Here is a 113,133-nt window from a genome sequence, read left to right as displayed (position 1 = left end):
AAACTGCTGAGCGCCGCATCCGCCCCCATCGACGGCGTCTCGCCGTCCAAGTACGGCATCACCATCACCCGCGACGGAACCCTCACCTTCGACAAGGACGTCTTCGGCGCCGCGCTCGCGGCCGACCCGGAGAAGGTGAAGGCGGTCGTCCAGACGATCGCCGGCCGCGTCGCCGACGCCGCCACGGCGACCAGCGACAAGTACGACGGCACGATCACCACCAAGATCGCCGGCGAACAGAAGACGGTGAAAGGCCTCAACGACCAGATCACCGACTGGGATTCCAGGCTCGCCGACCGCCGCTCGACCCTGGAGAAGACCTACGCGAACCTCGAAGTGCAGTTGCAGCAGCTGCAATCGCAATCATCATGGCTGACCGGCCAGCTCGCCTCGCTCTCATCGAGTTCCTCGTGAGCCTCCTGAGCGGCACGGCCGCCAAACTCAACGCGTACAACAGGGATGCGATCCTGTCGGCCTCCCCCGTCCGCCTCCTGACGATGCTCTACGACCGGCTGGTCCTCGACCTGACCCGCGCGGAGACCGCACAGCGCGACGGCAACTGGCCGGTGGCCTGGGAGAACCTGCGCCACGCCGACCAGATCGTCGCCGAACTCGCCTCCTCCCTCCGCCTCGACGCCTGGGACGGCGCAGACGGCCTGCTGCAGCTCTACACCTATGTGGCCGACCTCATCGTCTTCGGCAACATCGAACGCGACCCGGACAAGATCCGCGAAGCCATCGACCTCATCGAGCCGCTCCGCCAGACCTGGCACGAAGCCGCGGCACTCCTCCCCTCGGAGACGGGCGGCACCCTTGGCACAGCCTGACGATTTCGCCCAGTGGGAAGAAGACGACGCCCACTCCCCCACCGGCTGGGAGGAGGCGCTCACCCAGATGGAGCACGACCTCCAGGGCGCACTCGCCACGATCGACCCGGTGCCCTGGCGTCCGCCCATCGCCCTCGGCCCGATCCCGCCGGAACTGATGGAACGCGCGGCGCGCATCCTGGAAGCGCAGATGCACACGATCCGCTACCTGGAAGACGTGCGCCAGACGACGGCGAAGCACCTGGCCGCGGTCCGCTCGGTGCCGTCGGCCGAGGTGGGGCCGCACCCGGTGTACTTCGATTTGATCGGTTAGCGGTCCGCGTCTCCGAAGTGCGCGGCGAGTGCTGCAGGGTCACTGATGTCGCCGCTGAAAAGCGTGCCGTCGATGAAGACCGTCGGGGTGGACACGATGCGTTTGAGGTCCGTTCCAGGAACGGGTGTTGTCGTGGCGCGATTGGTTTCGGACTGTACCCACCTGTTGAACGTGCCGTCGTCGATGCAGTTCACGACGCCGGAACCAGTGATGGACGCAGGAAGCAGGCCTTTGATCTCCGCGTCGGTGAGTCCCGGGGTGTTCTCTGCCGGTTGATGCGCGAAGAGAGCTTGGTTGAAGTCCAGGAAGGACGCGGGCGCGTGGTCGGCTACGCATGCCGCTGCGTTCGCTGCCCGGAGGGAGTACTTAGTACCTGAGGACATGGTCGTGAGAATGGCCAACGGGTGGACTTCGAGCGTCGCCGTTCCTGCAGCGACGCGGGAGGCCAGCTGCTGTCCGTTGGTGGACTCGAAGGTGCCGCAGTGGGGGCAGAGGTAGTCCTGGTAGATCGCAACGCGCTTCGCGCCGCTCGTGGTGTCGCCGATGACGATCGCTCCCGATTGAGTGTTGCGCGGTGCAGGTGGAGGTTGGATGGCCGCCAAGATCCCCATCGTGACTGCGAGCCCAATGGCAACGATGCCGACCGCTCCCCCGCCGATTGCGAACAGCCGCCTCCGCTTGGAGCGGCGACGTTCCTCTTCACGGAGAGCGCGCGCAGCGATCCGAGCCGCATCGCGTCGATCCCGCTTCGGAATCTTCGGGTGAAGGTCTGTCATCGTGTTTCCTTCGTTATGTCGGTCACAGGCTGGTGAGGAAGGGCCAGAGAAGCGGGAAGTTTGCGAGCAATACGAGGAAGACGACCGAATAGCAGAGGAGAGCGATCGGCCACAGCCATACCCGCAGCACTGCCCCGCCGACGGACCGGACTGCCGCGCCACCGAGGGTGCCGCTGGAGGCAGCCCACGCCGCTGTGGCGAGCGTCAGTGGAATCATCACGGCCCAGACCACGAGGCAGTAGGGGCACAGCGCGCCGATCGACGACACCGTCTGCACCATCAACCACACGATGAATCCCATCCCCAGGCACACGCCGACGACGAACGCAAGAACGAACCATCGTGGGAACCGAGCTCCGCTCACAAGGCTGACCCCGACAACGATCGGCGCCACGAAACACACCACGCCGATCAGTGGATTGGGGAAGCCGAGCAGCGTCCCCTGCCACGAGTCCATCGCCGGCGCGCAGGTGATGAAGGGGTTGACGCTGCAAGTGAGTTGCGCGGTCGGCGATTCGAGGTGTTTGAGCTTCTCGAGCACGAGCGCAAAGGATGCGGCCAAGCCCACAAGCCCGAGTACGACGAAGAGCGCACCACCGTATGTGTGCGATTGCTTGCTGATGATGCGCTCCTTGTCGTTGATCGGTGGTTAGCGGCGTTCGACGAACCACTTCGCGTTGTTGGTCGTGAGGTTGCACGAAGCAGCGAGGGCGCCGCTGAGCGGGGCCTTCATCCATCCGCTGTATTTCGTCCACGTCGACTCCCACGGCCACGCCGCGTAGCAGGTGACGCCAAGACGGAATTCGCCGCTTCCACTGCAACTCGTCGAGGCGATGCTGCCGTTGTAATTCACCCCGCTGCACGACGGTGCAGCGCTCGCGGCAGGCGCGGCAGCCACGGCAAGTCCGCCGAGGACAGCCAGTGAACCGGCCAATGTCACGAATCTACGCGTTAGATTATTCATTTTACATCTCTTTCTGCTGAGCAACTTCGCCCGCAAAAGGAAGATAACACTACATATATTAAATATATTAATTGGAAGTAGACGATGCACGCTGCCCCACCCGGCTGAGAGGACGCGCTCACTCAGATGGAGCATGACCGCCAGGTGCGGTCGGCCGAGTGGGGCCGCACCCGGTGTACTTCGATTTGATCGGCTGACGCGTATATACCCTCTCGACAAAACCATCCGCTGCTCGACGGGAACAAGCGCGCAGGCTGGCTCCTGTGCGCCCTATTCTTCGACCTGAACGGCTACGAGGAGCGCTACGACGAAGACGCGATGTTCGACTTCATCCTCGCCGTATCTGCGGGCGAGATGGAGGAGATCGGGCAACTCGCACGGCAGCTAGCCGTGTGGTTCAGTCGCCGCTGACCACTGGCGAATACCGCACGTAATCGGAGACCTTATCCCCCGCCCCCTCCGCCTCGCCGAACCCATCGTTGTGGAACCGTAACTCGCCCTGCGGCACGGTGAGCGTCACCGCAGCACCGGTGGCGGAGCAGGCGGCGACCGCGCCATGCGATTCGGGCACGGCGACGAGGCAGACGCCCGAGCCGTCGGTTTGGCGGGTGAGGTAGACGCGCATCCCGTTCGCCAGACCCTGATACCGGGATGATGCGGCATCCACGTCGAGGGAGCGAGCGGCCGGGGGCAGCGCATCGGACGAGACCCGTTTCTGTGTGAACGGAGCAGGCGTGGTGGCCACGCACGCCGTGAGCGAGAGCCCGGCGAGGATCGAGCATGCGCACGCCAGTCGCCTACGCCCCGATGAGAAATTCCACATGCCATGACCGTAGCGTGTCGACCGCAATCGGGCCGCGCCGGCGAGGCCGCAGCGGTTTCCACACACACCTCCCTCAGCCTGTGGATAACTCTGTGCAAAACAGGTGGATGAGGTACGGAAACGTGTGGAGGACACGCGCGGGATGTGTGGACTCTCAGAGGTTCTCAAGGTTCAAAACCGTCTCTGATCAGGCTTTCTGAACGCCATGACTCAGTTTCGAACAGGACTTCGAAACTACCACCGTGTAATTCGACCACTGTGCAGAGCTGTGGATGAACCTGTGCACGAAGACGGTTACAGAGCCCATTCCACAGGCCGATTTTCACAAAGCAGCTAACGTTCGCGAGAGCCCTGCCGATAGCAGAGAGTGAGCACGGACAGCTCGCAGATCAGGCCACGGATCGGCCGCCACACCAGACGAATCTCCGATGGGATGCAGCTGTGCTCGAATCCGTGACCAGTGCCGCGCTCGCGAGTGCCCTCGACGGCCTCGCCGCCCGGCAGCGCGCTATCGCCAACAACATCGCCAACGTCAACACGCCCGGATACACCGCAGAGCGCGTGTCGTTCGAGGATGCCCTCGCTCGGTCCGTCGCGCACGGGGACGGGCACGCCGCATCCACTGTCGCCCGCTCGCTCGAGCCGACCAGGACAGACGGCAACAACGTCAACCTCGACACAGAGACCCTGTCCAACGTGGACACCGTGCTGCGCTTCCAGTTCGCCTCGCAGGCGGCCGGCGGCCAGTTCTCGTCCATCCGAGCGGCACTGAGGACCAGCTGATGACATTCGACGCGATCGGCATCGCGGGCACGGGACTGACCCTGCACCGCAAGTGGCTCGACGCCATCTCCGACAACCTCGCCAACATCAACACGGCGAAACCGACCGATGGGGCCGCCTTCCAGGCGCGCTACGTGGTCGCCCAGGAAGGCGAAGGCACCACCGGCGTGTACGTCGCCGGTGCCGCATACGGCAGCGCCGAGGGGCGGATGGTCTACGAACCGGACAACCCCGTCGCCGACGAGAACGGCTACGTGCGCTACCCGGACATCGACCTGTCGTCGCAGATGGGCGCCCTCATCATGGCGCAGCGCGGCTACCAGGCCAACGCGGCCGTCGTCGACCGCGCCAAAGAGTCGTACCAGGCAGCCCTCGAGATCGGACGCAACTGATGCCCATTCCCGCCATCGGCGCCGTCAGCGCCATCGACACCACCGGTGCCACCAGTGCGCTGTCCGCCGCATCCGGGGCCACCGGCACCGGGGGAGCGGCGTTCGGGAACTCGCTCACCGGCGCCATCGACAACCTGCAGCAGCTGCAGGGCACCAGCGACAACCTCGCCATCAAGGCCGTCACCGGCGACCTCACCGACATCCACGACGCGACCATCGCGTCGTCGCGCGCCCAGGTCACCCTCGAACTCGTCGCCGGCGTCCGCAACAAGGCCGTGGATGCGTTCAACGAGATCATGCGGATGCAGGCCTGATGCCCCAGCAGGTCACGAGCTTCTTCCGGCGGATCGGCGACACGATCCGCGGGTTCTCGATCGCGCAGCGCGTCATCGCCATCATCGGCGTGGCCGTGGTCGCGCTCGGCGTCACCGGGCTGGCGATGTGGGCGTCCCAGCCCGCGTACACCCCGCTGTTCTCCGGGCTGCAGGCGACGGATGCGTCCAGCATCGTCGACCAGCTCCGCACCGACGGCGTCCCGTACCAGCTCACCGACGGCGGAGGCACGATCCTCGTGCCGCAGCAGAAGGTGTACGACGAGCGCCTCAAGGCCGCGTCCGCCGGGCTGCCGACGGCGACGACCGGCGGATACTCGCTGCTCGACAAGATGGGCGTCACCTCGTCCGAGTTCCAGCAGTCCGTCACGTACAAGCGCGCGATGGAAGGCGAGCTGGGCTCGACGATCAGCGCCATGAAGGGCGTCAAGACCGCATCCGTCCGCCTGGCAATCCCCGAGGACACGGTGTTCGTGTCCGAGAAGAAGGACCCGACGGCCTCCGTCTTCGTGGAGACCCAGAACGGCGTGACGCTCTCCGCCGACCAGGTGCAGGCGATCGTGCACCTCACCAGCGCGGCCATCACCGGCATGCAGCCGACCGATGTGGCCGTCATCGACGCATCCGGGACCGTGCTCAGTGCGGTCGGCACCGGTGCGGTCGGGGGAGCGGACAAGCAGGCCAGCGACTACGAGACCCGGGTGAAGACGGCCGTGCAGGCGATGCTGGACAAGGTCGTCGGCCCGGGCAACGCCACGGTCGCCGTCGCAGCAGACGTGAGTACGGAGTCCGCGCAGCGCACGGAGGAGACGTACACGACTCCGACGAACGCGCCCTCGCTCAGCGAGACCACGCAGTCTGAGACGTACACCGGCTCCGGGGGAGGAGCGGCGGGCGTGCTCGGCCCGGACAACATCGCCGTGCCCAACGGGGCCAACGGCAACGGCACGTTCAACTCACAGTCGAGCACCAAGGACAACGCGGTCGACAAGGTCACCGAGCAGCGCACCATCCCGGCGGGAGCCGTCAACAAGCAGACCGTCTCCGTCGCCCTCAACAAGGATGCGGTCGGCGGCGACGTGAGCACGAACGAGATCCGCAACCTCGTCAACGCCGCAGCGGGGATCGACGTGGCCCGCGGCGACTCGGTGAGCGTGGAGATGGTCAACTTCAGCAAGGCGAGCGCCACCGAGGCCGCCAAGGCGATCCAGGAGGCGAAGGACGCAGCCGCAGCGGACCAGCTCACCGGCATCATCCGCTCGTCGATCATCGGCGCCGCCATCGTCGCAGCGATCATCATCGCGTTCGCGCTCTTCCGCCGCAGCCGCAAACGGGCGGAGGAGAACGCATCCGTCGAGGGCACCGACACCGTCGAGCTGGACGCCGCCGCGTTCCCGATCGCGCTCGAACAGGCGCCGCCCACCGTTCCCATGCAGCTCGACCCGGTGCCGGACCCGACCGCTCCCGAGCTGGAGGCCGAGCGCCGCCGCGCCGAGATCGAGGCGCTCGCCGAACGCGACCCGCAGAAGACGGCCGAGTTCCTGCGCAGCCTGATGGATGAACGGCAGGGCGTATGAACGAGCTCAAGGCACCGCTGAGCGGCCCGCAGAAGGCCGCCATCGTCCTGATGAACATGGATCAGCAGCGTGCGGCGCAGGTGATGAAGCAGTTCTCCGAGGAGGAGGCCGACGAGATCACCGCGGAGATCCTGCGCCTGCGCAGGGTCGACCCCGCCATCGCCGAGAAGGCGATCAGCGAGTTCCACGACCTCACCGTGCGCGGCGGGATGAGCACCCGCGGCGGCAGGGACATCGCGGTCGGGCTCCTCGAAGCGTCGTTCGGCGCCGAGAAGGCCACCGGTGTGCTCAACCGCGTCGCGTCGAGCATGGCCGGCAAGCAGTTCGAGTTCCTGGATGCCGTCGAGCCCGGCCAGGTGCAGATGCTGCTCACCGGCGAACTCCCGCAGACCTGCGCGCTGGTGCTGGCCCACCTGCGCCCCGACCACGCATCCCGCATCCTCGCGGGACTCGACGAGACGGCTCGCGCGGATGTCGCGCACGCCATCGCCACGATGGGCAGCGCCAGCCCGGATGCGGTCCGCGTCGTCGCAGACACGCTCAAGCAGCGCGCGGGGGCCGTCGTCGGCTCGCGCGATTCGTCCGACGTGGTCGGGGGAGTGCAGCCGCTCGTCGACATCATCAACCGCGCGGACGCGAGCACGGAGAAGGCTCTGCTCGAAGCCCTCGAACGCCGCAACCCCGAGCTGGCGGAAGAGGTTCGCTCCCGGATGCTCACCTTCGCCGACATCGTCAAGCTGGAGGACCGCGACGTGCAGCAGGTGCTGCGCGGCATCGACGCGGCCATGCTGGCCGTGGCGATGAAGGGCGCGACCGAGCAGGTCATCGAGACCATCACGACCAACCTGTCCGAGCGCAACAGGGAGATCCTCGCGGACGAGATCCGCGTGCTCGGCCCTGTGCGCCTCTCGCAGGTGGAGGACGCCCGCGCCGAGATCGTGCGCGCGATCCGCGACCTGGAGGCCACGGGCGCGATCACCGTGCAGCGGAACGACGAGGACGCGTATGTCGAATGACGCCGTGTTCGCCCCCGTCGCCATCCCGGTGATCGCGGAGACCGCCGAAGCCGTCGCACAGGCCGGCGTCGCCCGCTCGCGCGGGTATGCCGCCGGGTACGCGGACGGCCTGCGGGCGGCGGCGGAAGAACAGCGGGCATGGCGCGCGGCGGCCGACGCCGAGCGTGCGGCGGACGACGCGGCGGCTGCGGAACGGCTCGCGGTGCTCGCCACAGCACTGCGGAATGCGGCGATCGAGCTGCGCGAGGCGACGGTTCCCGTGCTCACCGAAGTAGAGGAATCCCTGGTCAACGCGGCTTTCCACCTGGCTGAGGCCGTGGTGGGGGATGCGTTGACCGACCGCACGGCCGCCGCGCGCGCCGCCGTGGCGCGCGTGCTCGGCGGAGACGTCGCAGGGGCGGTCGCCGTCGTCCGGCTGAACCCGGACGACCTGGCCGCCATCGGCGCAGGGGCCGCCGGAGACGCCGTGCGGCTCGTGGCCGATCCGGCACTGGCGCCGGGGGATGCGGTCGGTGAGCTGCCCGACGGCTGGCTGGATGCGCGCATCCACTCGGCGCTCGACCGTGCACGGGAGGCGCTGGGATGAGTGCAGCCCTGGACACCGCGACCCTTCCGCGCATCGCCGACGCCGTGCGCGCCGCGCGCGTGGAGAAGGTGGGCCGCGTCGTCGGCATCGTCGGCCTCGGCGCAGAGGTGGAAGGCGTTCCCGCCGCGATCGGCGACGTCGTCGTGGTGGGGGAGCGGCCCGGCGTTCACGCGGAGGTCGTCGCGACCTCGGCCGAACGCATCCGGGTGATGCCGTTCGGCAGGCTGACCGGCATCGGCGCTGGTGCTCCCGTCCGTGCGCTCGGTGCTCCGCTGCTCGTGCCGACCGGGCGCGGGATGCTCGGCCGCGTCATCGACTCCCTCGGCCGCCCTGTGGACGGCAAGGGCCCGATCGAGCCGGACGGGTTCGTCCCCATCGACAACCGTGCGCCGGAGGCCATGCGCAGGGCGCGCATCCAGAGCCCGCTCGGCCTGGGGGTGCGCGTGCTGGACACGCTCGTCACGGTCGGGCGCGGGCAGCGGCTCGGCCTGTTCGCCGGATCCGGTGTGGGGAAGTCGTCGCTGCTGTCGATGATCGCGCGCGGCACAGAGGCGGAGATCTCGGTGATCGCGCTGGTGGGGGAGCGCGGCCGCGAGGTGCGCGAGTTCCTCGAAGACGACCTCGGGCCGGAGGGGCTCGCCCGCTCGATCGTCGTGGTCGCGACCTCCGACGAGCCCGCCGTGATGCGCCTCCGCGCGGCCTTCACCGCGACCCGCATCGCCGAGTCGTTCCGCGACGCAGGCGCACACGTGGTGCTGATGATGGACTCGCTGACCCGTGTCGCGATGGCGCAGCGCGAGATCGGCCTCTCGGTGGGCGAACCGCCCGCCACCCGCGGATACCCGCCGTCGACGTTCTCCCTGCTGGCCCAGCTGCTCGAACGCGCAGGCACCGGCGAGGTCGGCTCGATCACCGGGCTGTACACCGTGCTCGTCGACGGAGACGACCACAACGAGCCCATCGCGGACGCCGCCCGCTCGATCCTCGACGGACACGTCGTGATGGACCGCCGCCTCGCCGTCGTCGGCCACTTCCCCTCCGTCGACGTGCTCGGCTCCATCTCTCGCCTCGCCTCCCGCGTCACGACGCCGGAGCAGCGCGCAGCCGCCGTCGCCCTGCGCAGCATCCTCGCCGCCAAGGTCGCGGCCCAGGACCTCCTCGACGTCGGCGCGTACAAGACGGGCACCAACCCCCGAGTGGATGCGGCCGTCGCGCACGAAGACGCCATCAACGCCTTCCTGCGCCAGAACCTCGGCGAGAGCGCCGACCCCGCCGAAGCCTGGCAGCGCCTCGGCATCCTGGTGAACCAGCTCGGAGGTGTCTGATGGCACGGGCGTTCCAACTGGCCGGACTGCTGCGGCTGCGGCAGATCGAGAAAGACCACGCGGCGAGCGACCTCGCAGCGGCCAACGCCTTCCGGCGGGATGCGGGGGAGCGGCAGGCCCGAGCCATCGCCGCCCTTCACGCCGTGCCCGTCGAGGCGACGGATGCGAGCACGCTGTTCGCGATGGCCGCCGCCCGCGCATCCAGTCGCAGCATGCTCGCCGACCTCGCAGCGCTCGCCGACCAGGCCGACGCAGAGGTCGCGGAGGCGCAGACGGCGTTCGGCGAGGCGAAAGCACGCGCGGTCGGCCTGGAAAAGCTCGAAGCACGGCACAACGCGAGCGTGCTCGCCGGAGAACTCAGCGCAGAACAGGCAGCCATCGACGAGATCGCCACCGGCGCCTGGGTGCGCGAACGGGAAGGGAACGACGCATGACAGTCACCGACGCACTCGCGAGGATCGCCCAGATCCAGGCGACCCTGGTGCAGATCGACCAGCCGACGGCGACCTCGACGGGCAAGGCGTCCGCAGCCTCCGCAGCATCGGCGACCGACTTCGCCAACGCGCTCGCCGGAGCGGTGGGCGAGACGTCCGCCGTGGGCGGGACGGCCGGCGGCGGGTCCGTGACAGGCGCCGACGTAGTGGCCGACGCCAAGAAGTACCTCGGCGTCCCGTACGTCTTCGGCGGGACGACGTCGAGCGGCCTCGACTGCTCCGGCCTGGTGCAGCGCGTGTTCAAAGACCTCGGCATCGACGTCCCCCGCCTGGTCTCCGGCCAGTCGACGCTCGGCACCGAGGTGCCGTCGCTCGCCCAGGCCAAGCCGGGCGACCTGATCGTGACCAACGGCGGCGACCACATCGTCATCTACGCGGGAGACGGCAAAGTCATCCACGCGCCGAGCGAAGGCCGCAACGTGAGCCTGGTCGACAACTGGATGGACGACTCCGACATCGTGACCATCCGCCGCGTGGTGCCCGAGGCGAGCACGGCGCTGGCGAGCGCGCCCGCGATGTTCAGCGCGAGCGGGATGGGCGGGGTCGGCGGGGTCGCTGCTGGTCTTTCTGGTCTTTCTGGTCTTTCTGGTCTTTCTGGACCTTCCGGGCTCTCCGCCCTTTCCGGCGTCTCCGGGCTGGCCGGGCAGTCCTCCTCCGTTCCGTCTGCCGCGGCGCAGGCGGCCCAGCTGCAGGCGCTCATCTCCTCGATGCTCGGCGGAGGCGCAGAATGAGCCCGACCATCGCTCCGGTGACCGCGGCGCCGTCCGCCCCGGCCGCCGCGCGCAAGCCCGGCACGGGTGGAGACGCGTTCCAGCAGTTCCTCGCCGGTGCTGCTCCCACGAACACCAACCCACGGGATGCACGGGATGCACGCCCGGCATCGCGCGACGAGCCGTCGTCGTCCGACGCGCGGCCCCGCAAGGCGGTCAAGAGCGGCGCAGAGAAGGCCGCGGGTGCGGATGCGGGTGCTTCTGCGAAGCCGGTGGACGCGGCAGCTCCCGTGACGCGTGGGGATGTGGGCGTTTCCAGTGCCGCCGGTTCCGCGGCCGGTGCTGCCGGAGCCACCGCTGCCGCTGGCGGTGCCGGTTCTCAGGAGTCTGCTGCAACCGCCGGAGCGAGCGTTGCAGGCGATGCCGTCGCCGATGCGCTCGTCGCCGCAGCCGACGCTACTGCTGCGACGGCGACAGCCGGGACACCGGAGGCGCTTGCCTCCGCCGCGGCGTCGGGGAACGCTGGCGGGAAGGGCAAGAACACCACCGACTCCCGCATTCCGACAACGCCGAATGTCACCGGCGCCGCTGCTGGCGTGCCTTCGTCGGCAACAGGAGTCGCGGCGGGCACGGTTTCCGCCCCGGCTGCTCCGGCGGCTGGCGCTGCCACCGCCACGAGCTCGGCGTCGACAGCGGCCGTTGCAGCTCTCGGTGCGGCTTCCGCTGACGCAGGTTCGGGCACAGCAGCCTCCGGCACTGCTTCGGCAGCGTCCGCTGCTTCCGCCGATGCCGCGGGCACTGCCGCGACGTCGCCCGCGCCAGCCGTCCCCGCCACCCCTGTGGCCGCGACCGCGACCGCCGCCTCCGCCGCGACGGCCACCTCCGCGGCCTCCACGGCGGCCGCAACCACGGCCTCCGCAACCACAGCGGTCACCGCAACGGCCGCTACCCTCACCGCGGCCACCGCGACCCCCTCACCCCGCACCGCCGACGACGCACCATCCGCGCCCGCCGCACCGACCGCATCCACCGCCGCCCCCGCAGCACTGGCAGCGCCCGCCGCCACCACCCCCACCACCCCCACCACCGCGACCTCCGCCCCAGCACCCACCTCCAGCCCCACCCCGGCACCCGCAGCACCCCCTGCGCTCCCGCAGCAGCTCGCGCGTCCGATCTTCACCCTCGCGTCGGCGGGCAGGGGTGACCACGTGATGACCGTGCACGTCACGCCGGACACGCTCGGGCCGGTCACGGTCCGCGCCCACGTCGGTGCGGAGGGTGTGCGCGTCGAGTTGTTCGCCCCGACCGACGGCGGCCGTGACGCACTGCGCGCCATCCTGCCCGACCTGCGGCGCGACCTCAGCGGCGCGGGACTCTCCGGCAGCCTCGACCTGTCCAGCCAGAACCAGCCACAGACCGACGACCAGCGCGGCGGAACGGCGGACCGGCAGGGGAACGCCCCCACCGCATCCCGGGCGGAGCAAGCCGGCACCGCCGCAGACAGGACCCCCGAACAGCAGCGGACTGCACGCTACGGCGGCGCAGGTCACACCATCGACCTCGTCGTCTGACACCCACCGACCGACCGACCCAACCAGCCTCACAACAGAAGGGAGCCACCGTGGCCGTCGACCCCGTCACCGGAGCGAACGACACCGCCGCCACAGGCGGCATCTACTCCACGCTGCCCACCAGGCAGCCCAAGCAGTCTCTCGACAGTGAGGCGTTCATGCAGCTGCTGGTCACCCAGTTGCGCAACCAGGACCCGAGCTCGCCGATGGACACCAACCAGATGATCTCCCAGACCACGCAGCTCGCGACGATGGAGAAGCTCACCAACCTGGACACCACCAGCCAGGAGGGCTTCGCCCTGCAGATGCGCACAGCGGCGGCCGCCCTCGTCGGGCACACCGTCAGCTACCTCGACAAGGACGGCGCCACCAAGACCGGCGTCGCCTCGTCCGTCTCGTACGCGGGGTCCGTCCCCGTCGTCACGGTCGGCGACCAGAAGATCAACCTCGACGCGATCTCCGGTGTGGTCACCCCCACCCCTGACCCCGCGCCGACCGCCTGACATCACCGAACCTCACAGAAAGGCAGCATCGTGCTCCGTTCCCTCTACTCCGGAATCTCCGGCCTCCGTTCGCACCAGACCATGCTGGATGTGACCGGCAACAACATCGCAAACGTCAACACCACGGGCTTCAAGGCGTCCGCCGTGCAGTTCGAGGACACCCTCTCGCAGCTGGTGCGCGGCGCCGGCGGCGGCCAGGGCGCGGCCGGCGGCACCAACCCGGCCCAGATCGGCCTCGGTGTGCTGGTCGCGGGAATCTCCACCAACTTCACCCAGGGCGCAGCGCAGGCGACCGGCCGCGCCACCGACATGATGATCAACGGCGACGGCTTCTTCGTCACCAAGGTCGGCGGCGAGACCCTCTACACCCGCGCCGGCTCGTTCGACCCGGATGCGCAGGGTCGCCTGGTCGGCCCGGGCGGCGCGATCCTGCAGGGCTGGAACGCGGTCAACGGCGTCATCCAGCAGGGCGGGGCGCTCGGCGACGTGACCATCCCCCTGAAGGCCGTCGCCCCCGCTTCCGCCACCACGACGGGCACCGTCACCGGCAACCTGCCGTCCGGCGCAGCGCTCGGCGACCAGCTCGTGCGCGACGTGAAGGTCTACGACTCCACCGGCGTCGCCCGCACCCTGTCGCTCACCTTCACCAAGACCGGCGCGGGCTGGAACGTGGCGGGCACCGACGGCACGGCCACCGGCACCAGCACGCTCGCCTTCAACAACGGCGTGCTCACCGGCCCGGGCAGCATCACGGTCGGCGGCGTCGCGGTCGACCTCAGTGCTGTCACCGGATACGCCGACCTCACCACGGTGGCGTTCAAGGAGCAGAACGGCCGCCAGGCCGGAACGCTCGAATCGTTCAGCCTCTCCCAGGACGGCACCCTCATCGGCCTGTTCTCCAACGGCGACAAGCAGGCGGTCGGCCGCATCGCCCTCGCCACCTTCGTCAACCCGGGCGGCCTCGAGAAGGCGGGCGGCTCCGGCTACCGCGCCTCCGTCAACTCCGGCAACCCGCAGCTCGGCGGCCCCGGCGACGCCGGCCTCGGCTCCATCCAGGGCGGCTCCCTCGAAATGTCCAACGTCGACCTCTCCCAGGAGTTCACCAACCTGATCGTCGCCCAGCGCGGCTTCCAGGCGAACGCCCGCATCATCACCACCTCGGACGAGGTGCTCCAGGAGCTGACCAACCTGAAGCGGTAGCAGCGCGTCGGGACGCGCGGCGTCTCACGGCAGAGGGGCCTCCGGCGCACGCCGGGGGCCCCTCTGGCTTGTCCGGGCAGTCGGCGTCACCATTCCGGCACGTCGACGCCCAGCCACCTCCCCAGGTCGGCGATCTCCGCGTGGACCGCCTCGTGTTCGTCTTCGTCGAATGGCTCGAACTCGTGAACGGCGGTGACCCTCAGTTCGTCGTGCTCGGGGTCGATTTCGGCGTCGAGCATTCCCACGAACCGGTCGCCCAACAGGATCGGATGGGCGAAGTACCCGTACTTTCGCTGCGGCTTCGGCTTGAACTGTTCGAGGACGTAGTCGAACTCGAAAATCTCGCGCAGCCGGGGGCGATCGAAGAGCATGCCGTCGTACGGGCTGAGGAACGCGGCGCGGCCGCCTTCGTCCTTCTCGAGCGCTGCGAGTGCCTCGGGGTCGACGCGCCATTTCTGCCGCATCCCGTCGATCGTGGCGGGCTCGCCTGCTTCCCCCACCGGGGTCCAGGGCGATCGCTGCTTGGCGATGCCGGCCGCCTGGAGCCTGCGCTCGTTCAGTAGCCGTTCGGCCTCGTCGTCGTCGAACTCCGGCAGATCGGACGGGTAGACGCGTTCGGCCAGATCCCAGCGTCGATGGCGTCCGTTCCGTCCCGCGACGGCGACCTCGCCCTGCCGCTGAAGGAAGTCGAGCATGTGCACGACCTGGTTCGATCCCGACCAGCCGTCGGGCGGGCGGGCGACGTCGGCGGTGTCCGGGATCTCGCTGGCCAGCAGCGGACCTTCGGCCCGCAGTCGCGCGAGCACGTCGGTCCGGAAACGGTCGTTGGCCTCCAGCCACTGGCGGCTGCTCTCCCTGCGCGGCCAGCGCCGCATGGCCGGCAGCATCAGCGGAAGCAGACTCACCGGACGGAAGGCTCCGTCGAACTCGAACAGCAGCCGATCCGATTCGACGGCCTTCGCGAGCTGGCCTCCGTCGTACGCGGAGCCGATCCGCGACCAGAGGATGGTGTGCTCCGCCGGCGCGATGGTGGCCGTCGGGTCGATCTTGATGGCACCGAGCTGCTCGGCGATCCCGACGACATCGTCGGGCCGGTCTGCGTCGAGCAGCTGCGCCCGAACGGCGATGCGGCGGACCTGGTCTCGAGTGAGCCGGTGCATCACGGAGCCTCGTCTACTTCCGCCGCGCGATCTCCTCAGTGACCCGCTGCACCTCGATGGGATCGGCATCCCGGGCGAGGGCGACGTAATGGTCCATCACGGCGGGGCGGTAGCGCACGGGCCAGGTCTGTCCGGGGGCGAGCCTGGTCAGTTCCGTGATCGTGAGGGTTTCGTCCGCGATGCCGCGGAACGAGACGCCGCCGGGCGTGTCCACGTCGAAGATCAGGACGACGCGGGGGTTGTTATTGATCTCCCGCCAGTCGACGAGCACGCCGAGCGCGAGAGCTCCGGCGCGCAGGTCCGCATTGCGCTTCCGTGCTTCGCTGCTGAGCGACGGGTTCGGGGCGATGCCGGGGAAATCGGGGCCGACGCCGAGGGATTCTGTGCTGAGGTCGGGCCTGAGCTGCGACATCACATCATTGAACTTGCGGGAACCGAACATCGTCTCTCCTCACTGCAGGCAGAACTCGTTGCCCTCGGGGTCGCGCATCATGATCGCGAACTCCTCGAATGGCCCCCACGAACCGATGAGCGGCTTCTCGACCGTTGCCCCGAGGGAGACGAGGCGGTCGCGTTCGGCTTCCAGCTCGTCGCGGGATGCCCGACGGTCGTCGAACGGCGTGATGTCGATGTGCATCCGGTTGCGTTGCCTGCGCTCGTGGCGGTAGCGGGTGAAGTAGAAGCGCTGGTGGCTGCGGTCCCCGTCCCAGGCGACGGCGCGGGAGGCGATCGCGTCGTCGTCCAGCCCGTTGGCCTTCAGCGTGGCGAGCTCGTCGTCCGACCATCCTGTCGGCTCCGGATAGCCCATCGCCGCGCTCCAGAAGCGGGCGAGGGCCGCAGGGTCCTCCGCGTGGATGGTGACGTTGGCGATGCGCGCGGTCATGAGTAGAGGGTATGGCCTCCGCAGCCCGGCGAGAAGGCGTCGAAGGCGTCGACGGCCGACCGCCGACCGTATGCTCGTCCCGTGCCCATCATCCGCGAGCTCGGCCCGACCATCCTGGGCGTGCTGCTGCTCGCCGCGCTGGCCACCGCCGTGCTCACGGTGTACCGGGTGCCCCGCCGGTGGGCTCCGCTGCTGGCGATCCTCCGCGGTGCGCTGCAGCTGGCGGTCATCAGCCTGATCCTGGCGGGAGTCATCACCAGTCCGGTGTGGGTGGCGCTCGCCCTGCTCGTCATGTTCTCCGTGGCCGCCGCGACCGCGACGAGACGGGTCGGCTGGTCGGTCGACCACGCGACCATGATGGGCGTCGCGATGGCGACCGGCATCGTCGTGACGCTCGCCGTCGTGTTCCTCACCGGGGCCATCGAGTTCTCCGCCCGGTACGCGCTCGCGATCGGCGGCATCGTGATCGGGAACGCCATGAGCATCGCGACACTCACCGGACGCCGCTTCACCGAGGCGACCATCGACCACTGGGATGAGGTCGAAGGCTGGCTCGCGCTCGGCGCCACCCCCAGACGGTCCACCCTCGACCTGGCGCGCGGCGCCGTCTACTCCGCGCTCATCCCGTCGGTCGACCAGACCAAGACGACGGGCCTCGTCACGTTGCCCGGCGCGTTCGTCGGCGCGATCTTCGGCGGGGTGTCACCGCTCGAAGCCGGACGGTTCCAGGTGGTGGTCCTCGCGGCGATCATGGCGGCGGGGTCGATCACGGCGGTCATCGTCTCCGCGTGGCTGGCGCCGGTGCGGACGCGGCCCGTCGTGCTGGACTGAGCGCGGAAGCTACCCGGACGCCGTGGTCGTCGAACCGAGCACCTGCGGGATGAGTTTCCGGATGGCGTCCTCTTGGTTCGACAGGACCACCACATCCACTCGGCGGTTGAGGGCGAGATCGGCGTCGGTCGTTCCGGTGGCGCTGGCCAACGGCCGGGCCGAGCCGTAGCTGAGGGCGACGATGCGTTCCTGGGGGAAGCCGTCCGTCTCCACCAGGTGACGCAGCACGCTCGTCGCGCGCCCGGCGGAGAGCTCCCAGTTGGTCGGGTACGGGGCGCCAGGCTGCCGCAGGTCGGCGTGGCCCTCCACGGACACCTGGTACGGCGTCGGCGCGAGCACGGGGCCGATGTCGTTGAGCACCTGCGTCGCCTGCACGCTCAGCTCCGCGCGGTTGGAGGCGAAGAACGTCTCGTTCCCCACCAGCCCGATCGTGAGCCCGCGTGCGTCGATGCGCAGCTGGACGGCATCCTGCAGCCCGTCCTTGGTCAGCGCGGCCAGGATGCGGTCCTTCAGGTCTTTGAGGTTCTGCGCCTCCTGCTGGGCGAGGGCCAGGTCGGTGTTCTTGCCCTTGTCGTCCACCTGGGACGGCGGCACGATCACGCCGGTGGCCGTGTCGATCTTCTGCGACTTCACCTGCCCGAACCCGGTCGCCAGCGAGTCTTTCAGCTCGGCGAACTTCTTCTGGTCCACCGTCGACATCGCGAACAGCACGATGAACATGCACATGAGCACGGTGACCATGTCCATGTAGGAGGCCATCCAGCGCTCCTCGTTCTCGTGCTCCTCCTCTGGCTCGTGCTTGCGACGGCGGCGTGCGGACATCGCTACGCAGCTTCCTTGAGCTTCTCGGCCTTGGGCTCTTTGGCGTCCTTCTTGCTGCTGCCGGCATCCGGGACCATCGCGCGCAGGCGCTCACCGAGGAGGCGCGGCTGGCTGCCGGACTGCACGGCGAGCACGCCCTCCATCAGCAGGGTCATGCGCTCCACATCCAGTTCGGACAGCCTGCGGAGGCGGGCGCCGAGCGGCAGCCAGAGGAAGTTGGCGGACAGCAGACCCCACAGGGTCGCCACGAACGCGCTCGCGATCATCGGCCCGAGTTCGCCGGGCTCCGCCAGGTTCTCGAGCACGTGGGTGAGCGAGACGACCGTTCCGATGATGCCGATCGTCGGCGCGTAGCCGCCCATGCCGCTGAAGAACTTGGCCGCGACCCTGTCCTTCTTCGACTTGGTGGCGATCTCGTCCTCCAGCAGCACGCGAAGCTCGTCGCCGTCCGTGCCGTCCGCGATGTTCTGCAGGGCGCGCTTGAGGAACGGGTCGTCGATGGTGTCCGCCTCCTGCTCCATTGCGAGCAGTCCGTTGGCGCGGGCCTTCTCCGCGAGGTCGACCACCTGGTCGATGACCTGCTGCGGCGGCTCGATCTTGCCCCGCAGCGCACGCGGGATGGACTTCATGGCCACCATGAAGTCTTTGAGCGTCCCACTGGCGATGCCGACGGCGAACGTGGCGCCGAAGACGAGCACCATCGGAGCGGGAAGCACGAGGGCGCTGAGGTGCGCGCCCTCCATCGTCACCATGGCGACGACGGCGCCGAACGCCAGGACGATGCCGATTATGGTTGCGGGATCCATTACTTCTTCCTTGCGCGGAGGGGAACGGTCCGAGCTTCGGGATGCTCGCGGTGCGCATCCGGGGCCTCGTCGTCACGGCCGGTGTCCGCGGGGGGAACCAGGCCGAGCTGCGGGGCGCCGGAGGGGCGCGTGTTCGCGGTGGGCAGATCGTGGGCGAGCGCGATGACCCGTGCCCGGTATGCGGCGATCTTCTCGATGACCTCGGACATGCTCTCCGTCACGATGAACTTCGCGCCGTCGACCATCACGAGCGTGGTGTCCGGGCTCGCGTGGATGCGCTCGATGAGGTCGGGGTTGACCGCGAACTGGCTGTCGTTCAGTCGGGTGACGACGATCATGAGGGCGAATCCTGGTCTCGGCTCCGGGTGAGCCGTCACAGGGGCACTATCGGCCGGAGGGGGCCAGGCGTAAGGGCGCGTGGCCGATGGATGCGGGCAACCGCTCCGGCCGCCGAGGTCAGTCGGCTCGGCGCATCCCTGCCCGGTGCTGGTCGACCAGGAGCTCGGCCGCCGCGCGGGCCTGCTCGGCGGCGCCGATGGTGATCGCGACATCCGCGCCGCGACGCCGGGTGATCACGATGCCTTCGCTCTTGCGCGTGACGTACGCGATGCCCCTCGTCGAGATCCGGAAGCCCCAGCCGCCCCAGCGGAGTGGGCTGATCTGCTCGGCCGACACCGCGTCGATGTCGTCCAGCTTCACCCGGATGAGCGGGATGCGGAAGACCGTGGAGACGAGCCGGATGCCCCGGGCGTCGACGACGAGCCGCACGCTCGCGAGCAGAAGGAGCGTGCATCCCAGCAGGAGCAGGAAGGTCGCGGCGGCGATCAGCGCCGGTGTCGCGATGGCGGCGACCAGGCACAGGATCCCGCCAGCGATCAGTGCGGCGGCCGGCGCGCCGAACCACGCGCTGCCGGTGGTGCCGGACCAGACCAGCCGATCGCCCGAGCGCAGCGGAGGGGTCGGGCGCTCGCGCCGGTCGTCGTCGCTGTCGCCATCGCTGTCCGTCTGCCCCTCTGTGGGAGGAACGAAAAGGAACGCCAGCGCCCCGAGCCCCACGACGGGGATGAGCAGAAGGAGCCGGGCGCCGAGCACGGCCTCCTCGGGTGTCGCGGCCGCAGCTGTGGCCTCCGCCGATGCCGTCCAGGCGAGGGCGGTCAGCCCGGCCAGGCCCACGACGATGCCCACCCACATCCGGGCCTGGGGTGTGGTCCGCGCGGCGACGACGAGGGCGATCGCACCGGCCGTCAGACCGGTGACGATCGCTGCGAACATCCAGAACGTGGGCCAGGTGTCCGCGAAACCGTCAGGGGTGCCCGTTCCGGACCAGTGGGACGCCATCCGGGAGCCGAGCTTCGGGCCGACGGTCACGGCCGTGATGATCAGCCAGGCCGGCGGCACCAGAGCGAGGGCGACCGCGATGCTGCGGCGGACAGCTCCGCGGCGGCTCATGCGATCCCCTTGATGATCACGGAGAGCTCTGTCGAGCTGATCCCGGCCTTCGCGGCCTCGGCGACGAGGGACGCCGCCGCCTCGAAGACGGTGCGCACGGAGGCGGTGTCACCGGCCACGACGACAGCGCCTCGCCCGCGCCGCAGGTCGATCACCCCGGCCTCGCGCAGGGTGTCGTACGCGCGCAGCACCGTGTGCATGTTCACTCCGAGCGACCCCGCCAGCTCCCGCGCGGACGGCAGACGTTCTCCGACGCGGATCTCGCCGCCGGCCACGCCGAGCCGCACCTGCGCGACGATCTGCTCGGCGAACGACGCGGCGGACTCGGCCTCCAGACGGATCAACATGTTCGCATTCTATACAAACAAGTGGCAAAGAGAGAATAGTCCCTAACGCATCCCCCCTCCCCGCCGATAGTCGGCACCGTGACCACCCTGCACGCTCCTGAGACTGCGCCAGAGGCGCCGGTGTACGACTTCCGGCGTCCGACGACGCTGGCGCGCGAGCACTCGCGGGTGCTCGAGCTCGCGTTCGAGACGTTCGCGCGGCAGTGGGCGACGCAGTTGACCGCCAAGGTGCGGGTGCTCAGCCAGGTGGAGTGCGAGTCCGTCGCCATGCAGACGTACGACGAGTACGCCGCATCGCTGCCCGCGACCACCGCGATGGTGCTCTGCGAGCTCGACGGCATCGCGCCGAAGGGCGTCATCCAGTTCCCGACCGTCGCCGCCCTGTCCTGGGTGAACGCGATGCTGGGCGGAACGGGCAACCCAGTGGATGCCGAGCGCACCTTCACGCAGATCGAGCACGCGCTCGTGCGGCGGCTGATGGACGACGCGCTCGAAGACCTGCGGTATTCGCTGGGCGCCCTGCTGGTCACGCCGATCGGCGTCGACGCCATCCAGTACAACTCGCAGTTCGCGCAGGCGGCGGCCACCGCGGAGCTGATGATCGTCGCCACCTTCGAGCTGCGGGTGGGGGAGAACGTCGCACCGGCGACGCTGGCCCTTCCCGCCATCGTCCTGCTCCCTCAGCTGGGGGAGACCAACCCGACCAGCAGTGCCGACGACGCACGCGAGCTCCTGGATGCGCAGCTCGCCCACGTGCCCGTCGACGTCTCCCTGCGGCTCACCCCCGCACGGGTCAAGCCGAGCGTCGTGCTCGGGCTCGCCGTCGGCGACCTGCTCCCGATCCCGCATCCGCAACACCGACCGTTCGATCTCGCCGTCGGGGGCCACCCCGTCGCCGGTGCAGCGCTGGGCTCCAGCGGCTCGCGCCTGGCGTGCGTGATCGTGAACACAGAGGACTGACAGACCATGAGCATGACCACCACCGGTACGGCGTCCGCCCTGAGCGCATCCGATGCGCTCGCCGCGGCGAACGCCCTCGTCGGCGTCCTGCCGACGGGCACGCCGCTGACCCCGCGCCTGCACACGCTCGGCGCGTTCGCCGGGGCGACCGGCAGCGCCGTGGTCGCCAGCTTCGTCGGCGCTGTGTCCGCCGATCTGGCCGTCGTGCTGCTGGATGCGCCGAGCATCGTCGACGACGCGGCGGACGGTTCGCCCGTCGTCGCCATCCAGGATGTGCTGCAGCCCGCCATCGAGGCGGCCAGCGACACGCTCGGCGCCGGGGTGCTCGACGACGCGCGGGTCGAGGACGCGACCCAGCTGTTCGAGGACGCGGGAACCGTCGTGTTCGAGCTGGCCGGTGCATCCGGGATCGTCGGCTGGTTCGCCATCCGGGGACGTGCGAGCGCGAACGAGCGCGACCTCGGCTCGGGGTCGATCGCGGGGAAGCTGGGCCGCATCAGCAACGTCGAGATGGCGTTGACGGTGGAGATCGGCCGCACCAGGATGCCCGTGCGCGACGTGCTCGCGATGGAGCCCGGCGCGGTCATCGAACTGGACCGCTCCGCCGGGTCGCCCGCGGACGTGCTGCTCAACGGCCGTCTGATCGCGCACGGCGAGATCGTGGTCGTCGACCAGGACTACGCGGTGCGCATCACCAAGATCCTCGACGCTTCGGAAGACCTGGACTGACTTTTCGTGGACACCCTGTTCGTCGCCTTGCGCGTTCTCGTCGTTCTCGGCGTGATCGTCGCTCTGCTCTGGTACGTGCAACGGCGCGTCACCAAGGGCAAGCGCGGCGTGCGCCGCGGCAACGCCGTGACCGTGGTCGGCCGCCAGGGCGTCGGCTCGAAGGCGTCGGTCGTCGTGGTGGATGTGGACGGCACCCGGTTCGTGCTCGGCGTCACGGAGCGGAACGTCAACGTGCTCGCCTCCGGTGACCGCCCGGTCGACCTGGAGGCGGAGGTCACCCCGATCGCCCGCGTGCGGCAAACGTTCGCCAAGCCCCTTAACCCGCAGAGCCCGGTCAGCCAGCAGAGCCAGCTCGACCACCGGACCCCCATCGAAGACCACCCCATGACCGCCCAGGACGACGCGCAGGATGCGCTCCCGTCCGCAGCAGCAGGACGGCAGGTGGGCGCCGTGAAGCCCGCGAAGAACTCCAGGCAGGATGCCGATTACCTGACGGCGCAGGGACGCGCCTCCGTATTCGACGAGGCCCTCAAGGGCTCGATCCTGTCACCGGCAACGTGGAGGCAGGCGAGCTCGGCGGTGCGGCCCAAGAAGTGATCGCCGCGGCCGGGCGGCTGATCCGCTCCCCACGGTTCGTGATCGCGATCGTGCTCGCCATCATCTCGGCGGTCGCCATGGTGCTGCTCACGGCGAACGTCGCGCACGCAGCCCCGCTGCCGATGGTGCCTGAGCCCGTCCCCACCCCGACCGGTCCGGCCGGTCCCGGCGGAGGCACCGGCGGCGTCACCATCGACATCAACGGACCGAACGGCACACCGTCCGCGGCCATCCTGACCCTGCTGGGCATCACCCTGCTGTCCGTCGCGCCCGCGCTGCTGCTGATGATGTCGTCGTTCACCAAGATCTTCGTCGTCCTGGCTCTCACCAGGAACGCCCTCGCGCTGCCGTCGATCCCGCCGAACCAGGTGCTCGCCGGCCTCGCCCTGTTCCTCAGCCTGTTCATCATGAGCCCGGTGCTGATCGACATCAACAACACGGCCGTGCAGCCGTACCTGAACGGCCACATCGACTTCACCGCGGCGGTGCATCTGGCCGAGGGGCCGTTGCGGGGCTTCATGCTGGCGCACGTCCGCGAGGAGGACATCGCGCTGATGACGCGTGCGGCCGGGCGCCCGAACCCGGCGAGCCCGTCCGCCGTCCCGATGCTCACCCTCATCCCGGCGTTCATGATCTCGGAGCTGCGGGCCGCGTTCATCATCGGCTTCGTGATCTTCGTGCCGTTCCTGGTGATCGACATGGTCGTCTCCGCCGCGCTGATGTCGATGGGCATGATGATGCTCCCGCCGGTGATGATCTCGCTGCCGTTCAAGATCCTGCTGTTCGTGCTGGTGGATGGCTGGGGCCTCGTCATCACGAGCCTCATCACGAGCTATCGGGGTGGCGGATGAACGCGAACGCGGTCCTCGACATCGCCATGCAGGGCCTGATGATCACCGCCAAGCTGGCCGCCCCGATCGTGGTCACGGCGCTCGTGGTCGGCTTCGCCATCTCCCTGGTGCAGTCGATCACCCAGATCCAGGAGGTGACGCTCTCGTTCGTGCCGAAGGCTGCGGCTGTCGGCGTGGCGCTCATCGTCTGCGGACACTGGATGATCTCCGAGCTGATCACGTTCACGAACGTGCTGTTCGAGAAGATCCCGTCGCTGCTGGGCGGCGGCTGATGTACATCCCCATCGACCTGTCCACCATCGAGGCCATCGCGCTGGCGTCGCTGCGCATGGTCGCGTTCCTGGTGATCGCGCCGCCGTTCTCCTACAACGGCATCCCCGCCCAGATCAAAGGGATGCTCGCCATCGGCCTCGCCGTGGCCGTCGCCCCGCGGGTCGCTGCGGGGTACCACTCCGCAGACATCGGGATGTTCCTCGTCGATCTGCTGCGGGAGCTCGCGGTCGGCGCGACGCTCGGCTTCCTCGTCTACCTGGTGTTCGCCGCCGTGCAGTCGGCCGGCAGCCTGGTGGACCTGTTCGGCGGCTTCCAGCTGGCGCAGGCGTTCGACCCGCAGTCGATGATCAACGGCGCCCAGTTCACCCGGCTGTTCCAGATGACGGCGCTGGCGCTGCTGTTCGCATCCGGTGCGTACCAGCTCATCATCGGCGGCCTGATCCGCTCGTACGACGCCATCCCGCTGGCGGCGGGCATCGACCTCTCCGACCCCGCCAAGCAGATGGTCACCGGGGTGACGCAGATGTTCGTGGCCGCTGTGCAGATCGCCGGGCCGCTCATCGTGGTGCTGTTCCTGGCCGACGTCGGCCTCGGCCTGCTCACGCGTGTGGCGCCGGCGCTCAACGCGTTCTCGCTCGGTTTCCCGCTGAAGATCATGCTCACCGTCGTGCTCTCCGCGGTGCTGTTCGTTGCGTTACCGGGGGTCGTCGAGGGCCTGACCGGTACCGCTGTCAAGACGATGCTGGGGGTGGGCCGATGAGCGACGCGCAGGAACGCACAGAACAGGCGACCGACAAGCGGATGAAGGAGGCCCGCGAGAAGGGCCGCCTCGGCAAGTCGATGGACCTCACCGCGTGGGTGGGCGTCGGGGCGGCGGCCGTGATGCTGCCGTTCACCATCGGCCTCGGCAGCAGCGCAGGGGTCGACCAGCTGTTCACCGTGCGCTCCATCATCGAGAACCCTGACCCTGCGGCAGCGCTGAAGGCCCTCGGGGACGGGCTCGGCAGCATCCTGGGCACCATCGGCCCGCTGCTGGCTGTCGCCGCCATCGCGATCATCGGCGCGGCGGCCGCCCAGGGCGGCGTGCACCTCAAGAAGCTCGAGGGCAAGTACGAGCAGTTCAACATCGTCAAGGGCGTCGCCAGGGTGTTCGGGATGCGCGCGCTCTGGGAGGGCGCGAAGACCCTGCTCAAGTCCGCGGTCGTCGCCGTCGGCCTCTACCTCGTGGTGCAGGGGCTCATGCCCGTGCTGCTGACCGCGGGCAGCCTGTCCCTGAACTCCCTGCTCGCCGCCGCGACCAGCGGCGCGACCGGCCTGCTGCAGGCCGCGGTCGGCGCCGGCCTGGTGCTCGCAGGGCTCGACGTGCTCGTCGTGATGCGCCGCAACCGCAAGCAGACCCGCATGACCAAGCGCGAGGTGCGCGACGAGCAGAAGAACAGCGACGGCGACCCGCTGATCCGGTCGCAGCGCCGCTCCCGCCAGCTCGCGATGAGCCGCAACAGGATGATCGCCGCCATCGCGATGTCGGATGTGGTGCTCGTCAACCCGACGCACATCGCCATCGCCATCAAGTACGAGCCCGGCAAGTCGGCCCCGCGCGTGGTCGCGAAGGGCTCCGGCACGATCGCGCAGCGCATCCGCGAGAAGGCGGAGGAGGAGCGCGTGCCGATCGTGAAGGACATCCCGCTCGCCCGCGCGCTGCACGCCGGATGCCAGCTGGGCGACGAGATCCCCGTCGACCTCTACAACCAGGTGGCGAGGGTGCTCGCGTTCGTCATGTCGCTGAAGGCCCGCGGCTCCGCATACGGAACCCACACCATGACCCCGATCCTGGGAGGCATCTGATGAGATCGACCACCACCAAAGTCGCCGTGCCCATCGGGGTCGTCGGCATCATCATGCTGCTCGTGGTCCCTGTGCCCGCCTGGCTGCTGGACACGCTCATCATCGTCAACATCATGCTGGCGCTGGTCATCCTGCTCACCACGATGTTCGTCAAGAAGCCGCTCGACTTCTCGGTCTTCCCGTCGCTGCTGCTGGTGGCGACCCTGTTCCGGCTGGGCCTCAACGTCGCATCCACCCGCCTGGTGCTCGGCGACGGATACGCCGGCCAGGTCATCCAGGCGTTCGGGCATGTGGCGGTGGGCGGCTCCATCATCATCGGCGCCGTGGTGTTCCTCATCCTGATCGTCATCCAGTTCATCGTGGTCACCAAGGGTGCCGAGCGCGTCGCCGAGGTGGGCGCCCGCTTCACCCTCGACGCCATGCCCGGCAAGCAGATGGCGATCGACGCCGACCTCAACGCCGGGCTCATCACCGAGGAGCAGGCCCGCACCCGCCGTGCAGAGGTGTCGGCGGAGGCGGACTTCTACGGGGCGATGGACGGCGCATCCAAGTTCGTCAAGGGCGACGCCATCGCGGGCATCCTGATCATCGTCATCAACGTGGTCGGCGGTATCGCCATCGGCATGATCCAGCGCGGCATGGAGATCGGCGACGCGGTCAACTCGTACACGCTGCTGACCATCGGAGACGGACTGGTCACGCAGATCCCCGCGCTGCTGATGGCGGTCTCCACCGGCATGATCGTCACGCGCTCCAACGCGGAGGCCGACATCGGCACGACGGCGAGCGGACAGCTCAGCCAGTCGCGCAACGCCCTGACCATCGCCGGATGCGCGGCCATCGTGATGGCGCTCATCCCCGGGATGCCGCCCATCCCGTTCGTGCTGGTCGGCGCGTTCCTGATCCTCGCGGCGCAGCGGCTCAAGAACTCGCAGGCCGCTGCGAAGAAGGCGCAGGCGGCGCAGGCCGCCGTCGCGAACGCCGGCAAGGGGGAGACCACGGACGATCTGCTGGAGCAGATGCGCGTGCACGCCCTGGAGATCACTCTCGCGCCCGACCTGGTCGACATCGTCAGCGGAGCGTCGGACGACCTGCTCGCCCGGGTGCGCGCCCTGCGCCGCAAGATCGCGCTCGAACTGGGCATCATCGTGCCGCCCGTGCGCACCAGGGACAGCGCGGACCTGCCGCCCTCCACCTACGTGATCAAGATCGCCGGCGTGGAGGCCGGGCGCGGTCAGGCGCCGAGCGGGCGGGTGCTCGCACTCGGCGACGCACTGGATGCGCTGCCGGGCACCCCGACGGTCGAGCCGGTCTTCGGGCTGGGCGCGAAGTGGATCCCGAGCGAGATGCGGCACAGCGCCGAGCTCGGCGGTGCGACCGTGATCGACCGCGTCTCCGTGCTCATCACGCACCTGTCGTCGATCATCACCGCGAACGCGGCCAGGCTGCTCACCCGCGAGGACGTGCGCCAGCTCACCGAGGGCGTGAAGCAGGTGAGCCCGTCTGCTGTGGACGAGCTGATCCCGAACCTGCTGACCCTCGCCGAGGTGCAGCGGGTGCTTCAGGGGCTGCTGATCGAGCAGGTCGCGATCAACGACCTGCCGCGCATCCTGGAGGCCCTCGCGCTGCGGGCGAAGACTTCGAACGACCCGGAGGGGCTGGTGGAGGCCGCGCGGTCCGCCCTCGGCCCTGCGGTCGTCGCACCGCACCTGGACGGGTCGACGCTGCGGGTCATCATGATCGACCCCGGCCTCGAACAGGCCATGCTCGAAGGTCTGCGGCCCTCGGAGTTCGGCACACAGATCGTGCTCGACCCGGTGCGACTCGAAGCGGTGCTCAGCTCGCTGCGGCAGACGGCCGCGCAGCTCGACGACCAAGGCGTCTCCGCGATCCTGGTCTGCGCCCCCGCTCTGCGACCGGCGATCCGGCGGCTGGTGGCCGGGCAGCTGAGCGGCCTTGCGGTGCTGTCGTACCAGGAGGTCACGTCCGTGCCTGCGCAGATCGAGACGGTGGGGGTGGTGCGCGTTGTGGAGCCGATCGCGGCCTGAGTGGGTGGACGCTGCGGAGTACGGCGGCGACGCCGAGGAGGAGGTGCTGCCCGCGGTGTCCACCTCGTCGGCGGCGTTCGCGGCGATCCTCGACGATCTCGTGCGCGTGGTGGGGGAGACGGAGTCCGGCGCGCTGGCGCCGGAGACGCAGGAGTCGCCGGAGATGCCCGAGCCGCCGGAGCTGGATGAGCGGCTGCAGGCCGCGCTCGTAGCCCGGCAGGAGGCCGCGGAGGCCGTTCCGGTCTCACCGCCCGCACCCGCACCCGCACCGCCCGACTCGCCCTCGCACGCGTCCGCACCGCCTGCCCGCCTGCGCGGACGCGGCGACCTCACGCTCGTCGTCGGACTTGGCGCGGACGCTGTCTCCGCATCCCGTGTCTTCTCCGCCTCGGTCGAGGACGCAGAGGTGCGGCCGGGCGGCTGCTCCCGCGCCGCCGCCCCGCGCGTCGACGACCGCCGCGGTGCACTGCGTGCCAGGGCGGACGGGGTGCGCAGGGAGCGCTCGGTGATCGCCGCATACGGCCTGGAGCACGGCGCGGACGACCTGCCCGCGCTCGCCGAATCGCTCGCCGGGATCGCGCCCGATCAGGTCTGGGTGGCCGTCGACGCGTCCCGCAAAGCCGAGGACACCGCCGCCTGGGTGGCCGCAGTGGATGCGGTGCTCGCGGTCGACGGGATCGCCGCATCCGGTGCCGCCTTCACCAGCACGCCGGAGTCGGTGGATGCGCTGGGCTTTCCCGTCCTGTGGCTGGACGACGCGCCCCGCTAGGCTGAAGCAATGCTGGTATTGACGCGCAAGGTCGGGGAGCGGGTGCTCATCGGCGACGACATCGTCGTGACGATCCTGGATGCGCGCGGCGACGGCATCCGGATCGGCATCGACGCACCGCGCGGGGTCCGCATCCAGCGCGACGAGGTCATCCGCGCGATCACCGAGGCCAACCAGCAGGCGACAGAATCCGCGGCGACCACGGTCGACCCGGAGGCCGTCATCAAGAAGTCGCTCGGCCTCGACTGACCGGCTGTCGTTTCGGCGTGGGCGCTAGCTCAGCCACTCGAAGTAGAACGTCCCGACGCCGACCGCGATGAGCACGCCGGCGATGATCCAGAACCGGACCACGATGGTCACCTCTGCCCATCCCATCAGCTCGAAGCTGTGGTGGATCGGGGTCATCGGGAACAGGCGCCTGCCGTGCGTCGCCTTGAAGTACGCCCGCTGGACGATGACCGATCCCGCCTCGATGACGAACAGGCCGCCGATCAGGATGAGGAGGAGCTCGGTGTGCGACTCGATCGCCAGGGCGCACAGCGCACCGCCGAGGCCGAGGGATCCCGTGTCGCCCATGATGATCTTCGCCGGGTTGGTGTTCCACCACAGGAAGCCGATGAGTGCGCCGCAGATGGCTGCGGCCACCACGGCGAGGGAGAGCGGATCGCTCGTCGGGTAGCACCTGGCCAGGTTCTCCGGCCGGATGTTCGCGTTGGAGCAGGACTGGTTGAACTGCCAGAAACCGATGAGCACATACGAGCCGATGGCGAGGATGGATGCGCCGGTCGCGAGGCCGTCGAGCCCGTCGGCGAGGTTCACGCCGTTCGTGGTCGCCGAGGCGAGGACGTTCACCCAGATCAGGTAGAGCACGATCCCGACCACCGGCACCGCCGTCGCGATGCGCGCGAGGTCGAGTGCGGGGATGTCACGCACGGCGGAGATCGCCGTGGACGCCGGGGTGTGTCCTGAGGCATCAGGGAACTGCAGGGCGAGCACGCCGAACACGGTCGCGACCACCGCCTGGCCGCCGATCTTGGCCCAGCCGCCGAGCCCCAGGCTGCGCTGGTTGTGCACCTTGAGGAAGTCGTCGACGAACCCGACCGCCGCCATCCCGACGAACATGAGAAGCACCAGGAGCGACGACGGCGAGATGCCGTCTCCACCGTTGACGAGTGCGGCGACGAAGAACCCGAACAGCGTCGCCAGCAGGATGACGATGCCGCCCATCGTCGGCGTGCCCCGTTTGGAGTGGTGCGATTGCGGGCCGTCGTCCCGGATGAACTGGCCGAGTTCGAGCCGCGTGAACAGCCGGACGAAGAGCGGTGTCAGAAAGAGCGAGAAGGCGAGCGCGAGCGCGCCGGCCAGAAGAAGAGTCCCCACGGCTGCAAGTCTGGCAGTCGACCCGGCAGAATACTGGCATGACAGTCCTCAGGACCGAGCGCGGCCTCGACAGGCTCGTCAACTTCTCCGACGCGGCGGTCGCCATCGCGATCACCCTGCTGATCCTGCCGCTCGTCGACGTGGCGGCGGACATCGAGCACCAGTCGGTCGGCGCGTTCATCGGCGACCACCAGGGCGAACTGCTCGGCTTCGGCATCTCGTTCGTGGTGATCGGCCGGTTCTGGATCATCCACCACCAGGTCTTCGAACGGGTCCGCGACTACTCGATCACGATGATCTGGCTCAATTTCCTCTGGCTGGCCTCGATCGTCTTCATCCCGTTCGCCACCAACCTCGTCTCTGCCATCGGGGGCGACCGCGGCGACGTGGATGCGGTCTACATCGGCAACATGGTGGTCGCGAGCCTCGCCACGTGGTTCATCGAGCTGCACCTGGTGCGGCATCCTGACCTGCTGAGGGAGGGCGCGCTCGAGAGCATCGACCTGCTGCGCAGCCTGTCCCCGACCATCCTGCTGGCTGTCGCCCTGGTGCTCGCGGTGCTCTTCCCCACGGTCGGCCTGTTCTGGCTGCTCGTCCTGTTCCTCGGCAGGCCGCTGCACCTGCTCCTGCAGCTGCTGTTCCGGCGACGGGGTTCACAGGGAACGGCCTGAGGGCTACCGTCGGGGCGACACAGTCAGGAGAACCGATGCGTCCCAAGTTTTTGCTCATCCTCGTGATCGCGGGCATCGCCTACGTCCTCGGCGCGCGCGCCGGACGTGAGCGCTACGACCAGATCACCTCGGCGGCCACGTCGTTCTGGAACGACCCCAACGTGAAGAAGGCGCGCTCGGAGGCCAAGAAGAACGCCGAGAAGGCGCGCAAGCTGGCCGCCAAGAAGCTCCGCTAGGCGCTCAGCCGACGACCGCGGCGCGCTGCCGGGTGGGACCGGCGGCGAACGCCTCGATCGATTCGGGCCACGGACGCTCGGCCCGCCAGGAGAGTTCGGTCGCTATGCGCTCGGACGATGCGGTGATGTGACGCACATCCCCGAGCCGGTACTCGCCGGTGACGATCGGCGCCGGGCCTCCCGTCGCCTCGGAGAGCGCGCGGGCGAAGTCTCCGATCGTGCGTACAACGCCGCTGCCGACGTTGTACGCGCGGGCGGTGCCGTCCGGCCGGTCTCCCAGCCGCTCGACCGCACCCAGATTGGCATCGGCGACATCGCGCACGTCCACGAAGTCTCTGCGCTGGCCGCCATCCTCGAACACGCGCGGCGGACGTCCGGCCGCGAGACTCGTGCGGAAGATCGAGGCGACCCCCGCATACGGCGTGCCGATGGGCATCCGGGTGCCGAAGACGTTGTGGTAGCGCAAGGCCACGACGCGACCATCCGTCGACCGGGCCCACGAGCGGGCGAGGTGTTCCTGCGCCAGCTTGCTGGCGGCGTACACGTTGCGCGGATCGGCGGGGTCGTCCTCCGCGATGAGCAGGGGCTCCAGAGGCCGGCCGTCCGCGTCCAGGGGGTCGAAACGGCCCGCATCGAGATCGGCGACCGACCGTTCCGGGGGCTGTCGCACGACTCCGCCGTCGCGGTAGAGGCCCTCGCCGTAGACGACCATCGACGAGGCGAGCACGAGGCGGCGCAGCCCGGCGCCCGCCATCGCCGCGAGCAGCCTCGCGGTGACACCGACGTTCGACGCGACGTAGTCCGGCGCGTCGGAGAAGTCGACGCCCAGCCCGACCTTCGCGGCCTGATGGCAGACGGCATCCACGGAGCGCAGTAACCCGACGGAGGTGTCGCCCGCGTCTCCGACGACCAGGTCGACGTCGCCGCGCAACCCGTCGAACCACTCCGGAACGGCGGCATCGGCGTGCACATCCGGCCGCAGGGAGTCGATGACCGTCACCCGCCAGCCGCGGTCGACGGCGCGTTCGACGATGTGCGAGCCGATGAAGCCGAGCCCGCCGGTGACGAGCAGGTGCGTCATCGGGCGTCCTCCAGCGCATCCCGTCGCACAGGCGCGGAGAGCACCCGCTCGACCGCCGCCTCCGGGATCAGCCGCCGGGCGCGGTACCCGTCCGGCACGGCCGCCACGGTCGCCGCGATGGCGGCCCGGATGCGCGGCCCGGCGTTCGCCATCCGCTCGAGCACCAGGGCGGCGTCCGCCGACTCCGCCGTGTCGCCGTCTGCGGTGCCCGCATCCGTGTCGGTAATGAACGAGATGGTCGCCAGGCCGATGTTCAGTTCCGCGGCGAGCACGGCCTCCGGATACTGGGTCATGTTGACGATGTCGGCCCCGGCCGCACGGAACCAGGCGGATTCCGCCCTGGTCGAGAATCGCGGCCCCTGGATGACCACGCTCGTCCCGTCCGGGATCACCCGCTCGCCGAGCGCGCGCAGGGCTCCGACCGCGATCTCGTGCATGGCGGGGTCGAACGGATCGGCGGCGGGCAGATGCTGCACATCCGTCCCGTCGAAGAACGTGTCCGGCCTGCCGTGGGTGCGATCGATGAGCTGGTCGGGAACGAGGAAGGCGCCGGGCGTCGCGCGCGCCGAGATGCCGCCGACGGCGGACGACGTCACGATGGCGCGCACGCCGAGCGAGGCGAGCGCCCAGACGTTCGCACGGTACGGCACCCGGTGCGGCGGCAGCGAGTGGCGCTCGCCGTGGCGGGCGATGAACGCCACCCGGCGACCGCCGAGCTCACCGATGGTCACCAGACCCGCCGGTGGGCCGTACGGCGTATCGACGGCGATGCTCTCGGCGCCTCCGCGGTCGAACAGCCGGTACAGGCCGGAGCCGCCGATCACTCCGATCGCTGCTGTTGTCATGGTGTCTCCTTCGTCAGGGATGCGGGCTCCAGCGTCGCCGCCGCGGGTCTGGTGGGTCGCCGCCGCCACCGCACGACCGTGGCGCCGCCCGCGAAGACGGCGGCGGCGAGGATGACGAGCGTCGCCCCCACGCCGCCGGGCACGAGCGTCCGCACGCTGAGCGCCAACGGCACCACGAGCCATTCCCAGCGGCGGCTGAGGGCGATGAACGGCACGAGGACCAGCGCGTACCAGGGGTAGGCCGGGCTCGCGATGAGCAGGACGGCACCGATGGAGACGACCTGCGCGACCCACGGCTGCGCCGGGTCGGCGAACCACCACGAGGCGATCAGTGCGGCCAGGATGAGCGCGGCGGCCACGACCGTCGCCGCGGCACCGGGCAGTACGCCGGACAGCAGCGCGAAGCGGGAGCCGCTGTCGTAGCCCTCCTCGCTCAGGTACCCGGGGAGATAGCCGAGGACCGACCAGCCTGTGATCGCGACGTATGGCACGTAGGTGAGCGCGAACGTGAGCACGGCCGAGGCGCCGACGCCGACCGGGCGTCGCCTCGCGAGGGGTGGGGCCGCGATGACCGGCACGAACTTGGTCGCCATCGCCAGCCCGATCCCCACGCCGACCAGCAGGGCGCGCCGCCGGCTCAGACCGTCGCGCGCGCCGACGGAGACCGGCACCGCCGCGAACGTGGCGGCCACGATGAGGAAGACACCGAGCGCATCCACGTGGGAGTTGGTCACCGCCTCGGCCGCGACGAACGGCGACCAGCCCCAGACGGCGGCCCAGCGGACGTCGAGGCCGCGTCTGCGCATCCCGAGTACGAGCAGCACGGTGGTGGCGGAACTCAGCAGCAGACCGGCGACCTGCAGCGGAAGATACTCGGCGTCGTCGGGGACTACCGAACGCACCGCGGCGAAGAAGCCCTCGGCGACCGGCGGGTAGATGGTCGGCACATGGGGGCGGTTCAGAGCGGTGCAGAGCGTCCCACCGCTTGGGATGCTCGTGGTCTGCTCGATCCGCGAGCCGGTGCAGTGCTCCGCGCCGTCGGCGCCGTCGGCCGGGGCGGGGAACAGCCACGGCACCCGGTATTGATCCAGTGCGTCGGACGCCGGCACGTGCGCGTACGGGGAGACGCCGTGGTTCTGCACGATGCCGTCCCAGGCGTAGCGCGCGGAGTCCGTGCTGAGGTTGGGCGGACCGGCCAGGGCGGCGACGCCGAGCGCTGCCGAGCCGGCGAGCACCAGGATGAGCACTGCGCGACCGCGGACCAGCAGCAGGAGGAGGAAGGCGGCCACCGCGAGCGCCCAGGCCACACCGGTCGTGACGCCGAGCGTCGCTCCGCCGCCCGGCGCGAAGCCGTCGACGGTCGCCGTCGACACAGCGGTGACCGTCACCAGCGCCGCGAGCAGCACGGAGACGGCCAGCACGGGCAGGACGGTGACCTTCACACCGAAAGTCTCACCGCTCCGCGCTGCCGCGGACCGCCGCTCGGGCACCTCGTTCGGGGATCGTAAGATTTGCCGCCGCCGCGAGCAGCCGGTCCGGATCACAATCGAGAGCATGTCGGTCACCGAGCGGCTCTCCGGCGTCATCGCCCAGCGGATGACGCGCGCCCAGGCGGTGCTCGCCGCGCCCGCTCGCACGGCACGAGCCACCGTGGTGATCGGCCGGCTGCTCGCCATCGCCTTCCTGACCTGCTTCGTCACCGGCGTCTACAGCCACCTGCTGCAAGAGCCGCTGCCCGGGATGCGGTTCCCCACCTGGCCGGACTTCTACGCCTTCACGCAGGGGCTGCACATCACCGTGGGCGTCGCGATCTTCCCGCTGCTGCTCGGCAAGCTGTGGACGGTCTACCCCCGGCTGTTCGTCTGGCCGCCCATCCGGTCGCTTCGCGAGGCCGTCGAGCGGGGCTCGATCGCGCTCCTCGTGTCGAGCGCGTTGGTGGAGCCGGTGATCGGGCTGATCAACACGTACCAGTGGTATCCCTTCCCGTTCCCCTTCCGCCAGACGCACTACGCGCTGGCGTGGGTGCTCGTCGGCTCGATCGCCGTGCACATCGCCGTCAAGCTCCCGACGATCGCGCGGTACTGGCGCCGCAGGAGCCGAGCAGAGGATCGGAGCGTCACCGATGGCGGCTGACGACGGCATCACCCGCCGCGCGGTGCTCGGCACCATCGCAGCGTCCGCCGTGACCGCGGTGGCGCTCACCGCCGGACAGTCGTTCGGCTGGCTCGCACCGCTCAACCTCTTCGCCCCGCGCGTCCAGCGCCTCGGTCCGCAGGCGCTCCCCGTGAACGTGACGGCGAAGGCCGCAGGGGTGGTCATGGCGGCGGGAGCGGACGACTGGCGGCTGACCGTCGCGAACGGCGCCAGCATCCGGCGCCTCACGCTCGCCGACCTGCACGGCATTCCCGCCGCTGCTGGCACGCTGCCGATCGCGTGCGTGGAGGGGTGGAGCACCACGGCCGACTGGGGCGGCGTGCGGATGAGCGACCTCCTGCGCCTGGTCGGCGCGCCCACGGACGCGAGCATCCGGATCGCCAGCCTGCAGCAGCGCGGCCCGTACCGGGTGACGACGATGGGACCCGAGTTCGCCCAGGACCCCACGACTCTGGTCGCCCTCCGCCTCAACGGCGAGCCGCTCGACCTCGACCACGGCTATCCGGCCAGAGTGATCGCGCCGGGCAGGCCGGGCGTGCTGCAGACCAAGTGGCTGAGTTCCATCGAGGTGTTGGCGTGATCGGGGCGCGACGCCTCGTGGCGGCGGTCGGCATCGCGCTGATCGGATGCGGGGTCGTTTTCTTCGCCATCGACCTGACCGTCGGCGAGATCGCCGGAGTGGTCGTTTGGCTCGCCGGCGCGGTGATCGTCCACGACGCTGTGCTGGTGCCCGTGGTGACGGTCGTGGATGCTGTCTTGCGCCGTGCCGGACGGCGGCTGCCGTCCGCCGTCGTGACGGTCGTCGAGCTCGGGCTCGCGGTCGGCGCCCTGCTGACGGCGATGGTCGTTCCTGAGTTGATCGCGCAGGCGCGACGGCCGAGAAACCCGACGGTCGTCCCCGGCGACTACGGCCAGAGGCTCGCCGTGCTCTGGGTGGCGATCGTCGTGCTGGTCGCGCTCGCCTCTGCGGTCATCGGCTGGCGAGCACGAAGGTCCGCCCGCCGGTCTCGACGGTCCTGACGTTCATCCCGAGGTCGGCGGCGAACGCGCCGGCAGCGTCCGCACCGACCTCCGCCCACGGGAACCAGGCGCTCCGCCCGCCGGAGGGATGCACGAGCTGAGCGTCGAAACTGGCGAACCTGGACGGTTCGGCGTGCGTCTCCACGAGCATCCGGCCGCCGGGGCCGAGCATGGCGGACGCGCGCGCGAGCAGGAGCCGCGGGTCGCCGCCGATCCCGATGTTGCCGTCGAGCAGCACAGCGGCGCCCCACGCGCCCTCGGCGGGAAGCCGGTCGAAGACCGAGCGCCGCAGCACAGGCAGCCCGAGCGCCCTGGCGTGCGAGACGGCCGCCGAGGAGATGTCGATGCCGAGGGCGAGCCGCCCGGCCTCGATGGCCGCGCGCACGATCCTGCCGGGTCCGCAGCCGATGTCGAGCACCGGTCCGGAGGTCAGGCCGAGCAGCTGCCGCTCGCGCTCCGTCGCGTCGGAGAGGAAGAGCGAGACGTCGAGCGGCGTCGCGGCCCTGCCGTCCACGACGACGTCCAGCCGACCGCCTCCACCGCGGAGCGCGAGGTCGTACGGCTCCGCTCCACCGCGGCCGAACGCGGCCGTCCTGTCCCTGGTGAGCGACCCGACGGTGCTCACGACGCGAACTCTCGGGTGCCGAGTGACCGGAGCAGCTCTGCCAGCGCGGGCGAGCGCCGGGCAGCGGCGGGAACGTCCGCCGCCGTGTCGATGTCGGTCAGCGGCGGGAGCAGCCGCACGCGCATCCCGGCCCCGGTCAGGCGTTCCAGCTGCCTGGCGCCGGTACGGTCGGTGGACATCGGAACACCGCGCACGAGAGCGCCGGCCGGTTCGCGCATCCCGAGTGCCCAGAAGCCGCCGTCGGTGGCCGGGCCGAACCAGGCGTCCGCGTCGCCGTTCCGCTCGCTCCACCCGGAGAACACCGGGTCGAACCAGCGGACGTCGACGTGCGGTGTGTCCATCCCGAGCAGCAGGAGCGGCTCGTCGACCGCGTCGAACAGCCAGGCGATCCGCTCGTCGAGGGAGCCGCCGACCTGGGGCAGGAGCTCCCAGCCGGCCGCGCCCTCCGGGGCGGCGACGCCGTCGAAGTAGAGGATGCGCCTGGTCGAGGGGAGCGCCCCCACCGTCCCTAGCGTGTCCGCGAGCGCCGCGGCGGCGATCCAGGCGGCCTCCTCGGCGCTGAACTCCGGCTGCAATCGCGTCTTCACGCGGCCGGGGATGCACTCCTTGGCGATCACGGCCAGTGCGGTCATCGTGCGCTCGCCGCGAGCCTGCGGCGCATGTCGACGACGGCCGTGAACGCACCGCCGACCGTGCCGGTCACCTTGGACCTCCCGATGCGGGGCAGATAGTCGACGTCCACCTGCCGCACCCGCCAGCCGGCCCGGTCGGCGCGCAGCACCAGCTCCACCGGGTAGCCGCTGCGGCGATCCTCCACGCCGAGGGCGAGCAGCGGGGCACGGCGCGCGGCCCGCACGGGACCGAGATCCCGGATGCGCGCAGCGGTCTTGGCGCTGAGCATCCGGGCGAGCACCCCGTTGGCCGCGCGGGAGACGAGAGGCCAGGCTCGCGGCGATGCCGGTCGTCTCCGCCCGATGGTCAAGTCCGCCGTCCCGGTGGCGACGGGGGCGACGAGCGCGGGGAACTGCGCGGGGCTGATCGTGCCGTCTGCATCGCTCACGATCACGATGTCGGCGGTCGAGGCCAGCAGTCCGGCATGAACGGCTGCACCGTAGCCGCGGCGCGGTTCGCTGACGACCTGCGCACCGGCGGCCAGGGCGACCGCCGCGCTGCCGTCGGTGGATCCGTTGTCCACGACGATGGCGCCGTACCCGGGAGGGAGCGCGGCGAGCAGCGCGGGGAGGGCCTCCGCCTCGTCGAGGCAGGGGAACACGACGTCGATTCGATCCATCACGGACCCGACGCTACGCAGCGCCCCCGGCCGCCGGGCAGCCAGAATCTTACGAAACGCGGACGGTCGGATCCCGCCGTCGCGAGTGCTGGTCGACCGACCTATCCTGAGTCAATGACGTCACCGCTCCCTGCGCGACCGGTCCGCGACATCCGCGACCGTCGCGTGATGGTCGTCGAGGACGATCCGACCGTGCGCGAGGTGGCCAGCGGCTACCTCCGTTCCGTCGGGCTCATCGTCGACGAGGCGGTCGACGGCTTCGCGGCGCTCGCGCTGGCCGAACGCACGCCACCGGACCTCGTCGTCCTCGACCGGATGCTGCCCGGCATCGACGGCATCGAAGTGGCCCGTCGGCTGCGGCGGCTGAACGCCGCGCCCATCATCATGCTCACCGCTCTCGGCTCGACGGACGATCGCATCGAAGGTCTCGAAGCGGGCGCGGACGACTACCTCGCCAAGCCGTTCTCGCCGCGCGAGCTTGTGCTGCGGGTGCAGTCGATCCTCCGCCGCAGCGTCACGGAGCTGACCAGGGAGGCGCCGTTCGACCTGGGCGAGTTCTCCATCGACCCGTCCAACCGCACGGTGTCGAGAGGCGGGCGCCCGCTGACGCTCGCCGCCCGCGAGTTCGACCTGCTCGCGTTCTTCCTCAAGCATCCCGACCAGGTCTTCAGTCGCGAGCAGCTCCTCAAAGAGGTGTGGCAATGGGACTTCGGCGACCTCTCCACGGTGACGGTGCACGTGCGGCGGGTGCGGGAGAAGATCGAGGACGACCCGACCAAACCGAAGTTCCTGACCACGGTCTGGGCCGTCGGCTACCGGATGAACGCGTGAAGGAGGGGGGCAGGTGATCGCTCCAGCAGACCTCGCCGCCATCGTCGGGACCACGCTGGTGGTGGCCGCCGTCATCTCCGGCGTCGCGGTGCTCGTACTCCAGGCGCTGCGGCGCGCATCCATTCTGCTGAGGCTGGGGATCGTGGTCGCTGCGGCGATCGCATCCATCGTCGGCGGCACCATCGCCATTGCGCAGGCGATGTACATCTCCGGTCACGACTTCGTGGTGCTGGCCTGGGTGATCGGGGTGGCAGCCGTGGTCAGCCTCGGCGTCGCCGCTGTGCTCGGGATGGGGTTGGTGCGCACGAGCCGCACCCTGCGGAACGCGACGCGCGCCGTCGGCGACGGGCACGTGGTCGCCGCGACCCCGCAGGACAGCGGAGAGTTCAGCGCGCTCGGACAGGAACTCGCCGACATCTCGCGACGCCTGGCCGAATCCCGGGAGGAGGTGAGGATGCTCGACGAGTCCCGCCGCGAGCTGGTCGCCTGGATCTCACACGACCTCCGGACGCCGCTCGCCGCCCTCCGCGCGATGGCCGAGGCGCTCGAAGACGGCATCGCGGAGGACCCGCAGCGCTACTACCGCCAGCTGCGCAGCCAATGCGACACGCTCAGCCACCTGGTGGACGACCTGTTCGAGCTGTCCAAGATCCAGTCGTCGTCGCTCCAGCTCGAACTCGGCCCGCTCTCGCTCTACGACCTCGTCAGCGACGCCGTCGCCGACCTCTCCCCGCTCGCCGCACTGCACTCCGTGACGCTCAACGAGTCGCAGGACGGCGACCTGACGGTGCTCGGCGACGCGCGCGAGCTCTCCCGCGTGGTCCACAACCTGCTCGTGAACGCGATCGAGCACTCACCGGCGGGCACGAGCATCCACGTCGCCGTCCGTGAGGCGTCAGCGTCGACGGTCGTGCTGAGCGTCATCGACGAGGGTGGGGGCATCCCGGAGGAGCATCTGGGCAAGGTCTTCGACGCCGGGTGGCGCGGCACGACGGCGCGAACGCCGCGCGCCGGCGTCGGCTCGGGCGGAGCAGGTCTCGGCCTCGCGATCGTGCACGGCATCGTCGCCGCGCACGACGGAGACGTCTCTGTCGAGAACACCGCACGCGGCTGCCGCTTCGACGTCTCGCTTCCGCGGTTCAGCCGCGTCGGCCAAGCCGGACCGGCGACGGTCCCGTCGTGACGCCTGAGATCGCTGAGCGCTGAGGCTTACCGGTCGCGCTCGGTGTAGTCGCCCTGCTCCTCCTCCGCGGGGACCTCGGCGGCCTCATCGGTGTCGGTGTAGCTGCCCTTGACCGCAGGGTCGGGGCCGACGCCCTCTTCCTCGGTGTACTGGCCGTGCACGGTGCGCTCCATCGGGGCCTCGCCGTCCACCTCGGTGTAGCTGCCTTCGAGGTCGTCGCGGTCCACCGGCTCGCGGTCTGGCTCGTTCGTGCTCATCCTGGCTCCTTCCGCCGACAGGCTGAGCAGACCTCGCTCGCCGTCGGCACGCTGTCGTGAGGTGAGCCTACGCCCGCGGCAGGGGCGCGGCTAGAGATGCGCGGCGCACGTTCGTGCAGCATCCACGAGGCTCGGCGATCAGTGACCGGCGCTCAGCACATGACGCTCGCGGCTCGCCGCCGCGCCGGTCAGGAGCTGCGGGATGAGCAGCACGATCAGGGCGATGATCGGCACCGCCCAGCCGCCCGTGACGGAGTGGAGGGCGCCCAGCGCGAGCGGCCCGAATCCGGCCAGCAGGTACCCGATCCCCTGCGCCATCGTCGAGACGTGCGCGGTGTGCCTGGCGTCGGGCGAACGCAGGACGATGTAGGTCAGCGACAGCGCGATGGCGGCGCCCTGCCCGAGGCCGAGTGCCGTCATCCAGACCCACGGCAACGCACCGGAGGGCGCGAGGAGCAGCCCGGCGAAGGCGATGGCGCAGAGCACCGCGGAACCCGCGACCGGAAGCCAGGCCGGCCGAAGCCTGCCGATCGCCGCCGGCACGGTCAGCGCGGCGAGGATACCCGGGATGCTCGAGTACGCCAGCAGGAGTCCCGCGTCGTGCTGGGTGGTTCCCGCGTCGTGCAGGATGGAAGGGATCCAGGTCAGGGCCGCGTAGTAGCTCAGGCTCTGCAGGCCCATGAACGCGGTGACCGCCCAGGCGACGGGATCGCGGAACAGGCGCGCGAAACGCGGCTCGTCGAGCGGCTCGGTGATGGCGTCGGCGACCGGCGCGTCCGCGACCGGCGGCCGACCCGGCCTCCTGAGCGCGCGCGGAATCCAGACGACGAGCGCCAGGACGGCGGGGACGACCCAGAACCCGAGCGCCTCCCTCCACGACCCGCCGAACGCAGACATGAGCGGCACCGTGAGGCCTGCGGCGACGGCGGCGCCGATGAACAGGGACGTCGAGTAGAGCCCCATCATGAGTCCGACACGGTGCCCGAAATCCTGCTTGACGGCGGCGGGCATGCACACGTTCGCGACGGCGATGGCGGCGCCCACGAGCACCGTGCCGCCGAAGAGGGCGATCGGCGACGGGATCAACCGGACGCCGATGCCGATCGCGACGGCGGCCATCGTGATCCCGAGGAGTCGATGCAGGCCGACGCGACGGGTGAGGGCGGGGGTGAGGAACGCGAACGCCCCGAAGGCGAAGACCGGGATGGTCGTGAGCAGGCTCGCGGTCGCAGGCGACACGCCCAGACCGCTCTCGATGGAGGAGAGCACGGGGCCGACCGACGCGACGCCGATGCGCAGATTGAACGCGATGAGCAACAGCCCGGCAGCCACATAGGCGCTGAAGAATGCCGCTCCGCGAGCGGGACGCCGGGAGATGGCGGGGGTCGAAGCGGTGTCCGGTGGCTCACTGATCGTTGTCATTCCGGCAGTCCAGCAGCTGTCACCCGGCACGCGAAACACCTAAACTTCCAGATTGTGTCGGTTTCTCGCCAAGCAGTGGCTCTGGATGATCTCCGCCTCGAGACCGCGGGCGGCGATCTCACGACGGAGGGCGCGTACCTCGTCGCCCACGCAGACACCTCGCCGCGCCATTCGCACCCTCTCGGGCACCTGGTTCACGCGGCCTCCGGCGTGCTGTCGCTCGTGACGGACGACGGCACGTGGATCGCCCCGTCCAATCGATTCGCCTGGGTGCCGGCGGGCATCGAACATTCGCACCGCGCCCACGGGCGGACGGACATGCGGGTCGTCTATCTCGATGACGCGGCCGCGGAATCCCTGCCTCACCGGCCCGCCGTGCTCGTGGCGTCCGCCCTGGCGCGGGAGGCCGCGCTGGCGATCACCTCGGGCCTGCCGCGATCGGAGTCCGCGCTCGCCCGGCTCAGGAGCGTGATCGTCGATGAGGCGGCGACCACCCCCGAGCAGCCCCTCCACCTCCCGGAACCGCGGGATCAACGATTGCGCGCCGTCGCGCGCGAGGTCGAACGGGATCTCGCGTCTCCGCATTCGCTGGTGAGCATCGCGGAGCACACCGGAGTGGGCGCGCGCACGCTCAGCAGGCTCTTCCGCGAAGAGACGGGCATGGGATACCGGCAGTGGCGCCTCCAGCTCCGGGTGCATCGCGCCCTCGTGCTCCTCGCCGGCGGCGCAACGGTCACCGACGCGGCGGCGGCCTGCGGGTGGGCGAGCACGAGCCAATTCATCGCGCAGTTCTCGCCGCTGGTCGGGATGACCCCCGGCCAGTACCGCAGTTCGCTCCGACCCGCCACGCCATCCACGGGAGGTAGATTGTCTGCGTGATGGATCCGGATGGGCGGACGGTGGCGGTCATCGGACCCGGCGCGATCGGCACGACCGTCGCCGCGGCGCTCCACGAACGCGGACAGCAGCTCACGATCGTCGGCCGCTCTCCGCGCGCGGAGGTGAGGCTCCGCACCGACCGTGGCACCGTGGTCGTGCCCGGACCGGTCCTCACCGATCCCGCCCGTGTGCCTGGCCCCGTGGATGTCGTGTTCCTGGCCGTCAAGGCCACCCAGATCGCCGCTGCTGCACCCTGGCTCGACGTCCTGTGCGGTCCGCGGACGATCGTGTGCGTGCTGCAGAACGGCGTCGAGCAGGTGGAGACGGTCGCACCCCTCGCTCCGGAGAGCGTCGTGCTGCCTGCCATCGTCTGGTTCCCCGCTCAACGCCACCCCGACGGCTCGGTCGAGCTTCGCGGAGAGGCCAGGCTCACCCTTCCGGACAGCGCGGGAGCGGACACCGTGCAGCGCCTGTTCGACGGCACGATGTGCGCAGTCGAGGTCTCCGGCGACTTCACGACGCTCGCCTGGAGGAAGCTGCTGCAGAACGCCGTCGCCGGTCTGATGGCCCTGACGGGACGCCGCGCCGGGATGTTCGCCCGCGACGACATCGCCGCGCTGTCGATCGCCTACCTCCGGGAGTGTCTCGCGGTCGCTCAGGCCGAGGGAGCGAGGCTCGACGACGACGAACCGCAACGCCTGCTCGACAAGTTCCGGGCGTTCCCCGCCGACCTCGGTACGTCGATCCTCGCCGACCGCGAAGCGCATCAGCCGCTCGAATGGGACGTCAGGAACGGCATCGTCCAGCGGCGCGGCCGTGCCCTCGGAATCGACACCCCGATCAGCGACGTGCTGGTCCCGCTTCTGGCCGCGACGAGCGACGGCCCCGGCTGACACGCAATCCTGGCGTGCCGGTTTCGGCATAGGATGTCCGTCGCTCGGCGAGCGCGGAAATGGGGTGCACTGGTGGCAGATGAGCGTGTGACCATCGTCGACGTGGCGAACAAGGCCGGCGTGGCGATCAGCTCCGTCTCGAGCGCGCTCAACGGACGTCCCGGGGTGTCGGACGTCACCCGCGACCGCATCGTCCGGATCGCCGCCGAGCTCGGATTCGTGCCGTCGCTCCGCGGCAAGAGCCTGTCCGGCCGCCGCGCGTACACCGTCGGCCTCGTGCTGCACCGGGATCCGGATGTGCTGGAGCTCGACCCGTTCTTCGGCGGCTTCATCGGCGGGATCGAAGACGCCATCGACCCCCGCGGATACGCGCTGGTGCTGCAGATCACCGCGGAGTCCGACCAGGTGCTGCAGCGCTACGAGAAGTTCGCGGCCGACCGCCGGGTCGACGGCGTCCTGGTCAACGACCTGGAAATCGACGACCCGCGCATCGCGCTCATCGAAAAGCTCGGCCTGCCGGCGGTCGCGATCAATCCGGGAGCCGACTTCCCCATCCCGGCGGTCAGGCAGGATCCGGATGCGGGCATCCGGGCCACGGTGGAGCACCTCGTGGAGCGTGGTCATCGCCGTGTCGCGTACGTCGGCGGCCGGCAGGACATGATCCACTCCGCTCAGCGCGAGGGCGCGTGGCTGACCGCGATGCGCGAGTTCGGGCTGACGCCCGGCCCCGTCGTCCCCGGCGACTTCACCTACCTCGCCGGCGCCTCCGCCGCGTCCGCACTTCTCGAACTCGCTGAGCCACCGACGGCCGTGGTGTGCGCAAACGACCTGTCCGCCATCGGGCTCATCGCCCAGGCGCAGCACCTGGGCGTCGACGTTCCGGGGGAGCTGTCGGTCGCCGGATTCGACGACATCCGCCTCGGCACATACGTGCGGCCGTCGCTGACGACCGTGCACACCAGCCCGCGGGAGCTCGGCAGGGAGTCCGGCAGGATGCTCATCGACCTGATCGCCGACGGCGCGGTCGACGACGTGCGCATCTCGGATGCGGCCTTCATCGCCAGGGACTCCACCGGGCCGGCTCCCGCCGGACGCTGACCCCTCGGCAGGGCTCCATCCGCATGACCCCCGAATGGGGGTTGTCTTCGCGCACTCAAGCATGACAGCATGAGCTACCGAAACGTTTCGGTAAACGCACGGTGTGCGATCCGAAACGTTTTGGACCCACCCGAAGCACTGCACCTGCACCTGCACCGACCCGAACTCGATGAGGAGACATCACATGGCGACGAAGAGGTTGCGCAGCACGACACTCGGCCGGCGGATCATCGCCGGCGTCGTTGCGGCGGCCACGATCGGCGGGCTGGCGGCCTGCTCCAGCGGCACCGGAGACACGAACGGCGGTGAGCCGAGCGGCAAGCTCCAGCTCCTCGTCTCGAGCAGCGACGCCACCGACGCCGGATTCCGCGCGGTCAACGACGCATTCGAGAAGAAGTACCCGAAGGTGGACGTGGTCTTCTCCACTGTCTCCAACGACAACTATCCGGCCACCAAGTCCTCCCGCCTCACCGCGGGCAACCTCGACCTGTTCGTGGTGAAGGGCCTCATGGAGACGCCCTCGTACGCCAAGGACGCCGCGACGGACGACGCGCGACTGGCCAAGGCCGGCGCCCTCGTCGACCTCACCGACGAGGCGTTCCTGAAGAAGTACACGCCGAGCCTGCTCGACGCGCAGGCCATCGGCGGCAAGCAGTACGCGGTGCCGACCGGCGTCAGCTACTACACGGGCGTCTTCTACAACAAGAAGATCTTCGCGGACAACGGGCTGAAGGTCCCCACCACCTGGAGCGAGTTCACGGCCGTCGTCGACGCGCTCAAGGCCAAGGGCGTCACCCCGTTCGGGATGGGCGGCAAGGACAGCTGGCCGGCCGGTCTCCCGATGCTCGCCTCGGTCGCGTCGCTCTACCCGACGGTCGCCGACAAGCAGCAGCTGGCGAAGGAACTCTGGACGAACAAGGCCAAGCTCACCGACCCGACAGAGGTCAAGGTGCTGCAGCAGACCGAATTCGTGCTGCAGAACTCGCAGCAGGGCGCGGCGGGAGCCGACTACGCCTCCATCCCTGCCGGGTTCGCGGCGGGCGACTTCGCGATGACGGTCGACGGAACCTGGGATCAGCCGACGCTCGACGCGGCGGTCGCGAAGTCGTTCGACTACGGGTACTTCCCCTTCCCCGGATCGGACAAGGCATCGGACAACGCGCTGCTGAACGGGAAGACCGAGCTCCAGCTCGCCGTCCCGACCTCCGCCAAGAACAAGACGGCGGCGCTCGCCTGGCTGAAGTTCTTCTCCGACAAGACCAACTACGAGCTGTTCCTCAGCAAGTCGGGCTTCTCATCGGCTCAGCCGGACGCATCCACCAGCGCGTTCCTCCAGTCGATCGGCGAGTACACGAAGTCGTACGAGCCGGCGTGGGACCAGGTCTGGTTCGCCAACAACAAGGCCGGTCAGGATGCGGTCTTCCCGTTCAACTACCCCGCCCTGAGCCCGCTCGGTTCCGCGACGCCTGAGCAAGCCGCCGAGGCTGCTCAGAAGGCGTGGTCGGCGGCCGGATGACGCTGCCGGGAGGGTGGCCGGCAGCAGTGCCGGCCACCCGCCCCGGGCGTCGAGAGACACCATGACTGAATCATTCCCCTTCCCCCGCCGCACGCCGGTCCGGGTCACCTTCGGGCTCGGGATGCTGCTGCTCGGCATCTTCGGCTTCGTGCCGGCGATCGGCGTGCTCGTCGCATCCTTCACCGACCTCCGTGGTCTGCCCGGCCTCCCGATCAACTTCGTCGGCCTGCAGAACTACGTCGACTTCTTCTCGCCGGCCAAATGGGCGGACAGCGCGAACGCGCTGAGGAACACCATCATCTTCGCCGTCGCGAGCACCGTGGTGCAGATCGTGGTCGCCCTGGCCATCGCTGTGCTGCTGAACCGCCGGCTCAGGGGCCGCAACTTCTACCGTGCCGTGGTGTTCATGCCCACCATCCTGGGCGTGACCGTGACCGGCCTCGTCTGGTCCCTGATCTTCAATGTGAGCGGCGGGCCCGCCGCGTCGCTGCTCGACCTCTTCGGCGGCAAGTCGGCGTTCTTCGGCGACCCTCGTCTCGCGCTGACGCTCGTGATCGTCGTGCAGGTGTGGATGGTGCTCGGCGTCTCCGTCATCATCTTCCTCTCCGGGCTCCAGGCGGTTCCGGAGGAGCTGAACGAAGCGGCCGAGATCGACGGCGCGAACGGCTGGCAGCGTTTCCGGAGCGTCACGGTGCCCCTGCTCGCTCCGTCGATCACGGCGAACGTGCTCCTCGGCATCGTCAACGCCCTGCAGAGCTACCAGCTGATCTACGTGCTCAGCGGTCCGAACAACCGCTCCACCCAGGTGCTCTCGCTCCTGGTCTACGTGCAGGGCTTCGGCGGAGCATCCGGCACGACGCTGTCGCAGTCGCAGGGCTACGCGGCGGCGGTCTCGATGGTCCAGTTCGTGCTGGTGGCCGTCGTCTCGATCATCGCCCTGACGATTCTGCGCCGACGAGAGGCGAAACTGTGATGACCACGTCCACCGAATCGCTGCCGGCGACGAGGGAGCGCTCCAGCGAGACGACGGTGCGCCGTCGGCGGCGCATCCCGGTCGGCGCGTACATCTGCGCGCTCATCCTGATGATCGTGTTCCTGTTCCCGCTGCTCTACCTGCTCAACACCGCGCTGAAATCGCAGGCGGAGTTCGTGGCGAACCCCGTCGGCCTGGTCTCCGACCCGCAGTGGAGCAACTTCGCCACCGCGTGGGAGAAGGGCGACTTCGGCGCGTACATCCTGAACAGCGTGATCTACACCGCAGCGGGATCGGCGATCGGCACCCTGCTCACGCTGGTGCTGGCGTTCCCCGTCGCCCGCGGCTACGTGCGCGGCGCCAAGTACTGGTCCATCGTGTTCGTGCTCGTGCTGTTCCTGCCGAACGCCCTGATCACCCAGTTCCAGCTGCTCCTGCGGCTCGGGCTGTACGACACCCAACTCGGCTACATCCTGCTGGTCGGCGTCGGCGTCGGAGTCGGCCCGCTGCTGCTGAGCGGATTCGTGAAGTCGATCCCGCGCGAGCTCGACGAGGCCGCCGCGATGGATGGGGTGGGCTACTGGCGCTACCTCTTCACGTTCATCCTGCCGCTGGCCCGCCCGGCCCTGGTGACCGTGTTCATCCTGCAGGCGGTGTGGATCTGGAACGAGATCATCCTCGCGACCGTCCTGCTCGCCGACCCCACCAAGTTCCCGGTGACCGTCGGCCTCTACGCGTTCAAGGGCACGTACGGCAACCAGTGGCCGCTCCTCGCGGCCGCGACGTTCATCGTCGCCGCTCCGTTGATCGTCGGCTACATCTTCATCCAGCGCTACCTGGTCAACGGCGTCGTCGGCGCCGTCAAGGGCTGACCCCGTTTCCCGCACCACCTACCCAGCAAGAGAGGTCCTGTTGTCCACCACCGTCCCCGCCGTCAGCACCGCTGTCACCGTCCCGTATGTCCTCGAGCGCGCCGGCGTCGTCATGGAGCCGGACCCGGCAGATCCGCGCCAGGTCGACGGCGTGCTCAACCCGGCGACGGTGCAGGACCCGGATGGGACCGTGCACCTCTTCCCCCGCCTGGTGGCCGAGCACAACGTGTCCAGCATCGGCCGGGCCAGGGTCGTGGTGACCGACGGCGTGCCGACCGCAGTCGACGGGCTGGAGGTCGCGCTGGAGGCGGACCGCGGCTGGGAGCACGGCACGGGTCACGGCGGCGTCGAGGACCCGCGCATCACCCCGCTGAAGGATCTCGGCATCCACGTGATGTCGTACGTGGCGTTCGGCCCGCTCGGCCCGAAACCGGCGCTCGCCGTCTCGACCGACGGTGTGACCTGGCGCAGACTCGGCCCGATCCAGTTCGCTTACGACGACGCGCTCGACACCGACCTCAACCTGTTCCCGAACAAAGACGTCGTCTTCTTCCCCGAGATCGTCTCCGACCCGGATGGCCGCCCCAGCTTCGCGATGCTGCACCGGCCGATGTGGGACTTCGGCTTCGTGCGCCCCGAGGAGCAGCCACCGCTGCCTGCCGGCGTGACGGACGCGCGCGCCAGCATCTGGATCTCGTACATCCCCGTCGACGAGGCCGTTCGCGACCTGACGGCGCTGACCAGGCCGGCCGGCCACCGGTTCGTCGCCGGCCCGGAGTACGACTGGGAGGCGCTGAAGATCGGCGCGGGCCCCGCTCCGCTCCGCGTGCCGGAGGGCTGGCTGCTGCTGCACCACGGCGTCACCGGCGACCTGCCGGGCGGCTCGTTCGTGCCGCAGGCATTCACCGTGCGCTACGTCGTCGGCGCCATGCTGCTCGACGCCGACGACCCGTCGCGGGTCCTCGCCAGGACCAGCGAGCCCCTGATGACCCCCGAGACAGCGGACGAGACCGCTGGCACGGTGGCGAACGTGCTCTTCCCCACCGCGATCGAGAAGATCGGCGGGGAGCACTTCGTCTTCTACGGTGCGGCCGACACCCGGATCTCGGTCGCACGCCTGGTCCGCACCCCCTGACCCCCAACCCCCACCTCAGCGAACAAGGAGTCCTGCGCAATGATGCGTCATCCTGAAGACCCGAACGCTCCACGTCTCTCGCTCGTCCGCCGCTCGCGCCTGTCGGCGCTGGTCGCATCCCTCGTCGTCGCCCTGCTGAGCATCGCCGGCCTGGCCGCGCCCGCACAGGCGGCGGATCTGGAGACGGACGTCTCCACGATCGTCAACCGATTGCAGGACTACTACCTGAGCCAGGGCGACGAGGTGCAGATCGCCAACGGCATCTACCTCGCGCAGACCTCGAACGCGCTCGACTACGTCGCATCGCAGAACGCGGACGGCTCCTGGTCGGACGTGAACTACCAGGACACGACGAGCTCGGCGAACGGCAAGACCTGGGATGCGTACAAGGCGCTCTACCGGATGGTCGCGATCGCTCAGGCGTACCGCGACCCATCGGCGACGGGCCACGGAGACGCGAAGCTGATCGACGCGGAGCAGCGGGCGCTCGCGTACTGGGACGCGGTGAATCCGGGGAACACCAACTGGTGGGAGACCGAGATCGGCGAGTCCATCGCCATGGGCCGCATCTCCATCTTCGTCGGTGACGCGCTGAGCCCGGATGCGGCGGCGCTGGCGATCAAGCACAACCAGGGCAAGCTCGATCCAGCAGGCGCGAACGGCGCCTGGCGCACCTCCGACTACCTCTACAAGGCGCTCGCCACCCGGGATGCCGCCGCGATCACCGCGGGCTTCGCCACGATGGTGCAGACGGTGGCGGTGGACGACTCCGGCACCGTGCAGGAGGCCGTGCAGCCGGATGCGACGTTCTGGGCGCACGGCGCGCAGCTCTACAGCGAGGGCTACGGCATGGCGCTGTTCACGATGGTGGCGATGTGGGCGGACTCCGCCCGCGGTACGAGCCTGGCCTTCACCCGCGACCAGCTGGACACCATCGCGTTCTACATCGTCGACGGCACCCGCTGGCTGATCCGCGGCGAGATCGAGATGCTGTACCTCCTCTACCGCCCGGCCACGACCGTCGACGGCGTGACGAGCTACGCGGCCGTCTTCCTGGATCCACTGGACAGGATGGCGCGCACCGACCCGCTCTACGCGACCGCGTACCGCCAGATGGCGGACAACATCCGGGGCAAGACCGCCGGCAACGGCGCGATCGGCGACACATACTTCTGGCGGTCGGAGTTCTCGTCGCACCAGCGGGCGGACTACGGCATCGTGACCGGTCTGAACTCCAGCCGCACCGTGGGCAGCGAGTACCGGTCCACCATCCGCAAGGACGTCGGCAACGAGGTCGTCTGGAACCGCACAGGCACCACGGCCATCCAGGTGACCAACAAGGAGTACACCGACCTCGGTCCGGCATTCGACTGGTTCCACTACCCCGGAACCACCGTGCCGTACGTGAAGGAGACCACCCTCGGCAAGGACGGCCGCTCGGCCAACGGCGGGGCGTTCACCGGCGGCGTCTCGGACGGCATGTACGGCGCGACGGTGGAGAGCCTGGACAGGGTCGGCACCCAGGCGCAGAAGAGCTACTACTACTTCGACGACGAGATGGTGGCGCTCGGGGCCGGCATCCAGTCGACGTCGGCTGCGCCCATCCACACCACGGTCAACCAGGTCGCCGCGAAGGGCAACGCGTCGGTGGAGGGGCAGAAGGTCGAATCCGGCACGGACGGCAGAGTCGTCGGCGACCCGTCGTGGGCGTACAACGACAAGGTCGGCTACGTGTTCCCGTCCGACCAGGCGGTGACCGTCTCCGACAAGACGCAGACGGGCAGCTACTACGGTGACCAGCCGGAGAGCCACGACGCGTTCTCGCTGTACTTCGACCACGGGGTGAAGCCGAGCAACGCCGGATACGAGTACATCGTGCTCCCCGCCAAGTCGGCCGCGCAGACCGAGGCGTACGCGGCGAACCCCGCCGTGAAGATCCTCCGCAACGATTCGTCGGTGCAGGCGGTCCAGCACGCCGGCCTCAAGCGGACGATGGTGACCTTCTACCGGGCCGGTTCGCTCGACCTCGGCGACGGCCGCACCCTCTCGGTGAGCCAGCCGAGCATCGTGATGCTCGACGAGTCCTCCGGGACCCCGGTGGTGAGCCTGTCGAACCCCAGCCAGCCCGGGATCCTCGTGGATGTGACCCTGAGCGGCGGAGCGTCGGCGTCCCACGGATCCTTCGTGCTCGGCACAGGGGCGAACCTGGGCAAGACCGTCACGGAGCCGCTCGCCGCCGACGACTCGGCCGGCTCGCCGTACACCGCGAGCGGGTCTGTGGCCGGTCACGGCCCGTCGCTGGCAGGCGATGGGGACACCGCGACGACGTGGCAGTCGTCCGGCGCAGCGCCGTGGCTCCGCCAGCGGCTGACCGCCGGCTCGTACGCCATGGGCGCCGACGTCGACTGGGGAAGCGACTACGCCACCCGGTTCCTCGTCCAGACCTCGCTGGACGGCACGACCTGGACCGATCAGAAGCTCGTCCAGAACGGGACGGGTGGACACCAGCACGTCGACTTCCCAGCCACCGCGGCGAACTTCGTCCGCATCCTGCCCCTGGACGGGCCGGGCGGCGGGTCGTACTCGGTCGGGGAGTTCTCCGCTCTCTCCCGCGTCAACCTCGCCCTCGGCGCCCCCACCACGGCGTCCGACGGAACGAGTCCGGCGAGCGCGACGGACGGGAACGCGACCACCAGGTGGATCGCCGACAGGACGGGCACACCGGATGCGTCCTGGCTGCAGGTCGACCTCGGCAGCGTGCGGAAGATCGGTGCAGCACGGTTGTTCTGGGAGGCGTCGTACGCCAGCCAGTACAAGATCCAGGTCTCGGACGACGGCCGCACCTGGCGCGATGCATACGCCACCCCGGCAGCGGGGAGCGACGGCGGCACGGACCTCGTGACGCTGAACGCGACCGGTCGCTACGTCCGGATGCAGACGGTGAAGCGGGCGCTGACCACCTACGGGGTCTCGCTGTGGGAGTTCGAGGTGTTCGGGGACGGCGCCATCGCCGCGGCGCCGACCGCCGGCGGGCGGGTGAACCTGGCCGCGGGCACGCCGACCACGGCGGACAGCGTCTACAACAACCTGGCGAACGTCCAGCCCACCGCCGCCACCGACGGCTCGAAGACCACCAAGTGGTCGTCGGCGCGGCCGACCGGCACTGCTCCGTACACCAACCGCAACTGGCTGCAGGTGGACCTCGGCGCTGTGCGGCCGGTGTCTCAAGCGGTGGTGGAGTGGGAGTCGGGCAACTCGACCGACTACCAGCTCGAGGGCTCGGTGAACGGTACCGACTGGACCCAGCTCGCCCACGTGCAGAACTCCGGCACCGCGGATCACCGTCGTGACACGACGGACTTCCCGACGGCGGAGGCGCGCTACGTCCGCGTGATCGGCTCGCCGGCGACCAAGTACGGGCTCAACATCTGGGAGTTCGAGGTCTACGGCGGCTACAGCCTGACCTGCCAGGCTCCTGTGACGGCGGACCGCGAGAGCACGGCCACGATGACGGCGAAGATCAGCCCGCTCGACGCGGGGGACTCCTTCACGGCGTATTCGCTCGACCCGTCGGTCGCGGCGGTCTCGGCCGCGCCGCAGCCCGCTGCGGACGGGACCATCGCTGTCGCCCTCACGACAGGGGCGCCGGGAAGCACCTCCATCGTGCTGGTGCACGCCGCTGGCGACGAGTTCGTCCGGTGCCCCGTCACGGTGGCGGTCGACCGGAGTGCGCTGCAGGCATTGGTCGACCGCGCCGCCGGCCTCGACAGCACGCAGTACGCCGCCGCGACCTGGGCGCCCGTTCTGCCCGCCCTGGAAGCCGCGAAGGCGACGCTCAAGGCCGCCGATGCCACCCAGGCCTCTATCGACGGCCGCGCCGCAGCGCTGAAGGCCGCGATCGACGGGCTCCGCGCCACGGCGAGCATCAGTGCGCCGGCCGTCACCGCGAAATGGGGAACCGCCGCGACCGTCACCGTCACGGTGTCGTCCCCGCTCCCGGTCAGCGGTCAGGTGGCGCTGACGGAGGGGTCGAAGGATCGAGGTGTCGCGCCGCTGCGTGACGGCGTCGCCACGTTCACCCTCCCCTCTGGGCTCGCGGCAGGCGACCACACGCTGACGGCGACGTACTCCGGCAGCGACACGGTGGAGGGCGCCAGCACGACCGTCGTCGTCACGGTCACCCTCCCGGCCGCCTGGAGCAAGACCACGACGTACAAGACCGGGGACATCGTCAGCTATCGCGGGTCGGTGTACACGGCGGGATGGTCGACCAAGGGCGAGCAGCCCGGCGCAAGCAACACCGGCGCCTGGCAGGAGCTCGCGCTGACCGAGGACGGCGCGACGGCGTGGACGGCATCCCGGGTCTTCAACGGCGGGGAAACGGTCGTCTATCAGGGCAAGACGTACCTGGCCTCCTGGTACAGCCGCTCGGATGTCCCGGGTGGGGCGACCGGCCCGTGGCAGGAGATCGCCACCGCGCCGGACGGCACGGCGCTGTGGACTCCGTCGCGCATCTTCAACGCCGGGGAGAAGGCGAGCTACAAGGGCGTCGTCTACGTCGCCAAGTGGTACTCCCGCAACCAGGCTCCTGGCTCCGCGAACGGCCCATGGGCCGTCGCCGGATAGCAGGCGCCGGCCTTCAGGCGGGAACCGGTTCGGGTCCGGTTCCCGCCCAGCGGGTCGTCCAGGAGGCGGGCAGGAGCCGCGTCACCATCTCGGACGTCGCAGCGCGAGCACGGGTCTCCAAGAGCGCCGTGTCGTTCGTCTTCAACGGACGCCGCGGCCTCAGCGAGGCGACGACGGAGCGCATCCTCCGGGCGGCGGACGACCTCGGCTGGAAGCCGAACGCGCGAGCGCGGGCGCTCTCCCTGGACCGCCCGAGGAGCGTCGGCCTGGTGGTCGGACGGCACGGGGTCAGCCCTGGCGCCTGCTCCGACCTCGCCGGGTTCATCGACGGGGTCGGCACGGCGCTCGCTGCGACGGACACCGCCCTCGTGGTCCGGGTGGTCTCATCGGCCGCGGAGGAGACGGGTGCGTACGACCGGTTCGTGCGCGAGTCGCAGGTCGACGGCATCCTGATCGTCGATCTGCGCACCTCCGACGACCGTCCGGCCGCTCTGACGGCCCTCGGTCTCCCGTTCCTCGTCGCGGAGCACGTGGTGGCGCACGCGGACGAGTGGGAGGGCACAGCCCAGGCGGTGCGGCACCTGGCCGGGGCCGGGCACGAGCGCATCGCCATCGTCGCCGAGACCGGAACGCTGCGGTCGGCACGACGGCAGAAGGCGTTCGCCGACGAATCGCGTGCGCTCGGGCTGTCCGCGCGCGTGATCGGCCTCACCGACCCGTCGCCGGCCTCTGCGCGGACGGCCACCGACCGGCTGCTCGGGTTCAAGGCACCGCCCACCGGGATCCTCTACGACACCGGACTCCTGGCTTCGGCCGGGATGGGCGTGATCGGGCGCCGGGGGATGCGGGTGCCGGAGAGTCTCTCCGTCATCAGCCTCGACGACAGCTCGTTCGCGCTCGTGACGGAGCCCGCCATCACCAGCGTGCGACGCGACGCATACGCCTGGGGTCGGGCATGCGGCCTCCGTCTGGTCGCCCTGCTGGGCGGGGATCCCGTCGCCGAGGTCGAGCTCCCGCCCGCAGAACTCGTCGTGCGCGCCAGCACGGCGCCACCATCCACCACCCCCCACGAAAGGTCCCGCTGATGCCCCGCCTCGTCGCCTTCGATCTCGACGACACCCTCGCCCCGTCCAAGTCGCCCGCCGCTCCCCGGATGATCGAGCTGCTCACCAGCCTGCTCGACGTCTCCGAGGTGTGCGTGATCTCGGGAGGGAGGTTCGAGCAGTTCCGCGACCAGCTGCTCTCCCAGCTGCCAGGGTCGGCACGGCTCGACCGGCTCCACCTCATGCCCACCTGCGGCACGCGCTACTACCGCTGGGACGGAGCGGGATGGAGACTGCAGTACGCCGAGAACCTGACGGACACGGAGCGGACGCAAACGCTCGCGACGGTCCAGGAAGAGGCGTCGCGCCTCGGGCTCTGGGAGAAGGACACTTGGGGTCCCGTGCTGGAGGATCGCGGCTCGCAGATCACGTTCTCCGGGCTCGGTCAGCTGGCGCCCATCGACAAGAAGGCCGCCTGGGACCGCGACGGGACGCGGAGGAACCTGCTCCGCGCCGCCGTCCAGTCCCGGCTTCCCGGCCTGGAGGTGCGCGCAGGAGGCTCGACCAGCATCGACATCACCCGCCACGGCGTGGACAAGGCGTACGGGATGACCAAGCTCTCGTCGCTGACCGGGATCCCCTTCTCCGACATGCTCTTCATCGGAGACCGGCTGGACCCGGACGGCAACGACTATCCCGTGATCGCGCTCGGAATCCCCACCAGGTCGGTGTCCGATCCGTCGGAGACGGCGGCCATCGTCGAAGGACTGCTCGTCACTTCGTGAGGACCGCCGCCACCTCCGGGATGCGCTCGATGTAGCCGGCGACGAGCGAGCGGGCGACGGTCACGCTGTCGACCAGGGGATGCAGGGCGAACGCCGCCACCGCCTCTTCCTTCGAGCCGGTGAGCGCCGCGGCGATGGTGTGCCGTTCCACCGACTTCACCAGCGACATCAGGCCCACCTGGTGCAGGTCGGGCTGGTCGGTGGTCAGCGGATGCACGCCGTTCGCGTCCACCAGGGTGGGCACCTCGACGACCGCGTCGTCCGGCAGCCCGTGGATGGTGCCGTTGTTGCGCACGTTGAGGATCATCGTCTGGCGCTCGTTGCGGCTGATCGCGGCCATCACGCCGAGGGCGACGCCCGCGTATCCCTGGTGCGACGGGTCCTGCTCGCGCTCCTTGACGTGGGTCGGCGCATCCTGGGTGCCGCCCTTCGCTTCGGCCATGTACGAGGCGCTGCGACGCTCGACGGTGGTGCGCCACAGCTCGGCGACCCCCTGGCCGGCGTCGGCCGCCTTCGTGTAGAAGGCGCTCTGCGAGTCGGCGAGGAAGTCGCCGCGGGTCTTGCCGGACTCCCGGATCGTCTGCACGGCGTCGCGGTTGAAGTAGTAGTAGTACAGGTACTCGTTGGGCACGGAGCCGAGGTTGCGGATCCAGTCCGCCCCGAACACGTGACCCTCCTCGAGCGCGCCGAGCAGGGCGTCGTCGGCCAGCAGCTCGGGGAGCACGTCGCGGCCGTCGTAGAGGAGGCGGCGCATCCAGCCCAGGTGGTTGAGGCCGACGTAGTCCATCTGCACGCGCGTGTGGTCGAGGCCGAGCAGGCCCGCGACACGACGGCCGAGGCCGGACGGGGTGTCGCAGATGCCGAGCACGCGGTCGCCGAGCACCGACTGCATGGCCTCGGTGATGATGCCGGCCGGGTTGGTGAAGTTCATCACGTACGCGTTGGGGGCGAGGTCCTTGATCGCCTTCGCCGCCTCGACCATCACGGGCACGGTGCGGATGGCGTATGCGAGTCCGCCAGGGCCGGTGGTCTCCTGGCCGAGGACGTTGAGGTCGAGGGCGACGTGCTCGTCGCAGCGGCGTCCCTCCAGGCCGCCGACGCGGAGGGCGGCGAAGATGAAGTCGCTGCTCTCGACGGCGCGGTGCAGGTCGGTGGTCGGCACGAGGCGCGGCGCGTCGGGGAACCCGGCGGCCAGCTCGGTGAGGATGGCGACCATCGTGTGCAGGCGGTTCTCGTCCACGTCGTAGAGGGCCACCTCTTCGACGCGCGGTGAACCGGTGTCCCGCAGGAGGGCCTGGTAGACGTACGGCGTGCGGAATCCGCCGCCTCCGAGGATGCAGAGCTTCATACGACAGTGACCTCTCCGCCGGCGTTCCGGCACAGTGCGAGCGTTTCTTCCGGAGCGCCGGTCGTGGTGACCAGCGCATCCACTTCGGTGAGGGAGCAGAGCCGCAGGGCTCCTGTCCCGGGGAACTTGGCTTCGGAGGCGAGCAGCACCACACGGTCGGAGGCGGCGATCATCGACTGCTTGATCGGCGCCTCGACGGCCATGTTGTCCACGACGTGCCCGTTCGCCCGCACGCCCGTGCAGGAGAGGAACACGATGTCGGCGCTCACCTGGCTGAGGGCGAGCTCGGCGAGCGAGCCGACCAGGGTGCGGTAGTTGCGGCGGACGACGCCGCCGAGCAGCACCAGGCGCACGGCGTCGTCGTCGCGCAGCTCGTCGAAGACGGCGAGGCTGGAGGTGATGACGGTGATGTCCCTGCCGCGCAGGAGACGCGCGACCAGTGGGGTGGTCGTGCCGATGTCCAGGATGATGACGCTGCCGTCGGTGACCATCGCGGCCGCCGCCTCCGCCATGCGGCGCTTGAGGTCGGCGTCCGTCGTCTCGTCGAAGGTGCCCTCCTCCGCGCTGCGGCCGTGGTCCTCCACGGTGGCGCCGGGCGTGAGGACCGCCCCGCCGTAGGTGCGGGTCAGCTCGCCGTTGCGGTCGAGCAGCTCCAGGTCTCTGCGGATGGTCGACTCGCTGACGGCCAGTGCTTCGGCCAGCTCGCGCACGGAGGCGGAGCCGTCCGTCCGCAGCGCAGACAGGATGCGGTTCTGCCGTTCGCGAAGAATCATGGTGACACTCTACTCACAGATGAGCAGAGTCGCGCAAACACGAGCAGAGAAAATACTCAGATACGCAAACTTAACAAAAGTGCGTCACGCAGGTAATGTAATCGAAACACTCGCTGCTCAAGCTTGCTGAATATCAGCGGTTCCGTCGCATAGTCACGCAAAGTCGAGCATCGAGTGTCGAACCCCGCGGATCCGCAACGAAGAGGAGAGCCCGTGATCGAACGACCGCTGCACCAGGGAGCCGAGCTCCTGTTCGCCGGCGAGATCTTCTGCGACGTCGTCTTCTCCGGCGTGGACGTCCCCGCCGTGGGAGCAGAGGTCTACGCGGACGCCTTCACCATCACGGCGGGAGGCGTTGCGAACCGGGCGGTCGCTGCTGCGCGGGCCGGCGCATCCACTCTGCTGCTGTCGCGCCTCGGCGACGACCCGCTCGGCGAGCACATCCACGGGATGCTCGACGACGAGCCCGGCCTCGACACCCGCCTGCTCGAACGCATCGCCGGACACCAGAGCCCTGTCACCGTGTCGCTCACCACCCCGGAGGATCGCTCCTTCATCACCTACCAGGTGGAGCTCGGGCACCAGGATGTCCCCGACGACCTCGGCCCCATCGGGGCGACCCACGTCGGCGTCGCCCACGAACTGCCGGCCTGGGTCGGCAGGATGCGCGCAGCGGGCACCACGGTGGTCGGCGGCGTCGGCTGGGATGCCTCGGGGGACTGGTCGGGCGATGTGCTTCGCCGCCTCTCCGAGGTGGACGTGTTCGTGCCCAACGACGCGGAGGCGATGCAGTACACGCGCACCGACGACGCGGTGGCGGCGGCCAAAGCACTGGCGAGGCACGTGCCGCTCGCCGTCGTCACCAGGGGGCCGCGCGGCGTCGTCGCCATCGATTCCGCGGCGGGGGAGATCGTCGAGGTGGAGGCCGTGCCGGTCGCGGCCGTCGACCCGACGGGAGCGGGCGACGTCTTCGTCGCCACGTTCATGGCAGCACTCGGCCACGACTGGGACCTACGCACCCGCCTCCGCTTCGCGTCGCTCAGCGCGACCATCTCCGTCACCGGTCTCGGCGGCGCGGCCAGCGCGCCGCGACCGCAGGACCTCATCGACTTCGTCGACCGTCGCAACCCGGCGGGCGATTGGTCGTTCCTCGACCGCATGCGCGTGCCCACCGGCTCGCACTGACCCTCGATCCCTCGCACCCCAACCGAACGGACACTGCAATGAAGAGACACACCAGCAAGGTGGCGCTGCTCGCCGGCGCCCTCACCGCGATCGCTCTCGGACTCACCGCGTGCGCGCCGGGCGGCTCGGCGCCATCCGGAACGCAGAGCCTCGGACCGGTCTCCAAAGACTTCGGCAGCAGCAAGGTCACGCTGACCGTGTGGGATCAGAACACCGACGGCGGCATCGACGACGCGCAGAAGCAGCTGAACGCCGCCTTCACCAAGAAGTACCCCAACGTCACCATCAAGCGGGTCTCCCGGTCGTTCTCCGACCTGAAGACCACGCTCAAGCTCGCGCTCTCCGGCGACAACCCGCCGGACGTGGTCCAGGCCAACCAGGGCTACCCGGACATGGGCGCGTTCGTGAAGGCCGGGCTGCTCCGGCCCGTCGACGACTACGCCGACCTCTACAAGTGGAACGACTACTACCCGTCGAGCCTGCTCAAGCTCAACTCGTTCTCGTCCGACGGCAAGAAGTGGCAGGGCGACGACCTCTACGGCGTCTCCCAGACCGGCGAGCTCGTCGGCCTGTACTACAACAAGGCCGTGCTGCAGAAGGCGGGCATCAGCGAGGCTCCGACCTCGCTCGACGAGCTCACCGCGGACATGGCCAAGGTGAAGGCCGCCGGTTCGCTGCCGCTGGCGTACGGCGACGTGGAGAAGAGCCCCGGCATCCACCTGTACGGGTTCGCGCTGTCGGCGCTGGCCGGATCGCAGAAGGTCAACGACCTCGTCAACGGCTCCAGCGGATCGTGGACGGGCGCCGACGAGGTGAAGGCGGCCGATGTCGTGCAGGGCTGGCAGAAGTCCGGGTACATCACCCCCGGCGCCAACGGCGTCTCCCGGGATGCGGCGGTCGCCTCGTTCGGCAACGGCGACGCGGCGTTCCTCATCACCGGCACCTGGTACCTGGCGACGCTCGCCGAGGCAACCGCATCTAAGGACATCGGCTTCACCGCCCTGAAGCCCGCCGGATCGGACACGCCCGTCACGATGGGCGGAGAGGGCCTGGCCTGGGCGATCACGTCCAAGTCGAAGAACGCGAACGCGGCGGCCGCGTACATCGACTTCGTCACGGACAAGAACGCGTCCGAGGTGCTCGTGAAGACGGGCAACCTGCCGACGGTCGTGCCGAGCGGGTCTGAGCAGGCCACCGGCACGGTCACCGGCGACGTCACCGCGAACTACATCACCATCTCCAAGTCGAACGGCATCACCCCGTACCTCGACTACGCGACGCCGACGTTCTACGACACCATCACCGCGGCCGCTCAGGATCTGATCGCCGAGAAGGCGACGCCCGAGCAGTTCACGCAGACGCTGCAGGACGACTATGCCGCCTTCACGAAGAAGAACGGATGACCGTGACCGCACACAAGGACGGACAGGCGGTCGCCCCCGCCGTCCGACCGGCTGTCCGCCCGGCCGGAGCAGCGCGCTCCGGCCGGGCGGGGCGACGCAGGAAGCGCAGCCTGGTCGCCTACCTCTATGTGCTGCCCGCGTTCCTCGTGTTCGCGGTCTTCCTCGGCTGGCCGTTCATCCAGACCGTCCAGTACTCGTTCTACGACTGGGACGGCCTGTCGCCCGCCACCTGGGCCGGGTTCGCGAACTACGTCTCGGTGTTCACCGACACGGCGCTGCGCGGCGCGTTCGGGCACGCGCTCATCCTGATGGTGTTCTACGCCGTGATCCCCGTGGTGCTGGCGCTGTTCCTCACCGCCCTCATCTCCCGCGCCAACGCCCTGCGCGGGATGAGCGCCTTCCGCACCGTCCTGTTCCTCCCGCAGGTGATCGCCTCGGTCGTCGTCGCGACGATCTGGGTTTCGATCTACTCGCAGGACGGCCTGGTCAACGAGACCCTGCGGTTCCTCGGCCTCGACGGGCTCGCCAGGGTCTGGCTCGGCGACTACGCGTTCGCGCTCCCCGCGATCGGGTTCGTCGGCACCTGGCTCAACATCGGCCTGTGCCTCGTGCTGTTCCTCTCCGGCGTCGGCAACATCCAGCCGGAGCTGTTCGAGGCGGCGCGGCTCGACGGGGCGGGGGCGGCGCGCGAGTTCTTCTCCATCACGCTCCCCTCGCTGCGCGGCCAGATCGCCGTGGCGCTCACGCTCACCATCGTCTCGGCGCTGAAGACCTTCGACCTCGTCTACGTGACGACGGGAGGCGGTCCTGGCACCTCGACCACCGTGCCGGCGTACGAGGCGTACAACCGGGCGTTCAACACGGGCCAGGTCGGCTCGGCCGCCGCCGTGGCCATCGCCCTGACCCTCGTGATCATGGTCGTCACCGCCCTGATCAGCCGGATCCAGCCGAAGGACGTGCAATGAGGCTCACTCGCCGCGAGAAGATCGTCGACTACATCGTCCTCTCCCTCTTCGCCCTGTTCGCCGTCATCCCGCTGGTCGGGGTGCTGTTCTCCGCGGTCACGCCGTCGGCGGACAACCAGGGCGGGTTCGCCCTTCCGACGAAGATCGACCTCGGCAACTTCGCCACGGCATGGACCGAAGGGCACTTCGCCACGTACATGTTCTCGAGCATCGTGGTCACGCTCGGGGTGATCGTCCTCACCACCGTGCTGTCCGTGCTCGCCGGTTTCGCCTTCGCCCGCCTCGACTTCGCCGGTTCCGGCATCATCTTCTTCGTGATGCTCGCCGGGCTCATGCTGCCCGCGGAGGCGTTCATCATCCCGCTGTACTTCAACCTGCGCAGCGTCGGCCTCACCGACTCGTACCAGAGCCTCATCCTGCCGCAGACCGCGCAGTCGCTCGCGTTCGGCATCTTCTGGATGCGCAACCAGTTCCGCGCCTTCCCCGGCGAGATCATCGAGGCGGCCCGCATCGACGGCGCCCGCGACCTGCGCGTGCTCTGGCAGGTGATCGTGCCGCCGTCGCTCGCCCCCATCATGACGATGTGCGTTCTGGTCGCCATGTGGACCTGGAACGAGTTCCTGATGCCCCTCGTCCTCATCACCAGCGAGGACCGCAGGACGGCGCCGCTCGGCCTCGCGTTCTTCAAGGGCGAGCACCTCACCGACTACTCGCTCCTGAGCGCGGCGGGCATCATCGTCGCCATCCCCATCGTCGTCCTGTACTTCTTCCTCCAGAAGCGCTTCATCTCCGGGATGCTCGGCGGCATCTCCGCGAAATGACGCCGCTATAGACGACAAAACCTCACCCGGAGTAGTGTTCGCCCGTCACCAACGATGGGGTGGGCACCATGACGGACAGCGCGACGGCCGGCGGCGCCGACGAGAAGCCGAAGCCGAACCACATCCTGGAGCTGCGCATCCACGGGATCAAGAACACGCCGCCGGCGGAGATGCTGGGCGTCGACAAGTCCGATCTGCGGCAGTACCAGGGCGACGAGAACGGCGGCTTCTGGCTGGCGACGCGCCTGCCGGAGCCCGACCCTGACGACGACACCCCGAACCCGGCCGTGCCTCCGCCGGATGTGCGCCGCGAGGCGTACTCGTGGGGCGCGATGGCGCGCTACGGCGGCGGCGCCCTCGTCATCATCGGGCAGTTCTTCGTGCAGATCGCGTGGCTTCTGCTGCTGCCGTTCGGCCTGACGAACAGCGCGTACTGGACCAGGCGCATCCCGAATCAGAACGCGGGCGGCGAATGGCGGGGCGGCGTGGGGGTGACCTCGCTGCGGGTGTTCGCGCTCGGGCTGACCCTGCTCTATGTCTGCGCTCTCGGCTCGGTGAGTCTCGACCTGATCGGCACCCAGTGTCTCGGCGGAGCCGCCTGCCCAGCCCTGCCCTCCGGCGTGCTCGACTTCCTCACGTCCGGTTTCCTGGCCGAGCGCGGTCGTCAGCTGGCGGTGCTGTCGCTGGTGCCGATCGGCGGGGTGATCGTGCTCTACCTCGTCTCGCACAGCGCGCGCACCCGCTACGAGGCCGGCATCTTCAACACCGTGCGCCGGATGCGGAACGCCGACACCCCGAAGCGCGCCACCGAGCGGCGCCCGCTCAGCGTCGAGGGCTTCTGGCAGCAGTCCCGCGTCGGATCGCCGACGGAATGGCTGCACCTGTCCGGCGCGTTCTGCCTGATCGCGCTGCTGCTGGTCTGGGACCGCGTCTTCGCCGGTGCGCCCGGCTGCGGCGAGCTGCAGTCGTTCGGGCCGAGTGGATGCGTCGCCCGCCTCCTCGGCCCGGGCGGAGACCTCTGGTACTTCACGGCGGCGGGCGTCGTCGCCGCGGCGGGCATCGTCTGGATCGTGGTCCGCATCGTCCGCTCGTCCGACACGGTCAACCATTCCGGGGAACGGCTCGCCGCGTTCCTCCGCGACGAGCAGCGCCGCCGCGAGACCGTGGCCGCGATCACCCTCGCCGCCTCGGTGGTCCTCTACGTGCTCGTCCTGGTGGCGCTGTTCGTCAACGGCGCGTACCACCGGTCGCCGTCGTTCGCGTTCCTCGGCCTGGTCTCCGCGCCGTCGATCATCCTGGGCGCGCTGGTCGCCATCTGCATCTCGGCGCTCGGCTGGCGCCGCGGCGTTCCGCACGTGCTCTCCATCGCGCTGATGACGGTCTCCGGGCTCACCTTCCTCATCGGAGTGTCGATGAACCCGGCGCGGCTCGGCGGCCAGCCCGGCGCGCTCCAGTGGGTGTACTACCTCGTGGCCGCGCTGTTCCTGGCGGCGCAGCTCGTGCTCGTGGGGGTGTGGCCGCGCATCCACGGCACCAGAGAGCGGTACCGCACGGAAGGCTGGGCCGGGATGGGACCAGGGGTGTGGATGCTGCTGTCGCTCGGGGCGGCGATGCTGCTGTCCACGCTGCTCGTCCTCGGCGTGCAGAGCTGGCTCGGCAGTGGCACGCCGGCTTGCGGCTGCGTCGCCCCGGTCGGCCGCGCGCTCGACGCCCCGATCGCGTTCAGCAACTTCGGCGACGTCGTGCCGCTGATCGCGGTGCTGCTGCTGCTCTTCGTCGCCGGCATCGTCGTGCTCAGGATGCTGTGGGTGCCCAAGCTGACCACCCCGCCGACCCCGGGAGGCTCCCGCCCTCTGCTCGAGCCGGTGGAGGAGTACAAGGACGGCGTCATCGAGCGCGGACGGACGACGGACCGGCTCGCCATGCGGATGTTGCGCGCCCGACGGTTCGCCGCCCTCTTCCACCGCGGAGAGCCGATCCTCGGCGTGCTCGCCGGGCTGTTCGCTGTGGGGTTCGTGGCGGCGCTCGCCGTGTCGAAGACCCAGTTCTTCGCCTGGATCGACGGCTTCGTCGCCCCGGCGCTCGGGCTGATCGCGGTGAGCGCTGTCGTGCTCATCGCCGAGAACGCGATCACCACCAAGGAGCGCCCCATCGGGGTGATGTGGGATCTGATGTGCTTCCTCCCGCGCGCAGGGCATCCGTTCGGGCCGCCCTGCTACGCCGAGCGGGTCGTGCCGGAGCTGCGCGACCGCGTCGTCGACTGGCTCACCCACGACCTGAAGCCGCCGCCCGGTCTGAGCATCGCGGAGCAGCTGGCGTGGAAGGAGCAGCAGGAGGAGGATGCGCTCAGCCATGAGCGGCCGTTCAGCGTGATCCTGAGCGCGCACAGTCTCGGCGCCGTGCTCGCGGTCTCCTGCCTGTTCACCTTGCGGCCCTCCCAGCAGGATCAGCTCCGCAACGTCGGCCTGCTCACATACGGCACGCAGCTCCGCACGTACTTCGGCCGCTTCTTCCCCGAACTGTTCGGACCGGGACCGCTCGGGACGCCGACCCAGCTCACGCCGTCCTTGCGCCGCGCGGACCCCTGGTTCACGCAGGTGCAGGCCGACCACGGCGGCACCGATGTCCCGCCTCCGCCGGCCGACACCGCCGACCCGACCCTCGTCGGCCTGCTCACCCAGCCGAACGGCGAGATCGCCTGGTTCAACCTCTGGCGGCGCACCGACTACCTCGGCTTCCCGGTCTTCAGCCACCGCGCCAACCCGGTCGACGGCGGTGCGGACGAGTTCGGTCCCCCGCGCTACCTCGTCAAGGTCGCCACCCACCCCGACTACCAGTCCACCCCCCAGTACACCGCCAACCTCACCCGCATGATCACCCTCCTCTCCCACCCCCGCAAATAATCGAGTCCGAAGCTATTCACGCGACACGCCGCATCCGCCCGTGAACAACGTCGGACTCGATTTTCAGGAAACCGAGCGGTGTATGGTATTCGCACACAGGCAGATCACTTCGAAGGAGAATCATGGGTCGGCTGGCACGCGCGTCCGCGTTGAACACCGAAGAGAAGGCTGCGGTGACGAGCGGCGCGAGTTTCTGGGAGACCGAGGGCATCGACCGGGTGGGCATCCCGTCGATCTACCTCACCGACGGTCCGCACGGTGTGCGCAAGCAGGCCCAGGGCGGGGACCACCTCGGCATCGGCGACAGTGTCCCGGCCACCTGCTTCCCGCCCGCCGTCGCCCTCGGCTCGTCGTGGGACGCCGAGCTGCTCGAACGCGTCGGCGCCGCCCTGGGCGAAGAAGCGAAGGCGGAAGGTGTCGGCGTGCTGCTCGGACCCGGCATCAACATCAAGCGGTCTCCGCTCTGCGGCCGCAACTTCGAGTACCTGTCGGAAGACCCCATCCTGAGCGGGCGGCTCGGCGCATCCCTGGTCCGGGGCCTGCAGTCGCAGGGCGTCGGCGCCTCGCTCAAGCACTTCGCCGCCAACAACCAGGAGACCGACCGGCTGCGCGTGAGCGCCGACGTGGACGAGCGCCCGCTGCGCGAGATCTACCTCCGCGGCTTCCAGCATGTCGTGCAGCACGCGGCCCCGTGGACCGTGATGTGCTCCTACAACCGCATCAACGGCGTCTACGCCAGCGAGGACCCGTGGCTGCTCACGCGCGTGCTCCGCGACGAGTGGGGCTTCGACGGCGTCGTCGTCTCCGACTGGGGCGCCGTCAACAACCGGGTGGATGCGCTGGTCGCAGGCCTCGACCTGGAGATGCCGTCGAGCGACGGCGTCACAGACGCGCAGCTCGTCGCCGCCGTGCGCGACGGCTCCCTGGAGGAGTCGGTGCTCGACACCGCCGCCGAGCGCGTGATCGACCTCGTGCAGAAGGCGGTCGACAACGCCGACGCGTCCGCGACGTACGACCGGGATACGCACCACGCGCTCGCCCGCGAGGTGGCCGCCCGCAGCGTGGTGCTCCTGAAGAACGACGGGGTGCTCCCGCTCGCATCCGCATCCGGCCGCAGCATCGCCGTGATCGGCGAGTTCGCGCGCACCCCGCGCTACCAGGGCGCCGGTTCGTCGCAGATCGTGCCCACCAGGCTCGACAACGCACTCGACGAGATCCGCGCGCTGGCGGGCGAGAGCGCCGTGACCTTCTCAGCCGGTTACGCGCTCGGCGACGCCGACTCCGACGCCGACTCCGGCGCCGCTGCCGACGCTCTCACCGCCGAGGCCGTCGCCGCCGCGCAGGCGGCAGACGACGTGCTCGTCTTCCTCGGTCTGCCCGGCGAGGACGAGTCGGAAGGCTTCGACCGCGAGCACCTCGAACTTCCGGCAGCGCAGACCGCCCTCCTGGATGCGGTCATCGCGACCGGCGCGCGCGTCACGGTGGTCCTCTCCAACGGTGGCGTCGTCCGCGTCTCCGGATGGGCGCACAGGGCGGCGGCGATCGTCGAGGGCTGGCTGCTCGGCCAGGCGGGCGGCGGTGCCATCGCCGACGTGCTGTTCGGCGTGGTCAACCCGTCCGGGCGTCTGGCGGAGAGCATCCCGCTGCGGCTGGAGGACACGGCCTCGTACCTCAACTTCCCCGGCGAGAAGGGGCACGTCCGGTACGGCGAGGGCCTGTTCGTCGGCTACCGCGACTTCGACGCGCGGGATGCGGAGGTCAGCTTCCCGTTCGGCCACGGCCTCTCGTACACGGAGTTCGCGTTCTCGGGTCTCGCCGTCTCCGGCGACGCCGACGGCATCGAGGTATCGCTGGACGTCGCGAACACGGGGGAGCGGGACGGCCGCGAGGTCGTGCAGGTCTACGTGTCCGTGCCCGGCTCGTCGGTGCAGCGCCCGGTGCGCGAGCTCAAGGGCTTCGCGAACGTGGCGGTGGCGGCGGGCGCGTCCGAGCGCGTGACCGTGCGCATCCCGAGCGAGGATCTGGCCGTCTACGACACGGCGCAGGAGCGCTGGGTGGTCGAGGGCGGCGAGTACGAGGTGACGGTCGGTGCGTCGTCGCGCGACCTGCGCGGCAGCGCGACGGTGGCACTGGCGGGCGACGCCGGGCTGCCGCTGCTGGCCTTCGACTCGACGCTGGGCGAGTGGCTGGCGCATCCGGTCGGCGGGCAGATCCTGATGGGCGCGCTCGCGCAGTCCGGGGGCGGAGCCGTCGCGGGGATGCTCGACGATCCTGGCCTGCGCCGCATGGCGGAGTCGATGCCGCTCAACCGGGTGGCCGCGTTCCCCGGCAGCCCGGTCACGGCCGAGCAGATCCACCAGCTGGTGGCGGCCGCGAACGCGGCGACGGCGGCCGCAGCGAACGCCCCGGCGAGCGTGTCCGCGTAACGTACACCGCTGCCGGACCGGCCTGAACCCCCTTGCGAGAGCGAGGGGGTTCGGCGTTTGGGGGCGGCGCGAGGCGAGAACTGCACCGATGCCGACGACCCACGCCAGGTTGCGCGTGCAACAGGGCAGACAGTAGGGTATACACCATATGTATGAAATATCACCATCGATATTGAGATATTGAAAGGGGTAGCCGATGACTATCGCTCTAGACGCCCCATTGGCATCAGCGCTTGCGGATCAGGCGCGCACGGGTCCGACATTGAGCTTTCACGCGCTGCCTCTTGCCAGCGCACGCCTGTCGATGCCGCCTGAGTGGGCCGACCGATTCGCAGCACTCCACGACGTCTCGTCGCATGCAGACGTCAGTCTGTCCGGCCACGCCCTCGACTCGTTCTTCGCGCCCCGCGGTCCGCTTGACGCAGCACAAGCGCTGGCTGCGCGAGCATTCGGCGTCGACGCTGTCTTCTTCGGCACATGCGGGACGACTCTGTCGAATCGCGTCGCCCTCGAGAGCTTGACGACGTCCGGCGGCAGCCTTCTCCTCGACGGGGCGTCCCACCAGTCGCTTGTCTTCGGCGCGCGGGCTGCCGGACTGGACGTGACGTTGATCGAGCCGATCAGCGCCGGCGGACGGTTAGTGCCTGACCTCGATACCTTAGTGCGCCTGCTGGCTGATGCCGCGCTCGCAGGACGTCCGTTCGATGCGGTTGCGGTTACGGCCAGTTCGTACGACGGCTACGTCGTCCGCATGGATGAGTTGCTCCCTCGACTCGTGCAGGCGTCGCCCACGACGTCCATACTGCTCGACGCGGCTTGGACCGCAATCCACGCGTTCTCGCAGACGATGAGGCACATGTGGCCGAGCCGCGCAGCGGCTCACCTCCGGGCCCGCATGGAACTGCCCCCGATCGTGATCACGACATCGGGGCACAAGTCCCTCTGCGCGCTGAGGCAGGGCTCGTACCTTTTGGTGATGGGAGGTGACGCCGTCGTCGAGAGAGTCAAAGCAGCGAACTTCCTCCACCATACGACGTCGCCTTCCTGGCCGATTCTCGCGTCCCTCGACCTCGCGAGGGAACATGCCGAACACCTTGGAGACGACGCATTCGGGAGAGCGGCATCGATGCGGGATGAGTTCTTGGCAACGCTCCGCGGCGACCCGCTGCTGGCCTCTCTCACACAGGAGACCGGCGGCGACTTCTGCGGGATGCCGGGCCTGGCCCAGGATCCCCTCAAGCTTTCCGTCAAAGCAGAGCCGATGGGGTCGGCCGAGGATGTGAGGCTGTTCCTCTTCGCGCAGTATGGCGTATACGTCTCGCGTTGCAACGATTCCGGTCTGCTGCTCAATTTCACCATCGGTACCCAGCCACGAGCGGTTGATGCGCTCCTTCGCGGTCTGCGTGCGTTGATGCGTACGAAAGGCCGCGCTGCCCCGTCGAGCCGCGAGCCGTATTCGATCGGAAGCGTTGTCGAGCACTTCGTCGTTCCATATCCGCCGGGAGTCCCCATCGCACGACCCGGTGACGTGTGGACCGCAGACCATCAAGCAACTCTCGCTCGCGAGATACGAGCCGGGGCCGAGATCTTCCGGCTTCCCTCACCTGAACTGGAAAGGACTTCACGATGATCCCACTCGATGCCATCGCCGAACACGCTGAGGCGCAACCAGATGCGATTGCCCTCGAACACGGTGCGGAGAAGGTGACGTGGTCTCGCTATTACGACCAGGTGGCGCGCGTCTCCGCCTGGCTGGCGGAGCATGTCACCGCTGTCGATGCAACGGCCGTCGTTGAGGCGCCGGCTAGCTCAGAAGCGTTCGTCGTCATCAGTGCCCTCGCCACTGCCAGAATCCCATGGGTCGCACTGGATCCGCAGGGAGACAGGACCGTGCGGGATCATCAGCGTTCGTTGCTGTCCCCCGCTCTGGTCGTCGCGGAGGACGCCGAGGGTCGCGTGGTGCTTCGGACGGCATCGAGTGGGGAGGACACCATGCTTGCCGACGCCATTTCGGAGGATCGTCCTGGCCGCAGACCGCTCATGCCCGAGCGAAGGTTCCGAGCTCTCGGCTTCACGTCGGGGACGACCGGACTTCCCAAATGCGTCGTCAGAAGCCGATCGAGCGAAGGCCCTCGAAACGCACTGTTCATCAAGCGCTTCGGCTTCGGCACGCGTGACAGGTTTCTGCTCTGTCTTCCCCTCTCTCACGCATCGGGGCACGGCTGGGCCCGTACGTTCCTGACCTGCGGTGGAACCGTGGTGATCGGGAGTTCCGAGCCGAAGGAGATCGCAGCGAACCTGGCAGGAAGCGCGATCACGGCGAGTCTGATTGTCCCTCCCGTGCTCGATGCGGTCGTCAACGTACTTCGAGACAGGTTCCCCAACGAGCGTGTATGCGGCCAGGTCCGTTTCCTCCTCACCGGTGGTAGGCATCTCTCGCCCGGGCTTGTGGGGAGGGTGACCAGGACGATCGGTCCCGTCTTGCACGCGTACTACGGGACGACTGAAACAGGGGTCAACGCCTTCGCTGAACCCATCGACCTGCTCATCGACCCGCGGTGTTCCGGCACGGTCGTGGACGGTTCGGCCATAGCGATCGTCGACGCCGAAGGCAACGAAGTGTCCTCCGAGACACCAGGCAGGGTTGCGATCGCCAGCTACATGAATGCTGACTCCTACGACGACGGAGATATTCCTTCGGTCGAACTCGGAGGCATTCGCTACACGCTCACTGCCGATCTAGGCGTGATGTCGGGGGACGGGGTCCTCACGATTCTCGGCAGAGCCAGCGAGGAGGTCAGCGCCTCCGAATGCGGTGACCTCATCGGCTTTGAGAATGACCTCAGGCTGCTTGCCGGTGTCACCGATGCCGCGGTCGCCGTCGATTCGAAGCGATTTGCGGTCGCCGCGATCGAAATGGCCGAGGCGACCATCGATGAACCATTGATGGAGTATCTGGCGATTCGCCTCGGCAAGCAGCGTGGCGTGCAGTTGCCGATCAAGGCGCGGATAGTGCCAACTCTCCAATTCAACCGGACAGGCAAGTTCGACCTCACCAAGAGCCTCGTTCGAAGCTGACGAAAGTAGACAACCATGAGCACCTCATTCCGCGCTGTCCTTCTCTGTCTCATCCCTCCCCTGATCTGGGGCGGTATGTTCCCTGTGGCCGCGAGTCTCGAGCCGACCGTGAACATGTTCGTCATGACGCTGATCCGATACGTTGCGGTCGCGATCGTCCTTGCGATAATGCTCGGCAGAGCCGAGGGGCGCGCCGCCTTCCGCCTGGGAGCCAGCGGCTGGCACCTCTTTCTTCTCGGAAGTGCCGGGTTTGCTGGATTCGGGCTACTGGCGTTCACCGCCCTGAGCTACACATCGGCGGCAAACGTCAGCCTCATCATGGCCATGATGCCCGCAATCGGTGCAGTGATAGCCGCGGCAGCGACCAGGAAGCTGCCTCCGGCCTACACGCTCGCGGCCGTGGTCATTGCGTTCGTCGGAGTGTCCCTGGTGCTCACGGAAGGCAACTACCGGGAACTCGTCTCCGCGGACGACGCACTCGGGCTGGTCCTGGCGCTTCTCGGAGCGATTTGCTGGGTGGTGTACACCAGGGGAGCTGCCCGATTCCCACAGTGGTCGATCTTGCGCTACACGACCCTGACGACGCTCCTCGGATGCCCGACGATCGCGGCCGCAACCATCGTGGCAGCAGCAACAGGTTTCGTGACAATGCCGACCTTCGAAGCGATCATCGCTGGTTGGCCGGCATTCGCGTACCTCATCATCCTCGCCGGGGTGGTCGCGGTGCTCTTCTGGAACAACGGCAACAGGCTGCTCGGCCCGATCAATGGCACGCTGTTCATGAACCTGGTGCCGATAACCACCTTCACCATCGTCAGCGTGACCACCCAGACGCTTCCGACTGTGGCGGCGACGTGGGGAGTGGTTCTCGTGGTGCTCGGCCTCGTCCTCAATAACATCTACGCACGTCGCGCGGCGCGAAGGGCTCGCGTGCTCGCTGCATCGTCGGCGAGCGTGCCCGCGTAACGTACACCGCTGCCGGACCGGCCTGAACCCCCTTGCGAGAGCGAGGGGGTTCGGCGTTTGCTGGGGCTGAACCGGAGCGAGAGGAGCATCGGATGAGCGACACCAGCGGACTGCCGAACACCACGAGCGAGGGCGTGCCTGCGGAGGATGACCCGACGCGTTTCGAGGGCGGTGACGGTGCAGATCGCGACGCGCAGTCGGCCGAGCCTGCGGAGACCGCCGACGCACCGGATACGGCCGCGCAGGTTGCAGACGCGCAGGGCGCCGACGCACCGGATGCGGACACCGGCGCTCAGGCCGAGCCGGACCTGACCACGGGCGACGCCGCCTCCACCGGCATGGAGGGCGCGGAGCCGCCGCCCGCCGAGCTCGACCCGGCGCAGAACCCGTCCAACCCCGACCTCGTCGACACCACGGAGGCTCCTGACTAGCCGTCCCGATCGACGTGGAAGCCCCGCTGGCCCCCGACAGGGTCAGCGGGGCAGTCGTGTCCAGCGGTGGATGCACACCGCACCGGCGACACCGAGCGCAGCGGCGCAGACGGCACCGGCGACGAGCAGCCCCACCGCCGTCCGGCTCAGCCCGGTGTCGGCGGCGAAAGTGCCGCGTGAGGCCGCGACGACGAACGCAGCGGAGAACAGCACGAGCAGGAAGCTGGCGAGATAGCCCGTCAGCGCATCGCTTCGTGCGCGGAAACGCATTCCGCGGTCGGTCACGGTCGGCCTCCCTCAGTGGTCGCAGTCGTGGGTGGGGCCCGACCGGCCCCACCCACGGGGGACGCCGTCACCCGGTTCGGGCGTCCGAGAGACCGCAGAGGCGAGCACCTCGCGCGATGGGATGTCTCTCACGAGAGGAGACGGCGAACTGCCGGAATCCTGACGCGAGACGTGCGAAAAACTCAGCGAGGGGGCTGGCGGGACACGAACATCCACGCGGCGCCGACGGCCACGCCGACGATGAGGAGGGCGATCCCGGTGACCAGCACGGGCGCTGTGCCGCCGACGCGCGGAAGCAGCAGGCCGAGGGCGAACGCGACGACGCCGACGTTGATGAGCACCGCGGCGAGCCAGCCGAGGGTCGTGCGCAACGTCGCCTTCACGCTCGTATCGTAAGCCAGGACTGCTCCGCAGGGCCGGGGCGCGCGCATCCGGTCGCTGGGGATGAGCGGGAGGAGCGGCGGATCAGGCCTCGCCCTGGTTGCCGGTGGCGCCCGGCGCCGGCTCCAGCGCCTCGTTGATGAGCGACGCGACCAGCATCTTCCAGTCGGACCCCTCGTGCAGCGTCTCGACGTGCCCGGGCGGAATGGCGCCGAACACCGGCTCGTGCTCCTCGCCCTCCCTGGCGACCCGCACCAGCACGCCCAGCTCGGCGTGGGACTCGTCCAGCACCACCCAGCGGCCGGGGGCCTGCTTCTCGACGTGGAAGATGCGGCTGCGATACGGGAATCGCACACTGGACATTTCGAGTTCGCTGGCGGACATAGCGTGCCCCTCTCGTCGGATGCTCGTTAGGCAGCATCCAACGCCCGCTCGGCCCTCTGCGCAACCATTTTCCTGCCGTGGACCTAGGTTGGACCCATGAGCGACTCCGTGCACAACCTCGACGACGCCATCGCCTCCATCGCCGAGCACTGGCAACCGCACCGCCTGACGAGCGTCAACGACTACGACGTGAAGGTCGTGAAGCTGCTCGGCGAGTTCGTCTGGCACACGCATCCGGAGACCGACGAGCTGTTCCTGGTGCTGTCCGGGCGGCTCACCATCCAGCTGCGCGACGGGGATGTGCACCTCGGCCCGAACGACGTGTTCGTTGTGCCGCGCGGGGTCGAGCACTGCCCGCTCGCCGAGGAGGAGGTGCGGGCCGTGCTGTTCGAGCCGAAGGGCACGGTCAACACCGGGGATGTGGGCGGCGAGCGGACGAGCCAGCTGCGCGAACTGTCGGACGCGTAGACGCCGGATGCGCGAACTGCCGGACGCGCAGACGCCGGATGCGCAGCCCGGGCCGCGCCGCGGCTAGAGGCCGCCGGTCACCCGGATGGTCGTGCCGGTCGCGTAGGACGCATCCGGCGACAGCAGCCAGGCCACGGCGCCTGCGATCTCTTCCGGCTGCCCGCCGCGACCGAGCGGGACCGTCGGCGCCACGATGTCCGGACGGTCGGGCTCGGGATGGAAGTCGGTCCAGATCGTGCCGGGGGCGACGCCGTTGACGCGGATGCCGAGCGCGGCGACCTCCTTCGAGAGGCCGACGGTGACCGCATCCACTGCCGCCTTCGCCGCCGCGTAGTGCACGTAGCGGCCGGGGCTGCCGAGGTAGGCGGACGCAGAGGAGATGTTGACGATGGCGCCGCCGCTCGCGCCGGGAGCGCTCATCGCGCGCACAGCGTGCTTCGCGCAGATCAGTACGCCCACCAGGTCGACATCGATGTCGCGGCGCACGGCCGCGATGTCCGCGTCGGCGAGCGGCCCGAACGCGCTGGCCGACCCCGCGTTGTTGACCAGTCCCGTCACCGTGCCCAGTTCGGACGCCGCCGCGAACACAGCCTCGACCTGGGCTTCGTCGGTGGTGTCGACGGCGCAGATGATCGCGCGCCTGCCCGCTGCGCGCACATCGGCGGCTACCGCTTCCGCGGATTCCACGTCTGAGCGATAGCAGACGACGATGTCGTGACCGTCCGCGGCGAGACGGCGGCTGATCGCCGCCCCGATGCCGCGGCCTGCACCTGTGACGATGGTGAGAGGCATGACCTCAGACTATGGCGTCCAGGTTCTTCAGCAGCTGCGCCGGATCCTCGAACACCGCGAACGCCCCGGCGTCGGTCAGCTCGCGCTCGCCGACACCGCCGCTCAGCACCCCGACCGAGCGCAGGTGCGCCCGCGCCGCCGCCTTCAGATCCCAGACGGAGTCGCCGACCATGATCGCGTCGGACGAGGTCGCGCCCGCCCGTTCGAGCGCCACGTTCAGGATGCCGGGGTCCGGCTTGGCCGTCTCGACGTCGTCGGCGGAGGTGGTGGCGTGGATCGCATCCGGAGCGTCGATGGCGTCGAGCAGCAGGTCGAGCTCGTCGTCCGGCGCCGAGGTGGCCAGCACCACGGCGATGCCGCGGGACGCGATGGCGCGCAGCAGCTCGGGCACCTGGTCGAAGGCGCGCAGCCGCGGCGCGAGCTCGCGGTAGTAGCGGGAGTGCAGGTCGGAGGCTCTGCTCATCCACTCCTCGTCGTGGTCGCCGGCGACCGCGCGCAGCAGCCGGTCGGAGTCCTGGCCGATCGCACGGTGGATGCGCCACGCGTCGGTCGGGGAGCCCAGCTCGGCGAGCGCGCGCTGCCAGGCGTCGACGTGCAGGAAGTTGGAGTCGACGAGCGTTCCGTCGACGTCGAAGAGCACAGCGGTGACCGTCATGCTTCCTGTCTACTCGCTGAGCGCGGGGAGGCAAGGGGCGTGCGCTCTAGGCGGCCAGCCGCTCCCTGGCGGTGCGCAGCCGTTTCGACAGCCCGGGAACGGCGTCGGTGGGCAGCGCGTCGAGGTCGAACCACTCGACGGCGTCGCTCTCGTCGCTGGCGCTGGGGACCGCATCCCGTGGCGCCTCCGCCGCGAACAGCAGGTCGAGGTGGATGTCGCAGCCGCCGAACCGTTCGCCCAGCTGCTGCGCCTGCAGGTCGATGGCGTCGGTGGACAGCATCCGGAACGACTCGAGCCCGCTCTCCTCCGTCACCTCGCGCGCAGCCGCCGCGGCCATGTCGTCATCGCCCGGTTCGAGGTGCCCGCCGAACTGCACCCAGAACCGCCCTTTGCGGTGGAACGCGAGCAGCACCCGCGTCCGCTCGGGATCGAACACGACGCAGCTCGCCGTGACGTGCGCCGGGCCGCCCTTGAACAGCAGCTCCTCGCCCCCGTGGATGCGTTCGGCCACCGACGCGAACAGCGTCCGCTCCGGCCGCCCGAACCACTGCGGCGCTGTCGTGAAGAACTCGCTGGCGGTCTCGCGGTCCACGGTCCTCCTCGGTGGCGGCGGGTCTCGGTTCCTTCGAGGGTAGCGCTCCGAGCACGCGGCGGATAGCGCTCTGCGCGCCCGGCGGACACAGCTCCGCCGCCCAAAGCGGCGGGGGTTTGAAAGCCACGGGGCGGCGGAGTGCGGCGTTCGGACGACGCCTCCGAGCACAGTACGCACCCCGCCCATCCCCACCACCGGGTTGACTCCACCCCGAGATGCCAGTAACTGTCGCGAAACGCCCGGGATGCGCCACAGTTACTGGCATCTCGCCAGCGACGCCGGCCCTACACCGCGGCGAGGCTGGGGACGGCGGCGACCGTGCGGGTGCGCGCGGAGTCGTACGCGCCCAGGATGATGCCGAGCACCTCGATGCCCTCCTTCTGCGTGTGGATGGGGCGGGTGCCGTCGAGGATGCTGCGCGCGAAGTGCCCGAGCTCCTCGCCGAACTGGTCGACGGGCTCCAGGTCGAGGACCACCGGCTCGCTGCCGCGCAGGCGGTAGCTGAGGGTGGTGCCGTCGCTGGTCAGGCTGCCGAGCGAGCCGACCGCCGAGAAGCGCTCCGTGCTGTCGGCGGCGTCATACGCCCAGCTGGTCACGACCGTGCCGATCACGCCGTTGTCGAACCGCACCACCACCGTGGCCGAGTCCTCGCCCTCCATGAAGGTGAGGCGGTGGGTGGCGAGCATCGCCGTCACCTCCACCGGGGAGCCGCCCGCGAGGTGCAGCAGCAGGTAGCTGGGGTGGTATCCGGTGTCGATCAGTTCGCCGCCGCCGCTCGTGGCCGCGTTGGCACGCCAGCCCATCGTGGACGGGTCGAAGTCGTTGTAGAAGCTGTCGGTCGTGCGCACCTCGTAGACGGTGCCGAGCCTGCCGGACTCGATCAGCTCCTTCGCCGCCGCCACCGCGGGCAGGAACAGCTGGTTGTGGGCGCACATCAGCGTCACTCCCGCCTCGTCGACGGCCGCGGAGACCTCGCGGGCCTCCTCCGGCGTGAGGCAGAGCGGCTTCTCGCACAGGATGTGCTTGCCCGCGCGGGCGGCCGCGACGATCGCGTCCTTGTGCAGATGGTGCGGCAGGCAGATGTCGACGGCGTCGATGTCGGCCTCGGCGAGCATGTCGCGGTAGTCGGCGTAGATGACGGCGCCGGTGTCGCCTGCGCGAGCCTCGGCGGAGGCGCGCACGGGGTCGGCGACCGCGGCGAACGTGATCGTGTCCGGGTTGAGGGCGTACCCGGCGACGTGGGCGCCGGCGATGCCGCCCGCCCCGATCAGGCCGATGCGGACGGTGGATGCGTTGCTGGAAGTCATGAGTGTCTTTCTGGTGGGTGAAGCGAAGGAGAAAGGGGTCGCTGGACTGCCCGGCGACCAGTGGATGCGCGAAGCGTGAGTGCCCGGAACGTGAGCGCGCGACGCGCCAGCGCCCGAAGCGCCGACGAAGGAACAGGCCCGGCTACACGACCGCGCGCGCAGCCGCGACCGGCACCGCAACGCCGCTCGCCGCCGACGCGTTCGCCGCGACGACCATCCTGGTGAGCGCCAGCGCGTGGTCCAGGTTCGCGTCGGCCGTCGTGCCGGAGTGGACGCGGTCGACCCATTCCGCGAACGCGCCGTCGAGCGCATCCGGGATCAGCAGCTCGCGCCACTCGTCGCCGTGCTCGCCGCCGCCGACCAGCAGCGTCGGGCCGCCGAAGCCGTAGACGGCCACGCCTTCCGTGCCGCGCAGTTCGATCGTGAACTGGCCGGGTGCAGAGGCGACGCTCGCCTCGAAAACGCCGAGCGCTCCGCCGGGGAACTCCGCCGTCACGACCGCGTTGTCCTCCACCGGATGCCCGGTGACCGACCCGTAGACCGCGCTGACCGCGAGCGGTTCCGCCCGGTGGAACAGCCGCGTCAGGTAGGCGGGGTGGCAGCCGAGGTCGGTCAGCGCGCCGCCGATCGCCTCCTCCGGGTTGCCGAACCGGTCGGGCAGCCAGCCGGCCACCCAGCCGTCGTGGGCGAGACGCACGCGCGAGTACGTCAGCGTGCCGAGCTCGCCGGAGTCGATGAGCTGCCGGAACGCCTGCGTGTACCCGTCGTAGAGGCGGGGCAGCGAGACGACGAGCGCCACACCGGCGGACGCCGCCGCGGCGACGATGTCTTCCGCCTCGTCGGCGGTGGGCGCGAGCACCTTCTCGGTGAAGACGTGCTTGCCCGCAGCGATGGATCGCAGGATCACGTCGTGGTGCTGGTCGGTGGAGGTGGTGATGGTCACCGCATCCAGAGTGTCGCGGGCGAGCAGCTCGTCGAGGTCGGGGACGAACTCCACCCCGAAGGCTTCCGCTGCGGCGCGGCCGCGTTCTTCGTCGTCGTCCCAGACGGCGACGAGTCTGGTGTCCGGATGCTGTTGCGCGGCTTTCGCGTAGTCTCCGGCATGCACATGCCAGAAGCCGATCGCGGCGACGGTGAGGGGTTGGGGCATTGCAGTAGGCCTCCCTGCCTGTATTCGTTGCGCGCGAACGCGTCCAGCCTAGCCAGTTCCGCCCGGCGGTCGTCAACTTTTGCCGCACACTGGGCGAAAGTCGCGCGGGGGTCGCGGCGCGCCGCGTTCGTTCACGGAGCGTTCAGACTGCGGTGGTGGGATGGGCGTGTGAAGACGCGAATCGCGGAATACCCGCGGCCGGACCACTTCCTCGTGCACATCAGCGACACTCACCTCCTGGCGGGAGGTGAGAAGCTTTACGGCTCCGTCGACAGCGCGCACCACCTCCGCAGCCTCCTGGCCGACCTCGAAGCGTCCGGCGGCAGGCCGGAGGCCATCGTGTTCACGGGCGACATCGCCGACAGGGGACAACCGGATGCGTACGCGGAGGTCCGCGCGATCGTCGACCCGGTCGCGGAGCGCCTCGGCGCCCGCGTGGTCTGGGTGATGGGCAACCACGACGAGCGCGACGCGTTCCGCTTCGGGCTGCGCGACGAGCTCCCCGCCGCCGAGCCGATCGACGACGTGTTCTGGTTCGGCGGCCTCCGGGTGATCGCCCTCGACTCGAGCGTGCCCGGCCACCACTACGGCGAAGTCACGGATGCGCAGCTCGACTGGCTCGCCGCCGAGCTCGCATCGCCCGCACCGGAGGGCACGATCCTGGCCATGCATCACCCGCCGGTCCCGAGCGTGCTCGACCTGGCCGTGTCCGTCGAGCTGCGCGATCAGTCCGGCCTTGCCGAGGTGCTCGACGGCAGCGACGTCCGCAGCATCCTGGCCGGTCACCTGCACTACTCGTCGATGGCGACCTTCGCGGGCATCCCGGTCTCCGTCGCGTCGGCCAGCTGCTACACGCAAGACCTCAACGTGCCGGTCGGAGGTACCCGCGGCCGTGACGGCTTCCGCGCCTTCAACCTCGTGCACGTGTACCCGACGACGGTGCTGCACTCCGTGGTGCCGCTCGGCGCCTCCCCGGCGCTCGACTACATCGACCCGGACGAGAGCGCCCGCCGCCTCGCCGCCGACGGCATCCGCATCCCGCCCCGGCGAGTGGATGCGGGCGGCAGGCACGACCCGTCGCCCACCACCCCGATCCAGGTCATGGCGTGACGGACGTCATGGCGTGACGGACGCCGCCCCTGTGCTCTCGCGCGGCAGCAGCAGGTGCGGAGCGACGATCTCCTGAGCAGGCAGGGTGGGGTCGTCGATCCTGGCGGCGATGCGTGCGATCGCCTGTTCGGCGATGAACGGCGTGTCCAGTGACACGGTGCTGAGGGATGGGCGCGCGTACCGGCCCTCCTCGATGTCGTCGATGCCGATGATGGCGACGTCGTCCGGCACCTGCAGACCGGCGTCGAACACGGCGCGGGCCGCGCCCATCGCGAGCAGGTCGGAGTAGCAGAAGATCGCATCCGGGCGAGGGGACTCGGCGAGCAGCGACGACGCCGCGGCGTATCCGTCGGCGCGGCTGTAATGGTCGGCCGCCCGGATGAGCGACGGCTCCGGGCCGAGGCCGGCGCGTTCGAGGGCCGTGGTGTATCCCTCCGTGCGCTGCAGCGGGGTGGTGTAGTGCTCCTTCGGCTGCGCGCCGATGGCGGCGATTCGGGTGCGTCCGATGGCGATCAGGTGGTCGGTCGCGTCTGCTGCGGCCTGCACGTTGTCGATGGCGACGTGGTCGAACCGGCCGTCGAAGGTGTGCTCGCCCAGGAGCACGAGCGGCATGGTCTGGGATTCGGTGACGCCGCTGAGCTCGGCTTCCGTGGCGAGCGGGGCGAAGAGCATCCCGTCGAAGAGCATGTTGCGGTCTGTTCCGCGGAGAAGGTCCTGCTCGCGCTCGTGGTCGTGGCCGGTCTGGTCGATCATCACCTGATAGCCGACCTCGGCCGCCGCGGTGATGACGTCGCGCGCGAGCTCGCTGAAGTACGGCACGTCGATCTCGGGGACGACCAGGGCGAGCAGGCCGGTGCGGCCGGTGCGCAGGGTGCGGGCGACGGGGTTGGGCCGGTAGCCGAGCTCGTCGATGGCCTGTTCGACGCGTGCGCGCATCTTCGAGCTCACGTGCTCGTATCCACTCACCACGTTGGAGACGGTGCGCACGGACACGTTCGCGTGCTCTGCCACATCCCGGAGCGTTGCCGCCATGCTCTCTCCTCTCGACCAACCGACGTTTGCAACGATAGCAAACATCGGGTACGGTTTTGCATACGTTGGCAAACGACCGCACGAAGGAGTGTCATGAAGCTCACAACCCCGCGACGGCGGAAGGCCGCGATCACGCGGATCGTCGCCATCGGAGCAGCCGGTCTCATCGCCGTCGGCCTGTCCGGCTGCGGGCCGGAGATCGGCTCGGCCGACCCCACGACATCGAGCACGGTGCTGAAAGCGCCGACCGAGAAGTCCCCGAAGGGCGAGATCACCATCTGGGATCGCTCCGGCGACCTGTTCAAGGTCTTCGACGCGGCCATCGCCGACTTCAACAAGGTCTACCCGGACATCACGGTCAAGCACGAGGCCGTCGACATCGACGCCAAACTGCAGAACACCCTCATCACCGGCACCGACGTGCCGGACGGCGTCTTCCTCGACGACGCGAAGGTCGGCGGCTACGCCGAGTACCTCTGGAACCTCAAGGATGTGCTCGCCCCCTACACCAAGGACATCGCGCAGCAGAAGGTCGACGTCAACACGGTCAAGGGCGGCATCTACGGCGTCCCGTTCGACCTCGATCCCGGGCTGCTGTTCTACAACGCGAAGGCCGTGGCCGCCGCCGGGATCGACCCGGACTCGATCAAGACCTACGACGACCTCCTCGCCGCCGCCAAGAAGTACCAGGCGTACAAGCCGGGGTCCAAGCCCATCCACCTGGAGCAGAGCGCCTTCCTCGGACAGCTGCAGCTCGAGATGTACGCCAGCCAGCTGGGCACGAGCCTGGCGGACGCCGACGGGAAGCTGCGGCTCGACTCCCCGGAGTACAAGCAGATCCTCGGCTGGCTCGACGAGGTGCAGAAGCAGGGCGTCGGCACCCGCGCCGAATACCTCAGCCCGAGTGACATCGGAGCGCTCGATTCCGGTGACGAGGTCTTCTACCCGTGGTCGATCTGGTTCGACTTCGCGCCGCAGCAGCAGCTCACGGCCACGAAGGGCGACTGGCGCGCGATGCCGCTCCCGGCGTGGAAGGACGGCGGCGCACGCAGCGGCGCGATGGGCGGATCGTCGTTCGTGCTCCCGAAGGAGGGCAAGAACTCGCAGCTGGCCTGGCTCTTCTACAAGTTCCTGATGTACGACGAGGCCGGATACACCGCGGTCTACGGCCCGAACGACGTCTACCCTGGCGGGCTGAACACGTCCATCCCCGCGTACCAGCCCGCCGCGAACCCGGACAAGCCGCTGTTCAAGCCGATCGAGGCGATGGGCAACCAGGATCTCTGGTCGACCGCGATCGAAGCAGGCAAGGAGATCCCCGGCGGCGCACCGCTGCCGACCTGGTGGGCCGGAGCTGTCGACTACCTGGGCAACGACATCCAGAAGATGCTGGACGGCTCGCTCACGCCCGATCAGGTCATCGAACAGTCCTCGAAGGACATCCAGACCAACCTGATCGACCGCCAGTAGTGCTGCCAGGCCGACCCGACCGCCGAACCGAGGAACACCCGTGACCACAACGACCGCCGCGCAGACCGCGCCCCCCTCTCCGCCCCGCGCGGCGAGGGGGAGCAGGGGATACGCGTTCCGCAGAGCGTTCGCGCCCTACCTGTTCGTGCTGCCGTTCGTCGCGATCTTCCTCGCGTTCAGCATCTATCCGCTCGTGTTCACGTTGCGACTGAGCTTCACGAACTGGCACGGAGCGGGAGCGGCGGAATGGGTCGGCCTCGGCAACTACGCCTACCTCCTCGGCAGCAGCGCCTTCTGGTCGTCGCTGGCGAACTCCGGCATCCTCTGGCTGCTGATCGTGCCCATCCAGATCGTGCTGTGCGTCGTGGTGGCCGTGCTGCTGGACAACGCGAAGCTGCGGCTGCGCGGCTTCTACCGGGTGGCGTTCATCGTCCCGTTCGTGACCCCGCTCGTCGCGGTCGCGCAGATCTGGATCGTGCTCTTCGACCAGAACTACGGGGCGGTCAACGGGGTGCTCAACCTCATCGGGCTCCCGGACGTCGGCTGGCTGGTGACCAGCCAGTGGGCCAAGCCGACGCTGGCGCTGCTCTTCCTCTGGAAGACCAGCGGGTTCATCATCATCATCCTGCTCTCCGGCCTGCAGTCGATCGACGCGAACATCTACGAGGCCGCGTCGATCGACGGGGCCGGCCGGGTGCGGCAGGTCTGGAGCATCACGGTCCCGCTGCTGCGGCGCACGATCATGTTCGCCGTCGTGCTGCAGACGCTCGCCGTGTTCCAGATGTTCGCCGAGCCGTTCGTGGTCACCAGGGGAGGGCCGTACGGGTCCACCACCACGGCGGGACTGTTCCTCTACAACCACATCACGCGCGCCGACCTCGGCACGGGCGCGGCCAACTCGTTCCTGCTCGTCATCGTCGTCATGGCGCTGTCGCTCGGGTTCGTGAGACTCCTGCGGGCGAAGGACTGAACCGTGACCACCACAGCAGAGACCCGCATCCATCGCCGGCCGCTCATCGGGTCGAACGTGTTCCTGATGATCCTCACCGTCGCGTTCCTCGCGCCGGTGGTCTGGGCCGTCCTCTCGGCGTTCAAGCCGGCGGGAGACATCATCCGCGACCCGTTGGGCTTCGACCCGACCACGTTCACGCTCGACAACTTCCGCGGGATGTTCCAGGACGTTCCGATCGCATCCGGATTCGTGAACACCGGCATCGTGCTGGTGTTCAAGGGCGCGATCACCCTGTTCTGCGCCCCGCTGGCCGGGTACGCGTTCGCCAAGTACGACTTCCGGGGCAAGAACCTCATCTTCGGGACCGTGCTGCTCACGCTGATGCTGCCGACCATCGTGCTCATCATCCCGCTGCTGCTGGAGATGAAGGAGCTCGGCTGGGTCAACACCTACCAGGCGCTGATCCTCCCCGGCTCCGTCGACGCCTTCGCCATCTTCTGGATGCGCCAGGTCATCTCCGCCGTGCCGGACGAGCTGCTCGACGCGGCCAGGGTCGACGGCTGCGGTGAGTTCGGCATCTTCTGGCGGATCGTCGTCCCGGTCATCCGGCCGGGTCTGGCCGGCCTCGCCGTGCTCACCATCATGAACATCTACAACGACTTCGTCTGGCCGGTCGTGGTCGCGAGCTCCAGCAAGATGGCCACGCTGCAAGTGGTGCTGTCCACCCTCGCCCAGAACATCTCCGGCAACAAGGTGGGCGCAGACTACGCGACGGTCACGGGGGAGCTGCTGGCCGCCAGCTCCGTCGCCCTCATCCCCCTGCTCATCCTGTTCATCATGCTGCAGAAGCACTTCATCAACGGCATCCTCGCCGGCAGCGTCAAAGGCTGACCTCATGCGCGCCGAACGAACGAAAGGCATCACATCCATGTCCGTCCCGAAGCCCGAGTATCCGCGGCCCGACTTCGACAGGTCAGAGCGCTGGCTCACCCTCAACGGCGATTGGGGGTTCGAGCCGGAGGGCGGGGAGCCCACCACGATCGTGGTGCCGTTCGCGTGGGAGACGGCGGCATCCGGTGTGCGCCGCACCTGGCTGGAACGCGCGGTGTACCGTCGCTCCGTCACCGTGCCGCCCGCGTGGGACGGCCGCCGGGTGATCCTGAGCTTCGGCGCCGTGCACCACGTGGCCAGAGTGCTGCTCGGCGGAGTGGTCGTCGGCGTCCACACCGGCGGATACACCTCGTTCGAGTTCGACGTGACCGAGCTCGTGACGCCGGGGGAGCCGGTCGAGCTGGTGGTGGAGGTGGATGCGCCGGCCGACAAGCGGGAGATCCCGCACGGCAAGCAGCGTTCCATCCCGCGCGACGACTACGACGGGGTCTCCTTCACGCCGACGTCCGGCATCTGGCAGTCGGTCTGGCTGGAGGCGCGCGGCCGCAGCTACGTGGAGTCCGCCGCGATTCGCGGTGACTCGCTCACCGGATTCGCCGTCTCCGGCCGGGTGGTCGGCGACGCTCCGGCCGGCGCTGCGGTCGTCGTGACCGTCGACGGCCGCGAGACGACCATCGCGGCCGACGCGGACGGCCGGTTCGACGGCACCGTGACTGTGGATGCGCCCCGGCTGTGGAGCCCGGCCGACCCGCACCTCTACGCCATCGAGTTCCGCGTGGGCGACGGGGAGGCCGCCGACCGCGTCGTGGCGACGGCTGGTCTGCGCAGCATCGAGGTGCGCGGCGAGCAGCTGTTCCTCAACGGCCGTCGGCTGTACCTCCGGGGCGTGCTCGATCAGGGCTACTGGCCGGACTCCGGCCTCACCGCCCCGGACGACGCCTCCCTGGTCCGGGATCTCGACCTGGCGGAGGAGCTGGGCTTCAACCTGGTGCGCAAGCACCTCAAGTTCGAGGAGCCGCGCTGGCTGCACGCGGCGGACCGGATGGGGATGCTGGTCTGGGCGGAGCCCGCCTGCCCCAGCCGGTTCACCCCGGACGCCGCATCCGCGTTCGAGGAGCAGCTCCCCGAGCTGGTGCGCCGCGACGGCAACCACCCGTCGATCGTCGTCTGGGGTCTCTACAACGAGGAGTGGGGGCTCGACTGGGACATCCCGGGCAGCCAGGAGCGTGCGGAGGCCGCCGTGCACGCGTACGACACGATGCGCGCCCTGGACGACTCGCGTCCCATCGTCGAGAACTCGGGCTGGGCGCACGTGCGCAGCGACCTGGTGGACTGGCACTACTACGACGAGGACCCTGCGGCGTGGGCGTCGAACGTCGCTGCCCTCGCCTCCGGAGAGAAGGAGTCGTTCGAGGTGAAGCTCGGTCCGGACTTCGTCGTCGACAAGTCCTTCTACGGCTCCGCAGACTTCCCGCGCACAGGTGTGCCCATCCTGAACAGCGAGTTCGGGGCGGGGTTCACCAGTCTGGAGCGGGCCTGGCACGTGCGCTGGCAGACGCAGGAGATCCGCCGCCACGACCGTTTCGCCGGCTACGTGTACACCGAGCTCACGGATGTGGAGCACGAGATGGCAGGACTGCTCGACGCCGACCGGCGCAGGAAGGACTGGGGAGGGCTGAACCCGGCGGACAGCAACGCCGAGACCGTCCTCGTCGTCGACATCGTGCCGCAGAGGGCCGGGGCGGACATCCCGATCCCCACGAGCCCGCTGGGCGTGGATGTGCGGGTCTCACATCACGGGGACGCCCCGGTCGACGGCATCCTGCACGCCGCCTGGTCGGCAGCCGGTTCGCCGCTGCCCGCCGCCGATGAAGCACCGGATGCGCGTGCGGACGTCTCCGCCGCACCGTTCGCGGTGACAGAGCCGGTCACCGTCACCGTGCCGCCGCCGCCCGGCGCTGCACGGCTGCACCTCTGGCTCGAGGCCGATGGCCGGTGCGTCGCGCGCACCTTCGTGGACGCGGCCGTCATCGAGCGACCGAACCGCCGCGGGGCCCGTCAGGGCTGAGCGGCGGCCGAACGGCGCGCGCCCTCCCTGCCAACGCGGGCGCGCGCCGTCCCCGGCCCGGCTACCCCTCCATGCGCTCCCACGGAGCGGGGAACGGGAAGTACCTCTCCAGGAACTCGGTCACGATCCTCGTGCGCTCTTCCACGCCGATCTCCGGTTTGGAGCCGTCGTTGAGGCAGAACATGTCCTGGTCGCGGCGCTTCAGCAGCCTGCGCATCTTCTCTTCGGCCTCGTGCAGGGTCGTCTCGATGTACTGGACGCGGGCCTGCGTCTGCACGACGGCCCGCCCGGTCATCAGCGAGTAGTAGTGGTAGAGCGAGTTGGTCACCGAGATGTCGGTGGCTGAGCGGAAGGGGCTCGCCGCCGTCCTGGCGAAGTCGTCGGGGAACTCGCGCTCCATCTCGTTGAGCACGCTGACCCTGAGCGGGGCTGCGCAGTGTTCGAGGTGCCGGGTGGTGACGGCGCCGAAGCGCTCCCAGAGCAGGCGGCGGTTGACGCGTGCCGCGTTCTCGAACCCGCTGCGCGCCGGGTCGCTCTCGCCGAGTCCGATCCGCGTTCCCGCCTCCACGAACTTGGTCACGCCGCCGGGCGAGAAGAAGATGTCCGGCGAGATCGGGCGCCCGATGAACATGTCGTCGTTCGAGTACAGGAAGTGCTCCGCGATGCCCGGGATGTGGTGCAACTGGCTCTCCACCGCGTGCGAGTTGTGCGTCGGCAGCGTCGACGTGTCGACGAAGAAGTCCTCACTGCGCATGATGTGCACGTTCGGGTGCGGGGCGAGCCAGGACGGCAGCGGGGAGTCGGTGGCGATGTAGATGTTGCGCACCCACGGCGCGAACATGTGCACGCTCCGCATCGCGTACTTCAGCTCGTCGATCTGGCGGTAGCGGGCCTCGTTGTCGTCGCCGTCGCCGACCACGTACGCCGCCTGCTGCGCAGCGCGCTTCCGCTGGAACTCCGCGCTCGACCCGTCCACCCAGGAGAACACGATGTCGATGTCGAAGGCGATGTCGCTCGCCAGCGGGTCGAACATGTGCTCCAGCGTGCGCCAGGTGCGCCCGTAGATGGTCACCGATTCCTCGATCGCCTCGTTGCGCGGGAGGCGCGTGCGCATCAGCGCGTTCGGCCGCGGGGCTTCGATGTCCTCGTCGCCGAACCGCCAGAACTCGAGCTGCATGGCGGTCTCGGCTCCGTAGCGGAGCCGTCCGATCGGTTCCAGCCGCGGGCGGAACAGCCGCAGGACGTGCGCCTTCCTTCTGGACAGCCTGCCGTCGGCGATCAGCGTGGGCGCGCCGTCCACGTCGACCGGGCTGGCGTAGAACGGCTCGTTGGCGAACGCGGTCGCGAGCGCCGCCGTGATCTCCTTGCGGCGTCGACGGTCGACGGCGATGACGCGCCTGTCGTCGTCGCCGCGCACCAGCAGGTGCTCGATGCCGGCCGCATCCAATGCATCTCGCACGGCCAGCAGGTCTTCGACCATCGATTCGCGCGGGGTGAACGGCCCGGAGACGAGGGTGAGCACGCCTTTGCGCAGCACGACGTCGTCGCGCCGCAGGGTCGGGTTGCTCGTGTGGGTGTCGCCCACGACGACGACGGGCTCAGGGTGGTCGGAGAGGGCGGGAGACGGGTGATCTGCCATATGGGCCCCACTCTATGTCGTCCGGAGCTAAGTTCCAGCCCCGTTGTCCAGCCGCGCTCGCAGGGTTACTGGAAGAAAGTATTCGGGTCAATCCCCCCGCCCCGAAAAGTTTCGACCGGTTTCATAGTGGAGAATACTTGCATGGGAAAACTGGTCTACGGCTCCGGGCAGGAGTACGACCTCGACGATCGCGTGTTGAGCCACGTCAAACTCGCCATCGTGGCGAAGCTTCGTCGGCACGAGAGCTTTCTCCTCAACTGGGACGTGCCTGTCGAGCAGGGCTCCGGCCGCGTCTCGATCTGGATCAGCCGTGAGGTGCCGCTGTCGTTCCAGTTCAGCGGCAGCCGCCCGCCCGCGATCAACACCCAGTGGCTCGAAGCGCTCATGCACACCTCGCAGCGCACCGGCGGCATGGTGGTCATGAGCGAGGACACGGTCGGGCAGCACCTCCCCGGCTGACCGCGGCACCGGCCCGCGCACGCACGCCCAATCACTCCCGCGCGGCCCTCACTGCTTTCTCCGCCTCCCGCAGCGCCGCCTGCGCCTGGGTGATCCTCCTCCGCAGCTCCCGCTCGGCCGCCCGCGACTCCGCGAGCTCGTCCTGGGTGCGTTCCAGCCGCCGGGCGAGCGCATCCCGTTCGGCTTCGAGGTCGGTGCGCCTGTCGACCTCCTCGTCCAGTTCGTCGTCGAGGGCGTCCGCATCGGTGCGCGCCCGTTCGAGCGCCTTCTCCGCCGTCCGGATGCGCCGCTCCCGTTCCCGGCGTTCGCTCGGCGTCTCCGTCGGCTCGGCGTGGGCGGGTGCGTTCGCTGCGGTGCGGGTCGCCTTCCGGGCCGTGTGGGCGACGGTCGCCGCCTCCACGTCCACCGGCAGCGCCACCGCGTCGGACACGTCGACCTGGTCCACCCCGGTCGACTCCAGCGACCGCACCAGCAGCCCGCTGCGCACCGCCGCGGCCGCCGCGGCGTCGATGACGGCGGCCTGCAGCGTGTCCTCCACCTCGCGCAGCACGGCGGGGCTTGCGGTGCCGGCGCTGCTCGTCGCCTTCTGCAGCAGCCGTTGCCGCTCGCCGGTGAGTTCGCGGATGGCGGTACGGTCGCGCTCGGCGAACGCTTCGCGCATCCGGTCGCCGACGTCGAGGATGGCGTCGACCACATCCGGATGCTCGCGCACCAGCGCGTTGACGGCGGCCGCGGCTGCCGACGGCTTGCGCAGCCCGCGGATGTCCGCGGCGAGCGGCTTGCCCGCCTTCCCTGCCGCCGCGTTGCGGGACGCGGTGAACTCGGCCGCGGGCAGCGCGTAGAGTTCGTCGGCCACCTCGCGCAGGTCCATGCCGTGAGTGTACGACGCGGGCGGGCGCTCGGTCAGTGGTTGCGGAGCGCGCTGATCAGTTCCTTCTTGGTCTTCTTCGAGTAGCCGCTGAGGCCGAGCTCTTTGGCGCGCTTCTTGAGGTCGGGCACCGTCCAGTCGTCGTACGACCCGGACTCTCCGCCTTTCTTGCCGACGGACGAGCGCCCGCGGGCCGCTGCGGCGTTCGAGATGCGCGCCGACTTCTCTTTCGAGTTGCCCTCCTTGCGGAGTTCTTCGTAGAGCTTCTGGTCTTTCAGTTCCGGTTCGTTGCGCCCAGGCATCGACCGCCCCTTCCGTCTGATCCGTTGTCGCCGCGCACGCTACCCCGCCACCGCCTCCCCGGCAATGGCCCTGCAACGGCGAAGGGCTCCGGATGCGGGTGCATCCGGAGCCCTTGGACGTTCGGTGGTTCTAGACGGAACGCCGACCGCTGATCATGCGAACCAGCCACACGATGATGGCGAACACCAGGAGGATGATTCCCACCCAGAGCAGCCAGTTGAGGGCCTGCACGAATCCGCCGGTGAACAGGAGCACGATCGCGACGATCGCGATCACGATGAGCAGAATGTTCATTTTCCGTTACCTGCTTTCTTTTGCGGTCGACCATAACGACGACCGGCGCCCACCGTAGACCTCGGAACGCAGCCTGTCGAGTGCCTCGGGCGAGATCGCCTAGCCGGCCGACCCTGACCCGCGCCCCGCCTGCAGTTCGAGCCCGGCCAGCAGCAGGTCGAGGCCGGCGCGGAACTGATCGCGGTCTTCGTGCACGGCGAACTCGTCGACGATGTAGTGGATGAACGGATACTCCGCCGGGTCGAGCGCGCGCCATTGCTCTGTCGCCTCGGCCAGGTACTGCCGCTGGTCGAGTTCGCCCGAGATGACGGCGTCCGGCAGTTCCTGGCCCATGTCGGCGGCGGTGCCGATCACGAAGCCGACGACGGCGGATGCCGCGTAGAAGCTCTGCCGCGCGGTGAGGCCGAGTCGCATGACCTGCTGGCCGATGCGCTCGTAGAGCATCAGCGAGTGGACCTGGCGCCCGGTGTCGCGCATGGCGTACGCGCCGAGCCAGGGGCGGTCGGCGATGGTGTCGAAGAGCGCGTGGGCGACGGCACGCAGTTCGGCGATCGGATCTGCTGAGGACACGTCGGCCACGTCTTCCAGCACGCCGGCGAGAACGGAGTCGGCCGCGAGGTCGAGGAGTTCGTCGCGTCCGGACACGTACCAGTACACGCTCGCCGGGCCGCCTCCGAGCCGGGAGGCGAGGGCGCGGATGGTGAGCCCCTGTGCGCCGGATTCGTCCAGGATCGCCACGGCTTCGGTGAGCACGGACTCGAGGGACAGCGAAGCGCGGGGACGCTGCGAAGCCGTGTGGCGCCGTGCGCGCGGCTCCGCGTCTCGCTGTGTGCTGCTCATGCCACCCATCCCATCACAGTCGACCTGCCCCTTGCAGTTTATCGAACACTGTTCTATTCTATCGAACGGCGTTCGAAACTCGAACACCGTTCGATACTGGAGTCGCTATGAGCACCGAATCCATCACCACATCCCGCAGCTACGTATCCATGAAGGCGGCCTGGATCCCCCTCGCCGCGCTCTGCCTCGCCTTCTTCGTCGAGATGGTCGACAACACCCTGCTGTCGGTCGCCCTCCCGACGATCGCCCGCAGCCTCGGAGGCGACACGACGTCGCTGCAGTGGATCACCGGGGCGTACTCGCTCACCTTTGGGGGCTTGCTGCTGACCGCCGGTTCGATCGCCGACCGCTTCGGGCGCCGCCGGGTGCTGCAGGTGGGCTTGGGGTTGTTCGGCCTGCTGAGCCTCGGGGTGCTGCTGGTCACGAGCACCGGTGAGCTCATCGCGCTGCGTGCGCTGCTCGGCGTCGCGGCGGCGATGATGGCGCCCATCACCAACTCCCTCGTGTTCCGGCTGTTCGACGACGAGAAGCTCCGGATGCGCGCGATCACGCTGATGATGGTGGTCGGCATGTCCGGCTTCGTCCTCGGGCCGCTCCTGGCGGGCACCGTGCTCGCGCACCTGTCCTGGCAGTGGCTGCTGCTCGTGAACGCGCCGATCGCTCTCATCGCCTGTCTCGGCGTGCACTTCGGCGTCGCGCCGGACACGGCAGACGGTCTCACGAAGGACAAGCTCGACGTGCCGGGGGCCGTCCTCAGCATCCTGACGATCGGCCTCGCCTGCTACACCCTCACCAGCGGAGTGCAGAACGGGTGGCTGTCGCCGGCCACGATCACGGTCGCGTTCGGTGCGGTCGCATCCCTCGTCCTGTTCATCGTGCGCGAGCGCCGGGCGGCAGCGCCGATGCTCGACCTGTCGCTGTTCCGCGGCGGCACCGTCCGGGGGGCGGCCATCGCCCAGATCGGCACCTCGCTCGCCATGTCCGGCGTCATGTTCGCTCTGGTGCTGCACTTCCAGTACGCATGGGGGTGGTCGCCTCTGGTCGCCGGACTGGCGAACCTGCCGATCATCCTGACGATGATCTTCGCGACACCGCTCACCGAATTGCTGGTGCGTCGCCTCGGCCACCGGATGGCCTGCTTCGTGGGTGCGCTGCTCCTGGCAGCGGGTCTCGGCATGATGGCGTGGAGCGTCCAGCAGAACTACGTGGCCGTCGCGCTCTCCATGATCGTGATGACGATCGGCCTCCGCACCGTGATGACCATCTGCGCGGTGGCCCTCGTCGGGGCGATGCCCGAGAACCGCACGTCGATGGGCGCTGCGATGAACGACGCAGCGCAGGAGGTCGGCACGAGCATCGGCACCGCGGTCGTCGGAACGCTCATCGCCGTGCTCGTCACCACCACTCTGCCGAGCGGTGCGTGGAGCCACCAGCTGGTCGCGTCGTACTTCGACGGCGAGCAGATCATCTTCGGCATCCTCGCGGTCGCCGTCGGCCTGATCGCGGGGATCGGCGCGCTCACGCTGACGAACGCGCGCACCGTCGACGAGCACGCCCCCGCCGACGCGGAGACGGCCGCCTGACGCAGGTCGCCTGGCGCCGTCTCCGGGTCGATGGGATCTAGGCGCGCGGGGCGCGGGACGCCTTCACCGCAGCGAAGTACTGCGAGGCGGGCTTCAGCCAGATCAGGATCGTGGCGACGATCGCCGCGATCACCTGCACGCCGCCGATGAAGTACAGGCCGCCGAGGTTCAGCAGCGAGATCACGGTGAGGACGGTCAGGACGATGCGCGCCCAGTTGCGGCCGCGGCGCATGAAGACCGCGAACAGCACAAAGACGAGCGCCCAGAAGATCAGGGTGACGACCGCCCAGACGATGCCGAACGTGATGGCGGCGTCCGTCAGGGTGTTCGGGTCGAGCTTCGTCCCGGTGGTCTGCGACTTCGCCAGGCTGTCGGTGATCTGCTGCAGGATCGTGTCGCGGTTGGCCGAGACGGAGATCGCCGTCACGATACCGCTGATCACGCTGAGCACCGCCGCCGCGATGTACAGCCAGAACGCGATGGTGATCTGCGACGGCGGCTCGGTCGGTGCGGCGGGAGCCGGTGCGGAAGGCGCGGCCGAATATGCCGGGAAGCCACCGGATGCGGCAGCGGACGGATACCCGGGAGCCTGGGTCGGCGGCGTCTGCTCGACGGGCGCGGCCGGCGGAACGGGGGAGGCGGGAGGTGCGGGCGGAACAGGCGGGACAGCCCCTCCGGCGTCCGGCGCAGGAGGAACATTTCCGCCGGTGGGCTGTTCCGGCGTGCTGTCGTCGTTGGGAATAGTCATGCCGCGACCCTACTGCCGGACAGACCGCCGTGACTACTCTCCCGGAAACCTACCGGCTGTGCTCCGTCTCCAGCAACGACAGAGATTGCGGTTCACGCGAGATCGCCGTGCAAGGCCGCCGAGGCGTTCTGCCCGCATTTGTGTCGTCAGCCGAAGGACCGCAACCCGGGAAACGACGGAGGCGTCCGGCGCTCAAGCGACAGTCGACCAATTCGCCGTGAAGAGAGCCCTAGACGGTGCGTCGTCGAGCGTTCCACATCGGACGCGGAGATGCTGCGCCGACAGCGCTTGCAACCTACGAATCGATTTCGCGATGAGTGAAGTTCTAATCGCAGCTGTAGCTAAGGCCCCAGCCGGTCGCCCACGAATTTGGATATCCGGATTTACGCGCCCAGTATTTTCGGGTTGCGAGAACCTGTTCCGTACCTGAGCGTGACCTTGTTTTGGGTTTTGAAGAACGGGTCCGATGAGCAGTCCATGAAATCGAGACGGTCCTAGTGCAAGCAAAGCCTTGGAGGTATCCCGGGCTGGAGCCGATTCGGTGAAGATCGTCGCACCGGCCGGAAGCGGCTGCTTGCGCTGGCGCAACGCACGCGATTCCAAGACCAATCCGCCACTCCTCCGGCTTCCGGCCTGTGGAATGACGAACTCGGTCACGCGCTCATTGACCGTGTCGTCCATCGCGAATCTGCCGCACATGCACGTGGTTGTAGAGCTTCCGTGGGCACCAGCCCACAGTCTGGCGCACTCCTACTTCGGAGCCGATCCGGCTCCCCGGCCCTCTCAACGATCAACACCCGCTCGCACTTCGAGGCGAGCGCACACCCGGCAAGAGGGCCGGTGCATAGGGAGAACTGAACAGTCCACCCATCGAACAAGCCGACCACGCACGGTCGGCCGGAAAGCAGGAATACCGTGGAACCGAACCAGCCCCTGAAGGGGACCATCACCCTGGCGTCCTTCATCGTCGCCGCCACCGTGGTTCATCGTGCCACTGTTCAATCCCGACGCGCAGGGCTATGCGTTGGCGCTGGTGCGCCTCGCACTGGCCGCCCTCCCCGGTGGCGGAGCGTCGTGAGGTAGCAGCTCGGCTCCGCATACGAACACCGCCGACCGTAGAGGGGACCTACCGCCGGCGGTGTCACCGCCACTCTGATGGGAGAGCGGCGTGCGTGCGCGAAGGCACCACACCTATGAGACGCACGGCAGCGGGGATCGTGACGCCGCTTCACCGCCGCGGCGGGATCTCCCGCCGCGGCCTCGGGCGGACGGCGACTTTCCACACCCAGCCCTCGTGCTGCTGACCGTCGCGACTGGTGAATCGGATCTGCACGGCGTGCTCGTTCCAGGCGATCACCTCGACGTCGGGCCGGACGACGGCCTCGTGGAAGCGTACGTACGCGATCGCCGGCGCCGGTGCGGGCGGGACGACCGCGACGTCGTGCTCGAGGTCGACCTCGGCCTCGGTGAGCCAGACCGGCCGGGGCCGGGTGAGGACCTGGTCGATCACCCGCTCCATGCCGTCTGCAGGGTACCTGCGGTTGTTTCCCACCGGTGACCTTCAGGAGTACGTGCGCAGGAGATCCCAGCCACCGTCAGCGTTGGGGCGAACGTCGAACATGCGCACGTCCCCGTCCGCGACGGAACAACCCTGGAACCGCCACCCCGCGAGCTTGCCGGCCGGATGCGTGAGCGCGTCATGCCACGCGGTCTTCTGCAGCGGGGTGGGCCGGTCGGTCACGACGTAGCGGGTGCCGCGCCAGACGAGCCGGATGGGTCTGCCCTTGTCGGTCCAGACTGAGACGATGTCGGTCGCGTGCGTCATGCTCATGGCAGCCTCCAAGGGGTCGGGGATGCTCCCATTGAACCATTAACTTTCGAACGTTTGTTCGAGTAAAATCGGCGTTCGTGAAGACGATCCAGGTGGCGCTGCAGCAGTGGCTGGTCGTCGACGACGTCGTGAAGCCGCGGTTTCTGATCTCGGTGGTTCCGGCGGTGCATAGGGAGACGGGGGAGACGCTGATGCGGTACCGGGTTGACCACTGGGTGCTGCAGCGTGAGCAGCGGTGGCAGCTCGGCTACTACGAGCTCCTGCAAGAGGCGATCGACGCGTGCGCGGAGAAGCTGGGGATGCCGGAGTTCCGAGCACCCATGACCGCACCAGACGGCACGATCGTCACCCCCGCTGAACAGCGAGCCCGGTGGCTTACTGGCACCGACCCGCGCAGCGGCCAACCCCGGACGACGTCGACCAGCTGATGGCCTACGCCCGCGCCGCCCTGCAGGACGCCGCACCGCCGGAGGATGCGGAGGCGACCGTACTCGAGCTGCGATCCCGCATCGACAAGATGCAGGGCGCGAAGCTGGGGGAGAAGCGAGTGCCGACGCATCCGGTAATCGCGAGCCTGCTCCCCGAAGGTTCCCTCTACGCCGGGTCCGTGTACCAGGTGCACGACTCGATGAGCCTGCTGCAGGCGATGCTCGCCGGGCCGTCGCTCGCCGGCGGATGGTGCGCCGTGGTCGGGATGCCGAACTTCGGCATCGAGGCGGCCGCGGCCGCCGGGATCGACCTCGACCGGTTACTGCTCGTCCCACATCCTGGGGAGCGGTGGTGGCCGGCGCTCTCAACGCTCGTGGAGACGGTCCCCGCAATCGCCGTGCGTCCACCAACGGTTCCCGCAGCGGGAGATCTCGCCCGACTGCAGGGGAACCCGACTGCAGGGGAAGATGCGCACCCATGACACCGTGCTCCTGGTCGACCGCGACTGGCCCGGAGCCCGCGCCGTCCTGACCGTCTCCGGGCGCCGTGTTGACGGCCTCGGCGCCGGATGGGGCCACGTGACCGGGCACGAGCTCGACATCACCGGGCGCGGCCGCGGCGGCACCCGCACCGGCATGCTCCGCCTCGTCGACGGGCAGCTCCAGACCGTGGAACGGGATGCCGGCGTGCTGCCGATCACCGCCACCCGCTAGCCCCGCCGAGCACGCCGCTCTGAGCGAGCTCGCATGCGCCGGGGGAGGCGGGCGGTGGTCGGCATAAGAGCCAGAGGCGGTGTCTTGATGCGCGCATCGGGACACCGCCTCTGGTGAATCGACCTAGCTGATCAACACACAGTTCAATGGCGCAGTGGAGTCCGGGAAGTTCGAGATGTAGAACCTGCAGGACAGATACACGGTGCGTCGGCTGTACGTCTGCGTTGCGCCGGACTGCGAAGTCGACGAGAACGTTCCGTTGTCAACCGTCACGTTTGCACCACCGAACTGGGTGTATGCCTGGTTTCCAGTGCTGGAGAGCAACGGACTTGAGTGCCAGGCTCCTTGATGACTGGTGGCGTTGTAGTAGGTCGTGTTCGCTGCCTCCGCTGCCATCGGTAGCTCGACAACCATCAGCAGAGCCCCGGCAGTGGCGCAGGCAGCGAGCACCGCACCACGCACTGCGCTCATGGATCGCCCCGCCCGCATCGTCGTCATTGCCCAGTCCCCGGCTTGGCCGGCGCCGGCAGCGCAGGCAGTTCCAGAGTGGATCCTCCGAACTTTTCCGCCGTCATGGATCGAGCATTCGCTCCCGCTGCGGACCGCTGAGCGGTGACGGGCTGTGCAGCACCCACAGCCTCACCGACAAGGAGTTGAGCCCCAACTTTCTGAAGCCCTGGAACGTCGGCGGTATATCCAGTTGGAAGGAAGTACAGACGCGTCGCCGAATCCGGGGTCGACACTTGCAGCGAGAGCCCCTGCTTCCAGACATCGTCAGCACCGTGGCATGTCATCGACGCGAGTTGATCTGCGCCCGGCATCAGCGAGATAAGACATGCCTCGCCATCATCGTTGGTCGCGAGCCAGAAGGCCGCCCCGTTGCGGTCGCCCAGGTGCCGCGCAGACGAGGGCACAACCCCAGGCAGAGCCTGCGCGCCGTCGGTGAGGAAGCCCGGAAGGGCATCGCTCGGGGACTGACTCGCTGAGAGTAGAGGCGACAGGGCCTTCGTCGCGACTGGGTCGGTCCCGCCCTCTGCAACAGCGGCTGGAGTCGACACCCCCGAAACTGCGAACGCTACGATCCCCACCGCCGCCGCTCCGGCGGCAATTGTTCCCCAGAGAGATGATTTCGTAATCACGATTGGTCCTTTCAAGTTCGCTAGTAGCCGAGCCGGCATTCGAGGTACACGGTCTGCCCGGCGGGCATGATCGGCAGGTACGTCTTGCAGCTCGAGTTGACCGTGCGGTAGCCGCCGAAGGTCTGCGTAACGTTGCCCGGGCCGTACGATTGGCCAACCCCTGCAGTGTCGATGTATGCGCCGGCGGCTCCTGAGTAGGCGTCCACATGACCGACGTTGTATTGGGCCCCGGTGTTGACCGGGTACCACGTGTTATTGCCGGACTTTTGACTCAGGGTGCGCCAATACCACCACGTTGTCGCATCAGCGGAGCTCGGGGAGGCGACCCCGATGGCTACGGCAGCCGCAACTGCCAGAAGGAATGCTGCCATTCGAAAGCGGGCTGTTGGAGCCCCACTTTGCGCAGCGGAAAGAGACCTCATCGTTTCCCCCAAATGATCGGTGTCTGAGAAGGCTCTCACACGCCGGACAGGGGCCGATATACAACTTTAGGGTCGGTATTCCCGGTTGGGCTTCTCGTAGCCCTTTCTCGCTTCCGGATCCCCCGCGCCACGTGCGGAACCAAGCGAGCTCCCCACGATCATGAGTGCGCTGACGACCCGACTAATGACTCGTCCGGTCGCACGCCACGCTCGAACGAGCGCCGACCTAGGCTGAATTTCTGTCACAAGACACCCCCAACTTGGATGTCGCCAGGGTAGACCCTTGCTCGCATCTGTTGCACCCGCGGCCGTCAGGTGGATGGTGTTAGGCACACGGCGACCATGCCTACCCAGACTTGGTTGGTGAACGACGCCTTGCCGCCGTGGTCGACGGTCGACTTCGAGGCAACCTTGTCGATCTCAGGTTGCGGGTCAGGTGAGCCGGATGCCGTGGCGATTCGCGACGGCGACCAGCTCCGGGTCGTCAACAGTGATCCGGCGCTCGTCGACAGGTACAACCAGCGTGCCTTCGAATATTGCCCAGCACTCGTAGTCCCCGAGCCTGGACATGTAGCGGATGCCACCATAGAGCGGCGTCCCTGCATCGTCGGTACGCGTGTAGAGCCAGTTCGCGATCGCGCGTGTGAGGCGACGGTTCGGGCCGCGCACGGTGGCGACGTCGAGGACGCTCACGCCGGCGCCGGTGAGAGCGGTGGGTGCGGCCTGGGTGAGGAAGGTGTGGGTGTCTGGGTCCTCGATGTCCACGAACGGAAGCGCGTCCCGGATGCTCAGCGTGCGCAGGATGCGGGAGGCACGCCAGCTGGCGTCAACACTCGGGCCATCCTGCTCCTCTAAGGACCCACCGGCGCGGGCAATGCGGGCGATGATCGACGCGCTGCGGCGGAACTGGGCCGTCGTCTCCGCGAAGGCCCCCTGGGCGTCGGTCGACGCGTAGAGGACGCCGCCGCCGAGGACGTCGAATCGGTTTCCGGCGTTCTCGGACGCGGCCAGCTCGGCGGTGATGTGAGAGAAGCGCAGCGGTGGTTCCGGACGCTCGACCCGCACCAGGCGGCCGGGAACGTCGACGAGAGCGGGACTAGCTGGCATTCGCGTAGGCGCGGGCAGCAGCCATCACGTCGCGCGATCGTCCCTCAGCAAGGACCTCCGCCGGGTTCTCGTCATTCAGCTGTGGGTTCATGCCCATAAACCAGGAGCGCACCACCGATGGTGCATCCCCACTGAGAAGGAGCTCGCAGATCTGCAGCGTGTCGATGACGCGTCGCTGCTCCTCGCCACGAGGAAGAGCCCCGCCCATCCACCGAGAGACGGTCTTGACGTCGCGATCCACGATGACGGCGACCAGACCCTTGCCCAGGGTCTCCACCAGTGATTTCACCGCCGGGGTGAAGTCGCTCTCGATCGCACGCACATGCGCCTCTTCACGACGTCGCCGACGCGGGGTCGGAGTCTCCAGAATCGCCATATCGTTCACCTCCACCACTTAGCGTACCCGCCTGCGGCGCGTTCATGTCTACGTTATGTCCATATTGTGAGCAAACGACGTCCTTTTACTTCCCGCGAAGGACACCCAAAACGCGTGCATACGCGACCGATAGCGCGAGTGAGCGGCTGAGTTCGGGGGCGTCGCGAGCGCAATACTTGGCGCAGCGCCGGCGAATGCGGCTACCGCGCCGTCATCGGAACCCGTTCCGATCACCCCGGCGCTCATCGCTCAGGCGGCTTCTGAGCTGCAGGCAGGCGGCGTGCCACATGAGACAGTGGTTCACGACGGGGCAACTTTCTTCGGTGACGCCTGCCGCTGCCGCCCCAGATGAGGAGTCACCTAGTTCTTCGTCGATTCCATCGGTGCCGTCGATGGATGCGGGAGGTGAGCCGGATACGTCGGCGTCAGCGCCGGCGGGCTCGTTCAAGGATGCGCCACCTGTCGGTCTTCCTGAGTCCCCGCCTGCGCCTGAGCCGGTGCAGGGTGCAAAACCGGACCTCTCCGAGTTCGCTGATGGCGACCAGCAGGTGGTGGATCGAGACGAGTTCTCGACCACCTACGAGGGCCCGGATGACTCCCTGGTGTCGGCGATTTCGCCCACGCCAGTGAACGTGAAAGCCGACGACGGTGCGTGGGTGCCCATCCAAACCGATCTGTCAACGACAGGGCCGCTGTCCTGGTTGGGCCAGGGCGGCGCGGAAGTGCAGCAGCACCCGCTCAAACCGGAGTTCGCCGAACACGCGGACGATGCGAAGCTGCTCACGATGTCGCGTGGTGATGACACCGTGACGTTCAGTCTGGATGGCGCAGCGCACAGTGTGCTCGAGCGTGATTTGGCGCCGTGGTCGGAGGAGAAGAATCACCTCGAGTACAAGCACGTGTTCGACAACGTCGACCTGACCTACGACGTGGACACCGCCGGGGTGAAGGAGCTGTTCCGCGTCGCGAAGAAGCTCGACAAGGACCCGACGTGGACGTGGGTCGTTGACGCGCCGGGGCTGACGGCAAAGCTGGACGAGCGGGGCGGAGTCGTGTTCGAGGACGCGACGGGCACGGACGTGTTCCAGGTGCCAGCGCCGACGATGTGGGACTCGTCGGACGTCGACGGCAAGAAAGCGGCAGCCGTCGGTTCTGTCAAGCTTGCCGTTTCGCAGGCTGGTGACCGGTTCAAGCTGAAGGTCACTCCGGATGCGGCCTGGCTCAACGATGCCGCGCGTCAGTACCCGGTGTTCGTCGATCCGACGACGTCCTCAGCTATGAATGATGCGGAGCTGGCGTTCAAGTCGAATGGTCCGACGAACACGAACCAGGGTGTGTTCATCGGCAACTCGAACAACGGCGGCATGTGGCGCACCCAGGTTCACTACAACTACGAGCAGTTCTTCGGCAAGCAGATCCTCGACGCGGCGATCGTCGCTTCAAACCCGGTGTCCGGCGACAGCAGCACTGGCACATTCGCGGGCGGCGTCTACTATGCTCCCTGCTTCGGCTACAGCTGCGTCGGCGACAGTCTCGCGTCCCTCTCGGTCGGCGCTTCGGGTGGCCAGTCCACCGGGACTGCTTTGGGAGCGCGGATCGCGTCGTGGGTGCGCGCGGGCACGACCGGTGCGTACATGACCATCACCGGTGACGAGACTGCAGGCAAATTCACTTACAAGCAGATCCAGACAGCGCTGTATGTCGCGTGGAAGGACTACCCGCTCCCCGGTACCCTCACGTCGCCGTCACCGGCGAACGGTGGGAAGAGCTCGCTGACGCCGACTCTGAAGATTGCAGGGTCGACGGACCCGGGCGGGGCTGGTCTTGCGTACCAGTTCGTTGTCTCCGAGAACGTCAACCCGGACTTCAATGTGGTCAACGACATCCTCTGGATCGGCGCCCCGCAGACGCAGATCCCGCAAACGAAGTTGAAGGCGAACACGAAGTATTACTGGCGGGTGAATATCAAGGACGGGTACAACGGTGTCCTCGGGTCCTCGACCGTGCGCGGCAGCGCCATCTGGTCGTTCACGACCGGCAATATGACGTCCCCGAACCGGGACACTGCCAGTCCGGGCGACGGAGCGGTGGTCACGAATCTGACCCCGGAGCTGTCGATCGACAAGGTCACTGGCGCCGCCGGTGGTGCGGTGAAGTATTGGTACCGGATCACGACCGGATCGGACGGGGTGAGCGGGCAGATCGCGAACTCGGGCTGGGTGGACAGCACGTCCTGGACCCCGCCCGCCGGAACGTTGCAGGATGGCTCCATCTACTGGTGGGGGGTCCTGATCAAGGACGGCACCACCGAGTATCAGCCCTGGTGGACGAACAAGATGACCGTCAACCTCCGCATCGGCGACGCGGGCCCGGCTCCGACAGACAAGGTCGGACCGGCGACGGTGAACATGGCCAACGGCAACATGGGTCTCTCGTTCTCGTCGCCGACGGTATCGACGCTGGGCGGCCCGATGGGGATGTCGTTCAACTACAACACGTTGAAGCCTTCCAACCGCGGGTTGAAGGGGGAGTACTTCGACGTAACCCCCGCCGCCGGCGCATCCCCGGACTACAGCTTCACCGGGAAGTCACCGGTGATGGTGCGCACGGACCCGGCAATCAACTTCGACTGGAAGAACGGCTCACCGGGCCCCGCCCTGAAGAACGACTACTTCCTGGTCCGCTGGTCCGGGTTCCTCACCCCGGACGCCCCCGGCAGCTACCAGTTCTCCGCCCTGCAGGATGACGGCGTCCGGGCGTGGATCCAGAACACCGTCATCATCGACAAATGGAACGCACCCAGCACGACTCCTGTCTGGGACAAGCCGGCGATCGCGCTCAACGGCTCGAGCGTCGCCTTCCAACTCCAGTATCAGGAGGTCGTCGCGGGCGCTTATGTGACGTTGATGGCGAAGAAGGACGGGGGCGCACCGTTCGAGGTGCCTGCCAGCTGGTTCACGCTCACACCGGAGATCCTTCCAGCCGGCTGGGCCGCGTCCACCCCGGTCGCCGGGTCCGCTGGCGCGTTCTCGAAGGCGAAAGTCACCGAGACGGGCGTCACCTTCACCGACTCCACCGGTGGTGTGCACGTGTTCAGCAAAACGAACACCGGGTACACCCCGCCCGCAGGTGAGGCCGGCATCGTCGCTCTCGACGCGGACAACCAGGTGTCGTTCACCACCTCCGACGGCAGCATCTACTCGTTCAACGAAGCCGGAGACGTCACCACCGTCTCCAGCCCTGTCGACGCGAAGAAGTCCGCCGCCCCGATCAGCTCGTACCGGGCAGGGTCCAGCCGGATTGATCGGATCAGTGACCCGCTGTCCAAGGTCGCCGGCTCATCGCCAGCCAAATACGACCGCGAAGTCGTGTTCGCCTACGGCGGCGACACCGCCGCATCGGTCGGACTGACCAGCGCGGACACCAACTCGTCCCTCGCCTGCCCACAGGTCACCGACAGTGCAGGTACTGTCCTGTTCCCGCCCGCACCGGCAGGGATGCTCTGCGCGATCATCTACCCCGGACACGTCTCAGGGAAGCGCGACTACACCCGCCTGTTCTACAACACGTCCAGCGCAAACGCTGCAAAGCTGATGCGCATCGACGACCCCGGAAGCGAAATCACCAGCTTCGGCTACGCAGCAAACGGCCTCATGAGCGCGGTACGCGACGCGGCCGCGAACGACTGGTACACGGTCAACCCAGGCAGCGCGCTCCGGGCAGCAGACTACGCCTCGATCTCCTACGACACCTCCAACAGGATCGCCAAAATCGTCCTCCCCGCCGGCGACGGAGTCACCGTCAACGCGCGCACCGCCACCAGCTACGTCTACGGCGACAACGTCACCTACGCCGACGCGAACGGACAAACCGTGCCCAACGTGGCACCGTCCAACGGGCATTCAGCCACCGTCACCTTCGACGACTCCCTCCGCCAACTGTCACGAACATCCGCACTCGGCAACACCGCAAACACACGGTGGCAAGCCAAAGACCCCAACAACCCTGCAGACAAGACCATCGAGAAGGACCTCGTCTGGTCGGAGACCGACGCCCGCGGGTTCATGTCGACCAAGCTCTACAACGAGCAAGACCGCCTCACAGACACGTACGGCCCCGCACCCGCATCCTGTTTCGGAGCCGACCGGAAACCACTGGCGTCATGCCCGATCAAACCCGGACACACCCACACCGACTACGACACCGGCCGACAAGGCCTCGCCATGGCCACCTGGGACAACAAACAATGGGCCGGCGCCCCCAAGGCCTACCGGCTCGGTATCGACCCCGCCGGGTCCGGAAAAATGACGGCCGACTGGGGCACAGGAAGCCCCACCCCGGAAATCACCGCCGACGGCTGGACCGCCCGCCTCACCGGCCTCATCACCATCCCCGCCACCGGAACATGGGAGATCCAAACCAAGGTGGACGACGCCGTCAAGGTCTGGGTCGACAACATCCTCTACATCGATGACCCCATCAACGGCCCACTGCACGCCAGGCAAGCTACGCTGCCGACCTCGCTGAACGGCCGAACCGTACCCGTTCGGATCGACATCCTCGAAGACCGCGGATCGGCCGGATTCCAGCTGCTCTGGCGTAACGCTGCCGTCGCAACCTCCACATTCGACTGGGTCAAAGACAGCTCTCTGAAACCCGACTACGGCTACGCCACCCAAACCACCGTCGACGAGTCCATCCCCGCCGGCGTCACCGGCGCAGCAGCCCTCCCCGCGGTCACCACGACTGACTACGGTACGGCACCCTGGCTCGGCCAACCCATCGCCACCACCGTCGACCCGGCCGGACTGAACCTCCGCACCGAAGCCACCTACGAAACCGCCGGCGCCGGATACCTCCGCCCCCTCAGCAGCAGGCTGCCAGCCGCAACCGCCGCAGGCCACCCCGCCGCCACCGCCGGCACCACCTCCCAGTACTACACCGACGCCGGCGGATACGGCACGCAGCTCAGCCTGACCACCGCGGTGTGCGGCCTCCCGCTCACAACACCCCAGTACGGGACGCTTAAATCCACCACCGGCCCGACACCGGCGGTCGGCTCCGCGATCGTCACAACAGTCATCCACGACCTGCTCGGGCGTACCGTCGCCAGCAAACGCAGCGGCGACGCCGACTGGACCTGCACCAGCTACGACCTCCGCAGCCGAATCACGAAGGTCACCTATCCCGCCTACGGCAGCAACCCCGCACGCACCGTCACGACGACGTTTGGGAAGGGAACCGACCCCACTCTCACCACCGTCACCGATCCCGCGGGCACCATCACCACCCGAACCGACTATCTCGGCCGACAGACCGAGTACACCGACGTGTGGGGGGTGAAGACCGTCAACACCTGGAACCACCTCACCCAAATCACCAAATCAGTCAGCACCATGCCCGACGGGACCACAACCTCCACCCGCGGATATACCTACGACCTCGACGGGCGTCTCCTCACCGTCCTCGACAACGGCGCCACCATCGCCATCAACACCTACCAAGGATCGCAGCTCGCATCCGTCGCCTACCCGGCCGGGCCTGGCAACGCAGGCAACGGCACCGCCCTGTCACAAATCCGCACCAACCTCGCCGGTGCCACCACCGGTATGACCTGGGACTTCGGCGACCAAGCACCCATCACCGAAGACGTCGTCCGATCACAAACCGGCCGCATCCTCACCAACACCCTCGCCGACGGCACAACCACCAGCAAGTCCGCGTACTCCTATGATGCCGCCGGACGCCTCATCGCCGCAACCATCCCCAGGCACAAGCTCACCTACCAATACGCTGCCACCAGCGGGTGCGGGGTGAACACAATGGCCGGCCTCAGCGGCAACCGCACCGGATACACCGACAGCCTCGACGGCGCCACACCCACCACCATCACCTCCTGCTACGACCACGCCGACCGACTCACCGGAACCCGAGTCACCAACCGGCAGATCGACGCGAACCCGATCAATGGGGCCAACCTCTCCACAACCACCGGAGCACCCACCCCAGCTGACCAAGCCACGCTCTACCCGGGGGTCCCCGCCGTCTCACTGTCCTATGACGCACACGGCAACACCGTCCGCCTCGCAGACCAAGTCATCAGCTACGACGCCGCCGACCGACACACCAGCACAACACTTCCCGACGGCACGAAAGTCACCTACACACGGGACGCCACCAACCGCATCGTGCAACGCACAACCAAGGACAGCGCAGGGATCGAGACCACGATCCTCTTCGGATTCACCGGTTCGAGCGCACCATCGTTCATACTCGACAAAGCACGGATGCTTACGACCTATCAAATGGCGCTTCCCGGCGGAGCGACCACACTCACCACAGCAGGCGGAGCCCGGACATGGTCCTATCCGAATCTGCATGGTGATATCGTCGCCGCCGCGGACCAAGCGGGCTTCAGATCGCGGAGCTCAAATACTTACGATCCGTTCGGTCAACCGATGGACCCAGCATCTGGAGCTATCGGCAGCGCAAGCGCGGATGACGCGGTAGCCAATAGCCTGGCCAACGATCTGGACAACGCTTGGCTGGGCGGGGCCCAAAAAATGTTCGAACACCTGGGGAGTGTCGCGACCATCGAGATGGGAGCTCGGCAATACGTCCCGGCGCTCGGTCGCTTCCTAGAGGTCGACCCCGTGACCGGTGGCAACCCAACCGACTATGCTTACCCACTTGATCCGTTAAACAGCTTCGACCTATCCGGAGAGTTCGGAAGCGGATTCAGGCTGAGTGATGGAGGCAACACTCCTATTCGCGGCAGCAAGACGCAGTCGCCCTTCAGCCCAACTGTGATCGGCTGGTCACAAGGCCCATTCAATTCGCTCGGCGTTCGCGCCCGATTGGCGGCAGACTTGCTGCCACTAAATCTACTGAACCCCCTGACGACGCAGATCAAAACCGCTGCAATGTGGAGCCATGTCACCGATCAGGTCCAGAGTTGGGCGCTTGAGCCCGACGGCGGCCAACTTACGGCGAGAGTGCTGTCAAATGCATCGGGTCTGTTCTCCATTGCCGGTCCACTCGTCAGCGAATTCGGTGGCGAAATCGGGGCGCTCGCTGGTCCGCTCTTCGACATAGCCGCGGTCGTTTCTGGAGCGAGCTCTCTTGCAATTAGCTGTATGGCATTCGCAGCCGGAAACACATGCCGAGCTGGGGCGTTCGGCGTTGACGGTTTCCCGGGGAAACCGAGAATCCCTGGTAAGCATGAATTGTTTCCGTCGTACCACTGACAACGTGGCCAGCACAGGAGGAAAACTACATGGGGTCCGCGCAAAGATGGACGCTCCATCTCGCCGCACTTGCGGTCGGGATACCCGCGCTTGCACGCTCGATCGTCGATACCATCAACGGTCGAAACCCACTCTCAGCGTGGCTGATCGCCCTCATTGTCGTCCTAGTGATCGTCGCGATCATTTACATCGGATCTGGCCTCTACTCGGCGGCACAAGTGAGGACCGTCCGCGATCAGTACCCCGGTACTCAGTTGTACCCGTTCTCAGCAGACAGCGTCGTCTGGAACGAGTTAGCATCCGAGCACCGCATGGCGTGGATGCCCCCCCTCGGTGTTCTTCAACTTGATGGAGACGAAATGCGGGTCTGGCGAGGAACCGGATACCCGCAACTAGTAGCAACGATCCCATATACCTCGATGACCTCGGTCGAGGTTCGTCGCGTTCGGGGCGGCCTTCGGAGACGGCGGAAACTGGTTCTAAACCTCAAAAGCAATCCCCATGTATCAGTAGCCCTCACGATCATCCACTCCCGCTCACTAATCGCGCGACCTGCCGCAAAGCCAGCCGTCGACTCGCTTGTTGCTCAGCTTCAGCGACAAACCAGGCCTGAAATTCGGTAGCCACGGCAAGCGGAATACTCCCAAACTGCGCCGCTCCGAAGTTCTCGAATCTAGCCGCAGCTCCCGCGCAATATATTTTATACGGAATCATGCGGCAGCCGACGTGAAGGCGAAGGTGGCGAAGAGTCCGACGCCGGAGAGCCACCGAAGAAGCATCGCGTTCGCCACCGGACGGGCGTGAAACAGTTCAGGTCACCATCAATTCCGGTCGATCTTCCGTTTGCCATCATTGCTCTTGTCGGCGGATTCTCAATGGTCGTCGTCGCAATGCGATAGCGCTGGGGCTGGGATGGAATCACCACCATCGCCATCAGTCACGTCGCCGCCGACAGGCCGGTCCGCACCGCCCCTTGCGACCACAACAAACACGCTTACACATATGCGACGGTGACGAGCGGTCTCCACCCTGCCGGCTGGACAATTACCAAGACTCGCCATGTCCCACACCGAGGCATAAACACCCTATTCATAGATAGCCGATAATAATGATTATGTCAGTTTGTATCGTGTGTATTAGCAATATTTGCAGGTGCACGCTCCCTCAGGACCTCTGCGATCAAGGCGAGCAGCTCTTCTGAATCATGGTGATCGTTGGGTTCAACGCGTAACTCCCACAATGATGGCCACTAGCCCGATGGCGATCGCGAAAGCCCCCACCGAGCCGAGGTAAACGCCGCTGAACATCCAGGTCGGTGCGCGACTCGATGAGGACGAACGGTGTACGAGCCCTTCAATACGCGAGCGAAGAACAATGGTCGCGATGCCAATCAGGACCAACAACAGACCGAGGATAACGGCGAGTACCGAGAACACGTTACGAACCGCCTAGGTGTTGAATGAGCGACACAACCCCGAACGTGAGCATGGCTGCCCCCAAGAGCGCAATTGCAACCCCGGTGACGCCAGCCCAAAAAGGCGTCTGCAGCAGACCGAGCGAATTTCCGCGGTCATCGCCGAGCGCGGACTTTTCGGAAGAAACGATCCAGTCTCTCAATTGTCTGCGAAAGACAACGATCAGAATGCCGCTCACTAAGACGAGCGGGCCGATGATCATGTTGGGAACAATAATCCCGGGATCTAGCAAGTGCATGTCACCAACCCCATCCGACGCCGCCACTGCACCCAAGGTTTAGTCCAGGTGAGTACCCTCCGCCACCATAGCCGAGCGGACCGTGCTCTTGAATCCCGCCTTCAACGTAAGCACCGACGGGTCCCAGTCCGGCCGAACAGTCACCGCCCATATACCAACCGGGCTCCGTCTCCGTGGTGAAGCCAATTTTATACTTGATTCCGGCCTCCGGTCCGACGCCCAGACCAACGCGACCGTGACCGTCTGCTCCGACGTCAACATTCACGCACGCCAGTGCGCACAAGCTCGCACCCGCGCCTACGCCCACCTTCTTCACCCACTCTGGCGCAGGCGGCTCGTGATTCAGAATCGCCTGTTTTCCATTGTATTTCGCAAGCAGCTCTGGCATGGAGTAGCTCGACAGCGGCCGCGTCGCACGATAGGACGATGCCTTGATTCCGCGGTTCACGTGAGGGGAATAGGCCGTCCTCGCGGTTGAGCCAACGATCGGCGTGGTCGTGCCGTAGTCCGATAAACGGAATGAGTAATTACCGGTGAGGTCATTGCTGTTGACGGGGTCGTTTGGGTAGGTGTAGTCGTTGGCGTTGCCCCCTGGGACGGGGTCGACGGAGAGGAAGAGGCCGAGGAGGGGCACGTACTGGCGTGCACCCATTTCGATGGTGTCGAGCCCGCCGAGGGTGAGCATGCCTTTACCGTGTTGTCCTTCGTATCCGTTGGACACGTTCGGGGTAGTTGTATTCGCGGGTCCGTTGGTGTCGGCGGTTGTGGTGCCGATGCACCCGGTGGCGGGGTCGATGGGGTCGCCGTATGGGTCGGTGAGGAAGATCCCGCCGACTCGCGTACCCGCAGCGTCCGCGGTTGCGATCACGTGCCCGCTGAGGCCGGCATACGACCACACCTGCGTACTCGACTGGATGGACACGCTGGCCCCGCCGGGGAGGCTGAGTGTCTGCTCCTGGACGTGGTTAGCGCTGGTGAGTGTGAACGCGGCCGCATCTCCCCCACCCGCGTAGGCGTAATTGGTAACGGTTGCGCTACCACCGGCCGGGGTTTGGGTGACGCTGATGATCCGGTCGGTTGCGTCTCTTTTGTAGACGATGGTGGTGCCGTCGGAGAGCGTGGTGTTCATGTGTCGGTTGGTGTCGTCGTAGGCCAGAGTCTCGGTCGCGAGCTTGGTGATGTTCCCGTGGCTGTCGTAGACCAGATTTGGGGTAGCCCCAGTGCTGGTGAGCGCAGTCCCGAGGACGATGTCGGGGCTGGTCGGCGCGCCGCTCACGGTGTCGGCGGTGAGTCTGTCCGTGTTGTCGTAGCAATACCCCATCGACAGGGTCGGATTCGGCGTGCTCGCACCAGGTGCGGTGGTGATGTCCGTCATCCCAGTCCGGTCACCGTCCGCGCCTGCGGTTGTGTTGGCACCGCAGCCGCCTGTCGCTGCATACGAGTAGGTGAGCTGGTTATACGGGACCTTCGCGGAGGTCAGCCTGCCCGCGCCGTCGTACCCGTATGTGGACGTGTACGTGGCTGCACCATCGACGATGGTGTCCTGCACAATCCGCCCCGTCTGCGATAGCACGTGGCTGTCGGAGAGAGTCGCCCCGCCAGCGAGACTCCATACCAGCGATGAGGCGGCGCCGGTTGGTGCGTAGCCGAGCGTTCCGGAGGTGCCGTTGCCGGCGTTGCCAGCCCCGGAGGGATAGGCAACGCCGGTGAGGACTCCGCCCGTGTAGGTATTCTGGGCGATCGTCTTGCTGTCCTCGGAGACGGTGAGGGCCTGCCCGTCACCGTTGTAGGTGTACGCCTCGGTGTGGGTGGTGCCGTCCGCGAGCTTCGCCGTGGCGGAGACGGTCTGCATAGCCTGGTTGTAGCTGGTGGTGGTCACGGTCCCGGACACGTCGGTATACGTGAGCCGTTGCCCGTCAATGCCGATGGTGCTGGTGATGGTTCCGGAGGCGTCGGACACGCTAGAGGTGAGGGGGTCACCGGTGGCGGTCCCGTCGGATGTGTACTTGTTGGTGACGGTCCGCGCGGGGGATCCGCCGAACGCGGGGAAGGTTTGGGATGCGATCCGGCCGCGGCTGTCGTAGGTGGTGCATGCCCAGGTGGTGTCACCGGGGTTCAGGGTTGCGGCGACGCGACCCATGACGTCGTACACATACTTCGCTGTCCGGGCCACCCCTGTGGCCGGTGTGGGACCGGTCGCTGATGCGGTCAAACCGTATTGCGGGGTGTTCACGGGTACCCCGCAGATCGGGCTGCTCACTCCGAGGGCGGTGCCGTAGGAAACCGTCGGGGTCGACGTTCCGCCGTAGTAGGCGGTCGTTGATTTCGTTGCCGCGCCGGCCGGTTTCGTCGACGTGAGTTGACGCAGATATCCGGTCCCGGGCGCTTCGGTTGTTGACGTGGATGTCAGGTTCAGTCCAGCCGAGTCGACGCTGGTGGAGGCGACCGTCCCGAACCAGGGGTTCGAGTATGTGGTCGCCGTGGACGCGGCGGGCACGTTGGCATTGCTGACCCCGGCCACGCCGGTCGGGGCGGAGTCGGCGGTGGAGGTCTTCGTCACGAGATTGTAGGCGGGTGAGAGGTCTGCGCCTGGGATGGCGACATTGTTCGCGGGGGCTGTGGGCAGCGCCGCCCCTGTCGTCCAGTCCAGCTCGAGGTGTGCTTGCGCAGTCATCTGCTGGTAGGCAAGCCGGATGCGTACCGTCTGACCGAGCGTCGCGGGGATCGTGTATCCGGCTGAGTAGCGGGCGGACCCGCCTCCCCAGGTGTTGATGACGAGTTTGTCGTTGACCCAGAGCATGGTCCCGTCGTCCGCGTACGTGTACAGGGTGTAGTTCGCGGTCGACGGGAAGGTCAGCAGGCCGGTGAATTGTGCGGTCCAGTTGATACCGGTCGACCCGCCGACGACGGTTCCGGTCGGGCCCGTGATGGGTGAGACGGTGGTGGAGGCGCCATTGGTGGTTCCCCAGTCGTGGCTGATTGCTCCGTTGTTCTCGGGGGTGGCGGGGGTGGAGGCTGCTGCGGGCACAGACAGCGAGTACGCGGCGGGCGGGCCGGCGAGGTTGCTGTTGTTGTACCAGGTCGCATTGAGGCCGTGCAGAGTGCCGTCGTACGTGGAGGTGCTGGTGGCGATCGCTGTCCCGTTCATGGCCGGGCAGGTTCCGGTCGGGATGGGCGCGTCCGCCGGGTCTGCCGTTCCGTTGGCGTCGAGAGTGGATGGGCCGAACGGGAGCGCTGCGGTGGCGCCGAAACAGGCGGCGGGTGCCGGACCATAGGTCGCTACGGCGCGGTCCTGGGTGTCGTAGACAGTGCTTGATTCGTGGCCTTGGGCATCCAGGGTGGCGAGGACGTTGTCGTGGCTGTTCCACAGTGTCTTGGAAATGAGCCCGGATGCGGTCGTTGACGTGGTCTTCTGTAGAGCCGTGTTGTAGGTGACTTTGAGCTCGTGACCTGGGCCACCGGCGGGTGGGGTGAGCCCTGCGACGTCGACGAACGAGATCCCGTCCTGGGTTGCTGTCGGCGCCGACGAGTACGTGTACGTCTTCGATGGTTGCGGGTCGCTGCCGAGCGCCGCGAGCTTCACGCTCGTCGCCCGCCCTGCCGTGTCGTAGCCGATTGCGGTGACGGGCCGCGGCGAGCTGGTGTGCAGGGCCGACCAATCCGTTTGCAACGAGGTGGACACGGCGCTGAGTAGATTCGATCCACCAACGGCCTGGTAGCTGAACAGGGTGAGCGCACCACCTGGGTTCAACACCCCGCCGAGTTGACCGGTGCTGGTGTACTCAAGTTGTGTCGTTGTCCCGTCGGGGTACACGATTGCGCACATCATCTGATCGGGTGCTGCTGCCCAGCCGGTCCCGGACGGCGTTTGGCAGACCGGTCCGGTGGCGGTGATACCCGCGTTCGCCGGGATGCCGAGGTTCGAGTACTGCTCCCCCTTGTAGGCGAAGTACGCGGCCCGCTGGTATGAGGGGGCGCTGGCGGTGCCGGTGTTGGAGAGCGGGTCGGACAGGCTGCGGAGCGCGTTGTCCAGGCTGCTGTTGCTGACATAGCTGGGGATCGGAGTGGCCGGTTTGCTGCCCGCATCTACCGGTGGGGTTGCGGAGGTGAGCTTCCCCGCCGTGTTGAACAGGTACACGGTGCCGTCCTCGGCGGTGAGGGTGAACGCTCCCGTTGTGTCGGTGGTCAGCGTGCTCCGCTCCCCCGCCGGCGGTGTGTACCCGCCCGCCCCGGCCGCTTTCGTGTACACATGGGTGCCGCCGGCGGAGTCCGTGACGGTGACTGAACTTCCACTGGTCTTCAAGGACACATACTGACCTGCCGCTCCGACGATCGGGGCGGATGCGGCCCACCCGTCCGGGAGCGGCGGGTTCGTGTGCGTGAACCAGTTCGCCGGGACCAGCTGCGGATTGGCCGGCGCGATGGTGCTCTCCACGGACAGGGACACCGAGGCTGCTCCGCTGCGCTGGAAGTAGTTCACCGTGATCGGCAGCGGTAACGGCACCGTCGCGCCGCCCAACTTTGCCGTCCCGTCGGCGGCGACAACAAGGACCTGCGAGGCCGCGGTCTCGAATTGCGGGGTTCCCTGCGCCTGGTGCGCTGTCCACTGATCGGTGATCACCGGTGTCGTATTTAGTGTGAGCTCAGCGCCATCGTCGCTTTGGAAGCCGAACGCGTACGAGCCCGCGGGCGGGTTGATGAACCCCGTCCATTGCACCTGATAGTTCGACTGGTTCACTCCTGGTGCTGGTGAATCGAGTTGACCCCAGTTGTCAGCGATCTGACTGTCCGTTTGTACCAACGCGACCTTCGCCCCCGCAGGCAGAGGGTTATACGAGGGAGTCAGATTGTTGGGATCGAGATTGTAGTAGTGGCTGATCAGACCAGCGTTCGACACCTGCTCAGAGTTGTAGGTCAGTTGGAAGCCCATCGGGCCGCCGACCGTGTTCACGGTTGGTGTGGGCACACTTGTGGAGGCGTTGCCGTTGGCGAGATTGACCGTGACGGGCCCGGCGGTGTCGGTGGGGGCTGGTCCGGATGTTGTGACTCGCCGGTTCACGACGATCCGCTGCACGCTTGCCGCCCAGTCGTCGTACACGTCGTTGACGACGAGCGACCAGGTGTACCCGGTGTTGTCTTGCAGGACGTTCGCGGGCACCGTCCAGGTCAGCACGCCGCCGACAGGAGTCAGCACCTGCGAAAGCACCACTTGCCCTGTTGCCCCGTCCTGCCCGGACGCGAGCCTCATCACATACTGCAACGGTTTGCCATTGGTTGCTGTGGCCGCCGGTGCGGTGAGCGTCGGTGTGGTTGTCGCGACCACTGAATTATCTGATGGTGTGGTCGCCCCGGCACCGGGTGTCGGATTCGTGCTGGTCTTCCACGAATAGATCGAACTCGACCCCGTCGTCCCGTACTGGTCTTGCACCGCTGCCTGCCAGTAATACGTAGCTCCCGGAGCGAGCATCCCGGGCGGCACCTGCACTTGCGAACTCGACGTCCATCCGGACTGCCACAACGGGCTCGACATGTTCGCGTTCGCCGACACCGAATACCATCGGTTCACCGGCGCCGAACCATTCGAGGTGTCCTGCGTCGTCGTCGTCGCCAACGTCGGCGTCGACGACCCAACCGCTCCACCCTGCGGGGACGACGACGTCGCCGCGAACCCGTTCGGGTCCGCGACGGAGACCGTCGACGCCGCGATGGTCGGCTTCGACTCATACGAGATAAACATCTGCAAGCCGAGCGACTTGTACGTGTACGCCCCAGGCGTTTCCTGGCCGGTCAACATCAAGTACGCGCCCGACGTGCGATTGTTCACCCACGTCGCGTACTGATTCGTCAGACGAGCATCGTTCGCGACACCGTAGCCTGAGGTTCCGGACGAGACAGTTATCGGTGACAGAGTGGTCCCCTGTCCGTTGAAACTCATCGCATTCGCCCAGAACACCCACGCATTCGTTGCGTCAGTGGAGCCGTCGCCGCCGTACCATTCCTCTAGGTTCACTCCGAGAACCTGATACCCGAAAAGCTGCTCATAGTTGAAGTGGGTGACCGTACGCCACATCGTGTCTCCGCTAGCTCGCGAATTTCCGACGTAGGCGACACCAGTCAACTGAGAGCCCGTGCTCTCATAAGAATGCGCGTCATCCGCGTAGGGGGAGGCCGTGGACGGGTCGACGAACACCGGATACACCCGGGACGG

General features: G+C 68.4%; 111 protein-coding genes (2 of these 111 running past the window's edge). 65 read left to right on the top strand and 46 right to left on the bottom strand.

Annotated elements, in window-relative coordinates:
• The 3 genes in view from fliD to HF024_RS19345 are tightly spaced (each overlapping or abutting the next) and all read left to right on the top strand, a layout consistent with a single transcriptional unit that may run on beyond the window.
• Positions 1 to 414, top strand: partial view of a flagellar filament capping protein FliD gene (gene fliD, locus HF024_RS19355; RefSeq protein WP_168690680.1) — the end only. 972 nt of this gene lie to the left of the window's left edge; the window shows 414 of its 1,386 coding nt (coding positions 973-1,386); its start codon lies beyond the left edge, outside the window; the stop codon is at positions 412 to 414.
• A complete protein-coding gene (locus tag HF024_RS19350; RefSeq protein WP_085367398.1) occupies positions 411 to 827 on the top strand; it encodes a flagellar export chaperone FliS in 417 nt (138 codons plus the stop codon). The genes fliD and HF024_RS19350 overlap by 4 nt, the downstream gene beginning before the upstream one ends.
• Positions 814 to 1,140 carry a hypothetical protein gene (locus HF024_RS19345; protein ID WP_247597215.1) on the top strand — a complete coding sequence of 109 codons (327 nt, stop codon included), beginning with the start codon at positions 814 to 816 and terminating at the stop codon, positions 1,138 to 1,140. The genes HF024_RS19350 and HF024_RS19345 overlap by 14 nt, the downstream gene beginning before the upstream one ends.
• On the opposite strand, the gene HF024_RS19340 is transcribed toward HF024_RS19345, so the two are convergent.
• The 4 genes from HF024_RS19340 to HF024_RS19325 form a co-directional block, all read right to left on the bottom strand.
• Positions 1,137 to 1,916, bottom strand: a complete 780-nt coding sequence (locus HF024_RS19340) for a thioredoxin domain-containing protein (RefSeq protein WP_168690679.1) — start codon at positions 1,914 to 1,916, stop codon at positions 1,137 to 1,139. The two genes, HF024_RS19345 and HF024_RS19340, sit on opposite strands and share 4 nt — an antisense overlap.
• 22 nt (positions 1,917 to 1,938) lie before the next feature.
• Complete coding sequence (locus tag HF024_RS19335) at positions 1,939 to 2,538, bottom strand: vitamin K epoxide reductase family protein (RefSeq protein ID WP_281727840.1); 600 nt, start codon at positions 2,536 to 2,538, stop codon at positions 1,939 to 1,941.
• Positions 2,539 to 2,565: 27 nt separating this feature from the next.
• Entirely contained in the window at positions 2,566 to 2,850 is a 285-nt protein-coding gene (locus tag HF024_RS19330; protein ID WP_168690677.1) for a hypothetical protein, read from the bottom strand.
• 427 nt (positions 2,851 to 3,277) lie between these two features.
• A complete protein-coding gene (locus tag HF024_RS19325; RefSeq protein ID WP_168690676.1) occupies positions 3,278 to 3,703 on the bottom strand; it encodes a hypothetical protein in 426 nt (141 codons plus the stop codon).
• Positions 3,704 to 4,144: 441 nt separating this feature from the next.
• Between HF024_RS19325 and HF024_RS19320 the strand changes: the two genes are divergently transcribed.
• Genes HF024_RS19320 through HF024_RS19260 form a run of 12 tightly spaced genes read left to right on the top strand, consistent with a single transcriptional unit; the run spans position 4,145 to position 14,192 of the window.
• On the top strand, positions 4,145 to 4,486 hold the full coding sequence (locus HF024_RS19320; protein ID WP_085367391.1) for a flagellar basal body protein: 342 nt from the start codon (positions 4,145 to 4,147) through the stop codon (positions 4,484 to 4,486).
• The gene (locus HF024_RS19315; protein ID WP_055897381.1) at positions 4,486 to 4,878 is read left to right on the top strand and encodes a flagellar basal body rod C-terminal domain-containing protein; all 393 of its coding nucleotides are present in this window, start codon (positions 4,486 to 4,488) and stop codon (positions 4,876 to 4,878) included. Before HF024_RS19320 ends, HF024_RS19315 begins: the two co-directional genes overlap by 1 nt.
• A complete protein-coding gene (gene fliE / locus HF024_RS19310; protein ID WP_085367390.1) occupies positions 4,878 to 5,192 on the top strand; it encodes a flagellar hook-basal body complex protein FliE in 315 nt (104 codons plus the stop codon). Before HF024_RS19315 ends, fliE begins: the two co-directional genes overlap by 1 nt.
• Positions 5,192 to 6,787 (top strand): flagellar basal-body MS-ring/collar protein FliF, encoded by a 1,596-nt coding sequence (gene fliF, locus HF024_RS19305; protein ID WP_168690675.1) that lies wholly within the window; start codon positions 5,192 to 5,194, stop codon positions 6,785 to 6,787. The genes fliE and fliF overlap by 1 nt, the downstream gene beginning before the upstream one ends.
• Positions 6,784 to 7,803: a flagellar motor switch protein FliG gene (gene fliG, locus HF024_RS19300; protein WP_168690674.1), complete on the top strand. Its 1,020-nt coding sequence runs from the start codon at positions 6,784 to 6,786 to the stop codon at positions 7,801 to 7,803. The genes fliF and fliG overlap by 4 nt, the downstream gene beginning before the upstream one ends.
• Entirely contained in the window at positions 7,793 to 8,389 is a 597-nt protein-coding gene (locus HF024_RS19295; protein WP_168690673.1) for a FliH/SctL family protein, read from the top strand. Before fliG ends, HF024_RS19295 begins: the two co-directional genes overlap by 11 nt.
• Positions 8,386 to 9,714, top strand: a complete 1,329-nt coding sequence (locus tag HF024_RS19290; RefSeq protein WP_085367386.1) for a FliI/YscN family ATPase — start codon at positions 8,386 to 8,388, stop codon at positions 9,712 to 9,714. The genes HF024_RS19295 and HF024_RS19290 overlap by 4 nt, the downstream gene beginning before the upstream one ends.
• A complete protein-coding gene (locus tag HF024_RS19285; RefSeq protein ID WP_168690672.1) occupies positions 9,714 to 10,148 on the top strand; it encodes a hypothetical protein in 435 nt (144 codons plus the stop codon). Before HF024_RS19290 ends, HF024_RS19285 begins: the two co-directional genes overlap by 1 nt.
• Entirely contained in the window at positions 10,145 to 10,939 is a 795-nt protein-coding gene (locus tag HF024_RS19280) for a C40 family peptidase (RefSeq protein WP_168690671.1), read from the top strand. The genes HF024_RS19285 and HF024_RS19280 overlap by 4 nt, the downstream gene beginning before the upstream one ends.
• Positions 10,936 to 12,489 carry a flagellar hook-length control protein FliK gene (locus HF024_RS19710; protein WP_210723992.1) on the top strand — a complete coding sequence of 518 codons (1,554 nt, stop codon included), beginning with the start codon at positions 10,936 to 10,938 and terminating at the stop codon, positions 12,487 to 12,489. Before HF024_RS19280 ends, HF024_RS19710 begins: the two co-directional genes overlap by 4 nt.
• 50 nt (positions 12,490 to 12,539) lie before the next feature.
• Positions 12,540 to 12,992 (top strand): flagellar hook capping FlgD N-terminal domain-containing protein, encoded by a 453-nt coding sequence (locus tag HF024_RS19265; protein ID WP_085367383.1) that lies wholly within the window; start codon positions 12,540 to 12,542, stop codon positions 12,990 to 12,992.
• A 30-nt stretch (positions 12,993 to 13,022) separates the two neighbouring features.
• A complete protein-coding gene (locus tag HF024_RS19260) occupies positions 13,023 to 14,192 on the top strand; it encodes a flagellar hook protein FlgE (RefSeq protein ID WP_085367382.1) in 1,170 nt (389 codons plus the stop codon).
• 86 nt (positions 14,193 to 14,278) lie between these two features.
• On the opposite strand, the gene HF024_RS19255 is transcribed toward HF024_RS19260, so the two are convergent.
• The 3 genes from HF024_RS19255 to HF024_RS19245 are packed head-to-tail and all read right to left on the bottom strand — an operon-like array spanning position 14,279 to position 16,235.
• Complete coding sequence (locus HF024_RS19255; RefSeq protein ID WP_168690668.1) at positions 14,279 to 15,352, bottom strand: crosslink repair DNA glycosylase YcaQ family protein; 1,074 nt, start codon at positions 15,350 to 15,352, stop codon at positions 14,279 to 14,281.
• 13 nt (positions 15,353 to 15,365) lie between these two features.
• Entirely contained in the window at positions 15,366 to 15,764 is a 399-nt protein-coding gene (locus HF024_RS19250) for a hypothetical protein (protein ID WP_247597213.1), read from the bottom strand.
• Between the two features lie 39 nt (positions 15,765 to 15,803).
• Positions 15,804 to 16,235, bottom strand: coding sequence for a VOC family protein (locus HF024_RS19245; protein ID WP_168690666.1), 432 nt, complete (start codon positions 16,233 to 16,235; stop codon positions 15,804 to 15,806).
• 81 nt (positions 16,236 to 16,316) lie between these two features.
• Between HF024_RS19245 and HF024_RS19240 the strand changes: the two genes are divergently transcribed.
• Positions 16,317 to 17,066 (top strand): ABC transporter permease, encoded by a 750-nt coding sequence (locus HF024_RS19240; protein WP_168690665.1) that lies wholly within the window; start codon positions 16,317 to 16,319, stop codon positions 17,064 to 17,066.
• Between the two features lie 9 nt (positions 17,067 to 17,075).
• On the opposite strand, the gene HF024_RS19235 is transcribed toward HF024_RS19240, so the two are convergent.
• The 5 genes from HF024_RS19235 to HF024_RS19215 all read right to left on the bottom strand — a co-directional run bounded on the left by HF024_RS19235 (position 17,076) and on the right by HF024_RS19215 (position 20,490).
• Positions 17,076 to 17,888 carry a flagellar motor protein MotB gene (locus tag HF024_RS19235; RefSeq protein ID WP_168690664.1) on the bottom strand — a complete coding sequence of 271 codons (813 nt, stop codon included), beginning with the start codon at positions 17,886 to 17,888 and terminating at the stop codon, positions 17,076 to 17,078.
• Positions 17,889 to 17,890: 2 nt separating this feature from the next.
• Positions 17,891 to 18,694 (bottom strand): MotA/TolQ/ExbB proton channel family protein, encoded by an 804-nt coding sequence (locus HF024_RS19230; RefSeq protein ID WP_085367377.1) that lies wholly within the window; start codon positions 18,692 to 18,694, stop codon positions 17,891 to 17,893.
• Complete coding sequence (locus HF024_RS19225; RefSeq protein ID WP_085367376.1) at positions 18,694 to 19,032, bottom strand: flagellar FlbD family protein; 339 nt, start codon at positions 19,030 to 19,032, stop codon at positions 18,694 to 18,696. The genes HF024_RS19230 and HF024_RS19225 overlap by 1 nt, the downstream gene beginning before the upstream one ends.
• A gap of 118 nt (positions 19,033 to 19,150) precedes the next feature.
• Positions 19,151 to 20,143, bottom strand: a complete 993-nt coding sequence (locus tag HF024_RS19220) for a DUF1648 domain-containing protein (RefSeq protein ID WP_168690663.1) — start codon at positions 20,141 to 20,143, stop codon at positions 19,151 to 19,153.
• Positions 20,140 to 20,490, bottom strand: coding sequence for a GntR family transcriptional regulator (locus HF024_RS19215; RefSeq protein WP_085367374.1), 351 nt, complete (start codon positions 20,488 to 20,490; stop codon positions 20,140 to 20,142). Before HF024_RS19215 ends, HF024_RS19220 begins: the two co-directional genes overlap by 4 nt.
• A 78-nt stretch (positions 20,491 to 20,568) precedes the next feature.
• Here HF024_RS19215 and HF024_RS19210 point away from each other — a divergent pair, with 78 nt between their 5' ends.
• The 10 genes from HF024_RS19210 (at position 20,569) to csrA (ending at position 28,811) form a co-directional block, all read left to right on the top strand.
• Complete coding sequence (locus HF024_RS19210) at positions 20,569 to 21,450, top strand: flagellar motor switch protein FliM (protein ID WP_085367373.1); 882 nt, start codon at positions 20,569 to 20,571, stop codon at positions 21,448 to 21,450.
• A gap of 6 nt (positions 21,451 to 21,456) precedes the next feature.
• Positions 21,457 to 22,179, top strand: a complete 723-nt coding sequence (fliN, locus tag HF024_RS19205; RefSeq protein ID WP_143465480.1) for a flagellar motor switch protein FliN — start codon at positions 21,457 to 21,459, stop codon at positions 22,177 to 22,179.
• A 6-nt stretch (positions 22,180 to 22,185) separates the two neighbouring features.
• Entirely contained in the window at positions 22,186 to 22,776 is a 591-nt protein-coding gene (locus HF024_RS19200) for a flagellar biosynthetic protein FliO (RefSeq protein ID WP_168690662.1), read from the top strand.
• Positions 22,777 to 22,853: 77 nt separating this feature from the next.
• A complete protein-coding gene (fliP, locus tag HF024_RS19195) occupies positions 22,854 to 23,627 on the top strand; it encodes a flagellar type III secretion system pore protein FliP (RefSeq protein ID WP_168690999.1) in 774 nt (257 codons plus the stop codon).
• Positions 23,624 to 23,899 (top strand): flagellar biosynthetic protein FliQ, encoded by a 276-nt coding sequence (locus tag HF024_RS19190; protein ID WP_085367371.1) that lies wholly within the window; start codon positions 23,624 to 23,626, stop codon positions 23,897 to 23,899. The genes fliP and HF024_RS19190 overlap by 4 nt, the downstream gene beginning before the upstream one ends.
• The gene (locus HF024_RS19185) at positions 23,899 to 24,660 is read left to right on the top strand and encodes a flagellar biosynthetic protein FliR (RefSeq protein WP_085367370.1); all 762 of its coding nucleotides are present in this window, start codon (positions 23,899 to 23,901) and stop codon (positions 24,658 to 24,660) included. The genes HF024_RS19190 and HF024_RS19185 overlap by 1 nt, the downstream gene beginning before the upstream one ends.
• Positions 24,657 to 25,745: an EscU/YscU/HrcU family type III secretion system export apparatus switch protein gene (locus tag HF024_RS19180; protein WP_085367369.1), complete on the top strand. Its 1,089-nt coding sequence runs from the start codon at positions 24,657 to 24,659 to the stop codon at positions 25,743 to 25,745. The genes HF024_RS19185 and HF024_RS19180 overlap by 4 nt, the downstream gene beginning before the upstream one ends.
• Positions 25,745 to 27,793, top strand: coding sequence for a flagellar biosynthesis protein FlhA (locus tag HF024_RS19175; protein WP_085367368.1), 2,049 nt, complete (start codon positions 25,745 to 25,747; stop codon positions 27,791 to 27,793). Before HF024_RS19180 ends, HF024_RS19175 begins: the two co-directional genes overlap by 1 nt.
• Positions 27,794 to 27,797: 4 nt before the next feature.
• Positions 27,798 to 28,562: a hypothetical protein gene (locus HF024_RS19170; protein WP_247597212.1), complete on the top strand. Its 765-nt coding sequence runs from the start codon at positions 27,798 to 27,800 to the stop codon at positions 28,560 to 28,562.
• A 9-nt stretch (positions 28,563 to 28,571) separates the two neighbouring features.
• On the top strand, positions 28,572 to 28,811 hold the full coding sequence (csrA, locus tag HF024_RS19165) for a carbon storage regulator CsrA (RefSeq protein ID WP_085367366.1): 240 nt from the start codon (positions 28,572 to 28,574) through the stop codon (positions 28,809 to 28,811).
• A 24-nt stretch (positions 28,812 to 28,835) separates the two neighbouring features.
• Here the strand turns inward: csrA and mraY are convergent, their stop codons facing one another.
• Complete coding sequence (mraY, locus tag HF024_RS19160) at positions 28,836 to 29,942, bottom strand: phospho-N-acetylmuramoyl-pentapeptide-transferase (RefSeq protein ID WP_168690660.1); 1,107 nt, start codon at positions 29,940 to 29,942, stop codon at positions 28,836 to 28,838.
• Between the two features lie 38 nt (positions 29,943 to 29,980).
• On the opposite strand from mraY, the gene HF024_RS19155 reads away from it, so the two are divergent.
• Together HF024_RS19155 and HF024_RS19150 are read left to right on the top strand one after the other, a co-directional pair.
• Positions 29,981 to 30,613, top strand: coding sequence for a TMEM175 family protein (locus HF024_RS19155; protein ID WP_168690659.1), 633 nt, complete (start codon positions 29,981 to 29,983; stop codon positions 30,611 to 30,613).
• A gap of 35 nt (positions 30,614 to 30,648) precedes the next feature.
• Positions 30,649 to 30,849 carry a hypothetical protein gene (locus HF024_RS19150; RefSeq protein ID WP_085367363.1) on the top strand — a complete coding sequence of 67 codons (201 nt, stop codon included), beginning with the start codon at positions 30,649 to 30,651 and terminating at the stop codon, positions 30,847 to 30,849.
• Positions 30,850 to 30,853: 4 nt separating this feature from the next.
• Here HF024_RS19150 and HF024_RS19145 read toward each other — a convergent pair whose 3' ends face one another.
• Genes HF024_RS19145 through HF024_RS19135 form a run of 3 tightly spaced genes read right to left on the bottom strand, consistent with a single transcriptional unit; the run spans position 30,854 to position 34,217 of the window.
• Complete coding sequence (locus tag HF024_RS19145) at positions 30,854 to 31,930, bottom strand: NAD-dependent epimerase/dehydratase family protein (RefSeq protein ID WP_168690658.1); 1,077 nt, start codon at positions 31,928 to 31,930, stop codon at positions 30,854 to 30,856.
• Positions 31,927 to 32,775: an MTAP family purine nucleoside phosphorylase gene (locus HF024_RS19140; RefSeq protein WP_168690657.1), complete on the bottom strand. Its 849-nt coding sequence runs from the start codon at positions 32,773 to 32,775 to the stop codon at positions 31,927 to 31,929. Before HF024_RS19140 ends, HF024_RS19145 begins: the two co-directional genes overlap by 4 nt.
• Positions 32,772 to 34,217, bottom strand: a complete 1,446-nt coding sequence (locus HF024_RS19135) for a glycosyltransferase 87 family protein (protein WP_247597211.1) — start codon at positions 34,215 to 34,217, stop codon at positions 32,772 to 32,774. Before HF024_RS19135 ends, HF024_RS19140 begins: the two co-directional genes overlap by 4 nt.
• A 112-nt stretch (positions 34,218 to 34,329) precedes the next feature.
• Here HF024_RS19135 and HF024_RS19940 point away from each other — a divergent pair, with 112 nt between their 5' ends.
• From HF024_RS19940 to HF024_RS19125, 3 genes are read left to right on the top strand one after another with little or no spacing between them, the layout of a single operon-like run.
• Entirely contained in the window at positions 34,330 to 34,908 is a 579-nt protein-coding gene (locus HF024_RS19940; protein WP_247597210.1) for a hypothetical protein, read from the top strand.
• A complete protein-coding gene (locus tag HF024_RS19935; RefSeq protein WP_247597209.1) occupies positions 34,898 to 35,509 on the top strand; it encodes a molybdopterin-dependent oxidoreductase in 612 nt (203 codons plus the stop codon). Before HF024_RS19940 ends, HF024_RS19935 begins: the two co-directional genes overlap by 11 nt.
• Positions 35,506 to 35,949 (top strand): hypothetical protein, encoded by a 444-nt coding sequence (locus tag HF024_RS19125; protein WP_168690656.1) that lies wholly within the window; start codon positions 35,506 to 35,508, stop codon positions 35,947 to 35,949. The genes HF024_RS19935 and HF024_RS19125 overlap by 4 nt, the downstream gene beginning before the upstream one ends.
• Here HF024_RS19125 and HF024_RS19120 read toward each other — a convergent pair.
• From HF024_RS19120 to HF024_RS19110, 3 genes are read right to left on the bottom strand one after another with little or no spacing between them, the layout of a single operon-like run.
• A complete protein-coding gene (locus HF024_RS19120; protein ID WP_168690655.1) occupies positions 35,900 to 36,574 on the bottom strand; it encodes a class I SAM-dependent methyltransferase in 675 nt (224 codons plus the stop codon). The two genes, HF024_RS19125 and HF024_RS19120, sit on opposite strands and share 50 nt — an antisense overlap.
• Complete coding sequence (locus HF024_RS19115) at positions 36,571 to 37,206, bottom strand: DUF2064 domain-containing protein (RefSeq protein ID WP_168690654.1); 636 nt, start codon at positions 37,204 to 37,206, stop codon at positions 36,571 to 36,573. Before HF024_RS19115 ends, HF024_RS19120 begins: the two co-directional genes overlap by 4 nt.
• Positions 37,203 to 37,865: a glycosyltransferase family 2 protein gene (locus HF024_RS19110; protein ID WP_210724113.1), complete on the bottom strand. Its 663-nt coding sequence runs from the start codon at positions 37,863 to 37,865 to the stop codon at positions 37,203 to 37,205. The genes HF024_RS19115 and HF024_RS19110 overlap by 4 nt, the downstream gene beginning before the upstream one ends.
• A gap of 114 nt (positions 37,866 to 37,979) precedes the next feature.
• Here HF024_RS19110 and HF024_RS19105 point away from each other — a divergent pair, with 114 nt between their 5' ends.
• Together HF024_RS19105 and HF024_RS19100 are read left to right on the top strand one after the other, a co-directional pair.
• Positions 37,980 to 38,696: a response regulator transcription factor gene (locus tag HF024_RS19105; RefSeq protein WP_085367356.1), complete on the top strand. Its 717-nt coding sequence runs from the start codon at positions 37,980 to 37,982 to the stop codon at positions 38,694 to 38,696.
• 13 nt (positions 38,697 to 38,709) lie between these two features.
• Positions 38,710 to 39,879 carry a HAMP domain-containing sensor histidine kinase gene (locus HF024_RS19100; RefSeq protein ID WP_168690652.1) on the top strand — a complete coding sequence of 390 codons (1,170 nt, stop codon included), beginning with the start codon at positions 38,710 to 38,712 and terminating at the stop codon, positions 39,877 to 39,879.
• 26 nt (positions 39,880 to 39,905) lie between these two features.
• Here the strand turns inward: HF024_RS19100 and HF024_RS19095 are convergent, their stop codons facing one another.
• Together HF024_RS19095 and HF024_RS19090 are read right to left on the bottom strand one after the other, a co-directional pair.
• On the bottom strand, positions 39,906 to 40,136 hold the full coding sequence (locus HF024_RS19095; protein WP_085367355.1) for a hypothetical protein: 231 nt from the start codon (positions 40,134 to 40,136) through the stop codon (positions 39,906 to 39,908).
• 138 nt (positions 40,137 to 40,274) lie between these two features.
• Positions 40,275 to 41,558: an MFS transporter gene (locus HF024_RS19090; protein WP_168690651.1), complete on the bottom strand. Its 1,284-nt coding sequence runs from the start codon at positions 41,556 to 41,558 to the stop codon at positions 40,275 to 40,277.
• 75 nt (positions 41,559 to 41,633) lie between these two features.
• Between HF024_RS19090 and HF024_RS19085 the strand changes: the two genes are divergently transcribed.
• The 10 genes from HF024_RS19085 to HF024_RS19040 all read left to right on the top strand — a co-directional run bounded on the left by HF024_RS19085 (position 41,634) and on the right by HF024_RS19040 (position 55,378).
• Positions 41,634 to 42,437, top strand: a complete 804-nt coding sequence (locus HF024_RS19085; RefSeq protein ID WP_247597208.1) for a helix-turn-helix transcriptional regulator — start codon at positions 41,634 to 41,636, stop codon at positions 42,435 to 42,437.
• Positions 42,437 to 43,330 carry an oxidoreductase gene (locus tag HF024_RS19080; RefSeq protein ID WP_168690997.1) on the top strand — a complete coding sequence of 298 codons (894 nt, stop codon included), beginning with the start codon at positions 42,437 to 42,439 and terminating at the stop codon, positions 43,328 to 43,330. The genes HF024_RS19085 and HF024_RS19080 overlap by 1 nt, the downstream gene beginning before the upstream one ends.
• Before the next feature lie 72 nt (positions 43,331 to 43,402).
• Positions 43,403 to 44,428 (top strand): LacI family DNA-binding transcriptional regulator, encoded by a 1,026-nt coding sequence (locus tag HF024_RS19075; RefSeq protein ID WP_168690649.1) that lies wholly within the window; start codon positions 43,403 to 43,405, stop codon positions 44,426 to 44,428.
• 184 nt (positions 44,429 to 44,612) lie between these two features.
• A complete protein-coding gene (locus HF024_RS19070) occupies positions 44,613 to 45,944 on the top strand; it encodes an extracellular solute-binding protein (protein ID WP_085367350.1) in 1,332 nt (443 codons plus the stop codon).
• Between the two features lie 61 nt (positions 45,945 to 46,005).
• A complete protein-coding gene (locus HF024_RS19065; protein WP_085367349.1) occupies positions 46,006 to 46,917 on the top strand; it encodes a sugar ABC transporter permease in 912 nt (303 codons plus the stop codon).
• Complete coding sequence (locus tag HF024_RS19060; protein WP_085367348.1) at positions 46,917 to 47,789, top strand: carbohydrate ABC transporter permease; 873 nt, start codon at positions 46,917 to 46,919, stop codon at positions 47,787 to 47,789. Before HF024_RS19065 ends, HF024_RS19060 begins: the two co-directional genes overlap by 1 nt.
• 40 nt (positions 47,790 to 47,829) lie before the next feature.
• On the top strand, positions 47,830 to 48,924 hold the full coding sequence (locus tag HF024_RS19055; protein ID WP_085367347.1) for a glycosidase: 1,095 nt from the start codon (positions 47,830 to 47,832) through the stop codon (positions 48,922 to 48,924).
• Positions 48,925 to 48,963: 39 nt separating this feature from the next.
• Positions 48,964 to 53,550: a polysaccharide lyase family 8 super-sandwich domain-containing protein gene (locus HF024_RS19050; protein WP_168690648.1), complete on the top strand. Its 4,587-nt coding sequence runs from the start codon at positions 48,964 to 48,966 to the stop codon at positions 53,548 to 53,550.
• Positions 53,532 to 54,635 (top strand): LacI family DNA-binding transcriptional regulator, encoded by a 1,104-nt coding sequence (locus HF024_RS19045; protein ID WP_168690647.1) that lies wholly within the window; start codon positions 53,532 to 53,534, stop codon positions 54,633 to 54,635. The genes HF024_RS19050 and HF024_RS19045 overlap by 19 nt, the downstream gene beginning before the upstream one ends.
• Positions 54,635 to 55,378 carry an HAD-IIB family hydrolase gene (locus tag HF024_RS19040; protein ID WP_085367344.1) on the top strand — a complete coding sequence of 248 codons (744 nt, stop codon included), beginning with the start codon at positions 54,635 to 54,637 and terminating at the stop codon, positions 55,376 to 55,378. The genes HF024_RS19045 and HF024_RS19040 overlap by 1 nt, the downstream gene beginning before the upstream one ends.
• On the opposite strand, the gene HF024_RS19035 is transcribed toward HF024_RS19040, so the two are convergent.
• Positions 55,368 to 56,726 (bottom strand): 6-phospho-beta-glucosidase, encoded by a 1,359-nt coding sequence (locus tag HF024_RS19035; RefSeq protein WP_168690646.1) that lies wholly within the window; start codon positions 56,724 to 56,726, stop codon positions 55,368 to 55,370. The genes HF024_RS19040 and HF024_RS19035 overlap by 11 nt on opposite strands.
• Positions 56,723 to 57,499 carry a DeoR/GlpR family DNA-binding transcription regulator gene (locus tag HF024_RS19030; RefSeq protein ID WP_085367342.1) on the bottom strand — a complete coding sequence of 259 codons (777 nt, stop codon included), beginning with the start codon at positions 57,497 to 57,499 and terminating at the stop codon, positions 56,723 to 56,725. The genes HF024_RS19035 and HF024_RS19030 overlap by 4 nt, the downstream gene beginning before the upstream one ends.
• A gap of 213 nt (positions 57,500 to 57,712) precedes the next feature.
• Here HF024_RS19030 and HF024_RS19025 point away from each other — a divergent pair, with 213 nt between their 5' ends.
• The 10 genes from HF024_RS19025 to HF024_RS18980 all read left to right on the top strand — a co-directional run bounded on the left by HF024_RS19025 (position 57,713) and on the right by HF024_RS18980 (position 71,677).
• Positions 57,713 to 58,684: a PfkB family carbohydrate kinase gene (locus HF024_RS19025; protein ID WP_168690645.1), complete on the top strand. Its 972-nt coding sequence runs from the start codon at positions 57,713 to 57,715 to the stop codon at positions 58,682 to 58,684.
• Positions 58,685 to 58,722: 38 nt separating this feature from the next.
• Positions 58,723 to 60,087, top strand: coding sequence for an extracellular solute-binding protein (locus HF024_RS19020; protein ID WP_085367340.1), 1,365 nt, complete (start codon positions 58,723 to 58,725; stop codon positions 60,085 to 60,087).
• Complete coding sequence (locus tag HF024_RS19015) at positions 60,084 to 61,052, top strand: sugar ABC transporter permease (RefSeq protein ID WP_210723991.1); 969 nt, start codon at positions 60,084 to 60,086, stop codon at positions 61,050 to 61,052. The genes HF024_RS19020 and HF024_RS19015 overlap by 4 nt, the downstream gene beginning before the upstream one ends.
• Entirely contained in the window at positions 61,049 to 61,873 is an 825-nt protein-coding gene (locus tag HF024_RS19010; RefSeq protein WP_085367338.1) for a carbohydrate ABC transporter permease, read from the top strand. Before HF024_RS19015 ends, HF024_RS19010 begins: the two co-directional genes overlap by 4 nt.
• Positions 61,874 to 61,941: 68 nt before the next feature.
• A complete protein-coding gene (locus HF024_RS19005; RefSeq protein WP_168690644.1) occupies positions 61,942 to 64,776 on the top strand; it encodes a hypothetical protein in 2,835 nt (944 codons plus the stop codon).
• A gap of 122 nt (positions 64,777 to 64,898) precedes the next feature.
• Positions 64,899 to 67,202, top strand: a complete 2,304-nt coding sequence (locus tag HF024_RS19000; protein ID WP_168690643.1) for a glycoside hydrolase family 3 C-terminal domain-containing protein — start codon at positions 64,899 to 64,901, stop codon at positions 67,200 to 67,202.
• 196 nt (positions 67,203 to 67,398) lie between these two features.
• Positions 67,399 to 68,832 (top strand): hypothetical protein, encoded by a 1,434-nt coding sequence (locus HF024_RS18995; protein WP_168690642.1) that lies wholly within the window; start codon positions 67,399 to 67,401, stop codon positions 68,830 to 68,832.
• Complete coding sequence (locus tag HF024_RS18990; RefSeq protein ID WP_168690641.1) at positions 68,829 to 70,280, top strand: class I adenylate-forming enzyme family protein; 1,452 nt, start codon at positions 68,829 to 68,831, stop codon at positions 70,278 to 70,280. Before HF024_RS18995 ends, HF024_RS18990 begins: the two co-directional genes overlap by 4 nt.
• A 15-nt stretch (positions 70,281 to 70,295) precedes the next feature.
• Positions 70,296 to 71,246: a DMT family transporter gene (locus HF024_RS18985; RefSeq protein WP_168690640.1), complete on the top strand. Its 951-nt coding sequence runs from the start codon at positions 70,296 to 70,298 to the stop codon at positions 71,244 to 71,246.
• 92 nt (positions 71,247 to 71,338) lie between these two features.
• Positions 71,339 to 71,677, top strand: a complete 339-nt coding sequence (locus HF024_RS18980; protein ID WP_168690639.1) for a hypothetical protein — start codon at positions 71,339 to 71,341, stop codon at positions 71,675 to 71,677.
• A gap of 42 nt (positions 71,678 to 71,719) precedes the next feature.
• On the opposite strand, the gene HF024_RS18975 is transcribed toward HF024_RS18980, so the two are convergent.
• The 3 genes from HF024_RS18975 to HF024_RS18965 form a co-directional block, all read right to left on the bottom strand.
• Complete coding sequence (locus HF024_RS18975) at positions 71,720 to 71,962, bottom strand: hypothetical protein (RefSeq protein WP_085367334.1); 243 nt, start codon at positions 71,960 to 71,962, stop codon at positions 71,720 to 71,722.
• A 182-nt stretch (positions 71,963 to 72,144) separates the two neighbouring features.
• Positions 72,145 to 72,345 (bottom strand): hypothetical protein, encoded by a 201-nt coding sequence (locus tag HF024_RS18970; protein WP_085367333.1) that lies wholly within the window; start codon positions 72,343 to 72,345, stop codon positions 72,145 to 72,147.
• Positions 72,346 to 72,427: 82 nt separating this feature from the next.
• Positions 72,428 to 72,727 carry a hypothetical protein gene (locus HF024_RS18965; RefSeq protein ID WP_085367332.1) on the bottom strand — a complete coding sequence of 100 codons (300 nt, stop codon included), beginning with the start codon at positions 72,725 to 72,727 and terminating at the stop codon, positions 72,428 to 72,430.
• A 96-nt stretch (positions 72,728 to 72,823) separates the two neighbouring features.
• Here HF024_RS18965 and HF024_RS18960 point away from each other — a divergent pair, with 96 nt between their 5' ends.
• Entirely contained in the window at positions 72,824 to 73,195 is a 372-nt protein-coding gene (locus HF024_RS18960; RefSeq protein WP_168690638.1) for a cupin domain-containing protein, read from the top strand.
• Positions 73,196 to 73,258: 63 nt separating this feature from the next.
• On the opposite strand, the gene HF024_RS18955 is transcribed toward HF024_RS18960, so the two are convergent.
• The 5 genes from HF024_RS18955 to HF024_RS18935 all read right to left on the bottom strand — a co-directional run bounded on the left by HF024_RS18955 (position 73,259) and on the right by HF024_RS18935 (position 77,691).
• Positions 73,259 to 73,987, bottom strand: a complete 729-nt coding sequence (locus HF024_RS18955) for an SDR family oxidoreductase (protein ID WP_168690637.1) — start codon at positions 73,985 to 73,987, stop codon at positions 73,259 to 73,261.
• A gap of 4 nt (positions 73,988 to 73,991) precedes the next feature.
• The gene (locus HF024_RS18950; RefSeq protein WP_168690636.1) at positions 73,992 to 74,642 is read right to left on the bottom strand and encodes an HAD family hydrolase; all 651 of its coding nucleotides are present in this window, start codon (positions 74,640 to 74,642) and stop codon (positions 73,992 to 73,994) included.
• Between the two features lie 46 nt (positions 74,643 to 74,688).
• Positions 74,689 to 75,234 (bottom strand): NUDIX domain-containing protein, encoded by a 546-nt coding sequence (locus HF024_RS18945; protein WP_210723990.1) that lies wholly within the window; start codon positions 75,232 to 75,234, stop codon positions 74,689 to 74,691.
• 284 nt (positions 75,235 to 75,518) lie between these two features.
• The gene (locus tag HF024_RS18940; protein ID WP_168690635.1) at positions 75,519 to 76,541 is read right to left on the bottom strand and encodes a Gfo/Idh/MocA family oxidoreductase; all 1,023 of its coding nucleotides are present in this window, start codon (positions 76,539 to 76,541) and stop codon (positions 75,519 to 75,521) included.
• Positions 76,542 to 76,683: 142 nt separating this feature from the next.
• Positions 76,684 to 77,691, bottom strand: a complete 1,008-nt coding sequence (locus tag HF024_RS18935) for a Gfo/Idh/MocA family oxidoreductase (protein WP_168690634.1) — start codon at positions 77,689 to 77,691, stop codon at positions 76,684 to 76,686.
• 168 nt (positions 77,692 to 77,859) lie between these two features.
• Between HF024_RS18935 and HF024_RS18930 the strand changes: the two genes are divergently transcribed.
• Positions 77,860 to 78,801, top strand: coding sequence for a phosphodiesterase (locus HF024_RS18930; RefSeq protein WP_085367325.1), 942 nt, complete (start codon positions 77,860 to 77,862; stop codon positions 78,799 to 78,801).
• A 6-nt stretch (positions 78,802 to 78,807) separates the two neighbouring features.
• On the opposite strand, the gene HF024_RS18925 is transcribed toward HF024_RS18930, so the two are convergent.
• Positions 78,808 to 79,833, bottom strand: a complete 1,026-nt coding sequence (locus HF024_RS18925) for a LacI family DNA-binding transcriptional regulator (RefSeq protein ID WP_168690633.1) — start codon at positions 79,831 to 79,833, stop codon at positions 78,808 to 78,810.
• A 93-nt stretch (positions 79,834 to 79,926) separates the two neighbouring features.
• On the opposite strand from HF024_RS18925, the gene HF024_RS18920 reads away from it, so the two are divergent.
• The 4 genes from HF024_RS18920 to HF024_RS18905 are packed head-to-tail and all read left to right on the top strand — an operon-like array spanning position 79,927 to position 85,214.
• Complete coding sequence (locus tag HF024_RS18920) at positions 79,927 to 81,303, top strand: extracellular solute-binding protein (RefSeq protein ID WP_168690632.1); 1,377 nt, start codon at positions 79,927 to 79,929, stop codon at positions 81,301 to 81,303.
• 40 nt (positions 81,304 to 81,343) lie between these two features.
• Positions 81,344 to 82,273, top strand: coding sequence for a sugar ABC transporter permease (locus HF024_RS18915; protein ID WP_168690631.1), 930 nt, complete (start codon positions 81,344 to 81,346; stop codon positions 82,271 to 82,273).
• A 3-nt stretch (positions 82,274 to 82,276) separates the two neighbouring features.
• Positions 82,277 to 83,146, top strand: a complete 870-nt coding sequence (locus HF024_RS18910; RefSeq protein WP_247597207.1) for a carbohydrate ABC transporter permease — start codon at positions 82,277 to 82,279, stop codon at positions 83,144 to 83,146.
• 37 nt (positions 83,147 to 83,183) lie between these two features.
• Positions 83,184 to 85,214, top strand: a complete 2,031-nt coding sequence (locus HF024_RS18905) for a glycoside hydrolase family 2 TIM barrel-domain containing protein (RefSeq protein ID WP_168690630.1) — start codon at positions 83,184 to 83,186, stop codon at positions 85,212 to 85,214.
• A gap of 61 nt (positions 85,215 to 85,275) precedes the next feature.
• Here HF024_RS18905 and HF024_RS18900 read toward each other — a convergent pair whose 3' ends face one another.
• On the bottom strand, positions 85,276 to 86,853 hold the full coding sequence (locus tag HF024_RS18900) for a stealth family protein (RefSeq protein WP_168690629.1): 1,578 nt from the start codon (positions 86,851 to 86,853) through the stop codon (positions 85,276 to 85,278).
• Positions 86,854 to 86,994: 141 nt separating this feature from the next.
• On the opposite strand from HF024_RS18900, the gene HF024_RS18895 reads away from it, so the two are divergent.
• On the top strand, positions 86,995 to 87,312 hold the full coding sequence (locus HF024_RS18895) for a hypothetical protein (protein WP_085367319.1): 318 nt from the start codon (positions 86,995 to 86,997) through the stop codon (positions 87,310 to 87,312).
• A gap of 31 nt (positions 87,313 to 87,343) precedes the next feature.
• Here the strand turns inward: HF024_RS18895 and HF024_RS18890 are convergent, their stop codons facing one another.
• The 4 genes from HF024_RS18890 to HF024_RS18875 all read right to left on the bottom strand — a co-directional run bounded on the left by HF024_RS18890 (position 87,344) and on the right by HF024_RS18875 (position 89,617).
• Complete coding sequence (locus tag HF024_RS18890) at positions 87,344 to 88,183, bottom strand: hypothetical protein (protein WP_168690628.1); 840 nt, start codon at positions 88,181 to 88,183, stop codon at positions 87,344 to 87,346.
• A 32-nt stretch (positions 88,184 to 88,215) separates the two neighbouring features.
• Complete coding sequence (locus HF024_RS18885; RefSeq protein ID WP_168690627.1) at positions 88,216 to 88,482, bottom strand: Rho termination factor N-terminal domain-containing protein; 267 nt, start codon at positions 88,480 to 88,482, stop codon at positions 88,216 to 88,218.
• Between the two features lie 130 nt (positions 88,483 to 88,612).
• Positions 88,613 to 88,777 carry a DUF4175 domain-containing protein gene (locus HF024_RS18880; protein ID WP_143465476.1) on the bottom strand — a complete coding sequence of 55 codons (165 nt, stop codon included), beginning with the start codon at positions 88,775 to 88,777 and terminating at the stop codon, positions 88,613 to 88,615.
• Positions 88,778 to 88,876: 99 nt separating this feature from the next.
• The gene (locus tag HF024_RS18875) at positions 88,877 to 89,617 is read right to left on the bottom strand and encodes a TetR/AcrR family transcriptional regulator C-terminal domain-containing protein (protein WP_085367316.1); all 741 of its coding nucleotides are present in this window, start codon (positions 89,615 to 89,617) and stop codon (positions 88,877 to 88,879) included.
• A 107-nt stretch (positions 89,618 to 89,724) separates the two neighbouring features.
• On the opposite strand from HF024_RS18875, the gene HF024_RS18870 reads away from it, so the two are divergent.
• Positions 89,725 to 91,200, top strand: coding sequence for an MFS transporter (locus HF024_RS18870; protein ID WP_168690626.1), 1,476 nt, complete (start codon positions 89,725 to 89,727; stop codon positions 91,198 to 91,200).
• Between the two features lie 37 nt (positions 91,201 to 91,237).
• Here the strand turns inward: HF024_RS18870 and HF024_RS19930 are convergent, their stop codons facing one another.
• The 3 genes from HF024_RS19930 to HF024_RS18855 form a co-directional block, all read right to left on the bottom strand.
• Entirely contained in the window at positions 91,238 to 91,948 is a 711-nt protein-coding gene (locus HF024_RS19930; protein ID WP_247597206.1) for a hypothetical protein, read from the bottom strand.
• A 1,228-nt stretch (positions 91,949 to 93,176) separates the two neighbouring features.
• Positions 93,177 to 93,500: a hypothetical protein gene (locus tag HF024_RS18860; protein WP_168690625.1), complete on the bottom strand. Its 324-nt coding sequence runs from the start codon at positions 93,498 to 93,500 to the stop codon at positions 93,177 to 93,179.
• 9 nt (positions 93,501 to 93,509) lie between these two features.
• Positions 93,510 to 93,779, bottom strand: a complete 270-nt coding sequence (locus HF024_RS18855) for a hypothetical protein (protein WP_247597205.1) — start codon at positions 93,777 to 93,779, stop codon at positions 93,510 to 93,512.
• A 77-nt stretch (positions 93,780 to 93,856) separates the two neighbouring features.
• Between HF024_RS18855 and HF024_RS18850 the strand changes: the two genes are divergently transcribed.
• The 3 genes from HF024_RS18850 to HF024_RS18840 are packed head-to-tail and all read left to right on the top strand — an operon-like array spanning position 93,857 to position 94,921.
• Positions 93,857 to 94,207, top strand: coding sequence for a hypothetical protein (locus HF024_RS18850; protein ID WP_168690624.1), 351 nt, complete (start codon positions 93,857 to 93,859; stop codon positions 94,205 to 94,207).
• Positions 94,150 to 94,689: a hypothetical protein gene (locus HF024_RS18845; protein ID WP_168690623.1), complete on the top strand. Its 540-nt coding sequence runs from the start codon at positions 94,150 to 94,152 to the stop codon at positions 94,687 to 94,689. Before HF024_RS18850 ends, HF024_RS18845 begins: the two co-directional genes overlap by 58 nt.
• On the top strand, positions 94,676 to 94,921 hold the full coding sequence (locus tag HF024_RS18840) for a hypothetical protein (protein ID WP_168690622.1): 246 nt from the start codon (positions 94,676 to 94,678) through the stop codon (positions 94,919 to 94,921). Before HF024_RS18845 ends, HF024_RS18840 begins: the two co-directional genes overlap by 14 nt.
• A 123-nt stretch (positions 94,922 to 95,044) precedes the next feature.
• Here HF024_RS18840 and HF024_RS18835 read toward each other — a convergent pair whose 3' ends face one another.
• The 4 genes from HF024_RS18835 to HF024_RS18820 all read right to left on the bottom strand — a co-directional run bounded on the left by HF024_RS18835 (position 95,045) and on the right by HF024_RS18820 (position 97,965).
• On the bottom strand, positions 95,045 to 95,419 hold the full coding sequence (locus HF024_RS18835) for a hypothetical protein (protein WP_168690621.1): 375 nt from the start codon (positions 95,417 to 95,419) through the stop codon (positions 95,045 to 95,047).
• A 661-nt stretch (positions 95,420 to 96,080) separates the two neighbouring features.
• Complete coding sequence (locus HF024_RS18830) at positions 96,081 to 96,266, bottom strand: hypothetical protein (RefSeq protein WP_168690620.1); 186 nt, start codon at positions 96,264 to 96,266, stop codon at positions 96,081 to 96,083.
• A 648-nt stretch (positions 96,267 to 96,914) separates the two neighbouring features.
• Positions 96,915 to 97,589, bottom strand: coding sequence for an RES domain-containing protein (locus HF024_RS18825; RefSeq protein WP_168690619.1), 675 nt, complete (start codon positions 97,587 to 97,589; stop codon positions 96,915 to 96,917).
• Positions 97,579 to 97,965 carry a hypothetical protein gene (locus HF024_RS18820; RefSeq protein ID WP_168690618.1) on the bottom strand — a complete coding sequence of 129 codons (387 nt, stop codon included), beginning with the start codon at positions 97,963 to 97,965 and terminating at the stop codon, positions 97,579 to 97,581. Before HF024_RS18820 ends, HF024_RS18825 begins: the two co-directional genes overlap by 11 nt.
• A 287-nt stretch (positions 97,966 to 98,252) precedes the next feature.
• Here HF024_RS18820 and HF024_RS18815 point away from each other — a divergent pair, with 287 nt between their 5' ends.
• Positions 98,253 to 105,212: a PA14 domain-containing protein gene (locus HF024_RS18815; protein ID WP_168690617.1), complete on the top strand. Its 6,960-nt coding sequence runs from the start codon at positions 98,253 to 98,255 to the stop codon at positions 105,210 to 105,212.
• A 1,437-nt stretch (positions 105,213 to 106,649) separates the two neighbouring features.
• On the opposite strand, the gene HF024_RS18810 is transcribed toward HF024_RS18815, so the two are convergent.
• Positions 106,650 to 106,889 (bottom strand): hypothetical protein, encoded by a 240-nt coding sequence (locus HF024_RS18810; protein ID WP_143465468.1) that lies wholly within the window; start codon positions 106,887 to 106,889, stop codon positions 106,650 to 106,652.
• Between the two features lie 37 nt (positions 106,890 to 106,926).
• Positions 106,927 to 113,133, bottom strand: the 3' portion of a protein-coding gene (locus HF024_RS18805; RefSeq protein ID WP_168690616.1) for a PA14 domain-containing protein. The gene runs 660 nt beyond the window's last position; the window shows 6,207 of its 6,867 coding nt (coding positions 661-6,867); the start codon falls outside the window, past its right edge — the gene reads right to left on this strand; the stop codon is at positions 106,927 to 106,929.

Source organism: Leifsonia sp. PS1209, assembly GCF_012317045.1.
Taxonomy (GTDB): Bacteria; Actinomycetota; Actinomycetes; order Actinomycetales; family Microbacteriaceae; genus Leifsonia.
Note: the sequence above shows the minus strand (reverse complement) of the source record. Positions and strands in the feature narration are given on the sequence as shown.

Coding starts and splice junctions, on each gene's coding strand:
- HF024_RS19110 (WP_210724113.1), bottom strand. CDS start 37,865: ATGGATCGAATCGACGTCGTGTTCCCCTGCCTCGACGAGGCGGAGGCC.
- HF024_RS18940 (WP_168690635.1), bottom strand. CDS start 76,541: ATGACTTCCAGCAACGCATCCACCGTCCGCATCGGCCTGATCGGGGCG.
- HF024_RS18950 (WP_168690636.1), bottom strand. CDS start 74,642: ATGACGGTCACCGCTGTGCTCTTCGACGTCGACGGAACGCTCGTCGAC.
- HF024_RS19140 (WP_168690657.1), bottom strand. CDS start 32,775: ATGACAACAGCAGCGATCGGAGTGATCGGCGGCTCCGGCCTGTACCGG.
- HF024_RS19035 (WP_168690646.1), bottom strand. CDS start 56,726: ATGAAGCTCTGCATCCTCGGAGGCGGCGGATTCCGCACGCCGTACGTC.
- HF024_RS18840 (WP_168690622.1), top strand. CDS start 94,676: ATGCGCACCCATGACACCGTGCTCCTGGTCGACCGCGACTGGCCCGGA.
- HF024_RS19020 (WP_085367340.1), top strand. CDS start 58,723: ATGAAGAGACACACCAGCAAGGTGGCGCTGCTCGCCGGCGCCCTCACC.
- HF024_RS19015 (WP_210723991.1), top strand. CDS start 60,084: ATGACCGTGACCGCACACAAGGACGGACAGGCGGTCGCCCCCGCCGTC.
- HF024_RS19030 (WP_085367342.1), bottom strand. CDS start 57,499: ATGATTCTTCGCGAACGGCAGAACCGCATCCTGTCTGCGCTGCGGACG.
- HF024_RS19930 (WP_247597206.1), bottom strand. CDS start 91,948: ATGACTATTCCCAACGACGACAGCACGCCGGAACAGCCCACCGGCGGA.
- fliP (WP_168690999.1), top strand. CDS start 22,854: ATGGTGCTGCTCACGGCGAACGTCGCGCACGCAGCCCCGCTGCCGATG.
- HF024_RS19070 (WP_085367350.1), top strand. CDS start 44,613: ATGGCGACGAAGAGGTTGCGCAGCACGACACTCGGCCGGCGGATCATC.
- fliE (WP_085367390.1), top strand. CDS start 4,878: ATGCCCATTCCCGCCATCGGCGCCGTCAGCGCCATCGACACCACCGGT.
- HF024_RS18955 (WP_168690637.1), bottom strand. CDS start 73,987: ATGCCTCTCACCATCGTCACAGGTGCAGGCCGCGGCATCGGGGCGGCG.
- HF024_RS18870 (WP_168690626.1), top strand. CDS start 89,725: ATGAGCACCGAATCCATCACCACATCCCGCAGCTACGTATCCATGAAG.
- HF024_RS19220 (WP_168690663.1), bottom strand. CDS start 20,143: ATGAGCCGCCGCGGAGCTGTCCGCCGCAGCATCGCGGTCGCCCTCGCT.
- HF024_RS19145 (WP_168690658.1), bottom strand. CDS start 31,930: ATGACGCACCTGCTCGTCACCGGCGGGCTCGGCTTCATCGGCTCGCAC.
- HF024_RS18820 (WP_168690618.1), bottom strand. CDS start 97,965: ATGGCGATTCTGGAGACTCCGACCCCGCGTCGGCGACGTCGTGAAGAG.
- HF024_RS19005 (WP_168690644.1), top strand. CDS start 61,942: ATGACGGACAGCGCGACGGCCGGCGGCGCCGACGAGAAGCCGAAGCCG.
- HF024_RS19325 (WP_168690676.1), bottom strand. CDS start 3,703: ATGTGGAATTTCTCATCGGGGCGTAGGCGACTGGCGTGCGCATGCTCG.
- HF024_RS19175 (WP_085367368.1), top strand. CDS start 25,745: ATGAGATCGACCACCACCAAAGTCGCCGTGCCCATCGGGGTCGTCGGC.
- HF024_RS18920 (WP_168690632.1), top strand. CDS start 79,927: ATGAAGCTCACAACCCCGCGACGGCGGAAGGCCGCGATCACGCGGATC.
- HF024_RS19250 (WP_247597213.1), bottom strand. CDS start 15,764: ATGTCGCAGCTCAGGCCCGACCTCAGCACAGAATCCCTCGGCGTCGGC.
- HF024_RS19095 (WP_085367355.1), bottom strand. CDS start 40,136: ATGAGCACGAACGAGCCAGACCGCGAGCCGGTGGACCGCGACGACCTC.
- HF024_RS18925 (WP_168690633.1), bottom strand. CDS start 79,833: ATGGCGGCAACGCTCCGGGATGTGGCAGAGCACGCGAACGTGTCCGTG.
- HF024_RS19235 (WP_168690664.1), bottom strand. CDS start 17,888: ATGTCCGCACGCCGCCGTCGCAAGCACGAGCCAGAGGAGGAGCACGAG.
- HF024_RS19225 (WP_085367376.1), bottom strand. CDS start 19,032: ATGATCGTCGTCACCCGACTGAACGACAGCCAGTTCGCGGTCAACCCC.
- HF024_RS19010 (WP_085367338.1), top strand. CDS start 61,049: ATGAGGCTCACTCGCCGCGAGAAGATCGTCGACTACATCGTCCTCTCC.
- HF024_RS19285 (WP_168690672.1), top strand. CDS start 9,714: ATGGCACGGGCGTTCCAACTGGCCGGACTGCTGCGGCTGCGGCAGATC.
- HF024_RS19245 (WP_168690666.1), bottom strand. CDS start 16,235: ATGACCGCGCGCATCGCCAACGTCACCATCCACGCGGAGGACCCTGCG.
- fliF (WP_168690675.1), top strand. CDS start 5,192: ATGCCCCAGCAGGTCACGAGCTTCTTCCGGCGGATCGGCGACACGATC.
- HF024_RS19295 (WP_168690673.1), top strand. CDS start 7,793: ATGTCGAATGACGCCGTGTTCGCCCCCGTCGCCATCCCGGTGATCGCG.
- HF024_RS18995 (WP_168690642.1), top strand. CDS start 67,399: ATGACTATCGCTCTAGACGCCCCATTGGCATCAGCGCTTGCGGATCAG.
- HF024_RS19060 (WP_085367348.1), top strand. CDS start 46,917: ATGACCACGTCCACCGAATCGCTGCCGGCGACGAGGGAGCGCTCCAGC.
- HF024_RS19315 (WP_055897381.1), top strand. CDS start 4,486: ATGACATTCGACGCGATCGGCATCGCGGGCACGGGACTGACCCTGCAC.
- HF024_RS18890 (WP_168690628.1), bottom strand. CDS start 88,183: ATGGACCTGCGCGAGGTGGCCGACGAACTCTACGCGCTGCCCGCGGCC.
- HF024_RS19180 (WP_085367369.1), top strand. CDS start 24,657: ATGAGCGACGCGCAGGAACGCACAGAACAGGCGACCGACAAGCGGATG.
- HF024_RS19255 (WP_168690668.1), bottom strand. CDS start 15,352: ATGCACCGGCTCACTCGAGACCAGGTCCGCCGCATCGCCGTTCGGGCG.
- HF024_RS19050 (WP_168690648.1), top strand. CDS start 48,964: ATGATGCGTCATCCTGAAGACCCGAACGCTCCACGTCTCTCGCTCGTC.
- HF024_RS18900 (WP_168690629.1), bottom strand. CDS start 86,853: ATGGCAGATCACCCGTCTCCCGCCCTCTCCGACCACCCTGAGCCCGTC.
- HF024_RS18980 (WP_168690639.1), top strand. CDS start 71,339: ATGAGCGACACCAGCGGACTGCCGAACACCACGAGCGAGGGCGTGCCT.
- HF024_RS19065 (WP_085367349.1), top strand. CDS start 46,006: ATGACTGAATCATTCCCCTTCCCCCGCCGCACGCCGGTCCGGGTCACC.
- HF024_RS18875 (WP_085367316.1), bottom strand. CDS start 89,617: ATGAGCAGCACACAGCGAGACGCGGAGCCGCGCGCACGGCGCCACACG.
- HF024_RS18810 (WP_143465468.1), bottom strand. CDS start 106,889: ATGATCATCGGCCCGCTCGTCTTAGTGAGCGGCATTCTGATCGTTGTC.
- HF024_RS19000 (WP_168690643.1), top strand. CDS start 64,899: ATGGGTCGGCTGGCACGCGCGTCCGCGTTGAACACCGAAGAGAAGGCT.
- HF024_RS19185 (WP_085367370.1), top strand. CDS start 23,899: ATGTACATCCCCATCGACCTGTCCACCATCGAGGCCATCGCGCTGGCG.
- HF024_RS19940 (WP_247597210.1), top strand. CDS start 34,330: ATGTCGGTCACCGAGCGGCTCTCCGGCGTCATCGCCCAGCGGATGACG.
- HF024_RS18990 (WP_168690641.1), top strand. CDS start 68,829: ATGATCCCACTCGATGCCATCGCCGAACACGCTGAGGCGCAACCAGAT.
- HF024_RS19230 (WP_085367377.1), bottom strand. CDS start 18,694: ATGGATCCCGCAACCATAATCGGCATCGTCCTGGCGTTCGGCGCCGTC.
- HF024_RS18905 (WP_168690630.1), top strand. CDS start 83,184: ATGTCCGTCCCGAAGCCCGAGTATCCGCGGCCCGACTTCGACAGGTCA.
- HF024_RS19190 (WP_085367371.1), top strand. CDS start 23,624: ATGAACGCGAACGCGGTCCTCGACATCGCCATGCAGGGCCTGATGATC.
- HF024_RS19040 (WP_085367344.1), top strand. CDS start 54,635: ATGCCCCGCCTCGTCGCCTTCGATCTCGACGACACCCTCGCCCCGTCC.
- HF024_RS19105 (WP_085367356.1), top strand. CDS start 37,980: ATGACGTCACCGCTCCCTGCGCGACCGGTCCGCGACATCCGCGACCGT.
- HF024_RS19710 (WP_210723992.1), top strand. CDS start 10,936: ATGAGCCCGACCATCGCTCCGGTGACCGCGGCGCCGTCCGCCCCGGCC.
- HF024_RS19215 (WP_085367374.1), bottom strand. CDS start 20,490: ATGTTGATCCGTCTGGAGGCCGAGTCCGCCGCGTCGTTCGCCGAGCAG.
- HF024_RS19045 (WP_168690647.1), top strand. CDS start 53,532: ATGGGCCGTCGCCGGATAGCAGGCGCCGGCCTTCAGGCGGGAACCGGT.
- HF024_RS18965 (WP_085367332.1), bottom strand. CDS start 72,727: ATGTCCGCCAGCGAACTCGAAATGTCCAGTGTGCGATTCCCGTATCGC.
- HF024_RS19280 (WP_168690671.1), top strand. CDS start 10,145: ATGACAGTCACCGACGCACTCGCGAGGATCGCCCAGATCCAGGCGACC.
- fliN (WP_143465480.1), top strand. CDS start 21,457: ATGAGCATGACCACCACCGGTACGGCGTCCGCCCTGAGCGCATCCGAT.
- HF024_RS19935 (WP_247597209.1), top strand. CDS start 34,898: ATGGCGGCTGACGACGGCATCACCCGCCGCGCGGTGCTCGGCACCATC.
- HF024_RS18855 (WP_247597205.1), bottom strand. CDS start 93,779: ATGAGCATGACGCACGCGACCGACATCGTCTCAGTCTGGACCGACAAG.
- HF024_RS18825 (WP_168690619.1), bottom strand. CDS start 97,589: ATGCCAGCTAGTCCCGCTCTCGTCGACGTTCCCGGCCGCCTGGTGCGG.
- HF024_RS19150 (WP_085367363.1), top strand. CDS start 30,649: ATGCGTCCCAAGTTTTTGCTCATCCTCGTGATCGCGGGCATCGCCTAC.
- HF024_RS19080 (WP_168690997.1), top strand. CDS start 42,437: ATGGATCCGGATGGGCGGACGGTGGCGGTCATCGGACCCGGCGCGATC.
- csrA (WP_085367366.1), top strand. CDS start 28,572: ATGCTGGTATTGACGCGCAAGGTCGGGGAGCGGGTGCTCATCGGCGAC.
- HF024_RS18985 (WP_168690640.1), top strand. CDS start 70,296: ATGAGCACCTCATTCCGCGCTGTCCTTCTCTGTCTCATCCCTCCCCTG.
- HF024_RS18935 (WP_168690634.1), bottom strand. CDS start 77,691: ATGCCCCAACCCCTCACCGTCGCCGCGATCGGCTTCTGGCATGTGCAT.
- HF024_RS18895 (WP_085367319.1), top strand. CDS start 86,995: ATGGGAAAACTGGTCTACGGCTCCGGGCAGGAGTACGACCTCGACGAT.
- HF024_RS19115 (WP_168690654.1), bottom strand. CDS start 37,206: ATGACCGCACTGGCCGTGATCGCCAAGGAGTGCATCCCCGGCCGCGTG.
- HF024_RS19290 (WP_085367386.1), top strand. CDS start 8,386: ATGAGTGCAGCCCTGGACACCGCGACCCTTCCGCGCATCGCCGACGCC.
- HF024_RS18815 (WP_168690617.1), top strand. CDS start 98,253: ATGAGACAGTGGTTCACGACGGGGCAACTTTCTTCGGTGACGCCTGCC.
- HF024_RS18960 (WP_168690638.1), top strand. CDS start 72,824: ATGAGCGACTCCGTGCACAACCTCGACGACGCCATCGCCTCCATCGCC.
- HF024_RS18835 (WP_168690621.1), bottom strand. CDS start 95,419: ATGACGACGATGCGGGCGGGGCGATCCATGAGCGCAGTGCGTGGTGCG.
- HF024_RS19155 (WP_168690659.1), top strand. CDS start 29,981: ATGACAGTCCTCAGGACCGAGCGCGGCCTCGACAGGCTCGTCAACTTC.
- HF024_RS19090 (WP_168690651.1), bottom strand. CDS start 41,558: ATGACAACGATCAGTGAGCCACCGGACACCGCTTCGACCCCCGCCATC.
- HF024_RS19340 (WP_168690679.1), bottom strand. CDS start 1,916: ATGACAGACCTTCACCCGAAGATTCCGAAGCGGGATCGACGCGATGCG.
- fliG (WP_168690674.1), top strand. CDS start 6,784: ATGAACGAGCTCAAGGCACCGCTGAGCGGCCCGCAGAAGGCCGCCATC.
- HF024_RS18885 (WP_168690627.1), bottom strand. CDS start 88,482: ATGCCTGGGCGCAACGAACCGGAACTGAAAGACCAGAAGCTCTACGAA.
- HF024_RS18880 (WP_143465476.1), bottom strand. CDS start 88,777: ATGAACATTCTGCTCATCGTGATCGCGATCGTCGCGATCGTGCTCCTG.